The 114570-nt window shown below is 70.5% G+C and carries 104 protein-coding genes and 2 riboswitches (1 of these 106 only partly in view); of the genes, 45 read left to right on the top strand and 59 right to left on the bottom strand.

Going from position 1 to position 114570, the window contains the following annotated elements:
• The 6 genes from mraY to rsmH form a co-directional block, all read right to left on the bottom strand.
• Positions 1-842, bottom strand: the 5' portion of a protein-coding gene (mraY, locus tag G3I71_RS14095; protein WP_164314580.1) for a phospho-N-acetylmuramoyl-pentapeptide-transferase. It extends 232 nt beyond the left edge of the window; only the first 842 of its 1074 coding nucleotides appear in the window; its start codon is at positions 840-842; its stop codon lies off the left edge, out of view.
• Positions 839-2254: a UDP-N-acetylmuramoyl-tripeptide--D-alanyl-D-alanine ligase gene (murF, locus tag G3I71_RS14090; RefSeq protein WP_164314578.1), complete on the bottom strand. Its 1416-nt coding sequence runs from the start codon at positions 2252-2254 to the stop codon at positions 839-841. Before murF ends, mraY begins: the two co-directional genes overlap by 4 nt.
• A gap of 4 nt (positions 2255-2258) precedes the next feature.
• Positions 2259-3836 carry a UDP-N-acetylmuramoyl-L-alanyl-D-glutamate--2,6-diaminopimelate ligase gene (locus G3I71_RS14085; protein ID WP_343242963.1) on the bottom strand — a complete coding sequence of 526 codons (1578 nt, stop codon included), beginning with the start codon at positions 3834-3836 and terminating at the stop codon, positions 2259-2261.
• 153 nt (positions 3837-3989) lie between these two features.
• Positions 3990-5942 carry a penicillin-binding protein 2 gene (locus G3I71_RS14080; RefSeq protein ID WP_343242959.1) on the bottom strand — a complete coding sequence of 651 codons (1953 nt, stop codon included), beginning with the start codon at positions 5940-5942 and terminating at the stop codon, positions 3990-3992.
• Between the two features lie 5 nt (positions 5943-5947).
• Positions 5948-6529: a hypothetical protein gene (locus tag G3I71_RS14075; protein WP_164314572.1), complete on the bottom strand. Its 582-nt coding sequence runs from the start codon at positions 6527-6529 to the stop codon at positions 5948-5950.
• Positions 6530-6626: 97 nt separating this feature from the next.
• Positions 6627-7583: a 16S rRNA (cytosine(1402)-N(4))-methyltransferase RsmH gene (gene rsmH / locus G3I71_RS14070; protein WP_164314570.1), complete on the bottom strand. Its 957-nt coding sequence runs from the start codon at positions 7581-7583 to the stop codon at positions 6627-6629.
• Positions 7584-7973: 390 nt separating this feature from the next.
• On the opposite strand from rsmH, the gene G3I71_RS14065 reads away from it, so the two are divergent.
• From G3I71_RS14065 to G3I71_RS14050, 4 genes are all read left to right on the top strand, one after another.
• Complete coding sequence (locus tag G3I71_RS14065) at positions 7974-8522, top strand: carbonic anhydrase (RefSeq protein ID WP_164314568.1); 549 nt, start codon at positions 7974-7976, stop codon at positions 8520-8522.
• Positions 8523-8772: 250 nt separating this feature from the next.
• Positions 8773-9816 (top strand): MoxR family ATPase, encoded by a 1044-nt coding sequence (locus tag G3I71_RS14060; RefSeq protein WP_164314566.1) that lies wholly within the window; start codon positions 8773-8775, stop codon positions 9814-9816.
• Positions 9813-11177, top strand: coding sequence for a DUF58 domain-containing protein (locus tag G3I71_RS14055; RefSeq protein ID WP_164314564.1), 1365 nt, complete (start codon positions 9813-9815; stop codon positions 11175-11177). The genes G3I71_RS14060 and G3I71_RS14055 overlap by 4 nt, the downstream gene beginning before the upstream one ends.
• Positions 11174-13564: a DUF3488 and transglutaminase-like domain-containing protein gene (locus tag G3I71_RS14050; RefSeq protein WP_164314563.1), complete on the top strand. Its 2391-nt coding sequence runs from the start codon at positions 11174-11176 to the stop codon at positions 13562-13564. The genes G3I71_RS14055 and G3I71_RS14050 overlap by 4 nt, the downstream gene beginning before the upstream one ends.
• 105 nt (positions 13565-13669) lie before the next feature.
• On the opposite strand, the gene G3I71_RS14045 is transcribed toward G3I71_RS14050, so the two are convergent.
• The 3 genes from G3I71_RS14045 to G3I71_RS14035 form a co-directional block, all read right to left on the bottom strand.
• Positions 13670-14080 (bottom strand): DUF3040 domain-containing protein, encoded by a 411-nt coding sequence (locus tag G3I71_RS14045; RefSeq protein WP_164314561.1) that lies wholly within the window; start codon positions 14078-14080, stop codon positions 13670-13672.
• 276 nt (positions 14081-14356) lie between these two features.
• A complete protein-coding gene (locus G3I71_RS14040) occupies positions 14357-15127 on the bottom strand; it encodes a methyltransferase (protein ID WP_164314559.1) in 771 nt (256 codons plus the stop codon).
• A 133-nt stretch (positions 15128-15260) separates the two neighbouring features.
• Positions 15261-15797, bottom strand: a complete 537-nt coding sequence (locus tag G3I71_RS14035) for an SAV_6107 family HEPN domain-containing protein (RefSeq protein ID WP_164314557.1) — start codon at positions 15795-15797, stop codon at positions 15261-15263.
• A 174-nt stretch (positions 15798-15971) separates the two neighbouring features.
• Between G3I71_RS14035 and G3I71_RS14030 the strand changes: the two genes are divergently transcribed.
• The 5 genes from G3I71_RS14030 to G3I71_RS14010 all read left to right on the top strand — a co-directional run bounded on the left by G3I71_RS14030 (position 15972) and on the right by G3I71_RS14010 (position 22114).
• Complete coding sequence (locus G3I71_RS14030; RefSeq protein WP_343242958.1) at positions 15972-16781, top strand: ATP-binding cassette domain-containing protein; 810 nt, start codon at positions 15972-15974, stop codon at positions 16779-16781.
• Positions 16753-18837, top strand: a complete 2085-nt coding sequence (locus G3I71_RS14025) for a YhgE/Pip family protein (RefSeq protein WP_164314553.1) — start codon at positions 16753-16755, stop codon at positions 18835-18837. The genes G3I71_RS14030 and G3I71_RS14025 overlap by 29 nt, the downstream gene beginning before the upstream one ends.
• Positions 18838-18881: 44 nt before the next feature.
• The gene (locus G3I71_RS14020) at positions 18882-19511 is read left to right on the top strand and encodes a TetR/AcrR family transcriptional regulator (protein ID WP_164314551.1); all 630 of its coding nucleotides are present in this window, start codon (positions 18882-18884) and stop codon (positions 19509-19511) included.
• Between the two features lie 397 nt (positions 19512-19908).
• On the top strand, positions 19909-20523 hold the full coding sequence (locus G3I71_RS14015; RefSeq protein ID WP_164314549.1) for a DUF4126 domain-containing protein: 615 nt from the start codon (positions 19909-19911) through the stop codon (positions 20521-20523).
• Between the two features lie 82 nt (positions 20524-20605).
• Positions 20606-22114 (top strand): NAD(P)/FAD-dependent oxidoreductase, encoded by a 1509-nt coding sequence (locus tag G3I71_RS14010; protein ID WP_203730232.1) that lies wholly within the window; start codon positions 20606-20608, stop codon positions 22112-22114.
• A gap of 54 nt (positions 22115-22168) precedes the next feature.
• Here G3I71_RS14010 and G3I71_RS14005 read toward each other — a convergent pair whose 3' ends face one another.
• The 6 genes from G3I71_RS14005 to G3I71_RS13980 form a co-directional block, all read right to left on the bottom strand.
• Complete coding sequence (locus tag G3I71_RS14005; RefSeq protein ID WP_164314547.1) at positions 22169-23242, bottom strand: hypothetical protein; 1074 nt, start codon at positions 23240-23242, stop codon at positions 22169-22171.
• A 56-nt stretch (positions 23243-23298) separates the two neighbouring features.
• A complete protein-coding gene (gene metF, locus G3I71_RS14000; protein ID WP_164314545.1) occupies positions 23299-24222 on the bottom strand; it encodes a methylenetetrahydrofolate reductase [NAD(P)H] in 924 nt (307 codons plus the stop codon).
• A gap of 132 nt (positions 24223-24354) precedes the next feature.
• Positions 24355-25041 carry a thiamine phosphate synthase gene (thiE, locus tag G3I71_RS13995; RefSeq protein WP_164314544.1) on the bottom strand — a complete coding sequence of 229 codons (687 nt, stop codon included), beginning with the start codon at positions 25039-25041 and terminating at the stop codon, positions 24355-24357.
• A gap of 101 nt (positions 25042-25142) precedes the next feature.
• Entirely contained in the window at positions 25143-25514 is a 372-nt protein-coding gene (locus G3I71_RS13990; RefSeq protein WP_164314543.1) for an Rv2175c family DNA-binding protein, read from the bottom strand.
• Between the two features lie 85 nt (positions 25515-25599).
• A complete protein-coding gene (locus G3I71_RS13985; protein WP_343242957.1) occupies positions 25600-26838 on the bottom strand; it encodes an FAD-dependent oxidoreductase in 1239 nt (412 codons plus the stop codon).
• A gap of 53 nt (positions 26839-26891) precedes the next feature.
• On the bottom strand, positions 26892-27254 hold the full coding sequence (locus tag G3I71_RS13980) for a hypothetical protein (protein ID WP_164314542.1): 363 nt from the start codon (positions 27252-27254) through the stop codon (positions 26892-26894).
• 49 nt (positions 27255-27303) lie between these two features.
• Positions 27304-27416: riboswitch (TPP riboswitch) on the top strand.
• Here G3I71_RS13980 and thiO point away from each other — a divergent pair.
• From thiO to G3I71_RS13950, 6 genes are all read left to right on the top strand, one after another.
• Positions 27413-28576, top strand: a complete 1164-nt coding sequence (thiO, locus tag G3I71_RS13975; RefSeq protein WP_164314540.1) for a glycine oxidase ThiO — start codon at positions 27413-27415, stop codon at positions 28574-28576. Its footprint overlaps the riboswitch before it by 4 nt.
• Positions 28573-28773, top strand: coding sequence for a sulfur carrier protein ThiS (thiS, locus tag G3I71_RS13970; RefSeq protein ID WP_164314538.1), 201 nt, complete (start codon positions 28573-28575; stop codon positions 28771-28773). Before thiO ends, thiS begins: the two co-directional genes overlap by 4 nt.
• 3 nt (positions 28774-28776) lie before the next feature.
• On the top strand, positions 28777-29571 hold the full coding sequence (locus G3I71_RS13965; protein ID WP_164314536.1) for a thiazole synthase: 795 nt from the start codon (positions 28777-28779) through the stop codon (positions 29569-29571).
• Positions 29572-29755: 184 nt separating this feature from the next.
• A complete protein-coding gene (pknB, locus tag G3I71_RS13960; RefSeq protein WP_164314534.1) occupies positions 29756-31714 on the top strand; it encodes a Stk1 family PASTA domain-containing Ser/Thr kinase in 1959 nt (652 codons plus the stop codon).
• 35 nt (positions 31715-31749) lie between these two features.
• Positions 31750-32619: a deoxyribonuclease IV gene (locus tag G3I71_RS13955; protein WP_164314533.1), complete on the top strand. Its 870-nt coding sequence runs from the start codon at positions 31750-31752 to the stop codon at positions 32617-32619.
• Between the two features lie 92 nt (positions 32620-32711).
• A complete protein-coding gene (locus G3I71_RS13950) occupies positions 32712-33209 on the top strand; it encodes a DUF4396 domain-containing protein (protein WP_164314531.1) in 498 nt (165 codons plus the stop codon).
• A gap of 18 nt (positions 33210-33227) precedes the next feature.
• On the opposite strand, the gene G3I71_RS13945 is transcribed toward G3I71_RS13950, so the two are convergent.
• On the bottom strand, positions 33228-33875 hold the full coding sequence (locus G3I71_RS13945; RefSeq protein ID WP_164314529.1) for a sulfite oxidase-like oxidoreductase: 648 nt from the start codon (positions 33873-33875) through the stop codon (positions 33228-33230).
• A 184-nt stretch (positions 33876-34059) separates the two neighbouring features.
• Between G3I71_RS13945 and bfr the strand changes: the two genes are divergently transcribed.
• Positions 34060-34539, top strand: coding sequence for a bacterioferritin (bfr, locus tag G3I71_RS13940; protein WP_164314527.1), 480 nt, complete (start codon positions 34060-34062; stop codon positions 34537-34539).
• Between the two features lie 32 nt (positions 34540-34571).
• Here the strand turns inward: bfr and G3I71_RS13935 are convergent, their stop codons facing one another.
• Complete coding sequence (locus G3I71_RS13935; RefSeq protein ID WP_343242956.1) at positions 34572-34799, bottom strand: (2Fe-2S)-binding protein; 228 nt, start codon at positions 34797-34799, stop codon at positions 34572-34574.
• A gap of 186 nt (positions 34800-34985) precedes the next feature.
• Positions 34986-36338 carry a class II 3-deoxy-7-phosphoheptulonate synthase gene (locus G3I71_RS13930; RefSeq protein WP_164314523.1) on the bottom strand — a complete coding sequence of 451 codons (1353 nt, stop codon included), beginning with the start codon at positions 36336-36338 and terminating at the stop codon, positions 34986-34988.
• A 344-nt stretch (positions 36339-36682) separates the two neighbouring features.
• Between G3I71_RS13930 and G3I71_RS13925 the strand changes: the two genes are divergently transcribed.
• A complete protein-coding gene (locus G3I71_RS13925) occupies positions 36683-38575 on the top strand; it encodes an anthranilate synthase family protein (RefSeq protein ID WP_164314521.1) in 1893 nt (630 codons plus the stop codon).
• A 43-nt stretch (positions 38576-38618) separates the two neighbouring features.
• Here G3I71_RS13925 and G3I71_RS13920 read toward each other — a convergent pair whose 3' ends face one another.
• The 4 genes from G3I71_RS13920 to G3I71_RS13905 form a co-directional block, all read right to left on the bottom strand.
• The gene (locus G3I71_RS13920; RefSeq protein ID WP_164314520.1) at positions 38619-39647 is read right to left on the bottom strand and encodes a 6-phosphofructokinase; all 1029 of its coding nucleotides are present in this window, start codon (positions 39645-39647) and stop codon (positions 38619-38621) included.
• Between the two features lie 73 nt (positions 39648-39720).
• Positions 39721-40368 carry a response regulator transcription factor gene (locus tag G3I71_RS13915; RefSeq protein ID WP_164314830.1) on the bottom strand — a complete coding sequence of 216 codons (648 nt, stop codon included), beginning with the start codon at positions 40366-40368 and terminating at the stop codon, positions 39721-39723.
• Between the two features lie 80 nt (positions 40369-40448).
• Positions 40449-41717, bottom strand: a complete 1269-nt coding sequence (gene macS, locus G3I71_RS13910) for a MacS family sensor histidine kinase (protein ID WP_164314518.1) — start codon at positions 41715-41717, stop codon at positions 40449-40451.
• Between the two features lie 36 nt (positions 41718-41753).
• On the bottom strand, positions 41754-42509 hold the full coding sequence (locus tag G3I71_RS13905; protein ID WP_164314516.1) for a 1-acyl-sn-glycerol-3-phosphate acyltransferase: 756 nt from the start codon (positions 42507-42509) through the stop codon (positions 41754-41756).
• Positions 42510-42683: 174 nt separating this feature from the next.
• Here G3I71_RS13905 and G3I71_RS13900 point away from each other — a divergent pair, with 174 nt between their 5' ends.
• Entirely contained in the window at positions 42684-43517 is an 834-nt protein-coding gene (locus tag G3I71_RS13900) for an alpha/beta fold hydrolase (protein WP_164314828.1), read from the top strand.
• Positions 43510-44103 carry a hypothetical protein gene (locus G3I71_RS13895; protein WP_164314514.1) on the top strand — a complete coding sequence of 198 codons (594 nt, stop codon included), beginning with the start codon at positions 43510-43512 and terminating at the stop codon, positions 44101-44103. Before G3I71_RS13900 ends, G3I71_RS13895 begins: the two co-directional genes overlap by 8 nt.
• 118 nt (positions 44104-44221) lie before the next feature.
• On the opposite strand, the gene G3I71_RS13890 is transcribed toward G3I71_RS13895, so the two are convergent.
• The 6 genes from G3I71_RS13890 to G3I71_RS13865 form a co-directional block, all read right to left on the bottom strand.
• A complete protein-coding gene (locus G3I71_RS13890; protein WP_164314512.1) occupies positions 44222-44977 on the bottom strand; it encodes an endonuclease/exonuclease/phosphatase family protein in 756 nt (251 codons plus the stop codon).
• 222 nt (positions 44978-45199) lie between these two features.
• Complete coding sequence (locus G3I71_RS13885) at positions 45200-46153, bottom strand: ROK family glucokinase (RefSeq protein ID WP_164314510.1); 954 nt, start codon at positions 46151-46153, stop codon at positions 45200-45202.
• 114 nt (positions 46154-46267) lie between these two features.
• Positions 46268-46783 (bottom strand): DUF5304 domain-containing protein, encoded by a 516-nt coding sequence (locus G3I71_RS13880; RefSeq protein ID WP_164314508.1) that lies wholly within the window; start codon positions 46781-46783, stop codon positions 46268-46270.
• A 57-nt stretch (positions 46784-46840) separates the two neighbouring features.
• Positions 46841-48016, bottom strand: coding sequence for an ArsA family ATPase (locus G3I71_RS13875; RefSeq protein ID WP_164314506.1), 1176 nt, complete (start codon positions 48014-48016; stop codon positions 46841-46843).
• A 132-nt stretch (positions 48017-48148) separates the two neighbouring features.
• Entirely contained in the window at positions 48149-48589 is a 441-nt protein-coding gene (locus G3I71_RS13870; protein WP_164314504.1) for an SRPBCC family protein, read from the bottom strand.
• Between the two features lie 133 nt (positions 48590-48722).
• Positions 48723-49478 carry a metallophosphoesterase gene (locus G3I71_RS13865; protein WP_164314826.1) on the bottom strand — a complete coding sequence of 252 codons (756 nt, stop codon included), beginning with the start codon at positions 49476-49478 and terminating at the stop codon, positions 48723-48725.
• A gap of 348 nt (positions 49479-49826) precedes the next feature.
• Between G3I71_RS13865 and G3I71_RS13860 the strand changes: the two genes are divergently transcribed.
• Positions 49827-51623, top strand: a complete 1797-nt coding sequence (locus G3I71_RS13860) for a long-chain fatty acid--CoA ligase (protein ID WP_164314502.1) — start codon at positions 49827-49829, stop codon at positions 51621-51623.
• A gap of 52 nt (positions 51624-51675) precedes the next feature.
• Here the strand turns inward: G3I71_RS13860 and G3I71_RS13855 are convergent, their stop codons facing one another.
• Both G3I71_RS13855 and G3I71_RS13850 read right to left on the bottom strand, forming a co-directional pair.
• On the bottom strand, positions 51676-53262 hold the full coding sequence (locus G3I71_RS13855; RefSeq protein ID WP_164314824.1) for a GMC oxidoreductase: 1587 nt from the start codon (positions 53260-53262) through the stop codon (positions 51676-51678).
• A gap of 146 nt (positions 53263-53408) precedes the next feature.
• Positions 53409-54551, bottom strand: coding sequence for a glycosyltransferase family 4 protein (locus G3I71_RS13850; RefSeq protein WP_164314500.1), 1143 nt, complete (start codon positions 54549-54551; stop codon positions 53409-53411).
• A gap of 179 nt (positions 54552-54730) precedes the next feature.
• Between G3I71_RS13850 and G3I71_RS13845 the strand changes: the two genes are divergently transcribed.
• The gene (locus G3I71_RS13845; RefSeq protein ID WP_164314498.1) at positions 54731-55972 is read left to right on the top strand and encodes a glycosyltransferase family 87 protein; all 1242 of its coding nucleotides are present in this window, start codon (positions 54731-54733) and stop codon (positions 55970-55972) included.
• Here the strand turns inward: G3I71_RS13845 and G3I71_RS13840 are convergent.
• The 5 genes from G3I71_RS13840 to G3I71_RS13820 form a co-directional block, all read right to left on the bottom strand.
• Positions 55960-57159: a hypothetical protein gene (locus G3I71_RS13840; protein WP_343242955.1), complete on the bottom strand. Its 1200-nt coding sequence runs from the start codon at positions 57157-57159 to the stop codon at positions 55960-55962. The genes G3I71_RS13845 and G3I71_RS13840 overlap by 13 nt on opposite strands.
• A gap of 81 nt (positions 57160-57240) precedes the next feature.
• A complete protein-coding gene (locus G3I71_RS13835; protein WP_164314496.1) occupies positions 57241-58269 on the bottom strand; it encodes a C40 family peptidase in 1029 nt (342 codons plus the stop codon).
• A 256-nt stretch (positions 58270-58525) separates the two neighbouring features.
• Positions 58526-59575, bottom strand: coding sequence for an NlpC/P60 family protein (locus tag G3I71_RS13830; protein WP_164314494.1), 1050 nt, complete (start codon positions 59573-59575; stop codon positions 58526-58528).
• A 244-nt stretch (positions 59576-59819) separates the two neighbouring features.
• A complete protein-coding gene (locus G3I71_RS13825; RefSeq protein WP_164314492.1) occupies positions 59820-61169 on the bottom strand; it encodes an NYN domain-containing protein in 1350 nt (449 codons plus the stop codon).
• 39 nt (positions 61170-61208) lie between these two features.
• Complete coding sequence (locus G3I71_RS13820) at positions 61209-61448, bottom strand: hypothetical protein (protein WP_164314491.1); 240 nt, start codon at positions 61446-61448, stop codon at positions 61209-61211.
• A 159-nt stretch (positions 61449-61607) separates the two neighbouring features.
• On the opposite strand from G3I71_RS13820, the gene G3I71_RS13815 reads away from it, so the two are divergent.
• Both G3I71_RS13815 and G3I71_RS13810 read left to right on the top strand, forming a co-directional pair.
• On the top strand, positions 61608-62351 hold the full coding sequence (locus tag G3I71_RS13815) for a rhomboid family intramembrane serine protease (RefSeq protein WP_164314489.1): 744 nt from the start codon (positions 61608-61610) through the stop codon (positions 62349-62351).
• Complete coding sequence (locus G3I71_RS13810; protein ID WP_164314487.1) at positions 62348-62629, top strand: Lrp/AsnC family transcriptional regulator; 282 nt, start codon at positions 62348-62350, stop codon at positions 62627-62629. Before G3I71_RS13815 ends, G3I71_RS13810 begins: the two co-directional genes overlap by 4 nt.
• Positions 62630-62724: 95 nt before the next feature.
• Here the strand turns inward: G3I71_RS13810 and G3I71_RS13805 are convergent, their stop codons facing one another.
• The 6 genes from G3I71_RS13805 to G3I71_RS13780 all read right to left on the bottom strand — a co-directional run bounded on the left by G3I71_RS13805 (position 62725) and on the right by G3I71_RS13780 (position 69894).
• Positions 62725-64098 (bottom strand): aminotransferase class V-fold PLP-dependent enzyme, encoded by a 1374-nt coding sequence (locus G3I71_RS13805; protein ID WP_164314485.1) that lies wholly within the window; start codon positions 64096-64098, stop codon positions 62725-62727.
• A 164-nt stretch (positions 64099-64262) separates the two neighbouring features.
• Positions 64263-64380, bottom strand: a riboswitch (SAM riboswitch).
• Between the two features lie 88 nt (positions 64381-64468).
• Positions 64469-65533: an anthranilate phosphoribosyltransferase gene (trpD, locus tag G3I71_RS13800; protein ID WP_164314483.1), complete on the bottom strand. Its 1065-nt coding sequence runs from the start codon at positions 65531-65533 to the stop codon at positions 64469-64471.
• A gap of 152 nt (positions 65534-65685) precedes the next feature.
• Complete coding sequence (locus tag G3I71_RS13795; protein WP_164314480.1) at positions 65686-67326, bottom strand: cytochrome bc complex cytochrome b subunit; 1641 nt, start codon at positions 67324-67326, stop codon at positions 65686-65688.
• A complete protein-coding gene (locus tag G3I71_RS13790) occupies positions 67323-68381 on the bottom strand; it encodes a ubiquinol-cytochrome c reductase iron-sulfur subunit (RefSeq protein WP_164314478.1) in 1059 nt (352 codons plus the stop codon). The genes G3I71_RS13795 and G3I71_RS13790 overlap by 4 nt, the downstream gene beginning before the upstream one ends.
• The gene (locus G3I71_RS13785; protein ID WP_164314477.1) at positions 68378-69190 is read right to left on the bottom strand and encodes a c-type cytochrome; all 813 of its coding nucleotides are present in this window, start codon (positions 69188-69190) and stop codon (positions 68378-68380) included. The genes G3I71_RS13790 and G3I71_RS13785 overlap by 4 nt, the downstream gene beginning before the upstream one ends.
• An 83-nt stretch (positions 69191-69273) precedes the next feature.
• Positions 69274-69894 carry a heme-copper oxidase subunit III gene (locus G3I71_RS13780; protein WP_053743868.1) on the bottom strand — a complete coding sequence of 207 codons (621 nt, stop codon included), beginning with the start codon at positions 69892-69894 and terminating at the stop codon, positions 69274-69276.
• Positions 69895-70082: 188 nt separating this feature from the next.
• Here G3I71_RS13780 and G3I71_RS13775 point away from each other — a divergent pair, with 188 nt between their 5' ends.
• Complete coding sequence (locus G3I71_RS13775) at positions 70083-70484, top strand: hypothetical protein (RefSeq protein WP_164314475.1); 402 nt, start codon at positions 70083-70085, stop codon at positions 70482-70484.
• A 94-nt stretch (positions 70485-70578) separates the two neighbouring features.
• Here the strand turns inward: G3I71_RS13775 and G3I71_RS13770 are convergent, their stop codons facing one another.
• The 4 genes from G3I71_RS13770 to coxB all read right to left on the bottom strand — a co-directional run bounded on the left by G3I71_RS13770 (position 70579) and on the right by coxB (position 75092).
• Entirely contained in the window at positions 70579-71841 is a 1263-nt protein-coding gene (locus G3I71_RS13770) for an Ig-like domain-containing protein (RefSeq protein WP_164314473.1), read from the bottom strand.
• A 130-nt stretch (positions 71842-71971) separates the two neighbouring features.
• Positions 71972-72370 (bottom strand): cytochrome c oxidase subunit 4, encoded by a 399-nt coding sequence (locus G3I71_RS13765; RefSeq protein ID WP_164314472.1) that lies wholly within the window; start codon positions 72368-72370, stop codon positions 71972-71974.
• Positions 72367-74103 (bottom strand): cytochrome c oxidase subunit I, encoded by a 1737-nt coding sequence (gene ctaD / locus G3I71_RS13760; RefSeq protein WP_164314470.1) that lies wholly within the window; start codon positions 74101-74103, stop codon positions 72367-72369. The genes G3I71_RS13765 and ctaD overlap by 4 nt, the downstream gene beginning before the upstream one ends.
• On the bottom strand, positions 74100-75092 hold the full coding sequence (gene coxB, locus G3I71_RS13755; RefSeq protein ID WP_343242954.1) for a cytochrome c oxidase subunit II: 993 nt from the start codon (positions 75090-75092) through the stop codon (positions 74100-74102). Before coxB ends, ctaD begins: the two co-directional genes overlap by 4 nt.
• Before the next feature lie 317 nt (positions 75093-75409).
• Here coxB and G3I71_RS13750 point away from each other — a divergent pair, with 317 nt between their 5' ends.
• Complete coding sequence (locus G3I71_RS13750) at positions 75410-76807, top strand: cysteine desulfurase/sulfurtransferase TusA family protein (protein WP_164314469.1); 1398 nt, start codon at positions 75410-75412, stop codon at positions 76805-76807.
• Positions 76808-76896: 89 nt separating this feature from the next.
• Here G3I71_RS13750 and G3I71_RS13745 read toward each other — a convergent pair whose 3' ends face one another.
• Positions 76897-77871, bottom strand: a complete 975-nt coding sequence (locus tag G3I71_RS13745; protein ID WP_164314467.1) for a carbohydrate kinase family protein — start codon at positions 77869-77871, stop codon at positions 76897-76899.
• A 134-nt stretch (positions 77872-78005) separates the two neighbouring features.
• On the opposite strand from G3I71_RS13745, the gene G3I71_RS13740 reads away from it, so the two are divergent.
• On the top strand, positions 78006-78251 hold the full coding sequence (locus G3I71_RS13740) for a hypothetical protein (RefSeq protein ID WP_164314465.1): 246 nt from the start codon (positions 78006-78008) through the stop codon (positions 78249-78251).
• Positions 78252-78445: 194 nt separating this feature from the next.
• Positions 78446-80095, top strand: a complete 1650-nt coding sequence (locus G3I71_RS13735) for a hypothetical protein (RefSeq protein WP_164314463.1) — start codon at positions 78446-78448, stop codon at positions 80093-80095.
• Between the two features lie 107 nt (positions 80096-80202).
• Here G3I71_RS13735 and G3I71_RS13730 read toward each other — a convergent pair whose 3' ends face one another.
• Complete coding sequence (locus G3I71_RS13730) at positions 80203-80559, bottom strand: iron-sulfur cluster assembly accessory protein (RefSeq protein ID WP_006380335.1); 357 nt, start codon at positions 80557-80559, stop codon at positions 80203-80205.
• A 328-nt stretch (positions 80560-80887) separates the two neighbouring features.
• Here G3I71_RS13730 and nadA point away from each other — a divergent pair, with 328 nt between their 5' ends.
• The 6 genes from nadA to G3I71_RS51100 all read left to right on the top strand — a co-directional run bounded on the left by nadA (position 80888) and on the right by G3I71_RS51100 (position 89803).
• Entirely contained in the window at positions 80888-82072 is a 1185-nt protein-coding gene (nadA, locus tag G3I71_RS13725; protein WP_164314461.1) for a quinolinate synthase NadA, read from the top strand.
• A gap of 98 nt (positions 82073-82170) precedes the next feature.
• Positions 82171-83661 carry an ATP-binding protein gene (locus tag G3I71_RS13720; protein WP_343242953.1) on the top strand — a complete coding sequence of 497 codons (1491 nt, stop codon included), beginning with the start codon at positions 82171-82173 and terminating at the stop codon, positions 83659-83661.
• 111 nt (positions 83662-83772) lie between these two features.
• Positions 83773-85197, top strand: a complete 1425-nt coding sequence (locus G3I71_RS13715) for a hypothetical protein (RefSeq protein ID WP_164314459.1) — start codon at positions 83773-83775, stop codon at positions 85195-85197.
• Between the two features lies 1 nt (position 85198).
• A complete protein-coding gene (locus tag G3I71_RS13710) occupies positions 85199-89104 on the top strand; it encodes a tetratricopeptide repeat protein (protein WP_343242962.1) in 3906 nt (1301 codons plus the stop codon).
• Complete coding sequence (locus G3I71_RS51105) at positions 89101-89334, top strand: hypothetical protein (RefSeq protein ID WP_239149143.1); 234 nt, start codon at positions 89101-89103, stop codon at positions 89332-89334. Before G3I71_RS13710 ends, G3I71_RS51105 begins: the two co-directional genes overlap by 4 nt.
• 154 nt (positions 89335-89488) lie before the next feature.
• Complete coding sequence (locus tag G3I71_RS51100; protein WP_239149142.1) at positions 89489-89803, top strand: hypothetical protein; 315 nt, start codon at positions 89489-89491, stop codon at positions 89801-89803.
• Here the strand turns inward: G3I71_RS51100 and G3I71_RS13700 are convergent.
• The gene (locus G3I71_RS13700) at positions 89800-90096 is read right to left on the bottom strand and encodes a hypothetical protein (protein ID WP_164314456.1); all 297 of its coding nucleotides are present in this window, start codon (positions 90094-90096) and stop codon (positions 89800-89802) included. The genes G3I71_RS51100 and G3I71_RS13700 overlap by 4 nt on opposite strands.
• Before the next feature lie 165 nt (positions 90097-90261).
• Between G3I71_RS13700 and G3I71_RS13695 the strand changes: the two genes are divergently transcribed.
• Complete coding sequence (locus tag G3I71_RS13695) at positions 90262-91107, top strand: helix-turn-helix transcriptional regulator (RefSeq protein WP_164314454.1); 846 nt, start codon at positions 90262-90264, stop codon at positions 91105-91107.
• A complete protein-coding gene (locus G3I71_RS13690) occupies positions 91086-91283 on the top strand; it encodes a DUF397 domain-containing protein (protein WP_164314452.1) in 198 nt (65 codons plus the stop codon). The genes G3I71_RS13695 and G3I71_RS13690 overlap by 22 nt, the downstream gene beginning before the upstream one ends.
• Before the next feature lie 85 nt (positions 91284-91368).
• Here G3I71_RS13690 and G3I71_RS13685 read toward each other — a convergent pair whose 3' ends face one another.
• From G3I71_RS13685 to G3I71_RS13670, 4 genes are all read right to left on the bottom strand, one after another.
• On the bottom strand, positions 91369-92052 hold the full coding sequence (locus G3I71_RS13685; RefSeq protein ID WP_164314450.1) for a response regulator transcription factor: 684 nt from the start codon (positions 92050-92052) through the stop codon (positions 91369-91371).
• A gap of 42 nt (positions 92053-92094) precedes the next feature.
• Positions 92095-93345: a histidine kinase gene (locus tag G3I71_RS13680; RefSeq protein WP_164314815.1), complete on the bottom strand. Its 1251-nt coding sequence runs from the start codon at positions 93343-93345 to the stop codon at positions 92095-92097.
• A 130-nt stretch (positions 93346-93475) separates the two neighbouring features.
• Positions 93476-93754 carry a hypothetical protein gene (locus G3I71_RS13675; protein ID WP_164314448.1) on the bottom strand — a complete coding sequence of 93 codons (279 nt, stop codon included), beginning with the start codon at positions 93752-93754 and terminating at the stop codon, positions 93476-93478.
• Positions 93755-93789: 35 nt separating this feature from the next.
• Positions 93790-94572 (bottom strand): PspA/IM30 family protein, encoded by a 783-nt coding sequence (locus G3I71_RS13670; protein WP_164314814.1) that lies wholly within the window; start codon positions 94570-94572, stop codon positions 93790-93792.
• Positions 94573-94796: 224 nt separating this feature from the next.
• Here G3I71_RS13670 and G3I71_RS13665 point away from each other — a divergent pair, with 224 nt between their 5' ends.
• Complete coding sequence (locus G3I71_RS13665; RefSeq protein WP_164314446.1) at positions 94797-95423, top strand: DUF3043 domain-containing protein; 627 nt, start codon at positions 94797-94799, stop codon at positions 95421-95423.
• Positions 95424-95506: 83 nt separating this feature from the next.
• A complete protein-coding gene (locus G3I71_RS13660; protein ID WP_164314444.1) occupies positions 95507-96208 on the top strand; it encodes a methyltransferase domain-containing protein in 702 nt (233 codons plus the stop codon).
• 122 nt (positions 96209-96330) lie between these two features.
• Here the strand turns inward: G3I71_RS13660 and G3I71_RS13655 are convergent, their stop codons facing one another.
• Positions 96331-96546: a hypothetical protein gene (locus G3I71_RS13655; RefSeq protein ID WP_164314443.1), complete on the bottom strand. Its 216-nt coding sequence runs from the start codon at positions 96544-96546 to the stop codon at positions 96331-96333.
• A gap of 302 nt (positions 96547-96848) precedes the next feature.
• Here G3I71_RS13655 and G3I71_RS13650 point away from each other — a divergent pair, with 302 nt between their 5' ends.
• Complete coding sequence (locus G3I71_RS13650) at positions 96849-98048, top strand: bifunctional adenosylcobinamide kinase/adenosylcobinamide-phosphate guanylyltransferase (RefSeq protein ID WP_164314441.1); 1200 nt, start codon at positions 96849-96851, stop codon at positions 98046-98048.
• 9 nt (positions 98049-98057) lie between these two features.
• Here G3I71_RS13650 and G3I71_RS13645 read toward each other — a convergent pair whose 3' ends face one another.
• Positions 98058-99029 carry a class I SAM-dependent methyltransferase gene (locus G3I71_RS13645; RefSeq protein ID WP_164314439.1) on the bottom strand — a complete coding sequence of 324 codons (972 nt, stop codon included), beginning with the start codon at positions 99027-99029 and terminating at the stop codon, positions 98058-98060.
• 132 nt (positions 99030-99161) lie between these two features.
• On the opposite strand from G3I71_RS13645, the gene cobT reads away from it, so the two are divergent.
• The 3 genes from cobT to G3I71_RS13630 are packed head-to-tail and all read left to right on the top strand — an operon-like array spanning position 99162 to position 102912.
• Positions 99162-100286 carry a nicotinate-nucleotide--dimethylbenzimidazole phosphoribosyltransferase gene (gene cobT, locus G3I71_RS13640; RefSeq protein WP_164314437.1) on the top strand — a complete coding sequence of 375 codons (1125 nt, stop codon included), beginning with the start codon at positions 99162-99164 and terminating at the stop codon, positions 100284-100286.
• Between the two features lie 55 nt (positions 100287-100341).
• Positions 100342-102123 (top strand): phosphatidylglycerol lysyltransferase domain-containing protein, encoded by a 1782-nt coding sequence (locus G3I71_RS13635; protein WP_164314435.1) that lies wholly within the window; start codon positions 100342-100344, stop codon positions 102121-102123.
• 36 nt (positions 102124-102159) lie between these two features.
• Positions 102160-102912 carry a hypothetical protein gene (locus G3I71_RS13630; protein WP_164314433.1) on the top strand — a complete coding sequence of 251 codons (753 nt, stop codon included), beginning with the start codon at positions 102160-102162 and terminating at the stop codon, positions 102910-102912.
• Here G3I71_RS13630 and G3I71_RS13625 read toward each other — a convergent pair.
• Complete coding sequence (locus G3I71_RS13625; protein ID WP_164314431.1) at positions 102807-103574, bottom strand: hypothetical protein; 768 nt, start codon at positions 103572-103574, stop codon at positions 102807-102809. The genes G3I71_RS13630 and G3I71_RS13625 overlap by 106 nt on opposite strands.
• 90 nt (positions 103575-103664) lie before the next feature.
• On the opposite strand from G3I71_RS13625, the gene G3I71_RS13620 reads away from it, so the two are divergent.
• Entirely contained in the window at positions 103665-104489 is an 825-nt protein-coding gene (locus G3I71_RS13620; protein WP_164314429.1) for an adenosylcobinamide-GDP ribazoletransferase, read from the top strand.
• Between the two features lie 12 nt (positions 104490-104501).
• Here G3I71_RS13620 and G3I71_RS13615 read toward each other — a convergent pair whose 3' ends face one another.
• The 4 genes from G3I71_RS13615 to G3I71_RS13600 form a co-directional block, all read right to left on the bottom strand.
• On the bottom strand, positions 104502-105152 hold the full coding sequence (locus G3I71_RS13615) for a spherulation-specific family 4 protein (RefSeq protein ID WP_164314427.1): 651 nt from the start codon (positions 105150-105152) through the stop codon (positions 104502-104504).
• A gap of 37 nt (positions 105153-105189) precedes the next feature.
• The gene (locus G3I71_RS13610; protein ID WP_164314425.1) at positions 105190-106680 is read right to left on the bottom strand and encodes a hypothetical protein; all 1491 of its coding nucleotides are present in this window, start codon (positions 106678-106680) and stop codon (positions 105190-105192) included.
• Positions 106677-108200: a GT4 family glycosyltransferase PelF gene (gene pelF / locus G3I71_RS13605; RefSeq protein WP_164314423.1), complete on the bottom strand. Its 1524-nt coding sequence runs from the start codon at positions 108198-108200 to the stop codon at positions 106677-106679. The genes G3I71_RS13610 and pelF overlap by 4 nt, the downstream gene beginning before the upstream one ends.
• A 133-nt stretch (positions 108201-108333) precedes the next feature.
• Positions 108334-110370 (bottom strand): hypothetical protein, encoded by a 2037-nt coding sequence (locus G3I71_RS13600; protein ID WP_203730215.1) that lies wholly within the window; start codon positions 110368-110370, stop codon positions 108334-108336.
• A gap of 332 nt (positions 110371-110702) precedes the next feature.
• On the opposite strand from G3I71_RS13600, the gene G3I71_RS13595 reads away from it, so the two are divergent.
• The 3 genes from G3I71_RS13595 to G3I71_RS13585 all read left to right on the top strand — a co-directional run.
• Entirely contained in the window at positions 110703-112223 is a 1521-nt protein-coding gene (locus G3I71_RS13595; RefSeq protein WP_164314422.1) for a leucyl aminopeptidase, read from the top strand.
• A 223-nt stretch (positions 112224-112446) separates the two neighbouring features.
• Positions 112447-113835, top strand: coding sequence for a dihydrolipoyl dehydrogenase (gene lpdA / locus G3I71_RS13590; protein ID WP_164314420.1), 1389 nt, complete (start codon positions 112447-112449; stop codon positions 113833-113835).
• Between the two features lie 58 nt (positions 113836-113893).
• A partial coding sequence (locus G3I71_RS13585) for a biotin/lipoyl-containing protein (RefSeq protein ID WP_343242952.1) occupies positions 113894-114570 on the top strand: 677 nt, incomplete at its 3' end.

The raw sequence follows: 114570 nt of genomic DNA, 5'->3' as shown, positions 1-114570 counted from the left end.
AGGATTTCCGTACGGGAGCAGATCGCGAGGCCGGCGAGCGCGCCGCCGAGGGCCAGGGAACCGGTGTCGCCCATGAAGATCTTGGCGGGTGACGTGTTCCACCACAGGAAGCCGAGGCAGGCGCCCATCAGCGCCGAGGAGACGACGGCGAGGTCGAGTGGATCTCGTACCTCGTAACAGGCGGACGGGTTGGTCAGGGTGATCGCGTTGGCGCAGGACTCCTGGAACTGCCAGACGCCGATGAACGTGTACGCGCCGAAGACGAGGACGGAGGCGCCGGTGGCGAGGCCGTCCAGACCGTCCGTCAGGTTCACGCCGTTCGACATCGCCAGGATCATGAACAGCGCCCAGACGACGAACAGCACCGGGCCGATCGTCCAGCCGAAGTCCTGCACGAAGGAGAGCTTCGTGGAGGCCGGCGTGTTGTTGCGGTCGTCCGCGAACTGGAGCGAGAGCACCGCGAAGGCGATACCGACGGTCAGCTGGCCGGCCATCTTCGCCTTGGCCCGCAGACCGAGCGAGCGCCGCTTGACGATCTTGATGTAGTCGTCCAGGAAGCCGACCAGGCCCATGCCGCCCATCAGGCCGAGCACCAGCAGCCCGGAGAAGGTCGGCGGCTTGCCGGTGATCACCTTGGACAGGAAGTACGCGGCGAACGTCGCCAGGATGAAGGCGATACCGCCCATCGTCGGCGTACCGCGCTTGGCGTGGTGCTCGCGCGGGCCGTCGTCACGGATGTACTGGCCGTAACCCTTCCGTGCCAGCAGCTTGATCAGCAGCGGGGTGCCTACCAGCGTCAGGAACATTCCGATGACGCCCGAGAACAGGATCTGGTTCATCATCGGGCGGAAACCTCACCCTCGGCAGCACCGGGGAGCAGCGCCTGCGCCACCCGTTCGAGCCCGACCGACCGGGACGCCTTCACGAGCACGACATCCCCCGGGCGCAGCTCGCTGCGCAACAGGTCGACAGCCGCCTGTGCGTCGGACACGTGCACCGACTCCTCACCCCACGAACCCTCGTTATATGCGCCCAGTTGGAGCCAGGACGCTTCCCTGCCCCCGACCGCGACGAGCTTGCCGACATTGAGCCGGACGGCGAGCCGTCCGACCGCGTCGTGCTCGGCGAGCGCCTCGTCCCCGAGCTCGGCCATCTTGCCGAGCACCGCCCACGTACGACGCCCCCTGCCCATGGCCGCGAGCGCGCGCAAAGCCGCTCGCATGGACTCGGGGTTCGCGTTGTAGGCGTCGTTGACGATCGTCACGCCGTCCGGGCGCTCGGTGACCTCCATCCGCCAGCGGGAGAGGGAGCCCGCCTCGGAGAGCGCGGTGGCGATCTCGTCTGCGGACATGCCCAGCTCATGGGCGACGGCGGCGGCGGCGAGCGCGTTCGACACGTGATGCTCACCGTACAGGCGCATGGTCACGTCGCTTGCACCGGAGGGTGTGTGGAGCCTGAAGGCAGGCTGTCCCCTGTCCGTGAGTCGTACGTTCTCGGCGCGTACGTCCGCTTCGCCGGACTCGCCGAAGAAGATCACCTTCGCCTTTGTTCGAGTCGCCATGGCCCGTACGAGGGGATCGTCGGCGTTGAGGATCGCGGCGCCGCCGTCGGCCTCGGAGGGCAGCGCCTCGACGAGTTCGCCCTTCGCCTGTGCGATCTGCTCGCGCCCGCCGAACTCGCCGATGTGGGCGGTGCCGACGTTGATGACGAGGCCGATCTGCGGGGGCGTCAGTTCCGTCAGATAGCGGATGTGACCGATTCCGCGGGCGCCCATCTCCAGGACCAGGAACCTGGTCTCCTCGGTGGCGCTCAGCGCGGTCAGCGGCAGGCCGATCTCGTTGTTGAGCGAGCCGGGTGTGAAGACCGTCGGTGCCTTGTGCCGGAGCACCTGGGCGATCAGGTCCTTGGTGCTGGTCTTGCCCGCGGAGCCGGTGAGGGCCACGAGGGTCGCGCCGAGCTTCTGGACCACGTGCCGCGCGAGGGCGCCCAGCGCCCGCTGTACGTCGTCCACGACGACCGCGGGCACACCGACCGGCCGGGAGGCCAGTACGGCGACCGCGCCCGCCTCGACGACCGCGGCCGCGAAGTCGTGCCCGTCGACGTGCTCGCCGGCGAAGGCGACGAAGAGGCTGCCGGGCTCCACCTCACGGGAGTCCCTGACGACCCGTCCGGTGACCTGCACCGACGGATCCGGTATGTCGTACGTCTGCCCGCCGACGACTTCAGCGATCTCGGCGAGAGAGAGGGCGATCACAAGTTCATCCCTGGGTCTTCTGGATAGCTTCGCGAAGCACCTGGCGGTCGTCGAACGGACGGACCACCCCGGCGATGTCCTGGCCCTGCTCGTGGCCCTTGCCCGCGACCAGCACGGTGTCCCCGGGCCGCGCGCGGGCCACGGCGGCGGTGATGGCCGCGGCCCGGTCCTCGAACACCTGGACCTCGCCCCGCTCGTGGGCCGGCACGGAGGCCGCGCCCTCGACCATGGCCGCGAGGATCGCGAGGGGGTCCTCGGAGCGGGGGTTGTCGGAGGTCAGTACGGCGGTGTCGGCGAGCCGGGCCACGGCGGCGCCCATGGGGGCGCGCTTGGTCCTGTCCCGGTCCCCGCCGCAGCCGAGCACCACGTGCAGGCTGCCCTCGGTGACCTTGCGCAGCGCGTGCAGCACCGATTCGACGGCGTCCGTCTTGTGCGCGTAGTCGACGACCGCGAGATACGGCTGGCCGACGTCCACCCGCTCCAGGCGCCCCGGCACCCCCGGTACGGCGGCGATACCGTCGGCGGCGGCCTGCGGGTCGAACCCGGCCTCGGCGAGGGCGACGATCGCGGCGAGGGTGTTGGCGACGTTGAAGGTGCCCGCGAGCGGCGATCTCGCGCTGATCCGCTGGTCCTTGGGGCCGACCGCGGTGAACGTCGAGTCCATCGGGCCGACCTGGACGTCCTCGGCGCGCCAGTCGGCGTCCGGGTGGCCCTCGGCGGAGAAGGTGACGACCGGGACGGTGGCCTCCCGGGCGAGCCGTCGGCCGTAGGCGTCGTCGTGGTTGACGACCCCGAGCTTGCTGCGTTCGGGAGTGAACAGCCGCGCCTTGGCCTGGAAGTAGTCCTCCATGCCGGAGTGGAACTCCATGTGTTCCGGGCTGAGGTTGTTGAAGACGGCGATGTCGAAGACGCAGCCGTCGACCCGGCCGAGGACCAGCGCGTGGCTGGAGACCTCCATGGCGACCGCCTCGACCCCGCGCTCGCGCATCACCGCGAACAGGGCCTGGAGGTCGGTGGCCTCGGGTGTGGTGCGTTCGGACTTGATGCGCTCGTCGCCGATGCGCGTCTCGACCGTGCCGATCAGCCCGGTGGCCCGCTCCGTCCGGAGGCCGCCCTCGACGAGGTACGCGGTGGTGGTCTTGCCGGAGGTGCCGGTGATCCCGATCTGGAGCAGGTCGCGCCCCGGACGGCCGTAGATCGTGGCCGCCAGTTCGCCCATCCGCGCGCGCGGGTCGTCGGCCACCAGCACCGGAAGCCCGGTGGCGGCGGCGCGTTCGGCGCCGGTCGGGTCGGTCAGCACGGCGGCGGCGCCGAGGCCGGCGGCCTGGGTCACGAAGTCGGCGCCGTGCAGCCGGGCCCCCGGGAGGGCGGCGTACAGGTCGCCGGGGCGGACGGCGCGCGAGTCGTGGGTGATGCCCGTGACCGCGACGATCACGTCCTGTGCGGCCGGGGGCTGTGGGGCACCCAGTTGGCCGACCAGTTCCGCGAGGGGTGTGGCGGAGACGTGCACCGGCCTTGGCGGTCCCGGATATGTCACAGGAACGCCCTTCTGGGTGGTTTGGTACTGATCAGGGTGTGGCACGGCGGTGAGCGTACCGGGCGCACCCCCGGACGAGCGAAGTGAGGGCGCGGCCGGGGCGTGCGCCGGGGTGTTGTGCCCCGGGTCGGGCCCCGGGTCGGGAGAGTCGGGAGAGATCGTGTTCACGAGCTGTTTCCTGGCTGGTTTCCGTGCTGGTCAGGGCGTGAAGGACACGGGGAGATTCGCGGCCTTGGCCCCGGTGGGCGGCACCTGAAGGGTCTTCAGGGCGAACTCCATGACCTCCTTGTAGATGGGGCCACAGATCTGACCTCCGAAGTAACTGCCCTTGGTGGCGTTCTGGATGGCGCAGTAGACGGTGATGCGGGGGCTGTCGGCGGGCGCGAACCCGGCGAACGACGACGTGTAGCCGTGGTAGCGGCCGGTGGCCGGATCCACGCGGTTGGCCGTGCCCGTCTTGCCCGCCACCCGGTAGCCGGGAATGCGCGCCTTGGCGCCGGTGCCCTCCTCGTCGTCCACGACGGACTCCAGCATCTTGGCGAGGGTCTTCGCCGTCTTCTCGCTCACGACCCGGGTCTTCTTCGGCTCGGCGACGGGGGTGAACCGGCCGTCGGCGCCCTTGGTGCCCCGGATCACGGTGGGCTCCACGCGGACGCCGCCGTTGGCGATCGTCGAGTAGACGGAGGCCGCCTGCAGCGCGTTGAGGGACACGCCCTGCCCGAAGGGGATCGTGAACTGCTGGGAGGTGGACCACTGGTCGGGCGGCGCGAGGATGCCCTTGGTCTCGCCGGGGAAGTCGAGCCCGGTGTAGCTGCCGAGGCCGAACTTGCGCAGGTAGGAGTAGAGGACCCGGTTGGACTGCGCCTGTGTCCTGCCGAGTTGGCCGGTGGCGAGGATGGTGCCGATGTTGCTGGACTTGGCGAGCACGCCGTTGAGGGTGAGGTACCAGGTCGGGTGGTCGATGTCGTCCTTGAAGAGCCGGTCGCCCCGGTGCAGCCGGTTGGGCACGACGACATGCGTCGCGGGTGTGGCGACGTTCTCCTCCAGTACGGCGGCCATCGCCATGACCTTGGCGGTGGAGCCGGGCTCGTAGGCGTCCTGGAGGGACGCGTTGCCCAGCGCGTCCGGGTTCGCTTTGGTGAGGTCGTTGGGGTCGAAGCCGGGCGAGTTGGCCATGGCCAGGATCTGACCGGTCCGGGTGTCCTGCACTATCACGTACCCGCGGTCCGCCTTCGACTTCTTGACCTGCTCGGTGATGGCGTTCTGCGCGGCCCACTGGATGTCGCGGTCGATGGTCAGTTCGACGTCGGAACCGGGCACCGCGGGCGTCTCGGTGGAGTCGGCGGTGGGCACCTGCCGTCCTCCTGACTGTGCGTACCGGATCTCGCCGTCCTGTCCGGCCAGTTCGTCGTTCAGCTGCTGTTCGAGGCCGCCGCCGCCCTTGCCGTCGGCGCTGACCCAGCCCAGCAGTCCGGCGGCGAGTCCGCCGTTCGGATAGACGCGCTTGCTCGCAGGCACGGCCAGCACACCGGCGAGGACGTTGACGGTGTCCGGGTCGGTTCCGGACTTGGCGGCCAGAGTGGACTTCAGGTCCTTGATCTGCGTCCACACCTGGGGGGTCTGACGGTGCGCGAGCAGCGTGTAGCGCGTGTCCGGCGTCTTCAGCTTCTCGGCGATGCCGTCCGCGTCCTGCCCGAGGATCGGCGCGAGGAGAGCGGCGGCCTGCTCGGGGGCGTCGCCCAGTTTCGTGCTCTCCGGCGTGAACATCGACGGGTCGGCGGTGATGTCGTACGCGTCCACGCTGGTCGCCAGTTCGACGCCGTCGCGGTCGGTGATGTCGCCGCGTTCGGCGGCCAGGGTGCGGCCGACGTACCGGTTCTGCTCGGCCTTGGCGGCGTACTCGCTCGCGTCGACGGCCTGTACCTGGAGCAGCCGTACGACGAAGGCGATCATCACCAGGGCCAGCGCGAGGCTGATCATGCGCAGCCGGGGCCGGGGGCTGCCGAGCCGGATGACCTTGGGTCCGGCGGGGCGGCGGGGGGTGGGGCGGCGGGCGGGGCGGGCGCCGGGGCCCGGACGCCGGGCGGCGCCGGGGCGGCCGGACCTGGCCGGGGCGGGCACGCGACGGCGCGGCGGTTCCCTGTCGGACACTTCCGTCACCTGCCGGGGATCGTGGAGGGGAGGGTGGGGGTGGGGGTGGGACTGGGAGCGGCTGCGGGGGCCTGCTCCGGGAACGCCGACGCGGAGAGGGCCGGCGTGGGCGTCGGCTCAGGGGTGACGGTCGGCGTCGGAGTGGGCACGGCAGTGGGCGTGGGCGCCGGTTCGGGGACGTTCACCTCGGGCGGTACCACCGCCGGGATCCGCAGCGCCGCCGGCTCCGCGGCCCCCGGGACACCCTTGACGGTGCCGTCGGGGTCGAGGAAGGCCGGGTCGCCGCCGGGCACCATGCCGAGTTCCCTGGCCCGGCGCTGGAGGGCGTCGGGCGCGGCGTAGGCGTCCACGTCCCGCTGGAGCGCCTGTTCCTCGTCGGTGAGGCTCTTGGTGTCCTTCTGGAGGTCGTCGAGGCGGAACCCGCCTTCGCTGAGCGCGGAGTTCAGCACGAGGAGCCCGATGAGACCGCCGCCCAGCAGGAAGACGACGAGCAGGACAAAGGGGGCACGGGCGGGCTGCCCCGGCCCCGTGGGGAAGAGCCGGGCGAGCCGGGCGGCCCGGCCCTTGAGTTCGGGATTCCTACTCATTCACCCTCCCCGCGAGTCGGGTCTTCCCACGCGTCTGCCCGCTCGCCTGCGCGGCGAGTCCGGGTTTCCTACTCACCCGCGGTTCCCTCCGTACGCCTCACTCGGCGTCCTCCCTGATGCGCTGGGCCCCGCGCAGTCGCGCCGGGGTGGCTCGCCGGTTCTCGGCGATCTCTTCCTCGGTGGGAAGTTCGGCACCACGGGTGAGCAGCTTGAGCCGGGGCTGGTAACGCTCGGGCACGACCGGCAGGCCGGGGGGCGCGGTGTTGGCGGCTCCGGCCGCGAAAACCTGCTTGACCAGCCGGTCCTCGAGCGAGTGGTATGCCAGGACGGCGATCCGGCCGCCGACGGCGAGCGCCTTCACCGCGGCCGGGATCGCCCGTTCCAGGACGGTCAGTTCACCGTTGACCTCGATGCGCAGCGCCTGGAAGGTCCGCTTGGCGGGGTTGCCGCCGGTGCGCTTGGCGGCCTGCGGCAACGAGTCGCGGATCAGTTCGACGAGCCGGGCGCTGTTGGTGAACGGCTCCTTGCCGCGCTCGCGCACGACCGCGGAGACGATCCGTTTGGCCTGCTTCTCCTCGCCGTACGCTCTGAGGATCCGGACGAGTTCGCCCGGCGGGTAGGTGTTGAGGACCTCGGCCGCGCTGATGCCGGTCGTCTGGTCCATGCGCATGTCGAGCGGCGCGTCCTGGGCGTAGGCGAACCCCCGGTCGGCCTCGTCGAGTTGCATGGAGGAGACACCGAGGTCGAAGAGGACACCGTCGACCTTCGACAGACCCAGCCGGTCGAGTACGTCGGGCAGTTCGTCGTACACCGCGTGCACCAGGTCGGCCCGCTCACCGAAGGGGGCGAGCCGCTCCCCGGAGAGACGCAGTGCCTCCTTGTCGCGGTCGAGGGCGACGAGCCGGGCCTCGGGGAAACGGGCGAGCAGCGCCTCGCTGTGGCCGCCGAGACCGAGGGTGCAGTCGACGACGACCGCTCCGGGCCGCTCCAGTGCGGGGGCCAACAGGTCCAGGCACCGCTGGAGCATCACCGGGACATGTCGACTGTTGCTCAAGGGGCCCTCTCAGGTCCGGCACGGCCGACACGCACCGCCGGGTCCCCGCCCGCTCGGAGAAAGGGAGGCCTGCCGGCGCCGGAGGCGTCAGCCGACCGGGAGCGGGAGGAGGCCGAGCCGTACGTACGCGCCGCGCACGCGGGGGGATCAATCAATCCAGCAGGGAGTCTCGCCTCCCGCTTCGCGTCACTTTAGTCCACGGTGTCGCGCGGTCAATCAACCGGCCTGCGCGTCGTGCACGCCGGCCCGGCAAGCCGCAAATCGCTCAGAATCACTCATACGGGCACACTCGCACCACCCGTGTGGGTTACCTCACAACAACACTCATTGATGTTCTTTGTCCCCTCTCACAGCAGGCCCGCAACGGGCGTGACCAGTACCGTCATGCTTATGACGACTTCCGCATCAGTTCCCACCGGACCCGAAGGCGCCATAGCCACCGACGGCACCGTCATCAACCGTCTCGTCGAGGCCAACGGAGCGTACGCGGCCGCCTTCACCGACCCGGGGATGGACGCCCGCCCCGTACTCCAGGTGGCGGTCGTGGCCTGCATGGACGCCCGTCTCGATCTGCACGCCGCGCTCGGTCTGGAGCTCGGCGACTGCCACACCATCCGCAACGCGGGCGGTGCCGTCACCGACGACGTGATCCGCTCCCTGACCATCAGCCAGCGGGCGCTCGGCACGCGCAGCGTCATACTCATCCACCACACCGGCTGCGGCCTGGAGTCCCTCACGGAGGACTTCCGGCAGGAGCTGGAGGCCGAGGTCGGCCAGCGCCCCGCCTGGGCCGTGGAGGCCTTCCGGGACGTCGACCAGGACGTACGCCAGTCGATGCAGCGCGTGCGCACCAACCCGTTCCTGCTGCACACCGACGACGTCCGCGGCTTCGTCTTCGACGTGAAGTCGGGCCTGCTGCGCGAGATCGATCCCGCATAACCGAACCGGACCGCGCATCCGTACGTATGTCTCTACGAAATTTACCCTTCACTTCAGCGCCGAAAAGGCCTGAAAATCAGACATACCCCTGCCAGTTATCCACAGGCGAGTGACACGAACCGGTAACGGCAACAAGAATGCGGGTGTGACGTCGCGCGGGGCATTCCCCGTGCGGTGTCCGTGTTTCGGGGTGGGCCGGTCCTCATCGCAGAGCGTCGGCCCGGAGAAAGAACGGGCCTAGGAGGGCCGTGTGACGACCTATGACGATCGAGCGAGCCTCACTGATCTGACCGCCACTGCAGAACGAGTCCGCAGTTCGGTGGAGGGAGTGATCGAGGGCAAGCCTGAGGTCGTACGGCTTTCGCTGACCGTGCTGCTCGCCGAGGGGCATCTTCTGATCGAGGATGTTCCCGGCGTCGGCAAGACCATGCTGGCGAAGACGCTGGCCAAGTCCATCGACTGTTCCGTGCGGCGCATTCAGTTCACGCCGGACCTGCTGCCCTCGGACATCACGGGTGTGTCCATCTGGGACCAGCAGCGCCGCGACTTCGAGTTCAAACCGGGGGCGATCTTCGCGCAGATCGTGATCGGCGACGAGATCAACCGCGCGTCGCCGAAGACCCAGTCCGCGCTCCTGGAGTCCATGGAGGAGCGCCAGGTCACCATCGACGGGCAGACCTACGAACTGCCCAGCCCCTTCATGGTGGTGGCCACCCAGAACCCGGTCGAGATGGAGGGCACCTACCCGCTCCCCGAGGCACAGCGCGACCGCTTCATGGCCCGCGTCTCCATCGGCTACCCGAGCCCGGAGGCCGAGCTGCAGATGCTGGACACGCACGGTGGCGTCTCACCGCTGGACGACCTCCAGCCGGTGGCCCACGCGCACGACATCGTGAAGCTCGTCGAGGCCGTCCGCAACGTCCATGTCGCGGACTCGGTCCGGCGGTACGCGGTGGACCTGGTCGGCGCCACGCGCACGCACCCCGACCTCAGACTCGGTGCCTCACCGCGCGCCACGCTGCATCTGCTGCGCGCCGCGAAGGCGTCCGCCGCCCTGAGCGGCAGGGAGTACGCGCTGCCGGACGACATCCAGGCCCTCGCCGTGGCCGTCCTGTCCCACCGCCTGCTGACCACCGCCCAGGCCCAGCTGAACCGCCGCACCTCCGAGCAGGTCGTCCAGGAGATCCTCCAGCGCACCCCGGTGCCCGCTGCGCCCCAGCAGCAGCAGAGCGGCTTCGGCATGGGCCGCTCCGCGCCCGACTTCGGCCAGCAGCCACCCCGGAGGCTTGGATGAGCGCAGGGGCGCCCGGACACCCGGAGGACGACCAGGGCGACAAGGGCGGGGTGCGCACGGCGCTGGCCGGCCTCACCACCCGCGGGCGCTCCTTCCTGGCCGCCGGGGTCGCCGCCGCCATCTGCGCGTTCGTCCTGGGGCAGAGCGATCTGCTCCGGGTGGGTCTGCTGCTCTCGGTACTGCCGCTGGTCTGTGCGACCGTCCTGTACCGCACGCGCTACCGGGTGGCCGGCAGCCGCCGGCTCTCCCCCGCGCGCGTGCCCGCCGCCGCCGAGGCCCGTGTCCATCTCCGGATGGACAACGTCTCGCGGCTGCCCACGGGCCTGCTGATGCTCCAGGACCGAGTGCCGTACGTACTCGGTCCGCGCCCCCGTTTCGTCCTGGACCGGGTGGAGGCGGGCGGGCGCCGCGAGGTGTCCTATCGTGTCCGCTCCGACCTGCGGGGCCGCTATCCGCTGGGCCCGCTCCAGCTGCGGCTGACCGACCCGTTCGGCATGTGCGAGCTGACCCGCTCCTTCTCGACGTACGACACCCTCACGGTGATCCCGCGCGTGGACGCGCTGCCGCCGGTGCGGCTTACCGGCGAGGCCAGGGGGTACGGCGAGGGACGGAACCGCTCGATGGCGCTGGCCGGCGAGGACGACGTGATCCCGCGCGGGTACCGCTACGGCGACGACCTGCGCCGCGTGCACTGGCGCTCCACCGCCCGCTACGGCGAGCTGATGGTGCGCCGCGAGGAACAGCCGGAGCGGGCCCGCTGCACGGTGCTCCTCGACACCCGGGGCATCGCCTACCTGGGCGCGGGCCCGGACTCGGCCTTCGAGTGGGCGGTGTCGGGCGCCGCGTCCGTCCTGGTCCACATGCTCGAACGGGGCTTCTCCGTACGGCTGCTGACGGACACGGGCAACTCCGTGCCCGGTGAGGGCGGCGAGGGTTTCGCGGGCGCCAGCCAGGGGTCGGCGGACGCGGCCGGACTGATGATGGACACGCTCGCGGTGATCGACCACTCGGACGGCACGGACATCTCCCGTGCTTACGACGTGCTGCGCAGCGGCGGTGAGGGGCTGCTGATGGCGTTCTTCGGCGACCTCGACGAGGAGCAGGCCACCGTGGCCGCCAAGATGCGGCAGCGCAGCGGCGGGGCGGTCGCCTTCGTGCTGGACAGTGAGACCTGGGTGCGGGAACCCCACGATGTGCCGGGTCCCGAGGACCCGGGCGAGGAGTCGCTGCGAATGCTGCGTGAGGCGGGCTGGACGGCGGTGCGGGTACCTCGAGGAGTCGCGCTGAGCGAGCTGTGGCGCCAGGCGGACCGGGAGCGTTCCGGTCTCGGTGCCCTCAGCGGTGGGGAGGGGCGGTCATGAGCGGGCGCGCACGACTGGCGCTGTGCGCCTGGGTGGCCACCCTCCTGACGGCGTGCGCTCTGCTGCCGCTGGTCGAGGACAAGAACTGGCTTCTCCAGGTGGCCATCCTGCTGGGCATACAGACGATCGTCGGCGCGGGCGCCCGGCGGGTGCCGCTGGCCTGGCCGCTGACGGTGGCGGCACAGCTCCTCGTCACCCTCGTCCTGCTGACCCTGGTCTTCGCCCGGGAGCAGGCGTTCTTCGGCCTGATTCCCGGCCCCGACACCTTCCAGCAGTTCGGCACGCTGCTCCAGGCCGGCACGAACGACGTGGGGCGGTACGCGACCCCGGCGCCGCTCTCCGACGGCATACGGCTGATGCTGGTCGGCGGCGCCCTGCTGATCGGGCTCGCGGTGGACACCATCGCGGTGACGTTCCGCAGCGCGGCTCCGGCCGGCCTGCCGCTGCTCGCGCTGTACTCGGTCGCCGCAGGGCTGTCCGACGGCAGCGACGGCTGGGTGTGGTTCCTGCTGGCCGCGGCGGGCTATCTGATGCTTCTCCTGGCCGAGGGCCGGGACCGGCTCTCCCAGTGGGGCCGGGTCTTCGGCGGTGGGCCGCGCGCTCCTGGCGACCAGTCGGCCGGCGGCGCCATCGCCCCCGTACGCACGGGACGGCGGATCGGCGCGGTCGCGCTGGGCGTCGCCCTGGTGGTGCCGCTGGCGCTGCCCTCGCTCGACGGCGGACTGCTGAGCGCCGCGGGCGGCGGTGTGGGGTCGGGCAGCGGGGGCGGCGGCACGATCTCCGCCGTGAACCCGCTGGTGTCGCTGCGCGACAGTCTGAACGTGGATGAGGACCGCCAGGTCATGTCCGTGCGCAACAGCAGCGAGGACACCCAGGACCTGTATCTGCGGATCGTCTCGCTCGACTCCTTCGACGGCACCGCTTGGAAGCCTTCCCAACGGCGCATCGAGGACGTGCCGAAAGCGTTCCCGACGCCGCTCGGCCTGAGGGCGGACGTGCGGCGCACCGAGATCACGACCAGCATCGCGGCGGCGGACTGGTACGCCCAGGACTGGCTGCCGATGCCGTACCCCGCGACCGGTGTGAAGATCGACGGCAACTGGCGCTTCGAGCCGGTGGGCCGCACCCTCGTCGGTGACCACGGCCAGAACACACGCGGCGCGCGGTACACGGTGACGAGCCTCGACGTGCAGCCGACCGCGCAGCAGCTCGCCGAGGCCCCGGATCCGGACCCGGCACTGGTGCGCGAGTTCACGCAGGTCCCGGAGTCGCTGCCGGCGATCGTGTCGCGCACCGCGCGCGAGGTCACCGCCGGTTCGGCCAACGCCTACGAGCGGGCGGTCAAGCTCCAGGACTACTTCGCGGTGAGCGGCGGCTTCCGGTACGACACACAGGTGCAGGTCGGCAGCGGCTCCAACGCGATCGCGCGGTTCCTGAGGGACAAGGAGGGCTTCTGCGTCCACTTCTCCTTCGCGATGGCCTCGATGGCCCGCACGCTGGGAATTCCGGCCCGGGTCGCGGTGGGCTTCGCACCGGGCACCCCGCAGCCGGACGGCACGGTCTCGGTGGGGCTGCGTGACGCGCACGCCTGGCCGGAGCTGTATTTCGAGGGCGTCGGCTGGACCCGTTTCGAGCCGACCCCGACCCGTGGTTCGGTGCCCGAGTACACGCAGTCCCAGGAGCCGGGCAGCCAGATCCCGAACCCGGACGTGCCGTCCCAGAACGCCTCCGTGGCACCCTCCGACTCCGCCTCGGCGAACGAGACGTGCACGGCGGCGCAGCGGCGGCTGGACGGCGGGTGCGCGAGCGAGTCCCCCCAGTCCGCGCTCGGCCAGGACAACGACAGCGACTGGTGGTTGGTGCCACTGGCCTGGACGCTTGGCGCGCTCGCCCTGCTGGCGCTCCTGCTGCTCCCGATGATGTGGCGGCAGCGGATCCGGGCCGTACGGCTCGGGGCGCACGGCCGCGGTGACGCCGACGCGACGGTCCACGCGCTGTCGGCCTGGCAGGAACTGACCGACAGCGCCTGGGACTTCGGCATCAGCCCGGAGGAGTCACAGACGCCCCGCAAGGCGGCTGCCCGGATCGTGCGCCTCGGCCTCCTCGATCCGCCGGCGGCGGACGCCGTGCACCGGGTGGCGGATGCCGTGGAGCAGGTCCTGTACGCGCCGAACCCTCGTCCGACTGCGGGGCTCGCGGAGGACGTGCGCCGGGCGACCGAGGCCCTGCGCACCGCGGTGGGCCGGGGCACGAAGTTGCGCGCGATCTTCGTCCCGCGTTCGACCGTCCGTGTGGTGTGGGAGCTGTCGGCATCCTGGGCCGCGCTCAGCGCGCGTGCTCTGGCGGCCCGGCCGACCCTGCGCAAGCCGTGGGGCCAGCACAGCTGACGGCACGACAGCAGGACATGCCGGTGGCCCGGAACCCCTGGGGGTTCCGGGCCACCGGCGTTTCACGTCTTGGGCTCACCACGCGGGCAACTGCGACCCGACGGGCTACTGGCCACCCTGCTGTTCGTCACGGCGGCGTTGCCAGCGCTCCTCGATGCGATCCATCATGGAGCGTCGCTGCCCGCCCTGTCGGCGAGCGTGCGGAGCTCCGGGGGCGGCACCCGCGGCGGGCTGTTCGCCCGGCTTGGGGGCCTTGCGCCAGCCCGTCACGGCCAGTACCGCACAGCCCAGCATGACGAGGAATCCCACCACGCTCAGCCAGATCTGCACTGCGACCATTCCGGCCATGAGGAGCGCGATACCTACGAGGAAGCCCGCGACCGCCTGGTAGACCCGTCGCCGGGTGTACGTGCGCAGCCCGCTTCCTTCAAGCGCTGTCGCGAACTTGGGATCTTCGGCGTACAGCGCTCGCTCCATCTGCTCGAGCATTCGCTGCTCGTGCTCCGAGAGCGGCACGGAGTCCTCCTCATTCGTGCAGTCGCCGGGGCGACCGGGGGTCCCCTTCAGGATAGGCAGGGAATCGCCCCCGTGAAACCCGCCCCTCTACGCCAATTGGCAACCGGAATCCGCCATGGCGGTCCCGGGTCACTGAGGCGTTCATTCCCCAGCAACCGGCCCGTCATGCAGAGCGGTCTCCCTCGATCATACGGCTCCGGGCGGCCGATCGGGGGGCCTGTGGCGTACTCCATCTGCGGCCGAGCCCCTGATCAGCGGTCCGCCGCCGGAGGCGACTCAGACCTCGGCGGCAACCGGAGTCTCGCCGAGCACATGAAGCTGGGTGGCCACGGAGTGGAACGCGGGCTGCTCGGCCGCCGCGGCCTCCAGTTTCAGCAGGGCGTCCAGGGCGCCCGGCTCGGTGTCCACGAGGACGCCGGGGACCAGGTCGGCGAAGATCCGCACGCCGTGCACGGCGCCCACGCGCAGGCCCGCACCCTCGACGAGCGCGGTGAGCTGTTCGGCGGTGAACCGGTGGGGAACAGGGTCACTCTCGCCCCAGCGGCCGTTCGGGTCGTCGAGCGCCCGCTTGGCCTCCTTGAAGTGCCCGGCGAGGGCCCTCGCGAGCACGGCGCCGCCGAGTCCGGCGGCGAGCAGGCTGAGGACGCCTTCGGAGCGCAGGGCGGCCACCACGTTGCGGACGCCCTCGGCGGGGTCGTCCACGTACTCCAGGACGCCGTGGCAGAGCACCGCGTCGTAGCCGCCGCGCTCGACCACGTCGAAGAGGCCGTGCGCATCACCCTGGACGCCCCGGACGCGGTCGGCGACGCCGGCCTCGGCGGCCCGGCGCTCCAGCGCGAACAGCGCGTTGGGGCTCGGGTCGACGACGGTGACGCGGTGGCCGAGGCGGGCGACGGGCACCGCGAAGTTGCCGCTGCCGCCGCCGGTGTCGAGGACGTCCAGCGCTTCACGCCCCGTGGCTTTGACGCGGCGCTCCAGGGCGTCCGACACGACTTCCCAGACCACTGCGGTACGGAGGGAGGAGCGGGGACGCGTAGGGTCCGGCACGGCAGGTGACTCCTCGGCGCGGCACCGCCTCTTGCGCGGCGGAGCGAACGGGGTGCCTTCCCGGCCCGGTGGGCCGAGGAAAGACGCGGCCTCTCCACCTTATTGCCTCCCGTGACATGGCCGGTCATCCGTCTCAGCTCGCGTCCGGGGGCGTATCCGGGTCGTGGCGAGGTTGGGGAAGCACCGGCTGGAGGACGAGCATCCGCTCGACCAGACGCAGGAACATCGCCACGTCGCGTATCAGGTCGTCGGCGTCGCGGCTGCTGGCCGCGCCCTGGATGCCGGCCTCGGCGCGGGCCCGGCGGCGGGCACCGGAGGCGAACAGCACGCTCCACTCGGCGAGTTCGGGCGCTATCTCGGGGAGCACCTCCCAGGCGCTGCGGATGCGTGCCCGGCGCCTGGGGGTGGGTTCGGGGCGGCCCCGGGCGGCGAGCACCGCGGCGGCGGTGCGCAGGGCGGCGAGGTGGGCGATGGCGTACCGCTCGTTCGCGGTCTCCAGGACGGCCGCCTCGTCGAGTCCGGCGTGGGCCTGGGCGAGCAGGTCGAGGGCTGCGGGCGGGGCTGTGGCCCGGCGGAGCACGGGGTGCACGTCTCCCGCCGGACCGGTCGGTGAGGGGGCAGGGCCGGGGGCGCGGCGCCGAGGGACGGCGGCTGCGTTCGAGCTGGCCATGACGAACCTCCTGTCGTCTGTGTGACGGCACGTCCCGACGGGAGGTGCCGTATGTGCTCATCGTGCGGTATGGCACTGACAATCCGTTCTGACCTGGTCTTTTGCTTCGATCGAAGGTTCGGGTTAGTTTTTGCACTGACCAGTCAGTGCACAAGTGTCAAGGGGGCGGGAACTGTGGACGGTCCGCACGGGCTCAGGGTGACCACCCGGGCCTTCGGGCTCAAAGGGCCTCGCGGCTGGGCATTCCGTGAGGTGTCCTTCGACGCGGAGCCCGGCTCGCTGATCGCGGTGGAGGGGCCGTCCGGTTCCGGACGCACCTGCCTCCTTCTTGCGCTCACGGGCCGGATGAAGGCAACCGAGGGGTCGGCCACGGTCGGCGGGTGGAGCCTGCCCAAGCAGTCGGCGGCGGTGCGTCGCGTGAGCGCGCTCGCGCACGTCCCCGGCGTCACCGACCTCGACCCCGCCCTGACCGTCGGGGAGCACCTGCGGGAACGGGCGCTGCTGGAACGCCGGTTCGGCGGTTCCCTGCGCGGACTGCTGCGGCCACGGGCGCAGCGGGCCGCCGGGACGGAGCGGCGCGTCGACGCCGCGCTGACGGCCGCCGGTCTCGACCCCGAGTCGCTGCCCAAGGGCCTCCGGACCGCCGTACGCGACCTGGAGCGGCTGGAGGCGCTGCGGCTGTCCGTGGCGCTGGCCCTGATCGGCGGGCCGCTGCTGCTGGGCGTGGACGACACCGACCTGAAGCTGTCCGACGCCGAACGGGCCGAGGTGTGGGCGCTGTTGCGGTCCCTCGCCGAGGCCGGGACGACCGTCGTGGCGGTGTGCAGCGAGGCTCCGGAAGGGGCCGTCACCGTGTCGGCGTCTCCGCGCGCGGACGATACGGCCGAGACGGAGACGGCCGAGACGACGGCCGAGACGACGAACACGCAAGAGACTCACGAGAAGGAGACGGTGGATGCGCTCCCCGAGACTGGCCGCGCTTGAGCTCAGGCGATTCGGCCGGGGCAGGCTCCCGCGGGCCGCGCTGGCCTCGCTCCTGCTGCTGCCGTTGCTGTACGGCGCCCTGTACCTGTGGTCCTTCTGGGACCCGTACGGCAGGCTCGACCGCATCCCAGTGGCGCTGGTGAACGACGACAGGGGGGCGAGCGTCGCGGGGAAGAAGCTCGCCGCCGGTGCCGACATCGTCAAGGGGCTGCGCGACAGCGACACCTTCGAGTGGCACGAGGTGACCGCGGCCGAGGCCCGGGAGGGCGTCGAGGACGGCACGTACTACCTGTCGCTGACCATGCCGGCCGACTTCAGCCGGCGCATCGCGTCCAGCTCGGGCGACTCCCCGGAGACGGGCGCCCTCCAGGTGCGGACGAACGACGCCAACAACTACGTCGTCGGGCAGATCTCCCGGACGGTGTTCGGCGAGGTGCGTACGGCCGCCTCGACCAAGGCGTCGCGGTCGTTCCTGGACCGGATCTTCGTCTCGTTCTCCGACATCCACGGGCAGACCGTGAAGGCAGCCAAGGGCGCCGACACCCTCACGGGCGGCATCGGCAAGGCCGAGCAGGGCTCCAAGGACCTCGCCGACGGCCTGAAGGACGCCAAGGCGGGCAGCGGCAAGCTGGTCCGGGGGCTGAAGAAGCTCGACACGGGCGCGGGCGATCTGGCAGACGGTTCACGGCAGGTCGCGGCGGGCACACAGACGCTCGCCGACCGGGTCAACGGCGTCTCGGACCGCCTGGGGCCCTTCCTCAAGGACAACGAGAAGACCATCGGGGACGCCGCCCAGCTCGTCGCCGATTCGGCCGGTACGGTCCGGCGCAACCTCGGCACCCTCGTGAAGGCCGCCCCGGCCGCCGCCAAGGGCGCCCACACGGCCTCCGACACCCTGAACGGGGTCTACAGGGCGCGCTGCGAGACCGCGGTGCTGCCCGACGCCGCGTGCGCCGACCTGAAGAGGGCCAGGAAGGCGGCGGCGGACGTGGTGACGGTCGCCGACGACGTCAACACGCTGATCGCCGACCAGAACGGCGATCTGGACCGGCTCGACCAGCACCTCGCCACGCTCCAGAAGCAGGCCCAGGCGCTCGCCGATCGCGCCCCGCGCCTCTCCGAGGACCTCGACGACGCCGTCCGGAAGGTCAACAAGCTCAACAACGGGGCCGCCCAGGTCGCCGCGGGAGCGCGGAAGCTGCACACCGGGCTCTCCACCGCCAGGACCGGCGCGACCACCCTGGACACGGGCGTCGGCGACCTCAAGACGGGCGCGGACGACCTCTCCGGAGGCATGTTCAAGCTCGCCGACGGCTCCGGGAAACTCGCCGGCGGACTGCACGACGGCGCCGGGCGGATCCCCGACTACGACAGGCAGGACCGCGACGCGCGCACCGAGGTCATGTCGGACCCGGTCCAGCTCGCCTCCCAGGACCTGCACAAGGCGCCCAACTACGGCACCGGATTCGCCCCGTACTTCATCCCGCTGTCCCTGTGGGTGGGCGCGATGGTCGCCTACATGCTGATCCCGCCGCTCAACCGGCGGGCGCTCGCCGCGGGCGCCCCGGCGTGGCGCATCGCGCTGGCGGGCTGGCTCCCGGTGGCCGCCCTGGGCGTGCTCCAGACCGTGGCCCTGATGTCCGTACTGCACTGGGCGATCGGCCTGGAGATGGTGCGGGCGGCCGGGACGGTGGGCTTCCTGTTCCTGGTCACGGCGTGCTTCGCGGCGATCGTCCAGTGGCTGAACGCACGCTTCGGAGCGGCGGGCCGGATTCTCGTACTCGCCTTCCTGATGCTCCAGTTGACGTCCGCGGGCGGCACCTATCCCGTGCAGACCAGCCCCGGCTTCTTCAACGCGATCCACCCCTTCATGCCGATGAGTTACGTCGTCGGGGCCCTGCGCCGGCTCATCACGGGCGGTGGGCTCGGCCCGGTGTGGCAGGCGTGTGCCGTGCTGGCGGCGTTCACGGCCGGCGCCCTCGCGCTGACCGCCGTGTCGGCCCGCCGCAGTCAGGTGTGGACCCTGGACCGGCTGCATCCGGAGCTGAGCCTGTGACGTCTCGTCAGCATGGGACCGGTGCACCTGTGAGAATCAGGGCCATGGAACGCAGCAGCACCCCGTCCGGCGGCAGTCCGCGCCGCGAGGCCACCCGGCAGAAGCTCTACGAGGCCGCCGTCACGCTCATCGCGGAACAGGGCTTCTCCGCCACCACGGTGGACGAGATCGCCGAGCGGGCCGGAGTCGCAAAGGGCACGGTCTACTACAACTTCGCGAGCAAGTCGGTCCTCTTCGAGGAGTTGCTGCGGCACGGCGTGGAACTCCTCACCGCCTCCCTCAGAGAGGCGGCCGAGCGGACCGACCGGGACGGCGGCACCAAGGTCGACGCCCTGGACGCGATGATCCGGGCCGGGCTCGTCTTCATCAGCCGCTACCCGGCCTTCACCCAGCTCTACGTGGCCGAACTGTGGCGCACCAACCGGACCTGGCAGTCCACCCTGATGGTGGTCAGACAGCAGGCGGTGGCGGTCGTCGAGAACGTCCTGCGCGAGGCGGTGGCGGGCGGCGAGCTCAGCGACGAGATCGACATCCAACTGACCGCGGCGGCCTTGGTGGGCATGGTCCTGGTCGCCGCCCTGGACTGGCAGTCCTTCCAGCCGGAACGCTCCCTGGACGACGTCCACTCGGCGCTGTCCCGGCTCCTCCAAGGACGGGTGAGCGGCAACCGCTGAGCGGACGGTTCCGGACACGGCCACGGACACGAACACGGGCGCACAGGAAAGCGCCGGTTCGATGTGGCCGCGTCCCCCGCGGGCCACCTCGAACCGGCGCTTCCTTCCTGCTCCCCGTTCCCTCCCCCGTTCCCCCGTGTTCCCCCGTGCGGTCGTTCCCCCAGTGCCTCGCTCCCGCCGACGGATCGGCGGAAGGAGCGGTCCAGGGCACCGGCACCGTTCCGCCGCCCCGTGTCGGCGGTACCGGAGCCGTGCCCTTTTCCGTGTCCCCAGTCTTTCGTTCCCGCAGGTCGCAGCCCATCCGTGCGGCTACTCATCTCTCGCCCTAGGTACGTGTACTCAGCCCTGCGCACTCAACACCAGGACGCGCCGTTGCCGACTGGTTACCATCGCGTCCGTGTCGGTACTCCCTTTGGTCTTCACCAGCGGCTGGGCCAGCGGCATCAACGCCTACGCGGTGGTGCTGCTTCTCGGCGTCTTCGGCGCGACCGGGCTGAGCGACGAGGTCCCCGAGTCGTTGCAGCGCCCCGAGGTGCTCGTCGTGGCGGGCGTGCTGTTCCTGTGCGAGGCGGTCGCCGACAAGATCCCGTACGTGGACTCGGTGTGGGACACGGTGCACACCGTGATCCGGCCGGTCTCCGGGGCCGTCGTCGGGGCGCTGCTGGCCGGCCAGAGCGGTTCGCTGCCCGATCTCGCGGCGGGCGCGATCGGCGGTTCGACGGCGCTGGCCAGTCATGCGGTCAAGGCCGGGACGCGGATGGCGGTCAACACCTCGCCGGAGCCGTTCAGCAACGTGATCCTGAGCTTCGCCGAGGATCTCGGGGTCGGCGGCATCGTGACGTTCGCGATGTTCAACCCCCAGGCGGCGGCGATCATCGCGGGCGCGCTGCTGCTCACCGGCCTGATCGTGCTGTACTTCCTCGTCTCCCGGATCAGACGGTTCCTGCGGCGCCGGGCCCAACGGCGCGAGGAGAAGCGGCTCGCGGCCCGGACCGGCTGGCCGCCGGGCTGAGCCGACCCACCCGCGTTCCCGTGAACTCCCTGGTCACAGGCCCGTGGCCGGACTGTCGGTGGGGGCCGATAAAGTCCCAGGCATGGCACGGATTGCGGTGATCGGCGCAGGCATGGGCGCGATGGCGGCCGCTGCCCGGCTGGCCGTCGCGGGCCACCGGGTGGCGGTGTACGAGCGTGGGGAGACGTACGGCGGAGCGGTGCGCCGCTTCGAGCGCGACGGCTTCTCGTTCGACACGGGCCCCGGGGTGCTCACCCTGCCCGCGGTCTACCGCGACCTGTTCGTCAAGACCGGCAAGCAGCCCCTGGAGGAGTGCGTCGAGCTGGTCCAGGTCGATCCGTCCTCACGGCACGTCTTCCCGGACGGCACGGAGGTCGCCCTGCCGAACGCGTCCCGCGCGGGCGTCGTGCAGGCCCTGGAGGCGGCTCTGGGGGCCGGGGCGGGTGACCGCTGGGGTGACTTCCTGGTCAGGGCCCGCGAGGCCTGGGACCGCACCCGCAGACCGCTCCTGGAGGAGCCCCTGTGGACCGACTGGCAGGTGCTGGCCGAGCGGGAGCCCTACCCGGCGGTCGCCCACAAGCGGCTGCTGCGCACCCGCCGGGCCGGCACGCTCGCCGAGGTCGCCGCCTGGGAGCTGCGTGACCCGCGCCTGACGGCCCTCCTGGACAGCCACGCCCTGGCGTACGGCCTCGACCCCCGGGACGTGCCGGCGAGCGCGGCCGTGCTGCCGTACATGGAGCACGCCTTCGGCACCTGGTACGTCCGGGGCGGCATCCGGGAGCTGGCGCGTGCGGTGTACGAGCGGTGTCTGGCGCGGCGGGTCGAGTTCGCCTTCGGCGCCGAGGTCACGCGGATCGTCGAGAAGGACGGCCGGGCGGCGGGGCTGGAGCTGGCCGACGGGACGGTGACGGAGGCCGATCATGTCGTGGCGAGCGTGGATCCCGTACGTCTGAAAGGGCTGACGGACCACGCGCTCGACGAGGACGGTGACGTGTCGCCCGACGCGTCGGCGCCGTCGCCGGGCCGGTTCACCGTGCTGCTGGCCCTGCGCGGGGCCCGGGAGGCGGGGGCCGCGCATCGCACGATCGTGCACGCGCCGGACCGCGAGGCCGAGTTGGACTGGGTGAGCGGGGAGGGAGCCGGCCCGGTGCGGCCCACGGTGACCGTGCTGCGGCCGGACGATCCCGCGCTGCGGCCCGACGAGGAGCACGAGTCCGTGGTCCTGACGGCGACGACACCGCCCAGGGACGACTGGGCGGCGGACGGCTCGGCGGAACGGTTCGCGGAGCTGGTGGTCGGCGCGGCCGGGGACGCGGTTCCCGGGCTGCGTGAGCGGGTCCTGTGGCAGGAGATACGGTCCCCCGGTCGCAGCGGGGACGAGACGGGCGCCTTCTGCGGGGGCATGCCGGCCCCCTCGCTCGCGGGCGGCAGAGGGAACTTCCTCCATCCCGCCAACAGCACCCGGCTACCGGGGCTGTACCGCGTGGGCGGCTGGTCGCACCCCGGGGGCGGACTTCCGCACGCGGGCATGTCGGGCGCACTGGTGGCGGGGCTGATCGTGGAGGGGCCTGGCTTCCGGGGCTCGCAGTGAACCCCGGGCACCGCGGGTGCCCGGACAGGGCGAGGGTCCTCGGCAGCGGCGCCGCTAGAAGCGGTACTGCTGCTCGTCGTACCCGTGCCCGTTCGTCTGACCGTTGCCGTTGCCCTGTCCGTGCCCGTTGTCCTGACTTTGGCCGTTGCCCTGGCCGTTGCCGTTGTCCTGATAGGGATACTGCTGCTCCGGCGGGAGTTCGCCGCCGAAGAACGGGTCGTCGTTGTTGCGCTGCTGCGGGACCCAGACACCGTTCGACGGGGTCTCGTTGTAGCCGCCGTTGCCGTACTGGTCCTGGGCGTAGCCCTGCTGACCGTACTGCTGCTGGTCGTAGCCGGCGTCGTAGGAGTTACCGCCGTAGCCCTGGCCGATGTACGGGTCGGAGTAGGCCGCGTACTGCTGCTGACCCGAGGCGTCGTAGCCGTACTGCTGCTGGTCGTAGCCGGTGTAGCCGTCGTACCCGTAGGTCTGGTCGCCGCTCTGGGCCGCCGCCGCGTACGACTGGTCCTGCTGGCCCGCGCCGGCGTAGGACTGGTCCTGGCCGGTCGCCGCCGCGTACGCGGCATCGCTGTACACGCCGTACGAGCCGGTGTCGTCGGGGAGGGGCTGCGGTTCGTAGACGGCCGCGGGCCGGGCGGGGGTGAAGACGTCGTCCCGGTCGTAGTCGCGGTCGAAGTCGTCGCCCTGCTGGTACGTTCCGGCACCGGTGTCGTAGGCGTCGTTCCCGGCACCGTCCGCGGAATCGTTTCCGAAGGCGTTGCCCGGTGCGTACGCGCCCTCGGGTGCCTCCAGGCCGGAGACCTCCAGGGTCGGGTCCTTGTACTCGTTCTCGTCGCGGCCCTTGCCCTTGCCGAACCGCCCGAGGAAGCCCGGGCGGCCCGCCACGGCCCAACCGGCCGAGAAGCCGCTGCGGAACGACAGGGTGACGTACGTCTGCCCGACCGCGAAGGCCGCGGCGCCCAGGCCGATGACCAGCACATTCGGGATGAGCACGCCGAGGACCACGCCGAGGAAGCCGCCGAAGGCCAGCAGCCGCCAGCGCAGCCGCGCCTTGTACTGCAGCAGAACCTCTCCGAGTAGCCACAACGCGACGATGCCAAACGCGATGTAGAGGACCGTCCAGCCCATGTACGCCCCTCTCCCAGTGGCCGCTACGCAGTGTGTCGTACGCCGGTGCGGCCGGTCTAGGCCCGCTGTGGGTGGTGCAGACCCAGGTTTTCGTAGATTTCCAGCGATGCCGTGGAGTTGTTCAGCGTAATGAAGTGCAGTCCGGGGATTCCCTCGGCCAGCAGTCGCGCGCAGAACTCCGTGGCGAACTCGATGCCAATGGAGCGTACAGCCGCCGCGTCGTCTTTGGCTGTGAGGATCCGCTCTTTCAGGGTAGACGGGATGGCCGCGTTGCTGAGCTGCGGCAGCCGCTCCAGCATCCGCACGCTGGTCACGGGCATGACCTCGGGGATGACCGGGGTCGGGCAGCCCGCCGCCGCGACGGCGTCCCGCAGCCGCAGATACGACTCCGGGTGGAAGAACATCTGGGTGATCGCGTAGTCCGCGCCGGCCCGGCACTTGTCGACGAAGTGCGTGACGTCCGTGTCCCGGTCGGGAGAGCGCGGGTGCGTCTCGGGGAAGGCGGCGACTCCTACGCAGAAGTCGCCCGACTCCTTGATGAGACGCACGAGTTCGGCCGCGTACGTCAGACCGCTCGGGTGCGGTACCCACTCGGCCATCGGATCGCCGGGCGGGTCTCCGCGCACGGCCAGGATGTTGCGGATGCCCGCGTCGGCGTACTGGCCGATGATGTTGCGCAGTTCGGCGACGGAGTGGTTGACCGCGGTGAGGTGGGCGACCGGGGTGAGCGTCGTGTCGGAGACGATCTGCTGGGTCTCCTTGACCGTCCCCGCCCGCGTCGACCCGCCGGCGCCGTACGTCACGGACACGAAGTCCGGTGCGACCGCCTCGACCCTCCTGAGCGCGTTCCACAGGTTCCGCTCGCCCTTGGGAGTCTTCGGCGCCGAGAACTCGAAGGAATACGTGGTCTTGCCGGACGCGAGCATGTCACGCACCGTGCGTGCGTGGTCAGTCCTGGTGGACGCGGTTCCTAGGGCCATACCCGCAGGTTAGTCAGGGGGCGGCGGTCCCCCAACCGGATGGCGGAAATTTGCCCGGATTGTCGACTTGTTGTCCACGCCTCGGACACCCGGGCCGGGACACCTGAACCTCAGGGACCTCCGACGGCCCCGCTACAGGGCTCGCAGCCGCTTGGCGAACTCCGCCGCCGCCGCGCCCGGGTCGTCGGCCTCCGTCATCGCCCGTACGACGACGACCCGGCGGGCGCCCGCCGCCAGCACCTCGTCCAGGTTGCCCAGGTCGATGCCGCCGATGGCGAACCAGGGTCGCTCGGTGGCGAGCCCGGCCGTGTACCGGACCAGGTCGAGGCCGGGCGCGTGGCGGCCCGGCTTGGTGGGGGTCGGCCAGCAGGGGCCGGTGCAGAAGTAGTCGACGCCTTCATGGACGGCGGCTGCCGCGGCCTCGGAGTCGGCGTGCGTGGAACGGCCGACGAGCACGTCCGGGCCGAGGATCGCGCGGGCCGCCGGGACGGGCAGGTCGCCCTGGCCGAGGTGGAGTACGTCGGCCCCGGCCGCGTGGGCGACGTCCGCGCGGTCGTTGACCGCGAGCAGCCTGCCGTGCCGGGCGCAGGCGTCGGCGAACACCTGGAGGTGGTCCAGTTCCTCGGCCGCCTCCATGCCCTTGTCACGCAGCTGCACGATGTCGACCCCGCCGGCCAGGACGGCGTCCAGGAACTCGGCGAGGTCGCCCTGTCGCCTGCGGGCGTCGGTGCAGAGGTAGACCCGGGCGTCGGCGAGCCGGGCGCGGGTCGTGCGGGCGTCGGCGGTCGCCCCGGGCACGGTGTCGGTCGTCTCGGGCATGCGGGTGTCCCCCATGGGCGCGCCCCGGGGTGTTCTCCCCCGGGCGCGCCCCTGTGTGGCGGTGTGCGGACCGCGGCCCGCACGTCGGACGGCTGGTCGGATCAGACGGCGAGCGCCTGGGCGCGACGCTTCACCTCCGTGCCACGATTCTCGCTGAGGGCCTGCGCGGGGGTGCCGGGCAGGCTCGGGTCGGGAGTGAAGAGCCACTCCAGCATCTCTGCGTCGGAGTAGCCGTCGTCCCGCAGGAGCGTCAAGGTGCCGGTGAGGCCCTTGACGACCTTCTGCTCGACCCCGTCGATAAAGGCGGCGGGGACGTGCAGCGCGCGGTTCTCACCACGGCGTACGGCGATCACTTGGCCCTCCCTGACCAGCTGCCGAACGCGTGTCACCTCGATATCGAGGATTTCCGCGATGTCCGGCAGCGTGAGCCAGGCGGGGACGAGAGCATCGATCTTTGCGTCAATCTCGGTCACGGCACAAGCGTGCCATCCCGCACTGACAGTCGGAAGCCGGGCCCCTCCGACCTGGGCCGATCCGGTGGCATCGAGAGGCCTCGGGCTACGCCGTGGCCGCCTTCAGGGGCCGGGACGGGTCCGTCAGCGCCTCGGCATCCATCAGGGCGCCCGCCTCGACCAGACGGCGTCCCTGGGCCAGGTCCCGGGGGCGGCCCACGGCCAGCAGGGCGACCAGGCGGCCCTCCCGCAGCCAGCAGACCGTCCAGGCGGGGCCGGACGGGTCGCCGCGCCACAGGGTGGTGTCGGCGGTCTGGTGGTGGCCGACGTACTGGACGAAGCGGCCGAACTGCTCCGACCAGAAGTACGGGACCGGGTCGTAGACCGCCGGGGACTCCCCGATGATGTTCGCGGCGACCGCGCGGGGTCCCTGGAGGGCGTTGTCCCAGTGGTGGACCAGAAGTCGCCGGCCGTACCTTCCCGAGGGGAAGGAGGCGCAGTCGCCGACCGCGTAGACGTCCGCCGCCGAGGTGCGCAGGTGGTCGTCGGCGACGACCTCGCGGTGGTCGCCCAGGGCGATACCCGAGCCCGCGAGCCAGGCTGTGGCAGGGCGGGCCCCGATGCCGACCACGACGGCGCCCGCGGGCAGCCGCGAGCCGTCGTCGAGCACCACCACTCCGGGCTCGACGCGGGCCACGCGCGCGTGGGTACGCAACAAGGCCCCGCTGTCGGCGTACCAGGCGGCCATCGGCGCGGCCACCTCGGCGGGCAGGGCGCCCGCGAGCGGCCGGTCGGCGGCCTCGACGACGGTGACGGCGCAGCCGGCCTCTCGCGCGGCCGTGGCGAACTCGGCACCGATCCAGCCGGCCCCGACGACCACGATGTCGTGCTGGCGCGCGAGTACGGGCCGCAGCCGCTCGGCGTCGTCGAGGGTGCGCAGCAGATGCACACCGGGTACGCCCTCGGTGCCCGGCAGCCGGATCGGTTCGGCGCCGGTCGCGAGGACCAGGACGTCGTACGGCACGGGTCCCTCGGGGGTGTCCAGCTCGTGTTCGCCGGTGCGGACGCCCAGCACCTCGCGCCCGAGCAGCAGTTCGATGCCGAGGGCCTCGAAGTCGACGTCGAAGGCGGAGCCCTCCGCCTTGCCGAGCAGGACGGCCTTGGACAGCGGCGGCCGGTCGTACGGCTGATGGGGTTCGGCGCCGAACAGCGTGACGGTGCCGGTGAACCCCTGCTCCCGCAGGGCGACCGCGGTCTGCACCCCGGCCATGCCCGCGCCCACGACGACCACGTGTCGCGGCCGTGACCCGCCCGGTGTGCCCTGTGCCTGCGTCTGCTCACTCACCCGATCACCATAGACAACTGACAAATTGTCAGTCAGTGGGCGCGGGAAGTGACCTACTGCACACCCGTCTGTTCGGCCTCTGCGACTTGCTCGACCAGGCTCGTCCCGCTGCCCGGCTGCGACTCCCACTCCCAGGTCTCCGCCAACCGCACCCGCCCGTCCGGCAGTTCGGTCACCTCGGACACGCAGTGGCCCGAGGACGTCGTCCCGTCGCGCTTCAACTGCACGTACCGGAACTCGAGACGGTCGCCCTCCCGTGTACCCACGAGTCGGCCGCGGACGACGTCCCCGCCCGCGTACTCGGCCCAGATCTCGCCGTCCTGCTCGTGGTAGGTGAACCGGGTACGCGTCCCCACCTGGCCAGGCGCCTGGTCCACGACCGGGGCGAGGACGAGACCGTCGAGCGAGCGGGGCATGGGCCGAGGCTCCCTTACGTGTGCGTCGGACCGCGGGCTAGGGTGGCCAGCGTAAGCACGCGGGAGCCCGGACGCACCGGGCTGAGAGGGAGGCTGGCGGCCTCCGACCGTACGAACCTGATCCGGGTCATGCCGGCGAAGGGAGGGGCTGGACGCCCATGTCGCGTACACACACCTCGGACGTCGTTGTCGTCGGAGGCGGGATCATCGGGCTGGTGACGGCCTGGCGGGCCGCGCAGCGCGGGCTCACCGTGACCGTCGTCGACCCGGTGCCGGGCGGCGGGGCCGCGCAGGTGGCGGCCGGGATGCTGGCCGCCGTCACGGAGCTGCACCACGGCGAGCAGACCCTGCTGGGGCTGAACCTGGAGTCGGCCCGCCGCTACCCGGACTTCGTGGCCGAGCTCACCGAGCTGACCGGCCACGATCTCGGCTACCGCCGCTGCGGCACGCTCGCCGTCGCACTCGACGCCGACGACCGCGCCGAACTGCGCGAACTGCACGCCCTGCAACAGCGATCGGGCCTGGACTCGGAGTGGCTCTCGGGGCGCGAGTGCCGGCGTCTGGAGCCGATGCTCGCGCCGGGCGTGCGCGGGGGGCTGCGGGTGGACGGCGACCACCAGATCGATCCGCGACGGCTGGCCGGGGCTCTGGTGGACGTGTGCGAGCGGGCCGGGGTGGTGCTGCGCCGCACGTGGGCCGAGCGGCTCGACGTACGGCGGGGACGGGCCGTGTCGGTCACGGACTCGGACGGCGACGAACTGGCCGCCGGGTCGATCGTGCTGGCCGGGGGCAGCCTCAGCGGGCGGCTCGCGGGCGTCCCGGAGGCCGTGCTGCCGCCCGTACGGCCCGTGAAGGGGCAGGTGTTGCGGGTGACCGTGCCGAAGCGGTATGCGCCGTTCCTGAGCCGGACCGTGCGGGCCGTGGTGCGCGGCAGCCAGGTCTATCTGGTGCCGCGCGAGAACGGTGAGCTGGTCGTCGGGGCGACCAGCGAGGAGCTGGGCTGGGACACGACGGTCACGGCGGGCGGTGTGTACGAGTTGCTGCGCGACGCCCACGAACTCGTCCCCGGGATCACCGAGTTGCCGTTGACGGAGACGCGGGCCGGTCTGCGCCCCGCGTCCCCCGACAACGCGCCACTGCTCGGCCCGACCGCGCTGGACGGGCTGCTGCTGGCCACGGGCCACTATCGCAACGGTGTGCTGCTGACGCCGGTCACGGGAGACGCCATGGCCACTGTTCTGGCCACCGGTGAACTGCCCGCCGAGGCCCGGGCCTTCACGCCCCGCCGGTTCGACACCGCGCGTATGGAGCAGCTCGTATGAACATCCTGGTGAACGGCCGCCGGCGCGAGGTCTCCCCGGGTACCGCGCTCGACGCGCTGGTGAAGTCCCTCACCACGGCGCCCTCCGGTGTGGCCGCCGCGCTCAACGAAACCGTCGTCCCGCGCGCGCGATGGTCGGCGACCTCCCTCGCCGAGGGCGACCGTGTCGAGGTCCTCACCGCCGTCCAGGGGGGCTGAGCCATGGCCGACGATCCCTTCGTCCTCGGCGGTACGACCTTCACGTCGCGGCTGATCATGGGTACGGGGGGTGCGCCCAGCCTCGACGTGCTGGAGCGGGCGCTGGTGGCCTCCGGCACGGAGCTGACGACGGTCGCGATGCGGCGCGTCGATCCCTCGGTGCACGGGTCGGTGCTGTCGGTGCTGGAGCGGCTGGGCATCCGGGTGCTGCCCAACACCGCGGGGTGCTTCACCGCCGGGGAGGCCGTGCTGACGGCCCGGCTGGCCCGGGAGGCGCTCGGTACGGACCTGGTGAAGCTGGAGGTCATCGCCGACGAGCGGACACTGCTGCCGGACCCGATCGAGTTGCTGGACGCGGCGGAGGTGCTGGTGGAGGACGGCTTCACGGTGCTGCCGTACACGAACGACGACCCTGTGCTGGCGCGCAAACTTGAGGACGTGGGGTGCGCGGCGGTCATGCCGCTCGGGTCGCCGATCGGGTCGGGGCTGGGGATTCGCAACCCGCACAACTTCCAGCTGATCGTGGAGCACGCGCGTGTGCCGGTGATTCTGGACGCGGGGGCGGGGACGGCGTCGGATGTGGCGCTGGCGATGGAGCTGGGGTGCGCGGGGGTGATGCTGGCGTCGGCCGTCACCCGGGCGCAGGAGCCGGTGCTGATGGCGGAGGGGATGCGGTACGGGGTTTCGGCGGGAAGGCTGGCCTACCGGGCCGGGCGGATTCCCCGGCGGCACTTCGCTTCGGCTTCGTCGCCTGTGGCCGGGCTTGCCGAGCTGGATCCTGAGCGGCCCGCTTTCTGATCTCCCACCCACGCACCACCTGTTTCCAGCCCGTTCACCAGGGAAGCTCTCCTGTGGGGCTCCACCGCCCTTGCCAGCCGGCCGGTGCGATCCGCGTCACAGGTCGGCTTCAGTCCCGCTGCTTTCCTGTGCTTTCCTGGCCGAAACTGCGGGCTTGTCAGCGACGGCTCGTACACTCACCTGCGTGGATACGACCCTTCAGGACCCTCTCGTCGGGCAGGTGCTCGACGGCCGCTATCGCGTGGACGCGCGGATCGCGGTCGGCGGGATGGCCACGGTCTACCGGGCCGTGGACACCCGCCTCGACCGTGTGCTCGCCCTCAAGGTGATGCATCCGACGCTCGCGGCGGACGTGTCCTTCGTCGAGCGGTTCATCCGGGAAGCGAAGTCTGTGGCCCGGCTCGCGCACCCCAACGTCGTGCAGGTCTTCGACCAGGGCACCGACGGGCCCTATGTCTATCTCGCCATGGAGTACGTCGCCGGCTGCACCCTGCGTGACGTGCTGCGCGAGCGCGGCGCGCTCCAGCCGAGGGCCGCGCTCGACATCCTGGAGCCGGTGCTCGCCGCCCTCGGCGCCGCGCACCGGGCTGGGTTCGTGCACCGCGACATGAAGCCCGAGAACGTGCTGATAGGGGACGACGGGCGGGTCAAGGTCGCCGACTTCGGACTCGTGCGGGTCGTGGACACGGTCACCAGCACGACCGGGTCCGTCCTCGGCACCGTCTCCTACCTGGCGCCCGAGCAGATCGAGAGCGGCACGGCCGATCCCCGGGTCGACGTGTACGCCTGCGGAATCGTCCTCTACGAGATGCTGACCGGCGACCAGCCGCACTACGGCGACTCCCCCGCGCTGGTGCTCTACAAGCACCTGCACGAGGACGTGCCGCCGCCCTCGGCCCTCGTACCGGGGCTGGCCTTCGAACTGGACGCGCTGGTCGCCTCGGCCACCGCCCGCAACGCCGACATCCGCCCGTACGACGCCGTGGCACTGCTCTCGCAGGTCCTGGAGACGCGCGGCTCGCTCGACACCGACCAGCTGGACGCCGTACCGCCGCAGGCCATCACCTCGGGGCACGGCAACGCCGAGAACCTGACGAGTGTCATCCCGCGCGCGCTGTCCGTGCCGCGGCCCCTGCCCGTCAACGAGGACGAACCCCCGGTCGACGGGCGGCGGTTGAACCGGACCAGTCGGCTGGGAGCCGTCGGCGCTCCCCCGGCGCCCGCCCCACCCTCCCGGCGGGCCGCGCGGAGTCCGAAACGGCGTGCGCCGCTCGTCATCCTCGTCGCCGCCGTACTGCTCGTCCTCGGTGTGGGCGCGGGCGTCTGGTACATCAACTCCGGGCAGTTCACCCATGTCCCGGCGGTGCTGGCGCAGTCAGAGGCACAGGCGAGGGAGCGGCTGAAGGCCGCCGGCCTCGAGGCCACCACCACGGAGGCCTACAGCGACACGGTGGCTCGCGGCGCCGTCATCAGTACGGACCCTGACGTCAGTACGCGCATCCGGGTCAACGACACCGTGACGCTGACCATCTCCTTGGGGCCGGAGACCGTGCCCGTGCCCCAGGTCACGGGCTTGCGCCTCGACAAGGCCAGAGCGCTGCTGAAGCGGACCGGTCTGGAGCCTGGAAGGGTCACCCGGGAGTTCAGCGAGGAGGTGCCCCGCGGTTCCGTGATCAGCACCAGCCCGGATGTCGGCACCGAGCGGCGCGCGGGTTCCGCGGTAGCCCTCGTCGTCAGCAAGGGCAGCCCGGTGGAGGTCTCCGACGTCACCGGCGCGACTCTCGCCGACGCGCAGGCCGAGCTGGAGGAGGCGGGGCTGAAGGTCACGGTCGCCACCGGGACCGTCAACTCGGACGAGTTCGAGCAGGGAGAGGTCGCCGTCCAGTCACCGGAGGGCGGCAGCGAGGCCGAGCAGGGCGACACCGTCACGCTGACGATCTCCAAGGGCCCCGAGATGATCGAGGTCCCGGATGTCGTGGGCGACAGCGTCGACGACGCGAAGGCGGCTCTGGAGGGGGCCGGGTTCTCGGTCGACGAGGACCGGGGGCTGCTCGGGCTCTTCGGCGACACGGTGAAGAAGCAGTCCGTGGACGGCGGCGACACCGCCGCCAAGGGGTCGACGATCACCATCACGATCCGCTGACGGGAGCACGCGGCGCCGCGTGACACCCTGAAAGGGTGACCAGCAAGCAGCTCCGCAACCCCGTCGGCGGCCATGTCCCCGTGGCCGGCGGTCTCCATTCCGTCGGCCTGTCCTACGCCCGTGACCTGCTGGCCGAGACCGTGCAGGTCTTCGTCGCCAACCCGCGCGGCTGGGCGACACCCGTGGGCAGTCCCCGGCAGGACGAGGCGTTCCGGACGGCGTGTGCCGACGGCTCGATCCCGGCGTACGTCCATGCCCCGTACCTGATCAACTTCGGCTCGCACACCGAGGCGACCGCCGAGCGGTCGGTGGAGTCGCTGCGGCACTCGCTGCGGCGCGGGCGGGAGATCGGCGCGCTGGGCGTGGTGGTGCACACCGGGAGCGCGACCGGCGGGCGGGACCGGTCCGTGGCCCTCAAGCAGGTGCGGGAGCATCTGCTGCCGCTCCTCGACGAGCTCACCCACGACGACGACCCGTTTCTGCTCCTGGAGTCGACCGCCGGGCAGGGCTCCTCCCTCTGCTCGCGCACCTGGGACTTCGGGCCGTACTTCGAGGCGCTCGACGCCCATCCCAGGCTCGGCGTCTGTCTCGACACCTGCCACATCTTCGCCGCCGGGCACGACCTGACCGGGCCCAGCGGGATGCACCAGACCCTCGACCTGCTCGTGGACACGGTCGGCGAGGGGCGGCTGAAGCTGATCCACGCCAACGACTCCAAGGACGTGGTCGGCGCGCACAAGGACCGGCACGAGAACATCGGCGCGGGCCATATCGGCGAGGACCCGTTCCGCGCACTGATGACGCACCCCGCGACCGAGGGCGTACCGCTGATCGTCGAGACGCCCGGCGGCAAGGAGGGGCACGCGGCGGACGTGGAGCGGCTGAAGAAACTCCGGGACGGATAGGGGAGCGAGCAGAGCGGGGAATACCCCCGGGGGGTATATTGCTGGCGAGTGCAGGAACAGGAATCCGTGACCGCGTGACACCGGGGGTCCTCATGGAGCACGAGACACACGCACACCAGCACACACCGGCCCATACACAGGCCCACGCACCGGCCGCCACCTGGGCCGTGGCCGTCCAGGCCACCCTTCACTGCCTCACCGGCTGCGCCATCGGCGAGGTGCTCGGCATGGTCATCGGCACGGCGTTCGGCTGGGGGAACCTGCCCACCACCGTGCTGGCGATCGTCCTGGCGTTCCTCTTCGGCTACTCGCTCACCCTCCGCGGCGTCCTGCGGGCCGGTGTCGGTCTCCGGACGGCCGTGCGGGTGGCGCTGGCCGCGGACACCCTGTCGATCGCCGTGATGGAGCTGGTCGACAACGGCGTGATCGTGCTGTGGCCGGGCGCGATGGACGCCCAGCTGGACGACCTGCTGTTCTGGGGTGCGCTGACGATCTCACTGGCGATCGCGTTCGTCGTCACCACACCGGTCAACAAGTGGACGATCGGCCGCGGCAAGGGCCACGCGGCGGTGCACCGTTACCACCACTGACCCCGGCGCCTGGGGACCTCAGAGCTCGGGGCCGTCCCCGGGCTCCTCCTGGTACGAGTAGCGCTGCTCGCGCCACGGGTCACCGACGTTGTGATAGCCGCGCTCCTCCCAGAAGCCACGGCGGTCGGCGGTCATGTACTCCACCCCGCGCACCCACTTGGGGCCCTTCCAGGCGTACAGGTGGGGCACCACCAGCCGGAGCGGGAAACCGTGTTCAGCGGTGAGGAGTTCGCCGTCCTTGTGGGTGGCGAAGATAGTGCCGTCGGAAGCGAAATCGGCCAGCCGGAGATTCGAGCTGAAGCCGTATTCCGCCCAGACCATGACATGGGTGACCTCGGACGCCGGCGGAGCCGCCATGAGGATCGTCCGCGCCGGAATTCCACCCCACTCGGCGCCGAGCATGCTGAACTTCGTGACGCAGTGCAGGTCGGCCAGAACGGAGGAGTGCGGCAGGGCCGTGAACTCCTCATGGTTCCAGCAGCGCTTCTCGCCGTCGGCGGTGGCGCCGAAAACCCTGAACTCCCAGCGTTCGGGACGGAATTTGGGTACCGGCCCGTAATGGGTGACCGGCCAGCCGCGCTGTACTCGCTGTCCCGGCGGCAATTCGGGCTGCGCCGCACCTCCTGAATCACGCCCTCCCGATTCACTTTCCACCGGCTGACCCATGACTCCATCCTGACAGACGAGGGAGAGTGTGCATGACCAGGCCGGTCCAGATTCCACCAAGTCCGGATAACTTGGACTAAGCATGCCCTTACTTACTAAGTGCGCACTTACTGGACGATCCTCGGTGGCGGTGCGATCATTCGGCGGCAACCCAGCAAGTCCCCGTTTGGAAGGAGCCTCTGCGATGCAGGGCGACCCCGAGGTCCTCGAATTCCTCAACGAGCAGCTGACCGCCGAACTCACGGCGATCAACCAGTACTTCCTGCACGCGAAAATGCAGGAGAACTTCGGCTGGACGAAGCTCGCGAAGTACACGCGGCACGAGTCCATCGACGAGATGAAGCACGCGGAGATCCTCACCGACCGGATCCTGTTCCTGGAGGGCCTGCCGAACTACCAGCGGCTCTTCCATGTGCGGGTCGGCCAGACCCTTACCGAGATGTTCCAGGCGGACCGGCAGGTCGAGGTCGAGGCGATCGACCGACTCAAGCGCGGTATCGAGGTCATGCGCGGCAAGGGCGACATCACGTCCGCGAACATCTTCGAGTCGATCCTCGCGGACGAGGAGCACCACATCGACTACCTGGACACCCAGCTGGAACTGGTGGAGAAGCTCGGCGAGCCCCTCTACATCGCGCAGCTCATCGAGCAGCCCGAGAGCTGAGACCCGAGAGTCGGCCTCCAGGGCTCAGACGCTCAGGCGGCCTCGTCCAGCTGTTCGACCAAGACCGGCTTGCTCTCGTCCACGAGTCCACGGGTCGGGCAGGCACCCCTGCCCAGCAGCGCCTGGATGCGCCGTACGCACGAGCCGCAGTCCGTGCCCGCCTTGCAGGCCGAGGCTATCTGCCGGGGAGTGCTGGCGCCGTCCGCCGCATGCTTCTTCACCTGCGTCTCGGTCACTCCGAAGCAGTTGCAGACGTACACGCGGGTCACCTCCCGACGGGGTCCAAAGGTCATGCCCTACCGAGACCAAGGATGTCCGTTTGGCCGGTGAGGCAAACCTAACCTTACCCGGCTCGCAGGTGCCCGAAAAGTGGTGTGGGGCGCGGATCGTATGTGATCCGCGCCCCATGGCACGCGCCGGTAAGAGGCGCAATGACTGGTGATCTGCTACTGGTCCCGGTACATCTCCGCGACCAGGAACGCCAGGTCGAGCGACTGACTGCGGTTCAGCCGGGGGTCGCAGGCCGTCTCGTAGCGGTGGTGGAGGTCGTCGACGAAGATCTCGTCGCCGCCGCCCACGCACTCGGTGACGTCGTCACCCGTCAGCTCCACATGGATACCGCCGGGGTGCGTACCCAGCTCCTTGTGGACCTCGAAGAAGCCCTTGACCTCGTCGAGCACGTCGTCGAAGCGGCGGGTCTTGTGACCCGAGGCCGCCTCGAAGGTGTTGCCGTGCATCGGGTCGGTCACCCAGGCCACCGTCGAACCCGATGCCGTGACCTTCTCGACCAGCTCGGGCAGCTTGTCGCGGACCTTGTCGGCGCCCATCCGGACGACGAAGGTCAGCCGGCCCGGCTCACGGTCCGGGTCGAGACGCTCGATGTACTGCAGCGCCTCCTCGGCCGTCGTCGTCGGGCCGAGCTTGATGCCGATCGGGTTGCGGATCTGGGAGGCGAACTCGATGTGCGCGCCGTCCAGTTGCCGGGTGCGCTCACCGATCCACACCATGTGCGCCGAGACGTCGTACAGCCTCCCCGTGCGGGAGTCGACCCGGGTCAGCGCCGACTCGTAGTCCAGCAGCAGCGCCTCGTGGGAGGAGTAGAACTCGACCGTCTGGAACTCGGCCGGGTCCGTGCCGCAGGCGCGCATGAAGTTCAGCGCGTTGTCGATCTCGCGGGCCAGCTGCTCGTACCGCTGGCCGGACGGGGACGACTTCACGAAGTCCTGGTTCCAGGCGTGCACCTGGCGCAGGTCGGCGTAACCGCCCGTGGTGAAGGCGCGGACCAGGTTGAGCGTGGAGGCGGACGCGTTGTACATCCGCTTCAGCCGCTCGGGATCCGGGATCCGGGTCGCCTCGACGAAGTCGAAGCCGTTGACCGAGTCACCGCGGTACGTCGGCAGGGTCACACCGTCGCGGGTCTCGGTGCCCTTGGAGCGCGGCTTCGAATACTGGCCGGCGATCCGGCCGACCTTCACGACCGGCACGGAGGCCGCGTAGGTGAGGACGGCGCCCATCTGGAGGAGGGTCTTCAGCTTGGCGCGGATCTGCTCGGCGCCGACAGCGTCGAAGGACTCCGCGCAGTCGCCGCCCTGGAGGAGGAACGCCTCTCCCTTGGCGACGGCCGCCATCCGGGCGCGCAGCTGGTCGCACTCGCCCGCGAAGACGAGCGGCGGATACGACTCGAGTTCCGCAACGACTGCGCGCAGAGCCTCGGTGTCGGGGTACTCGGGCTGCTGCGCCGCGGGCAGGTCTCGCCAGGTGTTGCCAGAGCTGGCGCTGGTCTTAGCGTTCACGGTCACGGACTCAACATTACGGGGTCATGTCTGGCGTCCATCCGCCTGCTCATCAAGTGAGACGCGGTTCGCTCGTTCGGGTCCGGTGAGCGGAACGGCCGGTCCGTGCGCCGGTTCGTGATCTGTCCGCCACCCCTGGTGTATGGTCCGTCGCATGTTCGCGCACTCGACCCAGAACCAGAACTGGTGGTGGCCCGCTCACTCGGCGGCCCACTGACTGCGCGTACGCAAGACTTCGCGAAGGCCGCCCGAGGGGCGGCCTTCGGTGTTTTCGCGGACTTCCACGGACTTCCGCGCCGGGCCGTTCCTCCCGATCACTGATCCAGTCATCGATCGATGGAAGAGGAACGATGCGACTCGACCGGCTCCTGCACGACAACCGCCCGTTCGCCCTGCTCCGCCGCCGCACTCCGGGACACGACCACTCCGTGGTCGAACTGCTGGTCGGCCCGGTGAGCACGTACGACCGGCTCGCCGACATCCCCGACGAGGGTCTCGCCCTCATCCCCTTCCGCCAGATCCGCGAGCGCGGCTTCGACGTCCGCGACGACGGCACCCCGCTCACGGTGCTCACGCCCGAGGAGACGTACGAACTCCCGCTGGAGGAGGTGCTGGAGCAGCTCCCCGCGCATGACGTGCGGGTCGAGGGCGGTGGCTTCGACGTCGGCGACGAGGAGTACGCGGACATCGTCGGGCGGGTGCTGCGGGAGGAGATCGGGCGGGGCGAGGGGGCGAACTTCGTCATCCGGCGGACGTACGAGGGTGAGATCCCGGGGTTCGGACGCGCCGACGCGCTCGCCCTGTTCCGGCGGCTGCTGGTCGGGGAGCGGGGCGCGTACTGGACGTTCGTCGTGCACACCGGCGAGCGGACTCTTGTCGGGGCCAGCCCCGAGGTGCACGTCCGGATGTCCGGCGGGACCGTGGTCATGAACCCGATCAGCGGGACCTATCGCTATCCGGCTGACGGGCCCACCCCCGAGCACCTGCTCTCCTTCCTCGCCGACGGCAAGGAGATCGAGGAGCTGTCGATGGTCGTCGACGAGGAGCTCAAGATGATGTGCACCGTCGGCGACATGGGCGGGGTCGTGGTCGGACCCCGGCTGAAGGAGATGGCCCATCTCGCGCACACGGAGTACGAGTTGCGCGGCCGGTCCTCGCTGGATGTACGCGAGGTGCTGAAGGAGACCATGTTCGCGGCGACCGTCACCGGCTCGCCCGTCCAGAACGCCTGCCGGGTGATCGAGCGGCACGAGGTCGGTGGGCGGGGCTACTACGCGGGGGCGCTGGCGCTGGTCGGGCGAGACTCGGGTGGCGGGCGGGAAGGAGCTGTCGGGGCGCAGACCCTCGACTCGCCGATCCTCATCCGGACCGCCGACATCGCGCCGGACGGGCGGCTGCGGGTGCCGGTCGGTGCCACGCTCGTCCGTGGCTCGGACCCGGCGGGCGAGGTCGCCGAGACCCACGCCAAGGCGGCCGGGGTACTGGCGGCGCTCGGCGTCGTACCGGGGCGGCCCATGGAAACGGGCGTACGGCCGCGGCTCATGGACGATCCGCGGGTGCGGGCGGCGCTGGACGGGCGGCGGGCCTCGCTGGCGCCGTTCTGGCTGCGGATGCAGGAAGCGACCGAAAAGGGAGCGGAGCCGACCGGGCACGCGCTGGTCGTCGACGCCGAGGACACCTTCACAGCGATGCTCGCGCACGTCCTGCGCTCGGCGGGCCTGGAGGTGACCGTGCGGCGCTACGACGAACCGGGGCTGCGGGAGGCCGTCGTACGGCACGAGGGGCCGTTGGTTCTCGGGCCCGGCCCCGGTGATCCGGGCGACCTGACCGACCCGAGGATGCGGTTCCTGCGCGAACTGACTGCCGAGGCCGTGCGGGACCACCGGCACGGCGTCCTCGGGGTCTGTCTCGGGCACGAGCTGATCGCGGCGGAGCTGGGGCTGGGGATCGTGCGGAAGGAAGTGCCGTACCAGGGCGCGCAGACGGAGATCGATCTGTTCGGGCGGACGGAGACCGTCGGCTTCTACAACAGCTTCGTGGCGCACTGCGACGACGAGGCCTCCAGGGAACTGGCGGCGCACCAGATCGAGGTCAGCCGGAGCGCGAGCGGAGAGGTGCATGCGCTGCGGGGGCCCGGTTTCGCCGGTGTGCAGTTCCATCCGGAGTCGGTGCTGACGCTCAACGGGGCCGCTGTCGTAAGGGAGTTGATGGCGCGGCTGCGGGGCGCGGGCACCCTCGGGTGAGGCGGACGGGCGCCCGGGGTCGTACCCGGGCGCCCTTGCGCGCTCAGCCGAAGAAGACGCTGACCTCCTCGTACAGCTTCGGGTCCACCGTCTTGAGTTTCGCCGTGGCCTCCGCGATGGGGACGCGGACGATGTCGGTGCCGCGCAGGGCGACCATCTTGCCGAAGTCGCCGTCGCGGACCGCCTCGATGGCGTGCAGGCCGAAGCGGGTGGCGAGCCAGCGGTCGAAGGCGCTGGGTGTGCCGCCGCGCTGGACATGGCCCAGCACCGTGGTGCGCGCCTCCTTGCCGGTCCGCTTCTCGATCTCCTTGGCCAGCCATTCGCCGACGCCGGACAGCCGCACATGGCCGAAGGAGTCGAGGGTCTGGTCCTTCAGCACCATGTCGCCGTCCTTGGGCATGGCGCCCTCCGCGACGACCACTATCGGGGCGTACGAGGCACTGAAGCGCGAGGTCACCCAGGCACACACCTGTTCGGTGTCGAAGCGCTGTTCGGGGATGAGGATGACGTTGGCGCCGCCGGCGAGGCCGGAGTGGAGGGCGATCCAGCCGGCGTGGCGGCCCATCACCTCGCAGACGAGGACGCGCATGTGCGACTCGGCGGTGGTGTGCAGCCGGTCGATCGCCTCCGTCGCGATGCCGACCGCGGTGTCGAAACCGAAGGTGTAGTCGGTGGCGGACAGGTCGTTGTCGATCGTCTTCGGTACGGCGACGACCGGCACCCCGTACTCGTCGGTGAGGCGGGCCGCGACGCCGAGGGTGTCCTCGCCGCCGATCGCGATGAGCGCGTCGACCTCCAGCGCGGCGAGGTTCTCCCGGATCCGGGCGATGCCGTTCTCCTGCTTGAGGGGATTGGTCCGGGAGGAGCCGAGGATGGTGCCGCCGCGCGGGAGGATGCCGCGCACGGCGGGGATGTCGAGGCGCACACTCGCGCCCTCCAGCGGACCTCGCCAGCCGTCCCGGAAGCCGACGAAGTCGTACTCGTACTCCTGTACGCCCTTGCGGACGATGGCCCGGATGACGGCGTTGAGCCCGGGGCAGTCGCCGCCTCCGGTCAGTACTCCGACGCGCATGGAAATGTCCCTTCGCCGCGGGTTCCTGACGAAGGATCAGTGTGACGTGCGCCTCACTCGGCGTCGAGACTTCTCACTCGTCGTCCAGGCCTCGCTGTATCGCGTACCGCACCAGTTCCACCCGGTTGTGCAGTTGCAGCTTGCCCAAGGTGTTCTGGACGTGGTTCTGGACCGTGCGGTGAGAGATGACCAGGCGTTCGGCGATCTGCTTGTAGCTGAGGCCCTTGGCCACCAGCCGCAGCACCTCCGTCTCGCGGTCGGTGAGCTCCGGGGCCCTGGGCCCTTCGGCGCCCGCGGCCGGGACCGGCTCGGAGGCCAGCCGGCGGTACTCACCGAGGACCAGCCCGGCCAGGCCCGGGGTGAACACCGGGTCGCCGACCGCCGTACGGCGCACCGCGTCCACCAGTTCCTCCGTCGAGGCCGACTTCAGCAGGTAGCCGGTCGCGCCCGACTTCACCGCCTCCAGTACGTCGGCGTGCTCGCCGCTCGCCGAGAGGACCAGGACACGCAGGGCGGGGTGGGACCCGACCAGTTCCTTGCAGACCTGGACGCCGGGTTTGGCCGGCAGGTTCAGGTCGAGGACGAGGACGTCCGGTGCGACGGCACGGGCCCGGCGTACGGCCTGCTCGCCGTCGCCCGCAGTGGCGACCACGTCGAACCCTGACTCGGCCAGGTCACGGGCGACCGCGTCGCGCCACATGGGGTGGTCGTCCACCACCATCACCCGCAGCGGCCCCTGGCGTCCTTCGCCTTCCCCGTTCCCGTCCCCGCTCATGCCCTTGTTCTCGTTCCCGGTGGCCGTCATCGCCGCTCCGCCTTCCCCCGTGCCGCTCTGGTGTCCTTCGGTACCTTCAGTTCGACCTCGGTGCCCTGCCCCGGCACCGAGATCAGTTCGGCGTCGCCGCCGAGGTCACGCAGCCTGCCGCGGATCGACTGGGCCACGCCGAGCCGCCCCTCGCCCTCGGCCTGCGCGAGCCGCCCCTCCGGGATGCCCGGCCCGTCGTCGCGCACGGTCACGACGACGGAGTCCGGCTCGTCCTCGACCAGGATCCAGGCCCGGGCACCCTCCCCGGCATGCTTCCGTACGTTGTCCAGGGCGGCGCCGACCGCGGCCGCCAGCTCCTTCGCCGCGGCCCGGGCGAGCGGCACGGGGGCGCCGGGCTCGGAGAGGGTGATCGTCGAGGTGGCGTACGGGACGAGCAGGGTGCGCAGGTCCACCGGGTCCGGCGCGTCCAGGGCGTCCGGCCCGGACTCCCCCGCCGCGTGTACGGCGGTGCCTGGCGCCCCGGGCTCAGGTACGAGGCCGGCGGAGACGAGGGCCCGCAGCGCGACCTCCTGCTCGCCGGCCATCCGGCCCAGTTCCCCGGCCTCGGCGGCCAGCACGGCACCGCGCCGCTGCACCATCGCCAGTACCTGGAGGACGCTGTCGTGGATGTCCCGGGCGAGGCGCTCCCGTTCGCGGGTCGCGGCCTCGATCTCCAGGGCGCGGGCGAGGGTGCGCTCGGAGGCCCGGGCGACCTCGACGACGTACCCGATGGCGATGGAGGCGACCCACACCAGGATCACGTTGTGGACGGTGTCGCGGGCCGGGGTGCCGCGCTCGACCAGGTTCACGACGGCGACCAGCGTCGAGGCGAAGGCCGCCCAGCGCCAGCCGCCCTTGATCGCGAAGGCCAGCACGGCGCCCGCGGTCCATATCGACGGCAGGGTCGGGCCACCCGACTGGACGCGTTCGTGGGTGTCGGCGAAGGGCGTGAGGAGGATGCCGGTGAGGGCGATCGTGAGGTCGGCGGCGAGGAAGCGCTTGGTGCAGCTGGCCGCGTTCGCGACCCACGGCAGGGTGGCCAGGGTCCACACGAACAGGACGCAGTAGTAGGCGACGGCGACCCAGGGACGCTGGAACCCGTCGTAGGCGGTGGCGAAGAACCCCACCGCGTACAGCATGGTGAGCACCCGGTAGCCGGCCAGCGCGCGCCACAGCGGCTGCTCGACCGACATCCGCATGATCTTCGGATGCCCGGCTTTCTCACGCCCTGCTTTCTCACGTACGGCTTTCTCACGTACGGCCATGTCCCCGCCCATCCCCGAACCCGCCCCCAGGTACTGCTACTTGGTGCCCGACCGTTCCTTCTCCAGGGCCTTCTGCGCCTGCTTCTCAGCCAGTTTCTCCGCCTTCGCCGCTTCCGCGATCTGGCGCTTGGCGGCCGACGCGTAGATGTCGACGTACTCCTGGCCGGAGAGCTTCATGATTTCGTACATGACCTCGTCGGTCACGGCCCGGAGTACGAAACGGTCGTGTTCCATGCCCTGGTACCGGCTGAAGTCGAGCGGCTTGCCGATCCGGATGCCGGGGCGCATCAGCTTCGGCATCACCTTGCCCGGCGGCTGGATCTTCTCGGTGTCGATCATCGCCACGGGGATCACCGGCGCCCCGGTGGCCAGCGCCACGCGCGCGAGGCCGCCGGGCTTGCCCCGGTAGAGACGGCCGTCGGGCGAGCGTGTGCCCTCCGGATAGATGCCGAAAAGCTCACCGCGCTCGATGACCTCGACACCGCTCCTGATCGCGGCCTCGCCCGCGCCGCGCGCCCCGGAGCGGTCCACCGGGAGCTGGCCGACGCCCTTGAAGAAGGCGGCGGTCATCCGGCCCTTGAGACCGGGCGTCGTGAAGTACTCGGCCTTCGCGATGAAGGTGACCTTGCGGTCGAGGACCGCCGGGAGGAAGAACGAGTCGGAGAAGGACAGATGATTGCTCGCCAGGATCGCCGGACCGTCGGCCGGAACGTTCTCCAGGCCCTCCACCCAGGGCCTGAAGGCGACCTTCAGCGGGACCCCGACGGAAACCTTCATCGCGCCGTACAACAACCGACTGCCTCCTGTGTCTGTGGATCAGACCTTAACCCGCAGCGCTGTCAAAGAGCCCGACGGCCCTGGTCGGTGTCAGTGCGGTCGCGTACGGTGAAGTACGCCTCGAAGCCTCGCGGCTTCCATGCGTGATCACCCACCCCAGTCACCCACCCCATGAACAGGAGACCGATGGTGCCGGTCCTGCCTGGAGCCGAGCCGTACCGCCATGAGGGCGGGGAGGTCGGAGTCCTCCTCTGCCACGGTTTCACCGGTTCCCCGCAGTCGTTGCGCCCCTGGGCGGAGTACCTCGCCGAGCGCGGCCTGACCGTCTCGCTGCCGCTGCTGCCCGGGCACGGCACGCGCTGGGAGGACATGCAGCTCACCGGCTGGCAGGACTGGTACGCGGAGGTGGACCGCGAACTGCGCTCCCTGCTGGAGCGCTGCACCCAGGTGTTCGTCTTCGGCCTGTCGATGGGCGGCGCGCTCACCCTGCGGCTCGCCGCGAAGTACGGCGACCGGATCAGCGGCATCGTGGTCGTCAACCCGGCGAACAAGGTGCACGGCCTTGCCGCGTACGCCCTTCCGGTGGTGCGTCATCTGGTGCCCTCGGTGCCCGGCATCGTGAGCGACATAAAGAAGGAGGGCGTCGCGGAGGTCGGATACCCCAGGGTTCCGCTGCACGCGGCGCACTCGATGCGGAGGTTCTACCGCCTGGTCGACGCCGAGCTGCCGCAGGTCACCCAGCCGATGCTGCTGCTGCACAGCCGCGCCGACCATGTGGTGCCGCCGGCCGACTCGGCCCGGGTCCTCAGCCGGGTGTCGTCCACGGACGTGACGGAGATCGTGCTGGAACAGAGCTACCACGTCGCGACGTTGGACCATGATGCGGACCGGATCTTCGAGGAGAGCCACGCGTTCGTCCTCCGGCTCGCGCCCGCGGCCGGTAAGGGGTCCGAGGAGTCGAAGGACTCGGGAGGGCTGGGAGACCAAGTGGGGCAGCAGGAAGGGACGGCCACTGGTGGCTGAGCACGACTCCGACCGCGAGCCGGAGGAGAAGGGCGTGCCCTTCGACGAGGCGGCCGCGTGGGCCGCGATCGTGGACGCGTACGGCGACGAGCCGCCGGACCCGCCCGGCGCCAAGCCGTTCAAGTCCGTCGAGGATCTGGCGCTGCTCGAACCGGACACGAACGAGGACACCGACGACACCTCCGACCCCGACCCCAAGGGCAACGCCGACAAGGTGGCCAAGGGTGACGGGCAGCCCGCGAAGCCGCTGGGCAGCTCGGTCGCCTTCGCCCCGGGCGTCGGCGGCCCGCGCGACTACACGGCCCCCGACGCGTCGGAGGACGACTTCGGCGATGACGACGAGGGCCACTTCGTACCGCCAGAACCGCCTCCGCTGCCGTCCTCCGACACGACCGCCCGGTTCGCCTGGCTGGCGGTGCTCGGCGGTCCGGTCCTGCTGATGCTCGCCGTACTGCTGGGCTGGGACATGACCTGGTGGCTGACGACGCTGGGCATCGGCGGGTTCCTGGGCGGGTTCGCGACGCTGGTCATGCGGATGAAGGGCGACGAGGACGAGGAGGACCCGGGGCGGGGGGCTGTGGTCTGACGGCCACTACGACCACTGTCGCGCAGCGGGCACACTGAGGGCGGCCAGGACCGGAAGACGGTCCGTGGCCGCCCTCGGACGGTTCCTTCGACGCCGGACTCCGCCCGGCGGGCCGGGCTCAGGATGCCGGTACGCGCAGTGCCGCCAGCACGGGCAGGTGATCCGTCGCCGCCCTCAGGTCCGACGCCAGCACCCCCGGGTGCCCCGTCGGCACCCCGCAGCCGAGGACCTCGATGCCGGGCGTGGCCAGGATCGCGTCGATCCTCTGGTGCGGGTCGGTGGGCGTCGAGGTGTACTCCGTACCCCAGGGGGCCGTGGTCCAGCAGTCCTCGAGGCCGGTGGCCAGGCGCCGGAAGCTGCGGCCGGTCGGGCGTTCGTTGAGGTCGCCGCCCGCGACGGCGTGCGGTACGTCCAGCGCGGCGAGGCGGTCGAGGAGCAGGCCGGACTGCTCGTACCGCTCGTCCTTCTGCAGGCTGAGATGACAGCTCAGTACGCCGAGCCGGGCGCCCCCGAAGCGGACGACCGCCGTCGCGAAGCCGCGGCGGTGCTGGCCGGGGGTGAGGGGCAGGAGGACGTCCTCGGTGCGTTCGACGCTCGCGCGCAGGGAGCAGAGGAGGGCGGGGCCGGCCGCGGTCGCGCCGCCGGAGAGGAGCACCTGGCCGGAGGCTGCCGCGAGGCGGGAGAGCTTCTTGCGCCAGCGGAAGAAGCGGGGGGCTTCCTGGATGAGGACGAGGTCGGGGTCGCAGGCGGTGATGACGCGGGCGAGGGCGGTGGTGTCGTCGCGCATCGAGCGGATGTTGTAGCTGAGGACTCGGATGACGGCGGAACCGTCGGCGTCTGTGCGGGGGGTGGGGAGCGGGGGGTTCGTCACCATGTTGGTCAAGATACGGAGGTGGGGTGAGGGGATGCCGGGAACTCGCCGTTCGGGGTGCGGTAGTTGGCCGTCCGACGGCCCGCTGTGGCTTGTCGCGCCCGCGCGGCGGAGCCGCACAATGACACAGCCCCGCGCCCCTGAGCCCGCTGCCCCTACCGGAGTGACAAAGCCCGCCGTTCCTCTTTCCGAGGTACGGCGGGCAGGTTGCAGTCAGGGGATGTCCTACATGATCGGGTCGGGTTCTCTCGCCAGGTCCGCCGCGCCCACCATGCCTGCCTTGTTGCCCAGTTGGGCGGCGATGACGTCGGCCACCGGGCGCCAGTTGCCGCCCACCAGCCAGCGTTTGTAGGACTTGCGGATGGGGTCGAGGACCAGTTCACCCTCGTCCGAGAGGCCGCCGCCGACGATGAAGGCGGAGGGGTCGAAGAGGGAGGCCAGGTCGGCGAGGCCCGAGCCGGCCCAGCGGGCCAGTTCGCGGTACGAGTCGACGGCGACCGCGTCGCCCTGTCTCGCGGCCATCGAGATGTGCTTGCCCTCGATGCCCTCGGGCGTGCCGTCGCCGAGGGAGAGGAGCAACTCGGCGTTCTCGGGGGTCGCGTTGGCGCGCTGCTTCGCGTACCGGACGAGAGCGCGCCCCGACGCGTACTGCTCCCAGCAGCCCTGGCTGCCGCAGCCGCACAGCAGCCCGTCCGGGACCACGCGGATGTGGCCGAACTCGGCGGCCACGCCGAAGTGGCCGCGGCGCAGCTTGTTGCCGATGATGATGCCGCCGCCGAGTCCGGTGCCCAGGGTGATGCAGATGACGTTGCGGTGGCCCTTGCCCGCGCCGAACTTGTACTCGCCCCACGCCGCCGCGTTCGCGTCGTTCTCGACGACGACCGGCAGGCCCACGCGTGCCTCGACCTTGTCCTTCAGCGGTTCCTCGCGCCAGTCGATGTTGGGCGCGAAGTAGACCGTGGACCGCTGGCGGTTCACGTATCCGGCGGCGCCGATACCGACGCCCACGATCTCGTGCCCGGCGCGCGCGCCCTCGACGGCGGCGGCGATGGCGTCCACGATGCCCTCGGGCGTGCCCGGGGTCGGCACCTTGTGGGTCGAGAGGATGTTGCCCTCCTCGTCGACCACGCCGGCCGCGATCTTCGTGCCGCCGATATCGACGCCGATGGTGAGTCCCATGAATCCCTCAGTTTCGGTGGAGCCCCGCTACGGCCAACCGTACCCGAGGCCCTGTCGCCGGGCGCCCTTCGTCCGTACGGTGGGCGGGCCCGACGGGAGGTGATTCAGGGGGTGTCAGTCCAGGTCGATGCGCTCGCCGGAGCCGGTGCCGTCACCCCGGTCGTCTCCCCTGCCCTCGCCCCGGTTCCTTCCTCGGTCGGCCTCCCGGGTCGTCCAGCGGCGTTCCTGGGTCTCGACGGCCGAGCGGTAGGCGGCGAGCAGTTCGTTGCCCGCGGCTGCCAGGTGGTCGAAGACGTCCGGGTTGCGCTCGATCACCGGTTCGACGGCTGCCTTGGCCTGCTGGACGACCTGCTGCACCACCTGCTGGGCGGTGCCCTGGGCGACCGCGCCGAGCAGCGGTGACTGGAGGGAGGACAGCTTCTCCGAGACGGCGTCGACCAGCTTGCGCAGTTCCTCGGCGGCGGAGACGGGCGGCTGGCCGTACCGGGCCCGGCGGCGCGCCTTCTCCGCCTCCAGGTCCTCGGCGCAGGCCTTCGCCCACGCGTCGGCGTCGGAGGCGGGTGTCTCGTACGGTGCCTCGTCGGCCGCGTCCCCCCGAGCGGTTTCGGATGTGGGGCGCTCTTCGCTCATGGCGGGCTCCTGACTACGGTTCGTCTCTCCGACGGTACCCGAATGGACGTACGCCGTTCATCGGGTCTGCGGCCACAGATCCGGGTCCGGCGCGAAACGGACCCTCAGCTCGCCGTCGCGCAGGGCGGCGCCGGCCACCGTGCAGCGGCGCAGTGCCGAGGGCAGCGGCACGATACGGCGGAACGGGCCGACGGTGACGACGAGTTCGTCGCCGCGCCGGACCAGGTCGAGCTCCTCGCGTATCGCGCCGGGCAGCGGGATGTGCCAGACGAGCACACCGTCGTCGGCGAGGTGGTCGGTGACGGGCCACTCGACGGTGACGGGGGTCCGGTTGACGGCGGGCGCGCGGAGGGCGGCCAGGTCGTCGGTGCCGCGCGGGTCGTGCCCGAGGTGCGGGACCTGGTGAAGGTCGTACGCCTGCTGCCAGTCCTCCAGCGACTTGCGCTGCTGGGCGGTGACGGAGGCGAGCCAGGGGTCGGTCGAGGGCTCCGGCAGGACGCGGTTGGCGAGCAGCACGTCCGCGCGCAGGCCGCGCAGGGCGAATCCGGTGGTGGCGGCGCGTACGGCGTCGGTGCCGGCCGGGCCGGGTTCGGCGACCAGTCGTACGACGGTGTCCCGGTCCTCGACGACCGCGGTGACGGCGGCCAGTTCCACGTCCCAGCGGGCGGCGGCCTCGTACAGCCACTCCGTGGGCATCGGGACGCCGGCGAGGCGGCCCAGTACGGGGCGCAGGGCGCGGGCGGCCTGGCGTTCGGCCGGGAGGAGGCGGCGCAGATAGCGGCGGAGTTCCTCGGGGAGGGCGAGGAGGGCGAGCGCCTGCGGGGTGGGCGGGAGGTCGACGACCAGGAGCTCGTACGCCTCGGAGAGCGCGGCGTCGCGCAGGGCGCGCAGCAGGGCGAGTTCCTCGGCGCCGGGGAGGGGCGTGGGTTCCTCGGGGTCGAGCCGGGAGGCGCCGAGGAAGTCGAGGACGTTCGCGGCACGGTCCTGGAAGGCGGTGAGGTCGGCACGGAAGCGTTCGGCGGCGTCGGGGCGCCAGGCCGTGAGGTGGGGGGTGCCCGGTACGGGTACGGGCGTGGGGCCGGTGGGGGTGCCGAGGGCGGCGCCGAGGGTGTCGGTGCGGTCGGTGCTGAGGACGAGGGTGGGGGTGCCGTCGCGCGCCGCGGTCAGTGCGGTGGCCGCGGCGAGGGTGGTACGGCCCGAGCCGCCGGGGCCGGTAAGGAGGAGGGTGCGCATGTGGGTGAACGGTACCGGTGCGTGGCGGCCACCCCTGGGGGCTGCGCCCCCAGACCCCCGCTCCGGCCCTGAAGGGGCCTTGTCCTCAAACGCCGGACGGGCTGAAAAGCCTCGCCGGCGTTTGAGGAACGGCTACTTGGGTTCCTCGACCCGCTTCTTCAATCCCGCCAGCGCGCGGTCGATGATGACCTTCTCCGCCTTGCGCTTGATCATGCCCAGCATCGGGATCTTGACGTCCACCGTCAGCTGGTAGGTGACCTCGGTCGCCCCGGCGCCCGCCGCCTTCAGGATGTACGAGCCGTCCAGGGCGCGCAGCATCTGGGACTTGACCAGGGTCCACGAGACCTCGTGCTCGCCGGTCCAGGTGTAGCCGAGGGTCTGGTCGTCCTTGATCGCGCCGGCGTCCATGACGAGGCGGACCTGCTCGGCGCGGCCCTGGGCGTCGGTCTTCAGGACCTGAGCCTCCTTCACCTCGCCGGTCCAGTCCGGGTAGCGGGCGAAGTCGGCGATCACCGCCATCACCTCGTTCGGTGCCGCCTCGATCGTGATGCTCGAACTGGTGAATTCCGCCATCGAAGTGGCTCCTCCAGATGCGGTCCGGTGAGGGAGGGTCGGTGCGCACGTATGTGCAGCGTGAAGGCTACCCCGCGCGGGGCAGGCCGTTGCCACCAGGACCCGGGCCGCCGTCGGTCGTCGGGCCCTGGGGTCACCATTCGAGCACCCACGGCTGCCCGCTCCCCGCGAAGTGCCCCACGTTCACGCACTCCGTGGCGCCGATCCGCATCCGCCGGGCCAGCGGCTGGTGGACATGGCCGAAGAGCGCGTACCGGGGGCGCGTGCGCCGGATCGCGTCCAGGAGGGCACGGCTGCCGCGTTCGAAGCGGCGCGCGACCGTGTCGTACACCAGCTCCGGGATCTCCGGCGGGATGTGTGTGCACAGCACGTCGACCTCGCCGACCGCCTCGATCTTCGCCGCGTACTCCTCGTCGCTGATCTCGTACGGCGTGTGCATGGGTGTCTTCAGCCCTCCGCCGACGAAGCCGAAGGTCCGGCCCCCGATCTCCACCCGCTCCCCGTCCAGGACATGGGTGCCCGGGCCGGCGTACTCCGGCCACAGCATCGGCATGTCGACGTTGCCGTAGGTGGCGTACGTCGGTGTCGGGAACGCGGCGAACAGTTCGGCGTACTGCTTGCGTACCGCATTCTCGACGGCCGTCGCCCGGTCCATGCCGATGCCCGCCCACAGCCGGGCCCCGAGTTCGCGTGCCTCCTCGAAGCGGCGGGCCGTGCGCAGCGCCACGAGACGGTCGGCGTTCTCGGTGCCGAAGAGGTCGGGGAAGATGCCGCGCGAGTGGTCGGCGTAGTCGAGGAAGAGGACCAGGTCGCCCAGACAGATCAGGGCGTCCGCGCCCGCACCGGCCACGGCCAGGTCACGTACGTTGCCGTGCACGTCGCTGACCACATGAACGCGCGTCCTCGTCTCCTGTGGGTTGCCCCGCGGTGTGGGTGCCATGGCGATCAAGGGTAGGCGTGGGCGGCACGGGTGAACAGAACAGGGGGGTCGCTCACGGTTACTGGTCAGTCAAGAAAACCGTGCACTACTGTGCGTAAAAGACACCAACCCGTGTGACGCCGCGAACATCTCGGCGGACCCCCCTGTCGTAGAAGCCATACCGGCGGGTAACGTCCGGGCAGTCCAGTCGTGCTCAGGATTTCAACTACGAGATCCGTGAGTACTTGCCCGAGCCATGGACCGCACCGTCGCATCGCACAACGTCGTGGCGCCGGCGCCCTATGAGGAGCAGCAGTCTTGCGCGAGTTCAGCCTTCCGGCTTTGTACGAGGTCCCCGCGGACGGAAATCTGACCGACATCGTCCGCCGAAACGCCGTGCAGCATCCGGATGTCGCCGTCATCGCCCGCAAGGTGGGCGGCGTCTGGCAGGACGTGACGGCCACGACCTTCCTCGCCGAGGTGCACGCCGCCGCGAAGGGCCTCATCGCCTCCGGGGTGGCGCAGGGCGACCGGGTCGCCCTGATGTCCCGTACGCGGTACGAGTGGACCCTGTTCGACTTCGCGATCTGGTGCGCGGGCGCGGTGACCGTACCCGTGTACGAGACCAGCTCCGCCGAGCAGGTGCAGTGGATCCTCAGCGACTCGGGGGCCACCGCGATCATCGTGGAGCTGGACGGCCACGCGGCCTCCGTCGAGTCGGTGCGCGACCGGCTGCCCGAGCTGCGGCACGTCTGGCAGATCGACGCCGGCGCGGTGGAGGAGCTGGGACGGGCCGGCAAGGACGTCAGCGACGCGACCGTCGAGGAACGCGGTGCGCGGACGAAGGCCGACGACCCGGCGACCATCGTGTACACGAGCGGTACGACCGGCCGGCCCAAGGGCTGTGTGCTCACGCACCGCAGCTTCTTCGCCGAGTGCGGGAACGTCGTCGAGCGGCTGCGGCCCCTGTTCCGGACCGGCGAGTGCTCGGTCCTCCTCTTCCTGCCGCTCGCGCACGTCTTCGGGCGGCTCGTGCAGATCGCGCCGATGATGGCGCCGATCAAGCTGGGCACCGTCCCGGACATCAAGAACCTCACCGACGAACTGGCCGCGTTCCGGCCGACGTTGATCCTCGGTGTGCCGCGGGTCTTCGAGAAGGTCTACAACTCGGCGCGGGCCAAGGCGCAGGCGGACGGCAAGGGCAAGATCTTCGACAAGGCCGCCGACACGGCGATCGCGTACAGCCGGGCGCTGGACGAGCCGTCCGGCCCGTCGGTCGGCCTGAAGTTCAAGCACAAGGTCTTCGACCGACTGGTCTACAGCAAGCTGCGGAACGTCCTCGGCGGCAAGGGCGAGTACGCCATCTCCGGCGGCGCCCCGCTCGGTGAGCGGCTCGGGCACTTCTTCCGCGGGATCGGCTTCACGGTGCTGGAGGGCTACGGCCTCACCGAGTCCTGTGCCGCCACCACGTTCAACCCCTGGGACCGGCAGAAGATCGGCTCGGTCGGCCAGCCGCTGCCCGGCTCGGTGGTGCGCATCGCCGACGACGGCGAGGTGCTGCTGCACGGCGAGCACCTCTTCAAGGAGTACTGGAACAACCCCGGGGCGACCGAGGAGGCGCTGGCCGACGGCTGGTTCCACACCGGCGACATCGGCACCCTCGACGAGGACGGGTATCTGAGCATCACCGGCCGCAAGAAGGAGATCATCGTCACGGCGGGCGGCAAGAACGTCGCCCCGGCCGTGATCGAGGACCGGATCCGCGCGCACGCGCTGGTCGGGGAGTGCATGGTGGTGGGCGACGGGCGGCCGTTCGTGGGCGCGCTGGTCACCATCGACGAGGAGTTCCTGGGCCGTTGGGCCGACGAGCACGGAAAGCCGGCCGGGTCCACCGCGGCGTCGCTCGCCCACGACCCGGATCTCCTCGCGGCGATCCAGGGCGCGGTCGACGACGGCAACGCCGCGGTGTCGAAAGCGGAATCGGTGCGGAAGTTCCGCATTCTGGCCTCCCAGTTCACCGAGGAGTCGGGCCACCTGACGCCGTCCCTGAAGCTCAAGCGCAATGTGGTGGCGAAGGACTACTCGGACGAGATCGAGGCTATCTACCAGAGTTAGTGAGCCAGTTGGCCTCAGTGGCCCTTTGCCGGCCCTGGTGGCCGGTTGAACGTCATGGCGCGGTGTCCTCGGCGAGGACCCGCGCCATCGTCCGTTCCGCGAGCGCGGTGATCGTCACGAACGGGTTCACCCCGATCGAGCCGGGCACCAGCGAGCCGTCGGTGATGTACAGCTTCGAATACCCCTTCACTCGCCCGTAGTTGTCGGTCGCCTTGCCCAACACGCAGCCGCCCAGCGGGTGGTAGGTGAAGTCGTCGGCGAACACCTTGTTGCTGGTGCCGAACAGGTCGTACCGGTAGATGGTGGAGTTGGCCGCGTTGATCCGGTCGAACAGCTTCTTGGCCATGGCGACGGACACCGCGCTCTGGGCGGCGCTCCAGCCGAGCTTCGCCGAGTCGGTCGCCGCGTCGTAGGTGAACGACGCCCGCTGCGGGTTCTTGGTGATCGCCAGATAGAGACTCACCCAGTGCTCCAACCCCGTTGGCAGCGGGGCGATTTCGGCGAAGACGGGGTTGTCGGTGTTGGCCCAGTCGTCGATGCCCATGACCGGCATCGTCGACTGGTTCGCCCCGACCGTGTCCCACAGGTGGTTGGCGCGCCCGAGCATCACGTTGCCGTTGGTCCCCCAGCCGGTCCCGACGCTGGCGTCGAGCGCGGGCAGCGCGCCCGTCTCCCGGGCCCGGACGAGGAGTTCGGTGGTTCCGATGCTGCCGCCGCCGAGGAACAGATAGGTGCACCCGTACTGCTTGGTCTGGACGACCGCGCCGGTGTCGTCGATCCGGTCGGCGGTCAGGACGTACGTCCCGTCGGCGGCCCGGGTGATCGCCCTGACCCGCTCCATGGTGGTGATGGTGACGTTGCCGGTGCCCAGCGCCGAGGCGAGGTACGTCTTGTCGAGGCTGCGCTTGCCGTAGTTGTTGCCGTAGATGACCTCCTGCCCGAGCGCGGACTTGGTCGCCGTGCCGGCCGCCTCGCGCTGCATGTAGTCGAAGTCGTAGACGCTCGGTACGAAGGTGGTCTTCAGGCCGGTGTTCTCGGCGTGCTTGCGGGAGATCCGGCTGAAGCGGTACCACTCCGTGGACTCGAACCAGGCGGAGTCGACGCTGTTGACGCCGAGCATCGTCCGGGCCCGCGGGAAGTAGGTGCTGTACATCTCGGTGGCGTTGACGCCGGGGAACTGCTCGGCGAAGTACGACTGGAGCGGGGTGACGGCCATGCTGCCGTTGACCAGCGAACCGCCGCCGACCCCCCGGCCGAGGAACACGGACATGTCGTTGTAGTGCACGCGGTCCAGGGCGCCGGGGTAGAGGGAGATGTCCCTGTTGACGACGTCCAGCCACAGGAAGCTGGCGAGGGGCGCCTCGGTGCGGGTCTTGAACCACATGGAGCGCTTGTCGGGGGCGGCGGTGGAGCAGAAGATCTTGCCGTCGGAGCCCGCCGTGTTCCAGAGGCGGCCCATCTCGATGACGAGGGTGCGGATGCCGGCCTGGCCGAGGCGGAGGGCGGCGACCGCGCCGCCGTATCCGGAGCCGATGACGATCGCGGGGGCGGACTCGACGGCGGCGGGTTCGACGGCCTGGGCGGACTGGAGGCCGACGCGAGTGAATCCGAGGGCGGCGGCCGTCTGGAAGGCGGCCATGCCCAGTATTTGACGTCTCGTCAGCTGATGCTGCATCAACTGACGGTGTATCAGTTTTTCTGTCATGAGCGCAGCATCGGCGGAATATTGGGTTCCGCCTAGTAGGTGCGTACCTGCACATGTTCAAAAACAGCGGACGCCCACCGTCACAGCAACGCCTTCAGCTCCTCCGCCAGCAGGTCCCAGCGCCACTTCTCCTCGACCCAGGCCCGCCCCCGCTCCCCCATCCGGGCGCGCAGTTCGGCGTCGCCGAGCAGCACGGTGATCCGGTCGGCGGCCTCCTCCACGGAGGTGCCGCGCACCACCCAGCCGGTCTCACCGTCCAGGACGGCGTCCGGCGCGCCCCCCGAGTCACCGGCGACCACCGGCAGCCCCGTCGCGGACGCCTCCAGGTACACGATCCCGAGCCCCTCGACGTCGAGACCGCCCCGGCGCGTCCGGCACGGCATCGCGAAGACGTCACCGGCGCCGTAGTGGGCGGGCAGCTCGGCCCAGGGCACCGGCCCCGTGAACCGGACCGAGTCGGCGACGCCGGTCTCGTGCGCCAGCTTGCGCAACTCCCGTGCGTAGGGCCCGCCGCCGACGATCAGCAGGACCGTCTCCGGCTCGACCGCGAGGATGCGGGGCATCGCCAGGATCAGCGTGTCCTGCCCCTTGCGCGGGACCAGTCGCGAGACACACACGACGACGGGCCGGCCGGTGAGCCCGAGCCGGGCGCGGACCGCGGCGCCCCCCGACTCCGGGTGGAAGGTCTTCTCGTCGACCCCGGGCGGCAGCTGGACCATCCGCCGGGCCGCCCGGGGCGTCAGCGCGGCGGCGATCCGCGACCGCGTGTACTCGCCCAGGTAGGTGATCGTGTCCGTCGACTCGCCGATCCTGCGCAGCAGTTGACGCGCCGCAGGCAGCTGCGCCCACCCGGCCTCGTGACCGTGGGTCGTCGCCACCAGCCGCTCGGCGCCCGCCTTCCGCAGGGCCGGCGCCATCAGCCCGAGCGGCGCCGCCGCCCCGAACCACACCGACGTACAGCCGTGTTCACGCAGCAGTCCGACGGCCCGTCCGGTGACCGCGGGCGTCGGCAGCAGCATCGTCGTCCGGTCCCGTACGACGGTGAAGGGCTGCTCGGCGTCGAAGGCGGCCGTGGCCCGGGCGCCCTCGAGGCCGCGCTTCCAGGTGGAGGCGTAGACGACGACCCGGTCGGGGTCGAGCCGCAGCGCCATGTTGTGCAGGAAGGCCTGGATACCGCCCGGACGGGGCGGGAAGTCGTTCGTCACGATCAGGGTCTTGTGCACGCCGCCGACCCTACCGAACCGCCCCCCACACCCTCCCAGAACCCTCACAGGTGTCCGGCCCCGCTTGATGGCATTCGCACAGTCGAGCGGGAGATCATGGCCGCCCACCGGTTGAAGCGCCAAGAATCAGCCACAACGAAACCAGAAGAACCAGCCACGACGGACGGACAGGGATTCACGTGGACATCGCGGGCAGAGGACGGCTGCGGCTCCCCGTGGCACTGCTGGGTACCTGGGGCCTGACCCGGCTGCTCCTGCTGCTGTTCGTGCTCAAGGTGTTCGTCTTCCCGGGCCCGGACGTCACGAGCGACGTCTCGGTGACCTACCACGGCTGGTACGAGGTGCTGCGCCACGGCACCTTCCCGCTGGCCGACGTCACCTGGCAGTACCCGCCCGCCGCCGCCCTGGCGATCCTCTCCCCCGCCGCCCTGCCCTTCCTGGACTACGCGACGGCGTTCTTCTTCCTGGCCCTCCTCGCCGACCTCGTCGTCCTCAACCTGCTCCTCCACGCGGGCGTACGCCCCGGCCGGACCCTGCGCGGCGCCTGGGTGTGGGTGGTGGGCGTACCGCTGCTGGGCCCGACCGTGTACGCCCGGTACGACGTGATGGTGACCGCCGTGGCGGTGGCCGCGCTGCTCGCGGGGGCCCGGCATCCGCGCCTCATGGGCGCCCTGGCGGGCTTCGGGGCGCTGCTGAAGGTCTGGCCCGCCCTGCTGCTGGTGGGGGCCGTACGGCGGCGTGCGTGGGCCTCGGCGGCCGTCACGGTGACCGTGCTGGCGTCGCTGTTCGCGGCTGCCATGCCCGGCGCCTTCGCCTTCCTGACCTTCCAGGGCGACCGGGGTACCGAGGTGGAGTCGCTGGGCGCCCTCGTCTTCCATGTCGGCCGGCACTTCGGCTGGGAGGGCCGGATGGCGCTGAACTACGGCTCCATCGAGTTCCTGGGCCCGTTCGTGGGGACGGTGAGCACGGTGGCCCTGCTGCTGACCGTGGTCGCCCTCGGCTGGCTGCTGCTGTGGCGGCTGCGCGCCACCCGCTTCCTGCCGCACACCCTCGCCGACGCCGCCTTCGTGGCGGTGCTGCTGTTCACGGTGACCAGCAGGGTGATCAGCCCGCAGTACATGGTGTGGCTGGTGGGCCTCGCCGCCGTCTGCCTCTGCTTCCGGGCCAGTCCGATGACCCTGCCCGCCGCCCTGGTCGTCGTCGCCTGCCTGGTGACGGTCCTGGAATTCCCGATCGGCTTCGGGCACGTGGTCGCCAGTGACGCCTACGGCATGGCGCTCCTGTTCACCCGCAACGGCCTCCTGGTCGTCGCGGCCCTCACGGCGGCCCTGGAACTGTGGCGCACGACGGCTCCGCCCCGGGCGCAGCTCCCGCCGCTGCCCGACCGGGACGCCCGCGCCAGGGAGACTCAGCCGAGCTGAGCGCGGAGATACTCCCGCCACCGCCCGGTGAACTCCCCCGGCGTGGTCCCCAGCACCTCCGCCAGGGCCTCCTCGACGGCCCCCGCCCGCTTCCCGTGCGCCCCCACGGCCCGGTAGAACTCACCGAGCCGCACCTCGCCCCACCGGTCGGCGACCATCCGGCACGCCAGCCAGCCGCCCTCGTACGCCCGGGCCAGCTTCGCCGCGTCCCCGCCGAAGCCGAAGTCCGCGTCCTCGGGCAGCGCCTCCGGCACGTCGCCCGAGGCCACGGCGAGGGCCAGTTCGGGCGCCGCCTGGACCGCCGTACGGCCCGTGGAGCGGTAGCCGACCCAGTCCGCGTACCCCTCGGAGAGCCACAGGGGCGTGGCCGCCGAGGTGGCGGTACGGGTCGCCACATGCGTGGTCTCGTGGGTGAGCACGACCTGCTTGCCGAAATCGCCGAGCACGCTGTACGCCTCGGGGTTGACGATGATCCGGTCCGCGGGCGCCTTCACCGACCCGCCCGTCTCCCCGGTCGTGACCGCCGCGATCCCCCGGTACCCGGAGGCCGGCGACCCGAGCAGGCCCGCCATCCCCGCCAGCGACTTGGGTACGAGGACCACGACCCGCTTCGTCCACGCCCCGCCCCACGCCTCCGTCACGGCGGGCACGGCACGGTCGGCGAGGCCCGCGTAGCGACGCAGGGACTCCGGTGACTGCCCGACCCCCAGGACGAGGCTGTGCGCCCCGCGTACGGCCCGTACGGTCCCCTGGTCCCACAACTGCTGGCCCGTCTTCCGCGCGGGCCGGTCGTCGTCGACGTACCACTGCCCGCCGTCCCGCTCGGTGAGGCTCAGCGTGCGCCCGACCCTCACGGGTGCCTTGTCGATGCCCTCGACGCGGTAGCTCAGCTCCACGTCGGCGGTGGCCCCGTGACCGTCGATGCGGTGCAGGGCGGTCAGACGGTACGACCAGGCCGCCAGCGGGAGCGCGCGCAGCCGCGTGAACTCCGCCGGCGCACCGGTCCGCGCGTACGCCGGTACGTCGGCGGCGAGGACGGCCGCGGCCCGCCGGTCCAGCAGTCGTTGTACGTCGGCGGAGGCCGTGTCGGTCGCCGACCGGCCGCCGCCGCACGCGACGAGGGAGACGAGCGCGCCGACGAGCAGCCAGAGCGCCACTCCCCACCACGCACGCCTTCGACCAGCCACGCCGACGATCGTACGGGCCGATTGTCAGAAAGTTCAGGAAAGGGGACGCTCCGGACGTTCGGACCCCTGATCAGACTCCGCTCAGACCCTGGTGACCGACGAGACGGGCATCATGCCCACCGGGTCGTACCGCACCGGCGCACCCGGATAGGGCGCATGGATCACCTGGCCGTTGCCCACGTACATCCCGACATGGCTGGCGTCCGACCGGTAGGTGACCAGGTCGCCGGGCTGGGCCTGGGAGAGCGGGACCTGCTGCCCGGCGTAGCGCTGGGCCTGCGAGGTGCGCGGCAGGGCGACCCCGGCCTTCGCGTACGACCACTGCATCAGGCCCGAACAGTCGAAGCCTGAGGGCCCGTTGGAGCCCCAGACGTACGGACTGCCCAGCGCCGCCCGGGCCGCGGCGACGGCGGCTGCCGCACGGGCGCTGGGCGCGGCGGCGTTGCCGAGGTCGGGCAGGTCGGTGCGGTCGGACCGGGAGGCCCGGTCGTAGGCGGCCCGGTCGGCGGACGGCAGCGAGTTGAGCAGCGCCCGCGCCTTCGCCAGCTTCCGTTCGACGGTCCGCTTGTGCACCGCGACCGCCTTGCGGCTGCGGTCGAGCTCGGCGAGCCTGCCGGTGGCCTCCGTGCGCTCCTGGGCGAGTTCCCGCATGGCCGCCTCGAGTTCCCTGAGCTCACCGGCCTGGTGGACGTTGATCCGGTCGAGCGCGGCGGCCTTCTCCAGGTACTCGTCCGGGTTGTCGGAGAACAGCAGCGCGAGCGAGGGGTCCAGGCCACCGGCCCGGTACTGGGCGCCCGCGAGCGAACCGAGCGTCTCCCGCATGGTGTTGATGCGCAGCTGCTGCCGGGCGATCCGGTCCTGCGCCAGGGTCACCTGCTCGCGCAGCGCGTCGGCACGCTCGTCGGCCCGGTTGTAGGACTCGGTGGCCTTCTCGGCCGCCGCGTAGAGCCGGTCCACCTCGGCCCGGGTGTGGTCGGTCGGCGCGGCGCTGGCCGACGGCACGGCGGCGCCGAGAGCCGCGGCTGCGGCGGACAACACGGTGAGGGCGGCGCCTGCGGCGCTGGCTCCCCGGTCGAACCCGGACGGTGCAAGGCGGCGATGGAACCCCACGAGAAGCCGCACTCCTTCCGCTGGCGGACGCATGTGCTCCCCCGGTGTTGGGGGCGCGCCAGACAGTAGCCGTGCGACTGCGCGCGGACCAAGGACCTCGACGGCCACACACGGTGACGCCCCGCCTATGACGCAGGTCATCAGCGGGGCGCGGGGTCAGCGGACGGTGTCGGGATTCGCCCGTTCGGGCGTCAACGTGTCCCGATCCTGAACAGACCCGGAAGGAGTACGACGATCCGATCCCTCGACGAGAGGATCAGATCCGTACGCCGAACTGGAACGGCATGTTGTCGATCGACTCGTACCGCACGACCGTGCCGCTGCGCGGCGCGTGCAGGACCTGGCCGTTACCGGCGTAGAAGCCGACGTGGTGCATGTCGCTGTAGAAGATGACCAGGTCACCGACCTGGAGATCACTCTGCGAGTAGATGCGCGTACCGGCGTTGGCCTGCTCCTGCGAGGTCCGGGGTATGGAGATGCCGGCCTGGGCGAACGCCCACGAGGTGAGGCCCGAGCAGTCGAAGGAGCCGGGGCCGGAGGCGCCGTAGACGTACGGCGAGCCGATCTTGCTCTGCGCGGCGGCGTAGGCGGAACCGGCGCGGCCGGTGACGGCCGAGCCCGAGTCGTCCGAGGTCGAGCTGCTGAGGGCGGAGCGCTCACTGGCCCGGCTGGCGCGGGCGTCGGCGGCGGCGACGGCCGCCCTCTCCGCTGCCGTCATCGAGTTGAGGAGCTTCTGGGCCTCGGCGAGCCTGCCCTGGACTTCCTTCTTCTTCTTGGCCAGCTCGGTACGGGTGTCCGCGAGGTCCTCGAGCTTCTCACTGGCCTCGGAGCGCTGCTGGGCGAGCGCGCGCTGCTTCTCCTGGACCTTCTTGAGCGACTCGACCTGCTGAGCGCTCAACTGGTCCATCGTGGACGCCTTGTCGAGGTAGTCGTCCGGGTCGGCGGAGAGGAAGAGCTGCACGGAGGGGTCGATGCTGCCGGTGCGGTACTGGGCTGCGGCGGCGAGTCCGAGGCCGTCGCGCAGCTCGTTGAGCTCTTCCTGGCCACGGGCGACGTTGTCCTGGAGGGTGGAGATCTCCTTCTCCAGCCGGTCCTGCTTCTCCTCGGCACCGTTGAGCTTCTCGGTGGCCTGCTCCGCCTGCTCGTAGAGCTTGTCGACCTTGGCCTTGACCTCGTCCTTGCTCGGCTTCTCGCTCGGCGCTGCGTTGGCGGCATTGGCGCTGAGGGCCACGGCGGCAGCCGCGGCGGTGGTGAGCACGGTCACGCGGGTGCGGCTCGGCTGCTTCGGTCGACGATGGGACGCCACGGAGGCGAACTCCTTCTTCTCCCGCTGTCACTCCCTTTGAGCGATCACCCGAGCGGAGGTTCGAGGCCTGACCCTAGTGACCTTCTTGTGATCAGTTCAAATCCTGAAGCGAAAAATGTTTGTCACTCATCGCATTTTTTACATACAACACACATACAGCGATGCTCGATTGACGCTAGGTTGCGTGACACTTCCGCCAATTCGGTCATTGCGCCCGTATGTTGCCGGAGGTCGGCGGCGGCTGTCAGCCGCGCGAGAACCGCTTCAGCAGCACCACCGAAGCCACCGGCCGGGCACCCGCCTTGGCGATCCCGTCGGCCACCTCCCGGTCCGTCGACACGACGATGACCGGCCTGCCGGGCGGCTCCGCGCGCACCAGTTGGCGGATCAGCTCGTCGGCGCTGATACCGGCTTTGGAGAACAGCACCCGCACCCCGCGCGGCGGCGCCAGCAGCACCGGGGCGGCCAGCTCGGCCCCGTCGAAGACACAGGTGACCTCGGCCCCGGTCTGCGCGGCGAGCTGCGACAGCTGCCCCAGCAGGCGCAGCCGCTGCTTCTCCAACGGCATCTGCGGATAGCCGGTCTTCGTGACGTTGTAGCCGTCGACGACCAGATGCGCCTGCGGCAGCGCGAGCAGCTGGTCGAGAATCGCCGGATCGTTCTCGGACAGCGCACGGGCGGCGATGTCCTTCGGCGTCATCCGCCCCGGCTCGACCGCGTCCACGGTCTCGGCCGGCCGCACCGACACCGGTGGCAGCGCCAGCTCCCGCCGCAGCCCCTGGGCCGCCTCGAGCACGGTGTCCAGCAGCAGCCGTACCCGCATGTCCTCGACGCTGCGCCCCTCCCGGGCGGCGCGTCTGCTGGCCTCCAGCGCGGCCTCGACCTCGGTCAGCCGCCCCTTGAGCCGCCGCGCCTCGCTCTCGGCGCCGGAGACCTGCGTGTGCCCCTCGGTGCGCAGGGTCTCCATCTCGGCGTGCACCTTGCGCAGGGCCGCCTCGCCGCGCTTGACGTCACTGAGGGCGGCGCGCAGCTTGCGGTGAAGCGATTCGGCTTCCTTCTTCGCCGACTCCAGCTCCGTACGCAGCCGCTCGGTCTCGGTACGGGTGTGGTCGCGGGCGGCGGTCAACTCCTCGCGCAGCCGGTCCAGTTCGGCCCGGCTCTCCTCGTCGGCACGCTCGGCGTCGACGCGCTGCGCCTCCTCACCGGCCGCGGTGACGAGCTTCACCCAGCCCGTGGGACGCAGCACATAGGCCGCGGCGGCCACGTCCAGCGGATCGGCGGCCGGGGGCGGCGAACCGGCGTCGAGAGCCCCGGCCAGCTCCGGCTGGACCTCCCTGAGCTTCTCGCCGATGCGCTGCCGGAACAGGGTGTCGGTCTCCAGCGCGGAGGCCATCGCGTTGCCGGCGAACTTGGCCCGCCGGTTGGGCGCGAACCGCGCGTACTGCCGCAACTGGGCGGGCAGCTCGGCCACGGTGAGCCCGCCGAACCCGTCCGAGACGATCTGTACGACGCGCCTGCGCACGCCGTCGGGCAGCGGGCGGTCGAGCACCTCGGCGGCGCCGTCGCCCGGCTCCCCGCCTGTGGTCTCCACCATCCGTCACCCCAACCGATTCCGATGCGGGGCCTGCTCCCGTCAGGAGCCGGCGCCCGGCCTGTCCACGAGTTCCACCTGATCCACGGCGTTGCACCAACGGCAGCGCACCGACTCGATGGTCTCACTGACCACCTCGCGCTCCTCCACCTTCGGGTCCCCGGCGAGATCGAGGTGCACGTACTCCACGACCTTGGAGGAGCGGGTCACGTCGAAACGTGTGAGGTTGCCGCAGAGAGCACAGCGCCACCGGGTCGAGTCGGTGGGCAGAGGAACCGTCATCGTGGATATGTTCGCTTTCCTTCTAGTATCCGTGCCGCGCCGGTTTCCCTGGCGCGTGTGGCTCGTAACCCTAAGGCCTGGCGGGTACCCGCCGCCTGTTCGTCCACAGCGGCGAGGCGGTCTGCGCTGTTCGGTCCCGTTACGTCATGCTCTGTGTCCATGATCGGCGAGTTCGAGAAGTGGCGTACCGCTGTCCGCAGATCGGTCCGCGCCCAGTCGGCGCCGGTGACGTACGGGCTGATCGCCCTCTGCTGCCTGCTCTTCGTCATCGGCCCCGCCTCGGGCCTGAACCCCGGGTACGGCACCGGGGACGCCCTGCTGGCCGCCCAGCGGGCCTACTTCCGCCGCTGGGGCGTGGTCCCCGCCGACCTCTTCACCGGCGCCCCGCGGACCACACTCACCCCTGCCACCGCACTGTTCGTGCACGGCAGCTGGGTCCACCTGCTGGGCAACATGCTCTTCCTCTACGTCTTCGGCGCGATGACGGAGGAACGTCTCGGCCACGTGGAGTTCGCCCTCTTCTACGTCGGCTGCGGCTACCTCGCCCTGCTGGGGTACGCCGCGGCCAACGCCGGCTCGCAGCAGACGCTGGTGGGGGCGTCCGGCGCGATCTCGGCGATCCTCGGCGCGTTCCTGTACCTGTTTCCCGGCGCCCGCGTCACGAGCCTCTTCCCGTTCCTCTTCTTCCTCCCGCTGCGCTTCCCGGCCTGGCTGACCCTGCCCTTCTGGGCGGCCCTCCAGTGGGTGGCGGCGGGCCGGGCGGCCTCCGGCCCCGGGGTGGCGTATCTGGCGCACGTGGTGGGGTTCGGGCTGGGCTTCTCCTACGCGTGGGTGCGATATCGCCGTACGACTAGAGTGAGGCCCGCCCCAGCGACGGCCACCGAGGGAGAGAACCAGCCGTGATCACCGCGATCGTGCTCATCAAGACCAGCGTGGACCGGATTCCGGAGATCGCGGAGTCGATCGCCGCGCTGGACAGCGTGAGCGAGGTCTTCTCCGTCACCGGCACGTACGACCTGATCGCGATGGTCCGCGTCAAGGCCCACGAGGACCTGGCGGAGATCATCCCCGGCAGCATCAGCAAGATCCCGGGCGTGGAGGCGACGGACACCCACGTGGCGTTCCGCACGTACTCCCAGCACGACCTGGAAGCGGCGTTCGCGATCGGCCTGGACAGCTGAGACTCAGCCCTGAAATCCAGCCCCTCCGGCGCTTGAGGAGCGGGGGTCCGGGGGCAGAGCCCCCGGGATGGGACGGGTAGGGGCGGCGGGGGCGATCAAACCGCCGGCACGCAGCGCCCGTCCTCGGTCCGGTACTCCCACCGGGCCCCGTCCCGCACAAGCTCCTTCACCGCACCCACGAACCGCTCCACATGCTCATCGGGCGTCCCCGCACCGAAGCTCACCCGAATCGCGTTGAGCGACTTCTCACCGGGAGCGGCCTCGGGGGCCCCGCACTCCCCCTGGGTCTGCGGGTCACTGCCCAGCAGCGTCCGCACCAGCGGATGCGCGCAGAACAGTCCGTCCCGCACCCCGATCCCGTACTCGGCGGACAGCGCCGCGGCGAAGTGGGAGCTGTTCCAGCCCTCGACCACGAACGAGATGACGCCGACGCGCGGAGCGTCGTCGCCGAACAGCGAGAGCACCCTGACCTCGGGCACCTCGGCCAGCCCCGCCCGCACGGTGTCGATCAGATGCTGCTCCCGGGCCACCAGGGTGTCGAAGCCGGCCTCCGTGAGGGCCTTGCAGGCGGCGGCGATCGAGTAGGCACCGATGACGTTCGGCGAGCCGGCCTCGTGCCGGGCGGCGGTGTCGTGCCACTCCACGTCCACTCCCCCGTCCGTGCGCCGCGTGACCTTGCGGCTGGCGCCGCCACCGGCGAGGTACGGGTCGGCGGCGCGCAGCCAGTCGGCGCGGCCGGCCAGGACACCGGAGCCGAAGGGCGCGTACAGCTTGTGGCCGGAGAAGGCGACCCAGTCGACGTCCAGGTCCTGGACGGAGACGGGGTGGTGCGGGGCGAGCTGCGCGGCGTCGAGGACGATGCGGGCGCCGTGTGCGTGGGCGGCGGCGGCCAGCTCCCGTACGGGCCACAGCTCGCCGGTGACGTTGGAGGCGCCGGTGACGCAGACGAGGGCCGGGCCCTGGGGGTCTCGGGCGGCGAGGGCCTCCTGAAGGGTGGCCACGGCCTGCCGGGGGGTGCGCGGGGCGTTGAGGTAGGTGACCTGGGCGTCCCGCCAGGGCAGCAGGGAGGCGTGGTGCTCGGTCTCGAAGACGAAGACCTGGCAGTCGGCGGGGAGGGCGGCGGCGAGGAGGTTGAGGGAGTCGGTGGTGGACCGGGTGAAGATCAGCTGGTCGTCGGCGCGGCAGTCCAGGAACTCGGTGACCGTCCTGCGGGCGTTCTCGAAGAGGTCCGTCGACAGCTGGGAGAGGTAGCCGGCCCCCCGGTGGACGCTGCCGTAGTAGGGCGCGTACGCGGCGACGTCGTCCCAGACCCGCTGGAGCGCGGGGGCGCTGGCGGCGTAGTCGAGCGCGGCGTAGGTGACCTCACCACCGATGACGAGCGGGACGGTGACATCTCGTCCCAGAACGGGCAGGGGCTCCGAAGTGTCACAGCAAACAGTCCGGTCAGCGGCAACAGTGGAGACAGACATGGCGAACTCCCGTGAGAAGCGTGAGGAACCGCTGTGCGAGCGGACATGGCTCAGCACAGGGAAAAGATGAAAAGGGTGCGTGGAGGCGGGGCTCGACAGCCCTATCGCATTCGCTTGCTCACGGAAGACTCCCTCGAACGACCAGGACCCCTGGTGTCGAGAGGGGCCCGCGCTTGCCGTAAGCCTTGCTGCCTACGGCCTGGTCTTCATCCCGGGGCACCCCGCCACGGACGGAGGGTTGCCGGACAGTCGGCCGGGGCCTCATGACTGTCACTCATGACCTGGCACAGAACGTAACCGAAGTGATCGACGCCCCGCAACCCGTGTCCGGATCGCGGGACGCGCCCATCAGGGAACAGGCAGGAACCGGCTACGCGTTGGTGGCCGCCGCCCACCGCTCCAGCGTCCGCTTCGCCGCCCCGGAGTCGACGGATTCCGCCGCCTTCACCATCCCGGCGCCGAGCTGCTCGGCCAGCGAGCCCGGACCCGGGCCCAGCGCCACCAGCGCCGCCGCCGAGTTGAGCAGCACGGCATCCCGTACGGGCCCGGTCTCGCCGTCCAGCAGCCGTCTGGCGACCGCCGCGTTGTAGGCGGCGTCGCCACCGCGCAGGGCCTCGATCGGGACCAGTTCGATGCCGACGTCGCGCGGGTCGAAGGCCTCCTCCGTCACCTTGCCGTCCCGGACGACCCACACCCGGGACGTGGCGGTGATCGTCAGCTCGTCGAGGCCGTCGTCGCCCCGGAACACCAGGGACGAGTTGCCGCGCTCGGCGAACACACCGGCGACGATGGGGGCCATCCGGGGGTCGGCGACCCCGACCGCCTGCGCCCTGACCTTGGCCGGGTTGGTCAGCGGGCCCAGGATGTTGAAAACCGTCCGGATGCCCAACTGGCCGCGTGCCGCGCCCACATGACGCATCGCCGGATGGAACTTGGCCGCGAAGCAGAAGGTGATCCCGGCCTCCTCCGCCACCTCGGCCACCCGCTTCGGCGTCAGCTCCAGATTGACCCCGAGCTGCCCCAGTACGTCCGACGCCCCGGAGGCCGAGGAGGCCGCCCGGTTACCGTGCTTGACGACCTTGGCGCCCGTGCCGGCGATGACGATCGCCGACATGGTGGAGATGTTCACCGTGTTGGCGCCGTCGCCGCCGGTGCCGACGATGTCGACGGTCGGCCCCGGCACCTCGATCACGTTGGCGTGCTCGTACATCGCCTGTACGAACCCGGCGATCTCCTCGACGGTCTCGCCCTTGGCCCGCAGCGCCACCACGAACCCGGCGATCTGTGCGTCGGTCGCCTCGCCGCCCATGATCAGGTTCATCGCCCAGGCGGTGTCGGCGGCGCTCAGGTCATGGCCGTCGAGCAGGCCGTTCAGCACGCGGGGCCAGGAACGGACCGCCGCGGTATCGCCTCCGGCGGGGTTCACAGCGCTCATCTGCCGCTCCTGGATCGGTCCCGGCGGGACTCCGCGGGACTTCTGGTGGGAATGGGAACACCCTATCCAGCCCGGCGGCACGGCGAAGGGCCCCGTCCGATGTACGGACGGGGCCCTTCTGCCGTTCTACCGTGTGTGGCGAAGCGAGGTGATCAGTGGTGGCCGTGGCCGCTCGTGATCTCCTTGTACTCCTCGGTTGTCGGCTTGGCGATCTGACTGTCCTCGCCGTAGTACGACTTACTGAGCTTGGCGCGCAGCTTCTCCGCGCCCTTCACCTTGCGCTCGACACCGTTCTCGTCGACCGTCGCGCCGATCATGGCCGGCTCGTACTGCTCGTGCGCGGTGAGCGTGTGCAGGGCCTCCTGGCTGAGCGGCTCGTGCACCTCGATGAACTCACCGTGCGGCAGGCGCTTGATGATGCCCGACTCGCGGCCGTGCAGCACCTTGTCCCTGTCGCGGCGCTGGAGGCCGAGGCAGATCCGCTTCGTGGCGATGAACGCGAGAACCGGGGCGACGAAGAACGCCACCCGTACGAACCAGGTGATCGCGTTGATCGACAGGTGGAAGTGCGTGGCCCAGAGGTCGTTTCCACCACCGATCAGCAGCACCATGTACCAGGTGATCCACCCGACGCCGAAGGCCGTACGCGTCGGCGCGTTGCGCGGGCGGTCCAGGATGTGGTGCTCGCGCTTGTCGCCGGTGACCCAGGACTCGACGAACGGGTAGACCGCGATCGCGACCAGGACCAGCGGGAAGATGATCAGCGGGATGAACACGCCCAGGACGAGCGTGTGACCCCAGAAGTTGATCTCCCAGCCGGGCATGACACGGATCAGACCCTCGGAGAAGCCCATGTACCAGTCGGGCTGGGCGCCGGTCGACACCTGGTCCGGACGGTAGGGGCCCATGGCCCAGATCGGGTTGATCGAGGCGATGGCCGAGATGAACGCGATGACACCGAAGACCAGGAAGAAGAAGCCTCCGGCCTTGGCCATGTAGACCGGCAGCAGCGGCATGCCGACGACGTTGTTGTTCGTCTTTCCGGGGCCCGCGAACTGCGTGTGCTTGTGGTAGAAGACCAGGATCAGGTGCGCCACCATCAGGCCGAGCATGATGCCCGGCAGCAGCAGTACGTGGATCGAGTAGAACCGGGCCACGAAGTCGCCGCCGGGGAACTCGCCGCCGAACAGGAAGAACGACAGGTACGTGCCCACGACCGGCACGGACAGGACCGCGCCCTCCATGAAGCGCACACCGGTGCCGGAGAGCAGGTCGTCCGGGAGCGAGTAGCCGGTGAACCCGGTGAACATGCCCAGGACGAACAGCAGGAACCCGAACAGCCAGTTGACCTCACGGGGCTTGCGGAACGCACCCGTGAAGAACACGCGCATCATGTGCACGAACATGCCGGCGAGGAAGATCAGCGCCGCCCAGTGGTGGATCTGCCGGATCAGCAGACCACCGCGCACATCGAACGAGATGTGCATGGTCGAGTTGAACGCCTCGGACATCAGCTGGCCCTGCAGCGGGATGTAGCTGCCGTGGTACTCCACCTCGTTCATCGACGGGTGGAAGAACAGCGTCAGGTACACACCCGTGAGGATGATGATGATGAAGCTGTACATGCAGACTTCGCCGAGCATGAACGACCAGTGGTCGGGGAAGATCTTGCGCATGTTGGCCTTGGCCAGGCCGTAGATCCCCAGCCGGCCGTCGGCCCAGTCGGCGACCCGCTCACCGGCGGGCGCCTTCTCGCGCGACGAACGCGTGTCCGTTTTTGCCGTAGTACTCATCCGCGCTCCCAGAAGGCAGGACCGACGGGCTCGGAGAAGTCGCCGAGCGCCTCAAGGTAGCCCTCGTCGTTCACGCCGATGCGCAGCTGCGGCAGGGCGTGACCGGCGGGGCCGAAGATCACCCGGGCGCCGTCGGAGAGGTCGAAGGTTGACTGGTGGCAGGGGCAGAGCACGTGGTGCGTCTGCTGCTCGTACAGGGAGATCGGACAACCGACGTGGGTGCAGATCTTCGAGTACGCCACGATGCCCTCGTGGGACCACTCGAGCTCGCGCTTGTCCTTGATGTTGTCCGGCTGGATGCGGACGATCATCAGGGCGGCCTTGGCGATCTCGGTCTGGAACTCGTGGTCGTCCTCCTCCAGGCCCTCGGGCTTGGCGAAGGTGAGCGAACCGACCGCGATGTCCGAGGCACGGAGCGGCTCGTTCGTGTTCATGTTGACAAGCAGTTTGCCCTTGGACCACAGGGTGTGGCGCAGCTTCGTGCCGGGCAGCGTGCCGAGGTCGCGCAGCAGCATGACGCCGGAGAGCGGGAACAGGGCCAGCGCACCGAACATCGTGTTGCGGACCAGCTTGCGCCGGCCGATCGCGGACTCCTTGGCGCCCTGCCTGAAGTCGGCCAGGACCTGAGCCTTGACCTCGGGCGGCGCCGCGATCTCGTGGCGCTCGGCGATGAGCTCCTCGTCGGACATCAGGGTGCGGGCCCAGTGGACCGCGCCCGCGCCGATCAGGAAGAGCGCCAGGCCGAGGGACACACCCAGCGCGAAGTTCAGCGCGCTGAGGTGCCCGATCGGGAAGACGTAGATCGCCTTGTCGGCCGGGATCGCCACGTACGAGGCGATGAAGGCGACGGTGGCCACCATCGACAGCGTGAACAGGAAGGCGACAGCGCGCTCGGACCGCTTGGCGGCCCGCTCGTCGATGTCCTGGACGCGGTGTTCGTGGGGCGGCAGCCCCGGGTCCGCGAACGGGTTCCTCTCGTCCGCGACACCGGCGACGCCGTGCTCGTTCTCCTGCTCAGCGGGCAGGTTCTCTTCTGGAATGTCTTGGCTACTCATGACTTCTTGGCCTTTGCGGTCCGAGCGGCGACCCAAACGGCGACCGCGATGAGCGCTCCGAGGCCGAAGATCCAGGCGAACAGGCCTTCACTGACCGGTCCGAGACCGCCCAGGCCGAGGCCGCCGGGCTCCACGGTGTCCTCGCCGTTGACCGCGTCGAGGTACGCGATGATGTCCTTCTTGTTCTTCTCCGACAGCGTCGCGTCGGGGAAGGACGGCATGTTCTGCGGGCCGGTCTGCATGGCCTCGTAGATGTGCTTCGGGTCGACACCCTCAAGGTCCGGGGCGAACTTGCCGTGCGTGAGCGCACCGCCCTTGCCGGTGAAGTTGTGGCACTGGGCGCAGTTGGTGCGGAAGAGCTCGCCGCCCTTGGCGATGTCCGCGCCGTCGGGGCCGTACTGCTCCTCGGTCGGCACGGTCGGACCGGCGCCGAGCGACGCGATGTACGTCGCGAGCTGGTCGATCTGGGCCTGCGAGTAGATGTTCTTCTTCTTCGGGATCTGCGCGCCCGCCGAGGTCGCGGCCGGCATACGCCCGGTCGCCACCTGGAAGTCGACCGCAGCGGCGCCCACGCCCACCAGGCTCGGGCCGTCGGAGGACCCCTTGCCGCCGGTGCCGTGGCAGCTGGCGCAGCCCACGGAGTACAGCCTCTGCCCCTCCGTGATGGTGAGGGACTGGGCGGTTTCATCGGCCTTCGCCTGGCCCGTAGGCGCGACAGCGGAGTACAGCCCCCCGATGGCCGCCAGCGCGATGAGTAGGACGACGACCGCCGCCATCGGATGGCGTCGTCGTGCGGAGAGCTTTTTCACGGATTACCCCGGTGTCAGGATCTTCAGCGTCGAGTCTTCTGGAGGTGTCGGGCGGGCCCGATGTGAGGATCGGGCGGGCCCGGCTACTTGATCATGTAGATCGTGGCGAAGAGCCCGATCCAGACGACGTCGACGAAGTGCCAGTAGTAGGACACGACGATCGCGGCGGTCGCCTGCTCATGGGTGAACCTTCGCGCCGCGTACGTCCTGCCGAGGACGAACAGGAACGCGATCAGACCACCCGTCACGTGCATGCCGTGGAAGCCGGTGGTCAGGTAGAACACCGAGCCGTACGGGTCGGAGGAGAGCGAGAGCCCGTCCTTCTTGACCAGCTCGGTGTACTCGAAGACCTGACCGCCGATGAAGATCGCACCCATGACAAAGGTGACGATGAACCACATCCGGAGCTTCTTCACGTCACCGCGCTCGGCGGCGAACACGCCGAGCTGGCAGGTGAGGGAAGAGAGCACCAGGATCGTGGTGTTGGCCGCGGAGAACGGGAAGTTCAGGCTTGACGCCATCTCCTTCCAGTGATCCGGACCGGTCACCGATCGCAGGGTGAAGTACATCGCGAAGAGGGCCGCGAAGAACATCAGCTCGGAACTCAGCCAGATGATGGTTCCGACGCTGGTGAGGTTCGGCCGGTTGACCGACGGGTGCGCGTGCCCGGTTTCTACTGTCGTTGCTGTCGCCACGACCGACATTATGTCGGTCGCTTATCCCGCCCTCACGCCGGGGGGTGCCGTTCGGGGTGTCTGTGGGGTGTGTCCAGCCCGTATGGCCCATCGGACGGCTGTCCGAGCGGGGTTCAGACAGGGGGTCCGAAGGAGTAGCATCCGGCCCAACGGACCCGGTCCGTCTGTCCGTACGACGCTGATGTCTCGGAGGAACAATGCAGCCGACCGCCACGGTGCTGGTCTACAGCGACGACTCCAACACCCGCGAGCAGGTGCGGTTGGCGACGGGGCGACGACCCGCTCCGGACCTTCCCGTCGTCGAGTTCCTCGAGTGCGCGACGCCCGCCGCTGTCCTGAAGGAACTGGACAAGGGCGGGATCGACGTCTGTGTGCTGGACGGGGAGGCCGCACCCATGGGCGGCATGGGGATGTGCCGGCAGATCAAGGACGAGGTTTTCGCGTGTCCGCCGGTGCTGTTGCTGATCGGGCGGCCGCAGGACGCGTGGCTGGCGACGTGGAGTCGGGCCGACGCGGCGGTCACCTTGCCGGTGGATCCGGTGGAGTTCGCGTCGGCGTTGGCCTCTTTGCTGCGGGTTAAAAGGGCCTTGAGCGCCTAGTGGGTCTGGGGCGCGGGTTGTGTTCGGCGGGTGCGGGGCCGCTGTGGCTTGTCGCGCAGTTCCCCGCGCCCCTTAGGTGGGACCCGCCCCCTCGTCAGATGCTCTCCGGGGTCAGGCGCACCTGGTTGGCTGGATTTGAGCCCTCTGTGGAAGTGACTGCGAGGGCGCTGCCGCCCTGCCACTTCTTCCAGTTCAGGTTCCAGTCGCCGAAGCCGTTGCCGAAGGTTTCCATGGTGTCGCCGTAGGAGTTGACGACCTTGACGACGTCGCCTTCCCGGACGTTGTCGTAGAACCACTCGGCGTTGGCGGTGCTCATGCCGGTGCAGCCGTGGCTGACGTTGTCGGAGCCCTGGGAGCCCACGGACCAGGGGGCGGCGTGGACGTACTCGCCGCTCCAGGTCACCCGGGTGGCGTAGTAGACCGGCAGGTCGTACGAGTCGGCACTGCCCTCGGCTATGCCGATGCTGGTGCCGCGCATCTGTACGAAGTACTCCTTGCCGAGTACGACCTTGACGCCGTTGCGGGTCTCGAAGCCGGGCTTGCCCGTGGTGACCGGGATGGTGTTGATCACCTTGTCGTTCTTGTAGACGGTCATCTCGTGGGACGACGCGTCCGTGACGGCGATGACCCGGTCGCCGGTGGTGAACGTCAGGGGCTTGGCCCTGCCGCCCCAGAGACGGTCGGCGACCTTGATGCCGGGCAGGTTGCTGTGCACCTGGACGGTGGCCCGGGCGGGCCAGTACTCCTTGGGCCGGTAGTGGAGTTCCTTGTCGTCCACCCAGTGCCACGCGCCCTCGGTGGTGGGGGTCGAGTCCACCTTGAGGGCGCGCTCGACTATCGCGCGCTGCGCCTTTCCCCGTACGGGTTCGCTGAGTTCGGCCGTCACCGGCTGGCCCACGCCGTAGGTGCCCTTCTGCGGGCCGAAGGTGACGTTCAGGCGCTTCTTGGTGGTCGGCCTGCTGGTGTCGAAGGTGCGGGTCTCGCGGCCGGGCGCGCCGTCCTCGTCCTCCGTGCTCACCCGGACCGTGTAGCGGGCGCCTGCGGCCAGGGGGGAGGTGCTGTGCCAGCGGGTGCCGTCGGCGGAGAGTTCGCCGGCCACGTAGCGTCCGGACGCGTCGACGGCCGTGACGTCCGTGATGCGGTCGTCCGAGTCGTCGGAGGTGACCTCCAGGGGCTTGTCCGGGTCGGCCTGCTTGCCGTCGCCGACAGAGCCTCCGAAGGAGATCCGCTCAGCCGCGTCGTACGGCTTCGCCGAGAGGGGATGGCCGTCGGAGCCGCAGGCGCTGGTGGACGCGCCCAGGGCGGCCACCAGGAGGGCGCAGCTGACGACCGTACGGTTACGCGATGAGTGCCTCATGCCCTCACGCTAAGAAGGTGAGTCGGCCTCGGCGCGGCGGGTGATCCGTGCGAGGGAACGAGGGTGTGGCAAATGAGGGAGCCCGGACACTCCTGACGGAGTGTCCGGGCTCCCCTGAGCACTGAGCGTGTTACTGGGTGCGGTTCTCACCGCGGTAGTACTCGAAGACCCAGCCCCACAGGCCGATCAGGAGGATCGGCGCCGCGAAGAACGCCAGCCACCAGCCGATGGCGACGCTCAGGAACAGGAACGCGCCACCGATGCCCAGCGCGAGCGGCTGCCAGCTGTGCGGGCTGAAGAACCCGACCTCGCCGGCGTCGTCCGCGACGTCCGCGTCCTTGTTGTCCTGGGCGCCCACGTCGACCCGCCGGGCCGTGAAGGCCAGGTAGTAGCCGACCATGATGCACAGGCCGAAGGCCAGGAAGAGCGCCGTGGTGCCCGCCGGCTCCTTCGACCACACGCCGTAGACGATCGCCACGGCGAGGACGAAGACGGCGAGCCAGATGAACATCTTGCCCTGGACCTTCACTTGCCCGCCTCCTTGCCGCCGGCAAGAGCCTTCTCGCCGTGCCCGGCGTTCTCCAGCTGGTCCAGCGCTGCGATCTCGGGGTGGTGCAGGTCGAACGCCGGGGATTCACTGCGGATCCGCGGCAGGGTGAGGAAGTTGTGGCGCGGGGGCGGGCAGGACGTGGCCCACTCCAGCGAACGGCCGTAGCCCCACGGGTCGTCGACCTCGACCTTCTCGCCGTACTTCGCGGTCTTCCACACGTTGTAGAGGAACGGCAGCACGGACAGACCGAGCAGGAACGAACTGATCGTCGAGATCGTGTTCAGCGCGGTGAAACCGTCCGCCGCGAGGTAGTCCGCGTACCGGCGCGGCATACCCTCGGCGCCCAGCCAGTGCTGGACGAGGAAGGTGCCGTGGAAGCCGATGAACAGGGTCCAGAACGTGATCTTGCCGAGGCGTTCGTCGAGCATCTTGCCGGTCATCTTCGGCCACCAGAAGTGGAAGCCGGAGAACATCGCGAACACGACCGTCCCGAACACGACGTAGTGGAAGTGCGCCACCACGAAGTAGGAGTCCGAGACGTGGAAGTCCATCGGCGGCGACGCCAGGATGACACCGGTCAGACCACCGAAGGTGAAGGTGATCAGGAAGCCGGTGGCCCAGAGCATCGGGGTCTCGAAACTCAGCGACCCCTTCCACATGGTGCCGATCCAGTTGAAGAACTTCACGCCTGTCGGTACGGCGATGAGGAACGTCATGAAGGAGAAGAACGGCAGGAGCACTCCGCCGGTGACGTACATGTGGTGGGCCCACACGGTCACGGACAGGCCCGCGATGGAGATGGTCGCGGCGACCAGACCCATGTAGCCGAACATCGGCTTGCGGGAGAAGACGGGGATGACCTCGCTGATGATGCCGAAGAACGGCAGCGCGATGATGTACACCTCCGGATGCCCGAAGAACCAGAACAGGTGCTGCCACAGCAGGGCACCACCGTTGGCGGCATCGAAGATGTGTGCGCCGAATTTCCGATCCGCCTCCAGCGCGAAGAGCGCGGCGGCGAGGACGGGGAAGGCCAGCAGAACCAGGACCGCGGTCAGCAGCACGTTCCACACGAAGATCGGCATGCGGAACATGGTCATGCCGGGGGCGCGCATGCAGATGATGGTGGTGATGAAGTTGACCGCGCCGAGGATGGTGCCGAAGCCGGAGAAGGCCAGGCCCATGATCCACAGGTCGGCGCCGATGCCCGGCGAGCGGACCGCGTCCGACAGCGGGCTGTAGGCGAACCAGCCGAAGTCGGCCGCGCCCGAGGGCGTGAGGAAACCGCCGACCGCGATCGTCGAGCCGAACAGGTACAGCCAGTAGGCGAACATGTTCAGCCGCGGGAACGCGACGTCGGGCGCGCCGATCTGCAGCGGCATGATCCAGTTGGTGAAACCGGCGAACAGCGGCGTCGCGAACATCAGCAGCATGATCGTGCCGTGCATCGTGAACGCCTGGTTGAACTGCTCGTTCGACATGAGCTGCAGACCCGGCCGGGCCAGCTCGGCGCGCATGAACAGCGCCATCACGCCACCGATGCAGAAGAACGCGAACGACGTCACCAGATACAGCGTGCCGATCGTCTTGTGGTCGGTGGTGGTGAGCCACTTGATGACCACGTTGCCGGGCTGCTTGCGCCGTACCGGCAGCTCGTTCTCGTACGAGTCCTCAGCCGCGACGGCATCCTGGGGTTCGTTGGTGGTGCTCACAGGTTCGTCGTCTCCCGGTTCTTCTCGTGGATCGTCTGCGCGATGCCGGCGGGAATGTAACCGGTCTGCCCCTTCTTCGCGAGGTCCTTGAGGTGCTGCTCGTAGCGCTCGGGGGAGACGACCTTCACGTTGAACAGCATCCGGGAGTGGTCGACGCCGCAGAGCTCCGCACACTTGCCCAGGAAGGTGCCCTCCTTGTTGGGGGTCACCTGGAAGGCGTTGGTGTGGCCCGGGATGACGTCCTGCTTCATCAGGAACGGCACCACCCAGAAGGAGTGGATGACGTCACGCGAGGTGAGGACGAAGCGGACCGTCTTGCCCTTGGGGAGCCAGAGGGTCGGGCCGGGGTTGCCGGTCTGCGGGTTCTTCATACCGGGCGTGCCGACGTCGTAGACGCCGCCGGCGTTGGCCGGGAAGTCCTTCTTGAACCGGTCCGGGATGGCGGCCAGGTTCTCGTCGGTGTCCGCGTTTCCGGTGGAACCGTCGACGTTCTCGATGTAGTTGAAGCCCCAGCTCCACTGGAAGCCCACCACGTTGACCGTGAGGTCGGGCTTCTTGGAGGTGTCGAGGAGCTTCGACTCGTCACGTGCCGTGAAGTAGAAGAGCACTGAGACGATGATCAGCGGAACCACGGTGTACAGCGCCTCGATGGGCATGTTGTACCGGGTCTGCGGAGGTACTTCGACCTTGGTGCGGCTGCGCCGGTGGAACATGGCGCTCCACAGGATCAGACCCCAGACCAGCACGCCGGTGGCGAGCGCGGCTGCCCAGGATCCCTGCCACAGGGAGAGGATCCGCGGAGCCTCTTCCGTGGTCGGGGTGGGCATACCAAGGCGGGGGAAGTCCTTGTATGTGCAACCGGTCGCGGTCGCCAGGACCAGGCCCGCAGTCAATGCCTGCAGCAGCTTCCGCCGCAACGGGCGCCGCGGCGTGGGGGTACCGCCCGCGCCCCCCAGGGCGTGGGGGAGGTCGGAGCCGTTGGGACTCACGTAGCGCCTTCCCGAGAGTCTCGCCCGCGCGGATCGGCTGCGGCCTGCCTTCTCGGGGTCGGTCGCCGCCCTGCGTCGGGCAGGGGTTTGGATGTTTATGCGGACCAAACCCTACTGGACGCAATTTGGGGTCGCGCGGGGAGGGTCCCCAACGCGCCGGGGGTCACCCCGAAGGGGTCTGACGGGGGGTCGGGCGCCTGATGGGGTGGGGGGTTCCTGTTGTTCGGCGAGTGCGGGTCCGCTGTGGTTGATCGCGCAGTTCCCCGCGCCCCTCAGGTGGGACCGCGTGCCCCTTGTCGAGGACTTAGCGTTGGGGCGTGTCCTACTTCGATGCCGCATCCGCTGCTCCCCTCCACCCCGTTGCCCGGCAGGCTCTGCTGGCGTCTCTCGATGAGGGGTGGGCCGATCCCGCACGTCTGTACAGGGAGGGGCGGCGGGCTCGGATGCTGCTGGATGCCGCTCGGGAGGCCGCCGCCGAGGGGGTGGGATGTCGTCCTGATGAGCTGACCTTCACTTCGTCCGGTACACGGGCCGTGCACACCGGTATGGCAGGTGCTCTCGCGGGTCGTCGTCGCGTCGGACGTCACCTGATCGTGTCAGCGGTCGAACACTCTTCGGTGCTCCATTCGGCGGAGGAGTGGGAGGCGGCGGGCGGCGAGGTGACGACCGTGGCGGTGGACCGCGCCGGTGCCGTGGCCGTAGAGGCGTACGAGGCCGCCGTACGGCCCGACACGGCGCTGGCATGTCTCCAGTCGGCCAACCACGAGGTGGGGACCGAGCAGCCGGTGGCGGAGGTGGCCGAGGCGTGCCGGGCGGCCGGGGTGCCGTTGCTGGTGGACGCGGCGCAGTCGTTGGGGTGGGAGGCGGTCGCGGGGTCCTGGTCGCTGCTGGCGGCGAGTGCCCACAAGTGGGGTGGGCCTTCCGGGGTAGGGCTGCTCGCCGTGCGAAAGGGGGTGCGGTTCGCGGTCCAAGGGCCGGTGGACGAGCGGGAGTCGGGGCGGGCGGCCGGGTTCGAGAACCTTCCGGCGATCGTCGCGGCGGCTGCCTCGTTGCGCGCGGTACGGGCCGAGGCGGCCCAGGAGGCGGTACGGCTGCGGGAGCTGACGGAGCGGATCCGGGCGCGGGTGCCGCAGCTGGTGACGGACGTGGAGGTGGTCGGCGATCCGGTGCGGCGGCTGCCCGGTGTCGTCACCTTCTCCTGTCTCTATGTCGACGGGGAGACACTGCTGCATGAGCTGGACCGTGCCGGTTTCTCCGTCTCCTCCGGCTCGTCCTGTACGAGCAGCACGTTGACGCCGAGCCATGTGCTGAGGGCGATGGGCGTGCTGAGTGAGGGAAACGTGAGGGTGTCGTTGCCGGTCGGGACCCCGGCCGGGGAGGTGGACCGGTTCCTGTCCGTCCTGCCGGGCGCGGTGGCGGTCGTACGGGAGAAGCTGGGCGCGCCGCTTCCGGTGCCGGCGGCTGCCGTCAGCGGCAGCGACCGGTACGGGGACCCGCTCGTTGTCGACGCCCTCGGCAGGCGCTGCCCGATCCCGGTGATCGAGCTGGCGAAGGTGATCGGCGATGTCCCGGTGGGCGCCACGGTCCGGGTCCTCTCGGACGACGAGGCGGCGCGGCTGGACATTCCGGCGTGGTGCGAGATGCGGGGGCAGGAGTACGTGGGTGAGGAACCGGCAGAAAAGGGAACGGCATACCTGATCCGCCGGTTGAGCTGACCGGCCTTTCTTCAGGGGCGCGGGGCTGTATCGATTTGCGGCTACCGCCGCGTGTGCGCGACAAGCCCCCACGCACCCGCACCCGGCACTCAGCCCAGATGCGCCTGAACCTCCGCCGCAGCCTCATCCCCGTACGCCTTGGCGAACCGCCCCATGAAGTGAGCCCGCTGCAGCTGATACTCCTGCGTACCCACCGTCTCGATGACAAGGGTCGCCAGCATGCAGCCGACCTGCGCCGCCCGCTCCAGCGAGACCCCCCACGCCAGTCCCGACAGGAACCCCGCGCGGAACGCGTCGCCGACGCCCGTGGGCTCGACCTTGGCATCCTCGTCCGGGCAGCCGACCTCGATCGGCTCCTCGCCGACGCGCTCGATGCGTACGCCCTTGGCGCCGAGGGTGGTCACCCGGGTGCCGACCTTGGCGAGGATCTCGGCATCGGTCCAGCCGGTCTTCGACTCGATGAGGCCCTTCTCGTACTCGTTCGAGAAGAGGTACGCGGCGCCTTCCAGCAGGACCTTGATGTCGTCGCCGCCCATGCGGGCGATCTGCTGGGAGAAGTCGGCGGCGAACGGGATGGAGCGGGTGCGGCACTCCTCGGTGTGGCGGAGCATCGCCTCCGGGTCGTCCGCGCCGATCGAGACCAGGTCGAGGCCGCCGACGCGGTCGGCGACGGTCTTCAGCTCGATCAGCCGGGCCTCACTCATGGCGCCGGTGTAGAAGGAGCCGATCTGGTTGTGGTCGGCGTCGTTGGTGCACACGAAACGGGCGGTGTGCAGCGTCTCGGAGATCCGCACCGATTCGGTGTCCACGCCGTGGCGGTCCAGCCAGGCGCGGTACTCGTCGAAGTCGGAGCCCGCGGCCCCGACCAGGATCGGCCTGGTGCCGAGCTGGCCCATGCCGAAGGCGATGTTCGCACCCACGCCACCCCGGCGTACGTCGAGGTTGTCGACCAGGAAGGAGAGCGAGACCGTGTGCAACTGGTCCGCGACGAGTTGGTCGGCGAAACGGCCGGGGAAGGTCATGAGGTGGTCGGTGGCGATGGAGCCGGTGACTGCGATACGCACGACGGGGACACTCTCCTGCGAGGGGAGGGGGGATTGACAGTTCACGCTACCCGGTCGGCCCGTGCTCGTTGAAGCGGCAAAACTACCCGATAGTAGATCTTTCTCGCCGGGTATCCGGTGCATACGGTTCCGTTATGACGAACTTCAAGGTCCACCAGGCTCTTCAGGTCCAGCAAGTGCACTCGGGACCGGGTGCCGCCCCGCACGACCTCGAAGGGGATCTGGCCTCCCTGCGCGGCGACTGCGCCCGGATGGCGCCGCACTGGGCGGCCCCGGACCGGATCACCACCCTGCCCGTCTCCCCGTCCCGCATCCACGGCGTGACGGTCCCGCCCGCCTCGGCGCGACTGGTGGACGCGATGCCCGAGTACGGCGACTAGACCCGGCCCGGTCGACGGCCCGCGACCGGCGGCACCCCGCCGACCAGCGCTCGAAGGGAACCGTGCGCTCCCCCGCTGCGTCCCATCGCTGTCCCCCGTAAAGAGGACGCGGTGTACGACCCATCGGTACCTGTCGGTGACAGGGCCCGGCGGTCGGGACAGCCGGGACAGCTGGGAGCCCAAGGAGCGATGCGGTGAACACCGAGCGACCCGATCACGACGACGCCGACGACAAGACCGACGACAGGGCTGACGACAAGGCCACCGAGGCCGAAGCGGACGTCACCACCGAGGCCACGCCGGAGGAGAGCGACGCGGAGCGCCCGTCCCGGCGCCGGTCCCCGGTGCTCGTCGCCTCGGTGGCCGCCGCGGTCCTGCTCGTCGGGGGCGGCGGGGCGTACCTCACCGCCGGTCTGACCGGCGGCTCGGGCGACGACGGCCGTACGGACAAGTCGGCGCCCGGCGGCGACAGCACCACTCCCCCGCCGCTGGCCCTCGACGGCTACACAGAGGGCGGCACGGGTGACACGGGTGACACCGGCGGTACGAACGGCATCGCGCCGGGTGAGCCCGACCCGAACGGGGTGACCTACCGGGCGGACGGCGCGCTGCCCGCCGGGCCCGCCTCGGCGCCGGTGTACACGATGACGAAGAACGGCGAGGACACGATCACGGCCGCCGAGGTGACCCGGCTGGCCAAGGCGCTCGGCGTCGAGGGGAAGCCGGTGACGGAGGCCGACAGCTGGCTGGTCGGCACGGCAAAGGACGGGACGGGCCCGTTCCTGCGGGTGAACAAGCAGGCGCCGGGGACCTGGTCCTTCAGCCGGTACCTTGCCGGGGGCTCCGACAACTGCAAGAGCACGACCGTGTGCGCGCAGAACTCCGGCACCGCGGCCAAGGGGACGACCGTCGATCCGGTGAGCGAGGCGGTGGCGAAGAAGGCCGTGGCGCCGGTCCTGAAGGCGGTCGGCCAGGACGACGCGAAGCTGGACGCGAGCCAACTGACGGGCACCCAGCGGGTGGTGAACGCCGACCCGGTGGTCGGCGGACTGCCCACCTACGGCTGGACGACCGGCCTCCAGGTCAGCGCGCAGGGCGAAGTGGTGAGCGGCAGCGGCCAGTTGGCGACGCCGGTGAAGAGCGACACGTACCCGGTGATCAGCGCCAAGGCGACGCTGGCCCTCCTGAACGAGCCGGGGGCCGACGCGACTCCCGAACACCGCATGGGCATCGGGGGCTGCGCCAGCCCCGTACCGCTGAAGGACCGCCTGGAGGCGCCGTGCGGGACCACCACCACGACGACGACGGGGCAGAAGGAGTCGCTCACCGTCGACAAGGCGGTGTTCGGGCTGGCCTCGCACTCCGTGTCCGGTCAGCCGGCGCTGGTGCCGTCGTGGCTGTTCGAGGTACGGGCGCAGGGTGCCGCCAAGGGCTTCACGGTGACGTATCCGGCGGTCGACCCCCGGTATCTGGCCGGGGACGCGACCAGTGCGGAGCCGTCCCCGACGGCCACGCCGACCGCGCCGGGCGACGAGCCGACGTCCGGGGCGACGACGCACGACATGGAGATCGAGGGCTACACGGTCTCCGGCGACGGCAAGGAGCTCACCTTGGGCTTCTGGGGCGGGGTGTGCAGCAAGTACTCGGCGTCGGCGAGCGAGGACGGGGACAACGGTGAGCGGGTGACGGTGACCGCGACCTCGACGACCAAGAAGGGCACGGTCTGCATCGCGCTCGCCAAGGCGACGTACAAGACGGTGCGACTGGACGAGCCGCTGGGCGACCGGAAGGTCGTGGGGGCGGACGGGGAGAAAATCCCCAAGGGCGACTTCGTCAACAAGTAATCCGCCGGGCCCCTGTTGGGCTGCCCTGGTACGCGTGAAGGCGGCGCCCCCGTCGGAGGGGGGCGCCGCCTTCACGTAACGGCCTTGTGGCCTGGTGACCCTACGGCCTAGCTGAAGGAGTCACCGCAGGCGCAGGAGCCCGTCGCGTTCGGGTTGTCGATCGTGAAGCCCTGCTTCTCGATGGTGTCGACGAAGTCGATGGAGGCGCCGCCGAGGTAGGGAGCGCTCATACGGTCGGTGACGACCTTGACGCCGTCGAAGTCCTTGAGAACGTCACCGTCGAGGGAACGCTCGTCGAAGAACAGCTGGTAGCGCAGACCCGAGCAACCGCCGGGCTGGACCGCGACACGCAGGGCGAGGTCCTCGCGGCCTTCCTGGTCGAGCAGGGCCTTGACCTTCGCCGCGGCGGCGTCGGACAGGATGATGCCGTCGGTGACGGTGCTGGTCTCGTCCGATACGGACATCTACATCTCTCCCGGGTTGTACGGAGACTTCTGCCGACGAGTGCAACCGGCGGGGCCGCGGATTCATTCCGGGCCGAGAGCCTGTTGTTTCCGTCCGGCAATTTCGTCTGACTTTTCCGTCTGACTCTTCGTTCTCCTCTCCATGCTCGCACACGCGCAGAAGCGCGAACAGCGACCCGTGGACAGGCTCCGGTCGGGGTCCGGTCGGGCTCCGGGATTCATGTCACATCGACGCTATGAACCTCGTCAAAGTGACGTGAAGGGGTTACGATAGATAACGTCAATTCGACGAAAAGGCTTGAACGGTAGAACAGAAAGGGTGCGTGTCGTGACCACCGCCCAGACCCAGGACCTCGACGTACAGCCGACGCCCCTCGCCCTGCTGCTCCTCGGCCGTGAGGCCGACCCGCGGAGCGAGCGTGGCGTGGAGTGCCCCGGTGACCTGCCCTCCCCCTCCGACCCGAACCTGGTGGCGCGTGCCCGCGCGGCCAAGGAGAAGCTCGGCGACAGGGTCTTCGTCCTCGGCCATCACTACCAGCGCGACGAGGTCATCCAGTTCGCCGATGTCACGGGCGACTCCTTCAAGCTGGCCCGGGACGCGGCGGCGCGTCCGGAGGCGGAGTACATCGTGTTCTGCGGTGTGCACTTCATGGCGGAGTCGGCGGACATCCTGACCGGCGACGACCAGAAGGTGGTCCTGCCCGACCTGGCCGCCGGCTGCTCGATGGCGGACATGGCGACGGCCGAACAGGTGGCCGAGTGCTGGGACGTCCTGACGGAGGCCGGGGTGGCCGACCAGGTCGTGCCCGTCTCCTACATGAACTCCTCGGCGGACATCAAGGCGTTCACGGGGAAGCACGGCGGCACGATCTGTACGTCGTCCAATGCCGAACGCGCCCTCGAATGGGCCTTCGAGCAGGGCGAGAAGGTCCTGTTCCTGCCGGACCAGCACCTGGGCCGCAACACGGCGGTACGGGAGATGGGCATGTCGCTCGACGACTGCGTCCTCTACAACCCGCACAAGCCGAACGGCGGCCTGACCACGGAGCAGCTGCGCAACGCGAAGATGATCCTGTGGCGCGGCCACTGCTCGGTGCACGGCCGCTTCAGCCTGGACTCGGTGAACGACGTCCGGGAACGGATCCCCGGCGTGAACGTCCTGGTCCACCCGGAGTGCAAGCACGAGGTGGTGGAGGCGGCGGACTACGTCGGCTCGACCGAGTACATCATCAAGGCGCTGGAGGCGGCCCCGGCCGGCTCCAAGTGGGCCATCGGCACGGAACTGAACCTGGTACGCCGCCTGGCGAACCGTTTCGCACCCGAGGGCAAGGAGATCGTCTTCCTCGACAAGACGGTCTGCTTCTGCTCGACGATGAACCGCATCGACCTCCCCCACCTGGTCTGGACCCTGGAGTCCCTGGCCGAGGGCAAGCTGGTGAACCAGATCTCGGTGGAGAGGGAGACGGAGACGTTCGCGAAGCTGGCGCTTGAGCGGATGCTGGCGCTGCCGTAGGCAGTGCCCCTCCCTCCCACCCGTGTCCATTCAGGTGCGCTGCCGTTCTTAGGGATGTACATCTTAGATGTGCATCCCTAAGAACGAGGTGACGGACCGTGCCGCGACCGCCCCACCGCAACATCCCCAAGCCATCACAGATCTTCGAACGTGACTGGGAGTGGAGCGAGCTGACCGCGTTCGCCTCCAACGAGGAACCCGGACCACGCCTCGCGGTCGTGTCCGGGCGTCGCCGCCAGGGGAAGAGCTTCCTGCTCGAAGCCCTCACCAAGGAAACCGACGGCTTCTACTTCGCCGCGGTCGAGGGCACACGGGCCGAAGCACTGATGCTGCTCAGCAAGGAGATCGCACGCTTCACCGATGCTCCCGTGCCACCCCGCCCCCAGGACTGGACCGAAGCCCTGGAACTGCTCTTCGACCTGGCCGCACAGCGCCCCGTCCCGATCGTCATCGACGAGTTCCCCTATTTGGTCCGGGGCGACGCCTCCCTCCCATCCCGCCTCCAGCGGGCCATCGGGGTGCGCGCGGGCCGTCATCTGCGCCGTCACCCCCGCATCCTCCTGTGCGGCAGCGCGATGTCGTTCATGGGCGGGCTGCTGTCCGGTACGTCACCGCTGTACGGCCGTGCGGGACTCGACCTCGTCGTGCACTCCCTCGGCTACCGGGAAGCAGCCAGGTTCTGGGACATCACCGACCCGAGACTCGCGGTCCTCACCCACTCCGTGGTCGGCGGAACCCCTGCCTACCGACGGGAGTTCGTGGACGACGACGCACCGACAGGGCTGGACGACTTCGACAACTGGGTCTGCCGTACGGCCCTGAACCCGGCCCGTCCGCTGTACGGCGAGGCGGAGTTCCTGCTGGCCGCCGAACCGGACGTACGTGATCGCGCGCTCTACCACTCCGTCCTCGCGGCGGTCGCGGCCGGCAACCACACCAGCGGTGGCATCGCGAGCGCCGTGGGCCGCAAGGCGACGGACATCTCCCAGCCGCTGACGGTGCTCAAGCGCTGCGGACTGCTGACCGTGGAACCGGACGCCTTCCGCGGCAACCGCAGTGCGTACCGCATCGCCGAACCGCTGATCACGTTCCACCACGCGGTGGTACGTCCCAACCAGGCCCGCCTGACCCGCCGCCACAACGCCGCGCCGGCCTGGGCGCTGTCCAGGGACACGTTCCTGAGCAAGGTCGTCGGCCCCCATTTCGAGCACCTGTGCCGTGAGTGGGTCTCCTGGCACGCCGAACCCGACACCTTCGGCGGTCTGCCCATCGACGTCACCTCGGGAACCGTCCCCGACCCGGCCGCGCGCACCTCCCACGAGGTCGACGTCGTCGTACGCGGCGCCGTCGGCCAGGACCACGGCATCCTGCTCTCGGTCGGCGAAGCGAAGTGGAACAAGGTGATGAACGTCGGCCACCTCGAACGGCTCCGCCACATCATCGGACTACTGGCGGCACGAGGCATCGACACGAGCTATGCCCGGCCCGCCTGTTACAGCGGCGTCGGATTCTCGGCGGACCTGCGGGCGGCGGCGGAACGGGGTGACGTTGTCCTCGTCGACCTGAAGCGGCTGTACAGCGGGTCATAAGGAGCTTGAGGGCGTACGTACTTTCCTTACGAACTCGACCATCCACATATCGGCGACCGCACTGCGTCACTACCCTGGTCGCCTCACAGTGCGTGCACAAACGGGGGCAACATGGCGACGCAGCGCGAACACGTCGGCGATCTGGTGGTCGTGGTTCCGGGCATTCTGGGCAGCCGGTTGGCCGATGCGGAAGGGAAGGAGGTCTGGGGCCTCTCGGGCGGTGCGCTACTACGAGGCATCCGGACCTTCGGAAAGTCGGTCACCGGACTGACGCTCCCCACCGACATCGGCGACGGGCACCCGGGCGACGGCGTACGTCCCGTCGGGCTGATGCCCGACCTGCACGCCCTGCCCGGCACCGGACCGCTGGTCGACGGTTACAGCGACTTGGTGGAGTGGCTGGAACGACACTTCACCCTGAGCCGACGCTTGCCGGAGGACGATCCATCCACTCCCGCGAACCTGATCGAGTTCGCGTACGACTGGCGGCTCTCCTGCCGCTACAACGCCGCCCGCCTCGCCGAACGAGTCAGTGAGGAACTTGGCCGCTGGCGCGCGTCGGCTCCGGAACGCGCCGACGCCAAAGCCGTCTTCATCTGCCACTCCATGGGCGGACTGATCACCCGGCAGTACGTCGAGCAGTGCGGCGGGGCCGAGGTCACCCGGCGTGTCATCACCCTGGGGACGCCGTACCGGGGCTCCCTGGACGCGCTGCTGACTCTGGTCAACGGCATGCGCCCCGGGTTCGGGCCCGTCCGGCTGGACCTCACCCGCTTCGCGCGCAGCCTCCCCTCTCTGCATCAACTGACGCCGGACTACGCGTGCTTGCGGGGCGTACCCGGCCACACCGAACTCCGGTACGCGCGTGAGGTGACGGGCCTGCCCGGGGTCGACGAGGCGTTGTTGAAGGACGCGGGGCTGTTCCATGAGGCGCTGCGGGAGGCTCGCACGGGCACCGCGTACGGGGTGGAGTTCACGCCGGTGAGCGGTGTGCTGCAACCGACTCCGACGACGGCCGACCTCGACGGTGCGGGCACGTTGACGGAGCTGCTCACGATCGACGGCGCCGACGAGGGCGGCGACGGACGGGTGCCTCGGCTGTCCAGCGCACAGATCGGCAGGGGCGAGGCCGCGTTCACGCCCTGGGAACAGCACGGGTCCCTGCAGAACAACACCGGTGTGCGGTGGGCACTTTGGGGCTGGCTGGCGGGTGCGGCACCCGTGCACCGAGGGCCGGCGGAGGAGGCGGGGGCCGCGCCGCTCGGCGTCGCCGTCCCGGACTCGGTGGTTGAGGGCGAGGCGTGCGAGGTTGCCGTCACGGTGCCTGAACGGGTCCCGGGGTACGAGGAGTTGGCCGTCACGATGCGTGTGGAGGGCGATGGTCCGGATCGGACTCTGCGGAATCTGGGCGGTGGGCGGTACGTGGCGGTGCTGGGCGGGTTGGCGGCGGGGGCGCATCGGGTGCGGGTGAGTGCGCGGAGCGCGCCTGAGGTGGCGGTGACGGGGTTGGTGTTGGTGGCGGAGAGGGATGTCTGAGGTGGGTGGGGTGAGTGGGGTCCCTGCTGGGGAGCCTGAGGAGCCGCCCGCTTTCAAGGGGACGGCGCTGTGTGTGGTGTGCGAGGAATACGACGACTCGCGGACGTTTCCTCAGCTGGTGGGCGCGAAGGCCCAGATGGCGGAGATCGCCGGGAGGCTGGAGGAGCTGGGGTACGAGGTTCGGGTTGTTGGTGGGGGTGATCCGGATCGGGGTGCGTTCGACCGGGAGGTGCGGGAGTGGAGCAAGGGCTGGCGGGAGACGGGTGCCAGGAAGCCCGCACTGATCCTCTGGTCCGGGCACGGTGTCCTTGTCGACGAGCAACTCCGGCTTGTTCTTCGGGACTTGGTGCCAGGCGATCACTCAGCAGCCCGTAAGAGCGAGATCCGCAGCCGGGGTGTCTCGGTCGAGGAACTGGTTGACCACGCGGTGTCCTCCGACGCAGATCAGATCCTCGTCCTCGTCGATGCCTGCTACTCGGGAGACGGTGCCGGACAGAGCGTGCAGACCGCTCTGGACCACTGGTCGGAGGTGTCCTTGCCGCCCGGTCGTACGAAGTGGCTCGGCTTCATGGCTGGTTGTCAACGGAACGAGAGGTCTGCGGGCGACGGTCCCCTGTTCCGGACACTGGCTGAGGTGCTGCGGAAGGGGCCAAGGACGGACGAGTACCTGTCCGCGTGGAGCACGCGGAACGAACTCGTCACCGGGGTCGACATACTGGCCGCCCTACCGACGAGGTGGGAGGAAGATGGCCAGCGGCCGGTGCGTGCTGCGGCGGGTGACGAAAGCCGTGCCTTCCCCAACCCGCTTGCCGTACCCGGGGCACCGCCCACCCTCGTGGAACACCTGGTGCTCGCGGCACGCGGTGTCGGGCACCGGGAGGAGGGGTGGTTCTTCACCGGGCGGCGGCGGGTGCTCGGGCAGATCGTCGACTGGATGGAGACGGGCGAGCCCGGACTGTTCCTCGTCACGGGACCGGCGGGGTGCGGCAAGTCGGCGGTACTTGGGCGCATCGCGACGCTCGCGGACGCCGTGCAGCGGGCGGAGGCGGTAGGGCAGGGGGCGTTGCGGGAGGGGGACCCAGATCCGGGACTGCGGGAGTCCCGGTCCTTCGCGGCCGTTCATCTCCGGGGGTTGAACGCGACGCAGGCGGCGGCCGAGTTGGCTGAGCGGTTGGGGCTGCGGGAGCCGAGGAACGCGGATGCCTTCAAGGACGAGCTGCGTGAGTTGCCGACACCTCCGGTGATCGTGCTGGACGGTCTTGACGAGGTGCCCGCGGAGCACACGAAAGGGATGATCGAGGAACTCGTCTTTCCGTTGAGCCTGATGGTCCCGGTACTCGTCGGCTCGCGGGAACGGTCCTTCCAAAGTCAGCTCGCGAACGGAGAGACGCTGCTTGCTGCTCTGGTGCGGCATGTCGGTACAGGGGCCAACGCGGTGGATCTCGGCAGCGAGCCGGACACGCGGGAGGACATCACCGGGTACGTACGCAGGCGATTCGAGGCTGCCGGAGTTGCCGGTGCCACCGGCGAAGAGGTCGCGGAGGTATTGGCGGGCCGGGCAACCGCGGAGGGCGGCGGGTTCCTCTTCGCACGGCTGGTGGCCGGCTTCCTCATCACGGAGATCCAGCACAGGGACACCGGGGAGACCATCGACAGCGACGACCTGGTGGCACGCCTGCCGGACTCCGTCGAGGCTGCCTTCGAGGAGGATCTGAGGTCCGGACCGACTCGGGTACGCGACTGCGGCACCGAACTTCCCTCTGCGGCGCGTGACTTGCTCACAGCCCTGGCATGGGCGGCGGGACGGGGCATGCCTGCCGGCGGAGTGTGGGAAGCGGTGGCCTCTGCGTTGGGGGGCTGCGCCGACGGCGCGGGCTACGACGAGAGCGACGTGGACTGGGTGCTGTCCGCCTACGGGCGCTACGTCGTCGAGGACAGTGCGGGGTCCCAGGCCGTGTACCGGCTGTATCACCGGGAGTTCGTTTCGTTTTTGCGAGAGCCCGAAGGGCATGAGGGGGCGGCTGCCGGGGAGGTGGTGCTGGGGACAATCGTCGGTCTCCTCAAGCAGCAGGCGGTGGTTGGGGATTGGGGGGCGGTCGATCCCTATGTGCGGGAATGGCTGGCCTTGCATGCCCTATGGGCAGGGGCTCCTGGACCGGGCATCGACGTTCTGCGTGAGCTTGTCGAGTGGGACAGGGGCAGTGCCTTGCCTCATCTTGCGGAGGCACTACACGACTCCGCGGTTGCGCTGTCGAGGAGCGGGAACCGAGGGGCTGCCTTGGAGCTGTCGCGGGAGGCTGCTGAGACCTACGTGGCACTGGCCAGTGGTGAGTCCGCCGCCTACCTCCCCAGCCTCGCCAGCGCCCTCAACACCCTCGCGGTAACCCTGGCCGAGACCGGGGACCGACAGGGCGCCCTCGAACCCGCCCACGAAGCCGTCCGCATCCGACGCACACTCGTCCAGACCAACCCCGCCGCCTACCTCCCCGACCTCGCCACCGCCCTCAACAACCTCGCCATATCCCTGGCCGAGACCGGGGACCGGCAAGGCGCCCTCGAACCCGCCCACGAAGCCGTCCGCATCCGACGCACACTCGTCCAGACCAACCCCGCCGCCTACCTCCCCGACCTCGCCGGCGCCCTCAACACCCTCGCCAACCGGCTGGCCGAGACCGGAGATCGGCAAGGCGCCCTCGAACCCGCCCACGAAGCCGTCCGCATCCGACGCACACTCGTCCAGACCAACCCCGCCGCCTACCTCCCCGACCTCGCCACCGCCCTCAACAACCTCGCCAACCACCTAACAGCCACAGGCGATGATTCCGCAGCCCTCCAGGCCTACACAGAGGCAGCAGCCAACCTCGCCCACGACCACCCAGCCGCCCAACGCGCAATCGAATACGAGCGCGAGGCTTTCCTGCTCAGGTGCTCCGGCCGGACACCCGAGGCCGGCCTGCGAGGACTGATCCGGCTGCTCGTTGACGAATCGGCAGAGAAACCCGACTACACGAGCCTGCGCATCCGTAGAGCACTTCGGTCATTCGCACGCGAGACCCAGCACAGCCGCAACCTCCTGGAAGAGTCCTGGCGCCAGGAGACGGGAACCCCAACACCGGCATGGCTGTCGCTCTCCGACGAGACGCTGGACCTGGTCGAAGCGTGGATGTCCACCCGTACCTGGGCAGACAGCCAGGAATTCTGGTCCGCGAACATCGATGCCCTGGCCTCGGAAGACGCCTCAACAGCCCTGGCGGAGTTCGCGCTCGTCGCCCCCGTCGCCGACCAGCACCGTGCCATCCTGGACGCAATACGCTCCGAAGGAGCAGCAGGCGTCTACCACACCCTGATCCTCCGCGACCAGCTCACAGCCTGGATGGACACCGAGACCTGGGAAGACTCCAAACGCGTCTTCCACGAAAACAGCGAACTCTTCCTCGACGAGTCCGCCGAACAGACCCTCATGGACGCCGATCCCCTCACCTCCGACGCCGCCCTGCACGCAGCCATCCTCTACATCGCGCGCAACAACGACATCGACACGGCCTTCCAGTGCGTCGAGGACCGCAGCGCCCTCCAGCAACACGTGCTGAACGCGATCCGCGAAGGCAACGCCGAAGCTCTCTGGTACGCCGCAGCCATCGAACTCGCAACCTTCAACGACGAACCGTCATACGCCACCCACACCCAGGCTGCCCTCCTCCTCTCCGACGACCCCGACGACCTCGACGCCATCGAGGCCCTCGCCCCCGACTCACTGGCCACCGCCGCAGCCGCAGCAGACCCCGAAACCCGCAACCGCCTAGTCTCCGAACTGGCCACCCTCAGCGCTCTCCACGGCCAGCAGCACCCGGCACACTGGCTAAGCCTCATCCAGGCCCTCACCCAGCCGGACGCCCCCCACGCATGACCCACCCCAGCGTGATCTGCCTGATCCTGGCCGCAGCCCCCGCCCTCCACCACGCCGCCCCGCGCGTCCTGGAAGAGCACCGCGAGGTCCAGCAGAGCATCACGTTCTCCCGATACGGCCACGCCGTCCGCCTGGACGTCCTGCCAGCCGCCCGCTGGGAAGACTTGGTCCAGTACCTGGCCGTAACCACCCCACTCGCTCTCCACTTCGCAGGCCGAGGCACCCCCTGACGGCGGCCCCCGCTTCGTCACCGACGACGGCGGCGAGGCGCCGGCCGCGTACGCCGGACTCACCGCCTGTATCGCCGCAGCGGCAGCCGACGGCCTCGCCCTCCTCGTCCTCAACGCCTGCTGGACAGCCCACCTCGCGAAGGAACTGGCCGAGATGGTCCCCGTCACCGTCGGCTGGCAGGGCAAAGTCGCCGACCTGCACGCCCGCGACTACGCCCGCACCCTCTATCGCAACCTCGCCGGCGGAGAATCCGTGGCCAAGGCCCACTCAACCGCCCGCATGATGCTCGGCCTCTCCGGCTGCACGGACCCGCCCCTCCTCCACAGCGCCCCCGGTCACCTCCCCGAGGGGCAGTTCCTCATCGGCCCGGACGTACGCACCGTGCCGCCAGGGCAGCCGGTCAAGCCCAGGGCGTACGACACCGTCGCGCGCCTGCGCAAACCCCGCTTCCCACCGCCCTTCCCCTAGTTCTCCGGCAGTCGCGCACCCCTGCTCAGCGCGATCCGCAACGCGTCCCCCAGCGCCTCGGCAAGCCGTACCCCCGTGAACCTCAACTCCCGCTCCCCCACGCCCTCGTCGGCGAGTAGCGGCCTCGCCTGCCCGAGCACAAACTCCGCCGAGTCGAGCAGTTCCGTCTCCAACTCGTCCGCCAGGCACGACAGTCGGCTGTTCGGGTCGGACGTGCTGAGGTAACAGGGGCCGCCCTCCGGTGTGGTCCACGGCAGCAGCCGTAGCTGCACACCCATTCCGTCGCACATCATCACGTGACTCCCTTCGCTCCGGTCGCTCTGGCGGCCATGAGCACCGGCGATTACCTTTTGTGTCTACATCGTCACCGTGGGGCACATCCCCCAACAGGGGATATGTGTCCCAGCGTTGAGATCGGGACGACCGGAACCACGGACACGAAACGAGAGGCGAGACCGATGACGTTCAAGCCGCAGCAGCTGACCCCCTACCACTCCGCCCGCCACTACTTCGGCGCGGAGCAGCGCCGCCACCGCGAGGCCGCGCGGCTGTCGCTCGTACAACTGGCGGAGATCCTCAGCTCCAGCAAGAGCACGCTGGCCCGTGTCGAGACGGCCGAGCTGATGCCGCCACCCGACCTGCCCGCGCAACTCGACGCGGCCTTCGGCACTGACAAGCACTTCCACGGGCTGTACGAACTGGCCAAACGCGAGGCGCATCCGGACCAGTACCGCCGGTTCATGGACTTCGAGGCGCAGGCGGAGGTCATCGAGACGTACGACCCGCAGGTCGTCCCAGGGCTCCTGCAGACCAGGGAGTACGCCGACGCTCAGTTCAGCCTCCAGGAGGAGCTGCCCCGGGAGAAGGCCGAGGAACTCGTCAACGCCCGTATGTCCCGCCAGGATCGCCTCCGCTCGGCCGAGCCCCCTCTGCGCTGGTCGATCATCGACGAGGCAGCCCTCCGGCGGCCGTTCGGTGACGGGGAGTGCATGTACAAACAGTTGGCCCAATTGCTCGAACAGGTGGATACTCCGGACAGTAAGGTCCAGGTGATGCCCTTCAGTGCCGGTCCGTACTACCTGATGGGCGGCTCGCTGCACCTGCTGACTCTTCCCAACGGCTCCACCCTGGCCTACGAAGAGGGCATCGAGGTCGGCCACCTGTACGAGGACCGAGACTCGGCGAAGAAATGGCGGCGGCGGTACGACGTACTCCGCGCCAAGGCCCTCTCTCCGGCCGCCTCGGCGGAGCTGATCCAACAGGCCATGGAGGACTACAAGTCATGCGACACACCCCCGAGCTGAGTTCCGCCCGCTGGCGCCGGAGCAGCTACAGCAACGCCAATGGGGGGGCCTGCGTCGAGATCACCGAGGACCTCCCCGGCGTCGTCCCCGTCCGCGACAGCAAGAACCCCCAAGGGCCCGTACTCGTCGTCCCAGCCGCGATCTGGGACACCTTTGTCAACTCCCTGAAGGCATAGGGCAGAAAGGGGGACGGCCGGGGCGCCTGTGCGTTCCGGCCGTCCCCCTCGGTTCCTGCTCCGGCCGTTGTACGCCCCGCGAAGCTCACTCCACCCTTGGACGTACCAGTCCCGACTCGTAGGCGATGACGACCAGTTGGGCCCGGTCCCGGGCTCCGAGCTTGGCCATGGCCCGGTTGACGTGCGTCTTCACCGTCAGCGGGCTGACTTCCAGCCGCTCCGCTATCTCGTCGTTCGAGTGGCCGCCGGCGACCTGCACCAGCACCTCGCGTTCCCGCCCGGTCAGCGCGTCCAGCCGCTCGGCACGGGCGGGGTCGCGGCCGACATCCAGTACGTCGCCCTGCGCGAGGAACTGGGCGATCAGCCCCTTGGTGGCGGCCGGCGACAGCAGCGCGTCGCCCCCGGCGGCGACCCGGATGGCGTTCAGCAGCTCATCGGGCTCGGCCCCCTTGCCGAGGAACCCGGACGCGCCGGCGCGCAGCGACTGCACCACGTACTCGTCGACCTCGAACGTCGTCAGCATCACGACCCGTACATGCGCGAGCCCCGGATCCGCGCTGATCAGCCGGGTCGCGGCCAGTCCGTCGGTGCCCGGCATCCGGATGTCCATCAGCACGACGTCGGCACGCTGCTCCCGCGCCAGCCGCACCGCCTCCGCCCCGTCGGCCGCCTCCCCGACCACTTCCATGTCGGCCTCCGAGTCCACGAGCACACGGAAGGCGCTGCGCAGCAACGCCTGGTCGTCGGCGAGCAGGACACGGATCGTCATGGGCGGTCCTCGGTGAAAGTCGATGGATCGGCGTGCGGCCGTCTACACGGTTCTCTGTACGGGGGTGCCCGCGCCGTCCGCGGGACGCGGTCTGCTCTTCACCGGCAGGATCGCATGCACCCGGAAGCCGCCTCCGTACCGGGGACCGGCGGTGCAGCCGCCGCCGACCGCGGTGACGCGCTCCCGCATCCCCAGCAGCCCGTGCCCGCCGCCCTCCTCCGGGCCGTCCTGGCCCTCGCCCCGGCCCGGCCCGTTGTCCAGCACGGTGATCTCGATGTTCGGCCCCACCCGTACGACGCTGACCTCGGCCTTCGCCTCCGTTCCCGCGTGCTTCTGTACGTTCGTCAGGGCCTCCTGGATCACCCGGTAGGCGGCCAGGTCGATGGCCGCGGGGAGGGTGGTGTCCTGGTCGGCGCGGGCGACCTCCACCTGGAGTCCGGCGCTGTGGAAGGTGCCGACCAGCTCGTCGAGCCGGTGCAGACCGGGCGCGGGCTCGGTGGGCGCCGCCGGGTCCCCGGACTGGCGCAGCAGCCCGACGGTCGCGCGCAGCTCGTTCAGCGCCGAGCGGCTGGCCTCCCGTACATGGGCGAGGGCTTCCTTGGCCTGGTCGGGGCGCTTGTCCATGACGTGCGCGGCGACTCCGGCCTGGACGTTGACCAGGGCGATGTGGTGGGCGACCACGTCGTGCAGGTCACGGGCGATGCGCAGGCGCTCCTCGGCCACACGTCGGCGGGCCTCCTCCTCGCGGGTGCGTTCCGCTCGCTCGGCGCGCTCTCTCATCGCATGGATGAAGGCACGGCGGCTGCGTACGGCGTCGCCGGCGGTCGCGGCCATACCGGTCCAGGCGAAGATGCCGAGGTTTTCCTGCGCGTACCAGGGCAGCGGTCCGGCCAGCATCGCGGAACCGGTGAGGACCGTCATCGTGAGGAGGCCGACACGCCAGGTGGTGGGGCGGTCTGTGGTCGACGCGACGGTGTAGAGCGCGATCACCGCGGACATCGCGACGGGGGCACGTGGATCGGCGGTGACCGACTCGACGAGGGAGGCGACGCCGGTGAACGCGAGCACCCTCATGGGCGCGCGTCGGCGCAGGATCAGCGCTGCGGCGCCGAGCACCATGAGGACCAGGCTGAGGACATCGGGAGTGCGGGCGGTCCAGGCGCCGCCGTCCTGCCCGTGCGGGTCGACGAACGAGGCGCCCAGCATGCAGAGGAGGACGCCTGCGGCGAGGCCCAGGTCAAGCGCGAGGGGATGCGCTCTCAGGTGGCGGCGGGCTCGCTGGAGGGCGGTCACATTCGTCAAGGTAGCTCACCTGGGCGTTACTGGGGGTTGCACCCCCAGGCCCCCGCTACGGCCCTGAACGGGCCTTGTCCTCAATCGCCGGACGGGCTGAAGTTGTCGTCCGGCGCTGGAAAACGGGACCTCACCCCGGGATCAAGCCATCGTCGCCCAGCATCTCCCGGACCTCCTCCAGCGTCGCTTCCGGCGACGGGAGGATGAGGTCCGACGGGTCCAGGGCCTCGTCCGGCAGGGGCTCGCCGAGATCGCGGACCCTGTCCAGAAGGAGGTGGAGGGTGCGGCGGAAGCCGGGGCCGTCGCCGAGCTCCATTTCCGCCAGGAGCACGTCGTCCAGCTTGTTCAGCTCGGTGAGGTGGCTGTCCGCCAGCCTCACCTGGCCCTCCCCCATGATCCGTACGATCATGTCGCCCTCCTCAGGCGTGGCCCTACCGCGGTGGCTTACTGCTTGTCGAAGCGCGGGGTGTCCTTCGGCTGCTGCTGGCCGCTGCCGCCCTCGATGGCCTGCTTCTCCGACGCCCCGCCGGCCAGCTCCGCCTTCATGCGCTGCAGCTCCAGCTCCACATCCGTACCGCCGGAGAGCCGGTCCAGTTCGGCCTGGAGGTCGTCCTTGGCCATGCCCGTGGGGTCGTTCAGGGCGCCGGAGGCGAGCAACTCGTCGATCGCACCCGCCCGCGCCTGGAGCTGTGCCGTCTTGTCCTCGGCCCGCTGGATCGCCAGGCCCACGTCGCCCATCTCCTCGGAGATGCCGGTGAAGGCCTCGCCGATCCGGGTCTGGGCCTGGGCGGCGGTGTACGTCGCCTTGATCGTCTCCTTCTTGGTACGGAAGGCGTCGACCTTGGCCTGGAGACGCTGCGCCCCGAGGGTGAGCTTCTCCTCCTCGCCCTGGAGGGTCTGGTGCTGCGTCTCCAGGTCGGTCACCTGCTGCTGGAGGGCGGCGCGGCGCGAGAGCGCCTCGCGGGCGAGGTCCTCGCGGCCCAGCGCGAGCGCCTTGCGGCCCTGGTCCTCCAGCGTGGAGGACTGCTTGTTCAGCTGGGCGAGCTGCAGCTCCAGGCGCTTGCGGCTGGTCGCCACGTCGGCGACTCCGCGGCGCACCTTCTGGAGCAGCTCCAGCTGCTTCTGGTACGAGTAATCGAGGGTTTCGCGCGGGTCCTCGGCCCGGTCAAGGGCCTTGTTCGCCTTCGCGCGGAAGATCATCCCCATACGCTTCATGACACCGCTCATGGGCTTCGCGCGCCCCCTTCTGACGGACTCCAGCTCCAGCACCTGCAACAGGACCAACAGTACGGGCCCTGCCTCCATTACCGCACTGTTCCGGGCCCGATGCGCTCATCCCCAAGGACGACTGCGATCTGTCCCACTCCGGCGTAGGGAGTAGGTGACCCCCTACTGTCTGTCTCGTAAAGACGACCGGTGTTGCCGGATCGTTCCCCACTCGGCTGGGGTCCATGCCCCGATACCCATTACCCTTGGGTTTTGTGTTCCGTAGCCGCGCCAAGGAAGAGAAGGCCCCCGCCGACAAGGCGCTGGTGACCGACTCCAAGCAGACCCGTGACCCGCAGGCCCCGAAGGGCAGGCCCACTCCCAAGCGGAGTGCGGCCCAGTCCCAGCGCCGCAGCGTCGCCAGTACTCCCACGACGCGCAAGGAGGGGGCCAAACGACAGCGTGACGAGCGCCGTGCCGCGATGGACCGCCAGCGCAAGGCACTCGCCAGCGGGGACGAGCGCTATCTCCCCGCTCGCGACAAGGGCCCGGTGCGCCGTTTCGCGCGCGATTTTGTGGACTCGCGCTACTGCGTCGCCGAGTTCTTCCTGCCGATGGCTGTGATCATCCTCGTCCTGAGCATGGTCCAGGTCGGCGCGCTGCAGAGCGTCGCGCTGCTGCTGTGGCTCTTCGTGATCGTGCTGATCATCGTCGACTCGGTCTTCATCACGCTCCGGCTGAAGAAGCAGCTGGCCGCGCGCCATCCGGACGAGCGGACGAAGGGCGCGGTCGCCTACGCACTGATGCGTTCCCTCCAGATGCGTCGCCTCCGGCTGCCGAAGCCCCAGGTCAAGCGCGGAGAGCGGCCCTGAGCACTACGTCCTTCTCCGGGGGCGCGGCGGATGCCTGGCTGGTCAGGCTGGGCGGGCTGCGGAATGTCGTACGGCAGGAACTGGTGGCCCGGCAGCTCGACGAGCAGATAGCCGGGCGGTTCCCGGTCGGGCAGCGGCTCCGGGTGCTCGACGTCGGTATGGGCCAGGGCACGCAGGCACTGCGACTGGCCCGGGCCGGCCATCAGGTCACAGGTGTCGAGAAGGACCCGAGGATGCTCGACGCGGCCCGTGAGGCACTGGCCGCCGAGCCGGAGGGTATCCGTGATCGCGTCCGGCTTCTGGAGAGCGACGGCCGGGACACCGGGGTGCACTTTCTGCCGGGCAGCTTCGACGTCGTGCTCTGTCATGGCGTACTGATGTACGTCGAGCTGCCGGACGCCCTGCTGGCGGGGCTGGCGCGGATGCTGGCGCCGGGCGGGCTGCTGTCCCTGCTGGTGCGCAACGGCGACGCGCTGGCCATGCGGCCGGGGTTGGCGGGGGACTGGATTGGCGCCCTGGGCGCCTTCGATACGGACTCCTACACGAACCGGCTCGGGCTCGATGTGCGCGCCGACCGGCTCTCCACCCTCACCGGGACGCTCGCCGGCATCGGGGCGCCGTTGCACGCGTGGTACGGGGTGCGGGTGTTCACCGACACGGCGGATGACGACGCGGAGATTCCTTCTGACGTCGAGGCGCTGGTGGCTGTGGAGGAGCGCGCGGGGCGGACCGATCCCTATCGGCAGGTGGCCGCGTTGTTGCACCTGTGCGGGGTTCGGGGCTGAGCGGTTGTTTGTCGGCTGCCGGCCGGTGGGGGCTGGTCGCGCCCACGCGGCGGTAGCCGCATATCGAATACAGCCCCGCGCCCCTGGAGGGGCACCCTTCGGGGGCGCCCCTCCAGGTATTGCTACGCCTCCTGGGCGGCGTTCAGGCTCATCGGGCCGTAGATCTCTGTGGTGTCCTCGAACAGCCGTACCTGGTCCGCGCCGCCCGCGAGAAGTTCTTTCCAGTACTCACCGATCCAGGACTCGGCGTCCCCCTGCGTCGTGAACTCCTCGGGCTCCAGCGCGGGCTGGACCTCCGCCCCGTCGGTCTTCTCGAACCGCCACGTCCATGCCGCCATGTACGCCTCCAAGATATGAACCGCTGCAGACCAGGAGCCGGATCTTGATCCGGCTCCTGGCCCCCGAGCCTAGGGCCTGTCCGGCGGATCATGTCGGAGACGCCGGCCTTGGCACGCCCGTCTGCGGCGTTGTCGTCAATCGCCGACGCTCCGCGTCGACTCCCTCCTCCGCCTTGCAGCCGGACGCACCAAGCCCCGCTCACCTGCGTTGATGAGGCGCCGCAGCTATTCTCCGACCTGATCCGCCGGACAGGCCCCAGCCGGACGCGCAAGACCTGCGGGGACACGTGAAAATCAGGTTCGTGGAACTCACTCTGCTCGGTACCGGTGCCCCCGCGGGTCTGCCCCGCCCCGACTGTGCGTGCGCGGCCTGTGCCGGCGCGCTCGGTGTGCACGCGCGGGCGGCCACCGCGCTGCTCGTGGACGGCACGCTGCTGCTCGACCTCACCCCCGGCGCCGTGCTCTCGGCGGCCCGTGCCGGGCACTCGCTGGGCGGCGTACGGCAGGTGCTGCTGTCGCATCCGCACGACGGGCCCGCCGTCGAGGTGCCGGCGGGGATCCCGCAGCCCGGACGGGTGCCGGACGGGCGGGAGCTGGCGCTGCTGACCGGGCACCGGGTGCGCGCGGTCCCGATGGACGCGCCGGGTACGGGGTACGCGGTGACCGGCCCCGACGGGCAGCGCCTGCTGTATCTGCCGCCTGGCGCGGCGCCGGCCGGGCTCGACGGGAACGGTCCCTCGTACGACATGGTCCTCGCGGACGTCGTCGGGCGGCCGGACGCCCTGGCCCGGCTGCGGGCGGTGGGCGCGATCGGGCCGGCCACGGATGTCGTCGCCGTTCATCTGGACCATGACGTGCCGCCGGGTGCCGAGCTGCGGCGCCGGCTCGCGGCGGCGGGTGCGCGGGCGGTGGCGGACGGTACGACGTTGACGGTCGGGGTCTACGAGGACGTACCGGACGTGCCCCGGCGGACGCTGGTCCTGGGCGGGGCACGGTCGGGGAAGTCGGTGGAGGCGGAGCGGCGGCTGGAGGCGTTCCCGGACGTGCTGTACGTGGCCACGGGCGGCACGCGGAACGGGGACGGGGAGTGGGCGGCGCGGGTGCACGCGCACCGCGAGCGGCGGCCCGGGTCGTGGCGTACCGCCGAGACCTGTGACCTCGTACCGCTGCTGAAGGACGAGGGGGCGCCGCTGCTCATCGACTGTCTGTCGCTGTGGCTGACGGACGCGATGGACCAGGTGGGGGCGTGGGACGACGCGGAGTGGGCGGGGGGCGGGGAGAAGGAGTTGCGGCGGCGGGTACGGGAGTTGACGGCGGCGGTCCGGTCCACGCGGCGGACTGTCGTCGCCGTGTCGAACGAGGTGGGGTCGGGGATCGTGCCCGCCACGGCGTCCGGGCGGCGGTACCGGGACGAGCTGGGGCGGCTGAACTCGGTGTTCGGGGCGGAGTGCGAGCACGTGCTGTTGGTGGTGGCCGGACAGGCGCTGGCCCTGCGGGGGTGAGCGCCGGGGTCAGTCGGAGGCGTCCTTCCTCGCGATGATCCGGTACGTGTTCGCGAAGCGGGTGCGGCGCAGGAGGGGGGCCAGGGCGTGGTCCAGGGCTGTGGCCACCGCCAGGAAGGGGGTCGCCGCCCGGAGCAGGAGTGTGCGGCGGGCCGGGAGGACCCGGGTGACGGCCAGGGAGAGGGCGCCTGTCAGGTCGTACGGGATGTGGGGTTCCCGGCGGTCCGTCGCGATGATCGTGCAGTGCTGGGACTCCAGTTCCGCCACCAGGTTGGCCAGCGGCATGAGGTGGAGGTGGCGCGGCTGGGCGTACCAGGGCCACCACCTGCCCAGGAGGGTGCCGAACGCGCAGTGCGGGTCCGGGACCTCGATGAGGAGGTGTCCGCCGGGGCGCAGGGCCCGCAGGGCGGCGCGGAGTTCCTCGCGGGGGTCCGGGGTGTGTTCCAGGTGGTGGAACATGCTGACGACGTCGTAGCGGGCATGCAGTCGGTTGACGATCTTCTCGTCGGTGAGGCGGCCCCGGTGGGCCTCCTCGATGTGGCCGGAGGCGCGGGCCTTCTGGACGCGGCGGGTGGTGTCGACGCCGTCGAAGGCCGTGTACGGGAAATAGCGCTTCGCCGCCGCCGGGAAGGCTCCTTCGCCCGTCCCCACGTCGAGCCAGCTCTCCGGTTCGGGGAAGGGGAGCATCGCCCGGGCCGCCGCGCGGTGGCGGCGGGGCGCGACCGGGTGGGGGGCCTCGGGCAGGTCCTGGTGGTGGAGGGCGAGACCCTCCGCGGTGAGGCGCGGGTTCTGGAAGGCGTGGGCGCAGTCGCGGCACTCATCGACGACGAACGTGCCCGGCCCGCGCCGCCGGAGGTCCGACGTGCGCAGGCGGGTGCGCAACCGCCTGGACCCGCACCAGGGACAGTCCTCGCGGCGCGGTTCGTGGAACCCGTCGGCCCCGGTCTCCTGCGGGGCGGTCGCCTTGGGGACGGCGGGCATGGGCGGCTCCTACCAGGAAGTGATACGACATTACGTCACAAAACGTTACGTAGGGGATCGCGATCCCGGGTGCAATGACATGGCTCCAACGTGACGGCGCCCTGTTCGATCGCTGCCGGTACTGTTCGGCGAATGAGCTCGCTTAATCTCGACGACTTCACCGATCTGATCGAGCGCCCCGACGGCGGTGTGCGCCGCGACGCGGAGGCACGGCGGGAGAGCCGGATCGTGCCGCCCGGGTCGCTCGGGCGCCTCGACGACCTGGGTGAGTGGCTGGCGGCGGCACAGTCCTCCGTGCCGGTACGGGCGGTGCAGCGGCCGCGTGTCGTGCTGTTCGCGGGGGATCACGGGATCGCCGGGCAGGGTGTGTCGGCGCGCCCCGCCGGCACCGCCGAAAAGTCCGTGCGGGCCGTGCTGGACGGCTCCAGCCCCGTCGCCGTGCTCGCGCGGCGGCTCGGTGTGCCCGTGCGTGTCGTCGACATGGCGCTGGACTGCGAGCCGGACGCGCTGCCCGACGAGGTCGCGGGGCACCGGGCGCGGCGCGGCAGCGGGCGGATCGACGTCGAGGACGCGATGACCCTCGAGGAGGCGGAGGCCGCCTTCCTGGCGGGGGTCGCCGTGGCCGACGAGGAGGCCGACTCCGGTACGGATCTGGTGGTGCTCGGCGATGTGAGCGTGGGCGGGACCACGGCCGCGTCGGTACTGGTGGCCGCGTTGTGCGGGACGGACGCGTCCGTCGTCACCGGGCGGGGCGGGCTGCCGATCGACGACCTGGCATGGATGCGCAAGTGCGCCGCGATCCGTGACGCGCTGCGGCGGGCCCGGCCGGTGCTCGGCGACCAGTTGCAGCTGCTGGCGACGGTGGGCGGTGCCGACCTCGCCGCGATGACCGGGTTCCTGCTGCAGAGCGCGGTGCGCAAGATGCCGGTGATCCTGGACGGCGTGGTGTCGGCCGCCTGCGCGCTGGTCGGTCAGCGGATCGCCTTCCGGGCGCCGGACTGGTGGCTCGCCGGGCACAACAGCGGGGAGCCGGCCCAGGCGAAGGCCCTCGACCGGATGGCACTGGAGCCGCTGCTCGACCACGGGGTGACCGTGGGCGAGGGAGCCGGGGCGCTACTGGCCCTCCCGCTGGTCCAGGCCGCGGCGGCACTGGCCGCAGAGCTACCGGAGGCACCGGACGCACCCAAGACGGAGGACGCGAAAGAGCCGGAGGATCTGGGGCAGCCGGAGGAGCCGGAGGAGCCCGAGGCTCTCTGACCACTGGAGGACATATGGGGCATGTAACACAACATGCCCCATATGATCGCTTTCCATGGGAGATGACCGGCTCACGCCGAACGTTCAGCGAAGTGCCAGCACCACCGCCTCACGGCGCGCCGCCGCGTTCGCCGTCTGGTATCTGCGGGTCGTCACCTTCGTCAATCTCCTCAGCGCGGTGTGGGTCTCCTTCGGGAACGACGTGCGGCGGCACAACGAGGAGAACTTCTTCACGCCGTACCTGCTGACCGCCGGCTTCGCCTCCGGTGTGTTCACGATGTTCCTGGCGATCACCATGCGGCGCCGCAAGCGGGCTGCCTGGATCCTGAACATCGTGATCAGCACGCTGTTCCTGCTGCTGTTCGGGCTCGCCATGTTCTTCGCGGAGATCCGGGAACACGCACAGAACTGGATCTCGCTCGTCCTCACGGCCGCCTTCGTCGCCGCGCTCGTCGTCGGGCGGCGCGAGTTCTACGCCAAGGGCGACCGGTCCAACCCGCGGCTCGCCGCCGCCGTCGCGGTCGGCGGCCTGCTCGTCTCCTCGCTCCTCGCCGCGCTCCTGGTCACCGTCGCCAACCAGGCGCACGACAGCCACCGCTCGACGTTCCTGGAGCGCTGGGGCTACGGCACGATGCGGCTGATCTCCGTCGCCGCCGACGACACGGGCTTCGCCGGGATCTCCACGCCCAACTGGGTCGACGTCACCATCAACGTCATCAGTACGGTGCTGATCCTCGCCGTCCTCTACGCCGCCTTCCGCTCCCGCCGTGCCGTCGACCCGCTCACCGAGGACGACGAGGCCAGGCTGCGCGCCCTCCTCGACCGGCACGGCGACCGCGACTCCCTCGGCTACTTCGCCCTGCGCAGCGAGAAGAGCGCCGTCTGGTCCCCCACCGGCAAGGCCGCCGTCGCCTACCGCGTGCTGGGCGGGGTCTCCCTGGCCGCCGGTGATCCGATCGGCGACCCGGAGGCCTGGCCCGGTGCCATCGAACCGTGGCTCGCCGAGGCCCGCGCACACGGCTGGATCCCGGCCGTGATGGGGGCGAGCGAGGAGGCCGGCACGGTGTACGCGCGGCACGGCCTCGACGCCCTCGAACTCGGCGACGAGGCCATCGTCGAGACCGCCGAGTTCACCCTCGACGGGCGGGCCATGCGGACCGTCCGGCAGGCCTACAACAGGGTCAAGCGGGCCGGGTACACCGTGCGCATCCGGCGCCACGCGGACATCCCGGCCGCCGAGATGGCGTCCCTCCTCCAGCGCGCCGACGACTGGCGGGACGGCGCCACCGAGCGCGGGTTCAGCATGGCGCTCGGGCGGCTCGGCGATCCGGCCGACGGGCAGTGCGTGATGCTCGAATGCGCAGACAGCCGCGCGGGAGGTGCGGGCGAGTTGAGGGCTCTGCTGTCCTTCGTGCCCTGGGGGCCGCACGGCCTCTCGCTCGACCTCATGCGGCGCGACCGTGACTCCGAGAACGGGCTGATGGAGTTCATGGTGATCGAACTTCTCCAGCGCGCCCAGGAGATCGGGATCACTCAGGTCTCACTCAACTTCGCGATGTTCCGTTCCGTCTTCGAACGTGGCGGGCGCATCGGCGCGGGGCCGGTACTGAGGCTGTGGCGCTCGCTGCTCAGCTTCTTCTCCCGCTGGTGGCAGATCGAGTCGCTGTACCGCGCCAACGCGAAGTACCGGCCCATCTGGGAGCCCCGGTTCCTGCTCTTCGAAAAGAGCGCGGACCTGCCGCGCATCGCCATCGCCGCCGCGCGCGCGGAGGGCTTCCTGGAGGCGCCGGGACTGCCGAAGTGGCTGCACCGCAGGCACCTGGAGTCGAAGAGATGAGCACGTGGACGAGCACGCACGGATGAGGGCCGGGAGATGAGCACGGGCGCCCACTGGACCCGCTGGGCCCGCGCCGAATGGGGGCGGCTGTACGTCGCCGTACACGAACCCCTGCTCCGGCGGCGGTGGCGGGCGGCGCCCATGACGCTCGGGGTCGTGTGCCTGACCGCGCTCGTCCAGTTCACGCAGAACCAGTCCTGGGGCTACCGGATCGTCCAGGACGTCGGTGCCGTCCGCGCCGGGGACCCCCTCTGGCTCGCCCTTCTGCGCACCCCGCTCTCCCTCTTCGTGCCCGCCCCCGACCTGCCGGTCTGGGGCGCCCTGGCGCAGATCCTGGTCGCCTTCGGCCTCGCCGAGATCTGCCTCGGCCGGTGGCGCACCCTCGTCATCGCGTACGCCGCCACCCTCGCCGGCACGCTTTCCGCGCGCGTGGGCATCGCCGTGGGCCCGGCGGGCTTCCTGGGGTTGCCCGGCACGGACGCGCACGTCGTGGACACCGGTCCGTCGGCGGCCGTGGTGGGCCTCGCCGTGTTCCTGGGGTGGCGCTACCGCGCGTACGTGACCGCCGGTGCGGTGATCGTCGCGATGGTGGTGGAGGTGGTTCTGAAGGACAACCTCGCGGGCAAGGAGCATCTGGCCGCCATCGTGGCCGTACTCGCCTTGTGCGGGGTCTCGGCGACGCGTCACGGGCGTACGGCGGGGGTGTGGGCCGGCCTGGGATCGGGCTTGCCGCCGATCAGGTCCTGGACGCGGCGTCGGGGGCCGGCCCAGCGGCGGTCGTGGCGGTAGGCGCGCAGGACGGAGCGGGAGCGGGCGCGCGGGCGGCGGCGGTAGAAGCGTTTCGCCCAGGGAGAGCCGGGGCGGGCCAGGCGGAGCGCGCCGAGGAGCGCGACGAAGGGGACGATCACGCCGAAGATCGCCGTGCGGGCCTTGCCCTTACTCAGGGCGAGGAGGGCGAAGCAGAAGTTGACGCCGATGCTGAGCATGGCCTCGCCCCGGTTCTGGATGTCCTCGTCGGTGAGGTCGTTCACGCCGAACGGCAGGAAGCCCAGGAGGACCAGGCCGACCAGGGCCGCCGTCAGCACCACCACCTCGACGCTCTGCCGGCCGGCCTCGCTCCAGTAGACGTCGTCGAGGTGCAGGATCAGCGCGAACTCGTCCAGCACCAGTCCGGCGCCCATCCCGAACAGCACCGCGCACAGACCCGCGCCGAACCCGCTCTGCCCACTGGCCACGGCCCCGAAGCCGCCCACGACGGTCAGTACGACACCGGGGACGACGTGATGGATGTGCATCCCGCCCGCCTTGACGTTGCCGAACGGCCCCTTGCCCGCGCGGATCATCCGGGTGACGACCCGGGTGATGAGGAACGTCAGTACGAAGGCGGCGAGCGCCAGGAGCAGCGGCAGCTTGCCCGGCTCGATGATGTTCCGCTCCAGCCAATGACCCATACAGGAACTTTATCCAGGTAGCGCACATTAAGGGCTTCTTGTTCGCTGCCCGCCCTGGGCAGCCCGTACCCCGCCGGGTACTCTGCGCCGGTGTCCACGCCGCCGCCCGCGCCCTCCGATTCTCTCGCCCCCGGCGCCCCCCGCGCCCTCCTTGATGGTCTTCGGTTCGCCTTCGGCACGCTGACCGTGCTGCCGGTGCGGGTGACCCGCTGGGACCGGGACGCGGCGCGTGGCGGCATGCTGTGCGCGCCGGTGGCCGGTCTGGTCGTCGGTGTGTGTGCCGCCGGGGTCGGGCTGCTGCTCCTGTTCCTGGGCGCCGGTGCGCTGCTCGCCGCCGTCGCCACGGCCGCCGTGCCCGCCGTCCTCACCCGGGGGCTGCATCTCGACGGTCTCGCCGACACCGCCGACGGGCTGGGCAGCGGCAAGCCCGCCGAGGACGCGCTGCGCGTCATGAAGCAGTCGGACATCGGCCCGTTCGGTGTGCTCGCCCTCCTGTTCGTGGTGCTGGCCCAGGTGGCCGCCCTCGCTCAGGCGTACGGCGACTCGTGGGCCCGGGGTGCGCTCGCCGCCGTCGTCTCGGCGACCGCCGCCCGGCTGGTGCTCACCCTGGCGGCCCGCACCGGCGTACCGCCCGCGCGACCCGACGGGCTGGGGGCGGCGGTCGCGGGAACGGTGCCTGTGCGCTCGGCGCTGCTGGTGGCGGTGCTGGTGACGCTCGCGGCGGCCGGTTTCGGCGCGTTCTTCGGGGCGTTCGACATCGTCCGCACCGCCTTCGCGGTCATCGCGGCCTGCGCCGCCGCCGAACGTCTCCTGCAGCACTGCACGCGCCGCTTCGGCGGGGTCACCGGCGATGTCTTCGGCGGTATCGCGGAGACGGCGGCGACGGCGGCGCTCGTCGTGCTGTCGCTGCGCTGAGGGATCGGCCGCTCAGCCCACGGGCACGGCGTGGGGCAGGGTGCCCCAGGGGTGGTCTCCGGTGCCGGGTACCGCGCAGTGCAGGTCGGCGCCCCGGGTCCTGGCCTCCGTTTCGAGATCGGCGTCCGGCGGCACGCCGTACACGAGGTGGCACAGGCGTGTTCCCGGAGTGCGCCAGGGCTGGGGGCGCTGGGTGCGGTACGTGTCCCAGGTGCCCTCGAAGGTCACCAGGACGTCGGCGATCCTGGCGTACGAGGGGTGCGGCGGGACGCCGTGATTGAGGGCGAGGGTGCGCAGGCCGGCGCCCCAGGCCGCCGACGCCAGGCGCCGGTAGTGGTCGAGGCGGTCCGGTTCCGAGGTGACCTGGTCGAGGAAGGCGCCGTCCGCGCCGTACCACTCGTGATGGTGGACCAGGTCGCGGATCACGGCGGTGACCGGCCTGCGGGCGTAGTCGGTGTCGGCGTACCCGAGCACCCGAACGCCCTCCGCGCGCAGTCGGGCGGCGATCTCGGCGAACGCCGGGTCGGGGTGGTCGCCGGGGCCGCTGGCCGGGTTCAGGACCACCCCGTACAGGCCGGGCGCGGCGGCGAGGATCGCCTCCCACTCGGCGGGGCGGACGGACGGGTGCTCGTAGTACGGGACCAGGAGACTGCTCGGGCTCATGTGGGGTTTCTTGTCCGTTCGTTCGGCCGGGGCCGGCTCAGCGGTGGGCGGTCGCTCGGCCCAGGAGGACGCCGACCAGGGCCGCCTGGACGCCGGCCGCCGTTCCGTACACGGTCAGGCCCACCCATTGCGGGCTGCCGACGTGGGTCGCCAGGGCCAGGGTCTGGGCGAAGGCGGCGACGCAGCAGGTCACGGCCGCGCCGAGGACCGCGCCGAAGGACTGGAGCAGCAGGCCCGTCCACATGACCACGCCCAGGAGGAGCAGGCCGGCCAGTCGGACGCCTGCCACACCCGGTGCGTGCGGCCACAGCGCGGCGGTGGCGAGGCTGAGGGCGAGGAGGGTGACGAGGTAGGCGGTGAGGCACTTGACGAGGGTGAGGGCGGTGGTGCGCCGGAAGTCCCTCGCCGTACTGCTGGAGCGCAGCCCGGCGAGGCCGCCGCTGCGGAAGCGGTGCAGGAACCATTCGGCGGGGCCCATGCTCAGGGTGAGGGCGACAGCGGAGGAGGCTCCGCCCAGGGCCGCGTAGAGGACCAGGACGCCGTTACCGAGGCCGAACAGGGCGTACGGGAGGGATCCGGTGAGTCGGGGGCCCGTTGTCGTCGGTCGTCTGCGGCCGCGTCGTGGCTGGTCGCGCCCGCGCGGCGGTGGCCGCGAATCCAGCACAGCCCCGCGCCCCTTGGGTCCGTTGCCGCCGGGCGCGACTTCCAGCAGGCCCAGAATCGCCACTGCCGCGAGGGAGCCCAGCAGCAGGACGACTCTCGCCTCGTCGGGCACAGGGTGGACCAGGGCCAGGATCGTTCCTCCTGCCATCGGCAACAGGGCGAACAGGAGGGCGCGTTCGCGGCCCAGGACGAGTAGGGCGGTGGCCGCCGCGAGGTAGCAGGACTGGGCGGCGGCGAAGGCGATCGCGCCGGTACTCGCCGTGCCGATCGCCGCGAGGGCTGCCAGGGAGCCGAGGAGTGCCCCGGCGGGGGCGCCGAGCAGGAGGGAGCGGCGGGCTGCCGGGCGGTCGCCCAGACTGAGCCAGGAGTAGGCCCGGTGGGCCAGGCCCTGGTTCCAGGTCCAGCCGACCAGGGCGCCGGCGAGGAGCGGGATCGTGCCGGCCGGGAGGCCCAGGTCGCCCTTGGGGCCGGCCAGGAGCGGGGCCCCGAGGACGTAGCCGAGACCGGGGAGGGCGAAGACGACGCCTCTCAGGAGGCAGCCCAACAGGCCTGTCTGCCAGGGGTCGTGGGCCGGGCCCTCGGGTTCGGGATAGCGGCGCTCGACCCGGTCGTACAACTCCTCGGCGAGTGCGAAGGAGTTCCTGACACCGTACCGCTCGCGTATCTGGTCGTCCGACAGGCCGTCGGACTCCAGGAGGGCGGCTATCTCGTCCGGGTGTACGGCGGCGGCTATGAAGTCGTCCAGGCGGGCCGCGAGTTGGTCTATCGGGTCGCGCTCCGCCCAGCTGGGGGCGGTGCGTTGCCGGGGAATGGCGGGGAGCGTGGCGGGGCCCGCTCCGGGCGGCATCCAGATGCTTCCGCTCACCGGCCGGCCCCTTCCGTCGCGAGCGCCTCGTACCAGGGGTCACGCAGTTCGAGAGTCCAGTCGGCGACGGTCTCCAGGGTGGGCTCGTACACCTCGGGCCGGCCCGCGAGCTCCTGGTAGATCGTCCGGAAGGCGTCCACGGAACGGCGGAGCGTGAAGCGGTCGATCACTCGCTGGCGGGCCGACTCGCCCAGTTTCAGGCGTCGTTCATCGTCCCGGAGCAGGGTCAGCGCGGCGGCTGCCATTTTCTCCGGTTCGCGCGGCGGGACCACCAGGCCGGTGTCGCCGACTGCCTCGCTGACTCCGCCGACGTCCGTCGAGACCGTCGTACGGCCGCAGGACATCGCCTCGATGATGGAGAACGGGAAGCCCTCGGAGATGGACGACAGCATGACGATGTGACCGGCCGCGTAGGCGCGCCACACCTCGGTGATGCGGCCCTCGAAGGTCAGTCCGTCGGTGACGCCGAGTTCGGCGGCGAGCTTCTCCAGGCGGGTCTGGTAGGCCTCGCCGCCGGCCGGTACCGGGCCGAACAACCGCAGCCTGGTCTCCGGGAGTTCGGCACGGACCATGGCGTAGGCGTGGAGCAGTGTCTCCAGGTCCTTGATGGGGTCGACGCGTCCGCACCAGGTGAGGGTGGGGACCTCGGGCTCCGGGCCGGCGTGCGGGAAGGCGTGCGGGTCGACGCCGTTGTAGACCGTGCGGATCTTGTCGCTGTCGGCGCCACCACGCTCCTCCCAGCGGCGGTTGTACTGGTTGCAGGGGGTGATGAGGTCGGCCTCGCGGTAGCCGAGCGAGTTCAGCTCGCGGTAGAAGCCGAGCATGAACGCCTTGACGGGCCAGCGCTGTTCACCGCTGCGGTAGCCGAGGTAGCGCTCGCGCAGATAGATGCCGTGCTCGGTGAGGAGGAACGGCACACCGTCCAGCTCGTGCGCGGCGAGCGCGGGCAGGGTGGCCAGGCCGCTGCTGACCGCGTGGGCGACGGAGTCCTCGGGGATGCGGGTGCCCAGCGGCCGAAGTGCGTGCTCCAGCAGGTCCGTTGCGGTCAGGGCGTCGTGAACTGTCGGACGGGCCTCGGCAGTCGACAGATGCGGCATCGTCCATATCCACATCAGCGAACGCAGCGCCGACTCGGTGCGCAGGGCCGCCGACAGGCGTCCGTCGCGGGCGAGTCCGGCGAGTTCGTAGAGAGCCTCACCGAAGTCGCAGGGCGCCGCCGGGTCCAGGAAGGACAGCAGGAAGCGCTCGTACGCGTCGATGAAACGGCGACGGGACCGGCCCAGCGGTGCTCTCGCGCGACCGGGTCGCGGTCCCCACGTCGGCACGGAGGTGTGCCGGTAGACGTTGGGCGGCAGCTCCCAGGTGACGGGTTCGCGGCCGCTGCCGGTGAGCGAGACTATGTGGAAGTCGACTTCCGGCATGCCCTTGACCAGCTGGTCGCACCAGGTGCTTACCCCTCCGTGGACGTGCGGGTAGGTGCCTTCGGTGAGCATGGTGACGTGACGGCCTGTGCGGAGCACTGCGTTGGCTCTTCCCCTGGGATGCGGATTCTGTGGGGGGACTGCACGACCATCCCCGGCTGCGGGTGCGTTGTGGCTGGTCGCGCAGTTCCCCGCGCCCCTTAGGGCGCTGCCCCCTTCGGGGCAGCTGCCTCTACGGCAGGTTCAGCTTGAGAGCTGACTGCAACAGCTCCGGTGTGGTCCATGCCGACAGGCGGCCCGCGTAGGGCGTGCCGAACGCTGTTGTGCCCAGCAGGAGTTGCTTGGTGGTTCCCGTCGGGGCGGTGACCGGGATGCGGACGCCGGACGGGGCGGTGACCGTGATCTTCTTGCCGACGCGGTACGCCGTGACGGTGCCGTTCGCGACGGCGGTCTTCCAGGCGGCGCGGCGCTGGAGTTCGGTGCCGATCGCGCTCTGGCGGGGGTTCTCCAGCGGGGTGTTGTCGGCGAACAGCGCGCGGTAGTCGGCGAGGACCTTGTCCAGGACCGGGTACAGCGTGCGGTCCTCGGCCAGGTTGGACTGGTGCGCGTAGTGCGGACGCGGGTCGCCCGAGATGGCGTGCCCGAGTGCGGTGCGCGCCTCCTGCGGGACGATGTACGACAGATAGCCGGTGGCGGTGTCCAGCGGCCCGGCCAGGCAGGTGGACGTCGGGTTGTTCTCGCAGATGCCGCTGCCGCCGTCGGCCGCCGAGGCGTAGATCCAGTTGTACTCGTCGGCCATCTCGGCCTTCGTACCCGTGTTGTAGTACACGTTCATCGGGTAGCGCGGCACGGTCAGTGTGCTGCTGCCCGCCGAACGCTGCTGCGGCTCACGGGAGTTGTCGGAGGCGGTCCACTGGATGCCGTTGTCGGCGAGGGCGCCCGCGAGGTTCGGGTTGTCGGCGGGCTGCTGCGGCAGTGTCTTCAGGCCCGAGTGCTCACCGGTCACGAGCTCACCGCGCTCGGTCGAAAGACCCTTGGTGAGACCCCAGTTGTAGTTGTTCGCGATCTCCGCCGAGATGTCGGCGCGGCTCATGTACCGGGTCGAACCGTCCGCGTTCGTGGCACAGCTCCAGGGCACGGTGGTGGTGTCCTGCACACAGCCGAGGTACTGGTGGGTGTACGTGTGGTTCACCCAGCGGTACTTGGCCTTGTCGGCGAGGAGCTGGGCGGCGAGGGCGTCCGTGCCGCCGTTCTCGCTCTTCCACTCCTCTCCCGAACCGGCGTTGTAGACCATGTCGAGCGTGAGGCCGCTGCTCTGCTGCCACTGGGCCGCGTACACCGCGTCGGCGGCCGTCATCCGGATCGGCGTGGTGCCCTCTCCGTCGCCGCCCACGCAAGTGAAGTCGCCGGGCGTGCAGTTGCGTTGGGTGTCCCAGCGACTGTCGGGCGCGAAGACGTCGTCGACGTGCACGGAGAAGGAGTTCCGGCTCTGCCCCAGGTGGACTCCCTGGGTCAGCCATTCCACGATGCCCCGGGCCAGTACCCGGAACTGCTGCTGGTACTCGTTGTACGCGAAGGTCACGACGAGTTCGCGGCGTCCGTCGTGCGCGTACTCGCCGATCAGGCTGCCGCGGCCGGTCCCGCCGGGCACGGCGGTGTCGACGTAGCTGGTGAAGCCCGCGCGAGGCGTGGCGACGAAGCCGTAACTCTCCTGCACGGACGCCGAGTTGTCCTCGAACGTGAGCGGGCCGTCGAGATAGCCGAAGTACCCGGTCCGGCCCGCGGCGGTGATCGCGGCGGCCTGCCCGTCGAGGGTGCCGGAGTAGGAGCTGTAGTCGAGGCCGACCTCCGGGTGCGCCCAGGTGTAGGCGTCGACCTGCGGGATGCCGTACGTCTTCTCGTAGGCCTCCAGAGCGGTCTGCTCGGCCGAACCCGTACCGAACGGGGCCTCGTTGGGCAGCACCACGCCCTGGAACCTGGCCTGGGGTGTGCCGTTCACCGTGCCGCTCAGGAACGCGGCGTTGATCGTCGGGCGGTTCGCGTCGTTCAGGTCGACGGTCGTGTACGGGATGCCCGTGTCCGCCAGTTCGGCCGTGATGGCGTCGACCGGGCTGTCGCCGTTGTCCACGACGAGCACCCTCAGCTCGATGCGCGGCTCCGTGGCGGCTGTCGCGCCGGGCACTCCCAGCCCCAGTGCCAGCAGTCCGGCAGCCGTCACGACGGCGGCCGTCTCCCGGGAAAATTTCCGTGCGGGCGCTATCTGCGCCATTTTCGCCCCTCCCCCAACCAGTCCGCCCCGGTGGTCAATTCCGAGGGGATCCGTGGAAATGATGCATAAGCGGTGCCAGGACCGCTTACCAGAACTTGACGAGTGTGACTCAGGTCACCGGAAGTGAGGGGTGGGAAGTGACGATGACGCCACTGCCAGGTGAACGCTCGCAGGAATGAGCGAACCCAGCGACCGAGCGTAGGCTCGTGCCGGGTGTACCGACCCTGGTCCGGACTGCTCCCCAGGGCCGGACTTAGGGTCGCTTGTCGGGCCTGGTCGACCCATTCCACTCGGCCACAGAAGTTTTCAGACGGAAGCGAGAATTCACCACCGTGACTGCTCTCACTCTCAGCACCGCCGCGGCGCCCGGCCTTCGGGCCGACGCGATCGTCGTCGGTGTCGCCAAGGGCGGCAAGGGCCCCGTCATCGCACCGGGCGCCGAGGCCGTGGACAAGGCGTACGACGGCAAGCTCGCCGACGTCCTGGGGACCCTCGGCGCCTCGGGTGCCGAGGGCGAGGTGACCAAGCTGCCCGCCCCGGCCGGCTTCAAGGCACCCATCGTCGTGGCCGTGGGCCTGGGCGCGCTGCCCGAGAAGGACGAGACCTTCGGCGCCGAGTCGCTGCGCCGCGCAGCCGGTGTGGCCGCCCGTACCCTCGCCGGTGCCAAGAAGGCCGCCTTCGCCCTGCCGATCGAGGACGCCGCCGACGCCGGCGCCATCGGCGAGGGCGCGCTGCTCGGGGCGTACAGCTTCGACGCGTACAAGGACATCGGCAAGGACGCCAAGAACGGCAAGGCGCCGCTCGGCGAGATCGCCCTGCTCGGCGGCAAGCCCCGCGACGCCGCGTACAAGGCGGCCGTCGCCCGCGCCACCGCCGTGTCCGAGGAGCTCAACCGCGCCCGCGACCTGATCAACACCCCGCCGAACGACCTCAACCCGGAGGCCTTCGCCGCCGTCGCGCAGGCCGCGGCCGAGGAGCACGGCATCAAGGTGCAGGTGCTCGACGAGAAGGCTCTGGAGGAGGGCGGCTACGGCGGCATCCTCGGCGTCGGCATCGGCTCCGCCGCCGGTCCCCGGCTGGTGAAACTGACGTACACGCACGAGGCGGCGAGCAAGCACCTCGCCTTCGTCGGCAAGGGCATCACCTACGACTCGGGCGGCATCTCGCTCAAGCCCGCCGGGCACAACGAGACGATGAAGTGCGACATGAGCGGCGCGGCGGCGGTCCTCGCCGCGGTCGTCGCCGCCGCGCGGCTCGGCCTCGAGGTCAACGTCACCGGCTGGCTGGCGCTCGCCGAGAACATGCCCTCGGGCACCGCCACCCGCCCCGGTGACGTGCTGCGCATGTACAGCGGCAAGACCGTCGAGGTCCTCAACACCGACGCCGAGGGCCGTCTCGTCCTCGCCGACGCCCTGTGGGCCGCGTCTGCCGAGAAGCCGGACGCGATCGTCGACGTGGCGACGCTGACCGGCGCGATGATGCTGGCGCTGGGCAACCGGACGTACGGGATCATGGCGAACGACGACGCGTTCCGCTCCGCGGTGCACGAGGCGGCGGAGGAGGTCGGGGAGCCGGCGTGGCCGATGCCGCTGCCGGACCACCTGAAGAAGGGGATGGAGTCCCCCACGGCCGACATCGCGAACATGGGTGAGCGGTACGGCGGCGGGCTGGTCGCGGGCCTGTTCCTGCGCGAGTTCGTGGGTGAGGGGATCACCTGGGCGCACCTCGACATCGCGGGGCCCGCGTACAACGAGGGCGGGCCTTTCGGGTACACGCCCAAGGGCGGGACCGGGACCGCGGTGCGGACGCTTGTTCGGCTGGCTGAGTTGACCGCCGTCGGGGATCTTGGCTGAGGGTGCGTTGAGCGGCGGGACCCCGTGGGCGGGTAGTCCGGGGTCCCGTTGCCGGTGGGGCGTCTCTCACACCGGCCCGGCGTCTCGTCCGGCTCCGACAAGTGCGAAGATGGGCTCGGCAGGACAGGGCCCCCACCACAGGGCCGAAGGAAGAGCGGCCGGACACCAGCCGCCGCCCGGTCACTGACGACCGGCGTACGGCGCAATGCATGGAGGACGTGACGTGGCGAACGACGCCAGCACCGTTTTCGACCTAGTGATCCTCGGCGGTGGCAGTGGCGGTTACGCCGCGGCTCTGCGCGGGGCCCAGCTGGGGCTTGACGTCGCCCTGATCGAGAAGGACAAGGTCGGCGGTACCTGCCTGCACCGGGGATGCATCCCCACCAAGGCCCTGCTCCACGCGGGCGAGATCGCCGACCAGGCCCGCGAGAGCGCGCAGTTCGGCGTCAAGGCCACCTTCGAGGGCATCGACGTCCCGGCGGTCCACAAGTACAAGGACGAGGTCATCTCGGGCCTGTACAAGGGACTCCAGGGCCTCGTCGCCTCCCGCAAGGTCACCTACATCGAGGGTGAGGGGCGGCTCTCCTCCCCCACCTCCGTCGACGTGAACGGGCAGCGGATCCAGGGCCGCCACGTCCTGCTGGCGACCGGCTCCGTGCCGAAGTCGCTGCCGGGCCTGGAGATCGACGGCAACCGGATCATCTCCTCGGACCACGCCCTCGTCCTGGACCGGGTGCCGGAGTCGGCCATCGTCCTCGGCGGCGGTGTCATCGGCGTCGAGTTCGCGTCCGCGTGGAAGTCCTTCGGTACGGACGTCACGATCATCGAGGGCCTCAAGCACCTGGCCCCCCTCGAGGACGAGAACTCCTCCAAGCTTCTTGAGCGCGCGTTCCGCAAGCGCGGCATCAAGTTCAACCTGGGCACCTTCTTCTCGAAGGCCGAGTACACCGCGAACGGTGTCAAGGTCACCCTTGCCGACGGCAAGGAGTTCGAGGCCGAGCTGCTGCTCGTCGCCGTCGGCCGCGGCCCGGTCTCGGCCGGTCTCGGCTACGAGGAGCAGGGCGTCGCGCTGGACCGCGGCTACGTCCTGGTCGACGAGTACATGCGGACGAACGTGCCGACCATCTCCGCCGTCGGTGACCTGGTCCCGACGCTCCAGCTCGCGCACGTCGGCTTCGCCGAGGGCATCCTGGTGGCGGAGCGTCTGGCCGGTCTGAAGGCCGTCCCGATCGACTACGACGGCGTGCCCCGGGTGACGTACTGCCACCCCGAGGTCGCCTCCGTGGGTATCACCGAGGCCAAGGCCAAGGAGATCTACGGTGCGGACAAGGTCGTCGCTCTGAAGTACAACCTCGCGGGCAACGGCAAGAGCAAGATCCTCAAGACCGCGGGCGAGATCAAGCTCGTCCAGGTCAAGGACGGTGCCGTGGTCGGCGTCCACATGGTCGGCGACCGTATGGGCGAGCAGGTCGGCGAAGCCCAGCTGATCTACAACTGGGAAGCGCTGCCGGCCGAGGTCGCGCAGCTCATCCACGCCCACCCGACGCAGAGCGAGGCGCTCGGCGAGGCCCACCTGGCCCTGGCCGGCAAGCCGCTGCACTCCCACGACTGACCCTCGGTCGACGGACGACGACACAGACTTCCGCAATTCGTAAGGAGCAACCGAAACCATGGCGGTTTCCGTAACCCTTCCGGCGCTCGGTGAGAGCGTCACCGAGGGCACTGTCACCCGCTGGCTGAAGGCCGAGGGTGAGCGCGTAGAGGCCGACGAGCCCCTGCTCGAGGTCTCGACCGACAAGGTCGACACCGAGATCCCCTCGCCCGTCTCCGGCATCCTCGCCTCCATCAAGGTCGCCGAGGACGAGACCGTTGAGGTCGGCGCCGAGCTGGCCCTCATCGACGACGGCAGCGGCGCCCCCGCTGCTGCCCCGGCCCCGGCCGCCGAGCCCGTTGCCGAGCCCACCCCGGCTCCGGCCCCGGTGGCCGAAGCCCCGGCCGCTCCGGCCCCTGCCCCCGCTGCGGCTCCGGCCGCCGCTCCCGCAGGGGGCGGTGCCACCGGCACCGACGTCACCCTTCCGGCCCTCGGCGAGAGCGTCACCGAGGGCACCGTCACCCGCTGGCTGAAGTCGGTCGGCGACAGCGTCGAGGCCGACGAGCCGCTGCTGGAGGTGTCGACCGACAAGGTCGACACCGAGATCCCGTCGCCCGTCTCCGGTGTGCTCCTGGAGATCGTGGTCGCCGAGGACGAGACCGCCGAGGTCGGCGCCAGGCTGGCCGTGGTCGGCGCCCCGGGTGCCGCTCCGGCGGCTGCTCCGGCTCCGGCCGCCCCGGCTCCGGCGCCCGCCGC

It is taken from the genome of Streptomyces sp. SID12501, assembly GCF_010550245.1.
Lineage (GTDB): Bacteria > Actinomycetota > Actinomycetes > Streptomycetales > Streptomycetaceae > Streptomyces.
The sequence above is the reverse complement of the archived record's forward strand: the minus strand, read 5'-3'. Positions and strand labels throughout refer to the sequence as shown.

Coding starts and splice junctions, on each gene's coding strand:
- G3I71_RS14075 (WP_164314572.1), bottom strand. CDS start 6,529: ATGAGTAGGAATCCCGAACTCAAGGGCCGGGCCGCCCGGCTCGCCCGG.
- G3I71_RS14065 (WP_164314568.1), top strand. CDS start 7,974: ATGACGACTTCCGCATCAGTTCCCACCGGACCCGAAGGCGCCATAGCC.
- G3I71_RS14055 (WP_164314564.1), top strand. CDS start 9,813: ATGAGCGCAGGGGCGCCCGGACACCCGGAGGACGACCAGGGCGACAAG.
- G3I71_RS14050 (WP_164314563.1), top strand. CDS start 11,174: ATGAGCGGGCGCGCACGACTGGCGCTGTGCGCCTGGGTGGCCACCCTC.
- G3I71_RS14035 (WP_164314557.1), bottom strand. CDS start 15,797: ATGGCCAGCTCGAACGCAGCCGCCGTCCCTCGGCGCCGCGCCCCCGGC.
- G3I71_RS14025 (WP_164314553.1), top strand. CDS start 16,753: ATGCGCTCCCCGAGACTGGCCGCGCTTGAGCTCAGGCGATTCGGCCGG.
- G3I71_RS14020 (WP_164314551.1), top strand. CDS start 18,882: ATGGAACGCAGCAGCACCCCGTCCGGCGGCAGTCCGCGCCGCGAGGCC.
- G3I71_RS14010 (WP_203730232.1), top strand. CDS start 20,606: ATGGCACGGATTGCGGTGATCGGCGCAGGCATGGGCGCGATGGCGGCC.
- G3I71_RS14005 (WP_164314547.1), bottom strand. CDS start 23,242: ATGGGCTGGACGGTCCTCTACATCGCGTTTGGCATCGTCGCGTTGTGG.
- metF (WP_164314545.1), bottom strand. CDS start 24,222: ATGGCCCTAGGAACCGCGTCCACCAGGACTGACCACGCACGCACGGTG.
- thiE (WP_164314544.1), bottom strand. CDS start 25,041: ATGCCCGAGACGACCGACACCGTGCCCGGGGCGACCGCCGACGCCCGC.
- G3I71_RS13980 (WP_164314542.1), bottom strand. CDS start 27,254: ATGCCCCGCTCGCTCGACGGTCTCGTCCTCGCCCCGGTCGTGGACCAG.
- thiO (WP_164314540.1), top strand. CDS start 27,413: ATGTCGCGTACACACACCTCGGACGTCGTTGTCGTCGGAGGCGGGATC.
- thiS (WP_164314538.1), top strand. CDS start 28,573: ATGAACATCCTGGTGAACGGCCGCCGGCGCGAGGTCTCCCCGGGTACC.
- G3I71_RS13965 (WP_164314536.1), top strand. CDS start 28,777: ATGGCCGACGATCCCTTCGTCCTCGGCGGTACGACCTTCACGTCGCGG.
- G3I71_RS13950 (WP_164314531.1), top strand. CDS start 32,712: ATGGAGCACGAGACACACGCACACCAGCACACACCGGCCCATACACAG.
- G3I71_RS13945 (WP_164314529.1), bottom strand. CDS start 33,875: ATGGGTCAGCCGGTGGAAAGTGAATCGGGAGGGCGTGATTCAGGAGGT.
- bfr (WP_164314527.1), top strand. CDS start 34,060: ATGCAGGGCGACCCCGAGGTCCTCGAATTCCTCAACGAGCAGCTGACC.
- G3I71_RS13925 (WP_164314521.1), top strand. CDS start 36,683: ATGCGACTCGACCGGCTCCTGCACGACAACCGCCCGTTCGCCCTGCTC.
- G3I71_RS13920 (WP_164314520.1), bottom strand. CDS start 39,647: ATGCGCGTCGGAGTACTGACCGGAGGCGGCGACTGCCCCGGGCTCAAC.
- G3I71_RS13915 (WP_164314830.1), bottom strand. CDS start 40,368: ATGGTGGTGGACGACCACCCCATGTGGCGCGACGCGGTCGCCCGTGAC.
- macS (WP_164314518.1), bottom strand. CDS start 41,717: ATGGCCGTACGTGAGAAAGCCGTACGTGAGAAAGCAGGGCGTGAGAAA.
- G3I71_RS13890 (WP_164314512.1), bottom strand. CDS start 44,977: ATGGTGACGAACCCCCCGCTCCCCACCCCCCGCACAGACGCCGACGGT.
- G3I71_RS13885 (WP_164314510.1), bottom strand. CDS start 46,153: ATGGGACTCACCATCGGCGTCGATATCGGCGGCACGAAGATCGCGGCC.
- G3I71_RS13880 (WP_164314508.1), bottom strand. CDS start 46,783: ATGAGCGAAGAGCGCCCCACATCCGAAACCGCTCGGGGGGACGCGGCC.
- G3I71_RS13875 (WP_164314506.1), bottom strand. CDS start 48,016: ATGCGCACCCTCCTCCTTACCGGCCCCGGCGGCTCGGGCCGTACCACC.
- G3I71_RS13870 (WP_164314504.1), bottom strand. CDS start 48,589: ATGGCGGAATTCACCAGTTCGAGCATCACGATCGAGGCGGCACCGAAC.
- G3I71_RS13855 (WP_164314824.1), bottom strand. CDS start 53,262: ATGGCCGCCTTCCAGACGGCCGCCGCCCTCGGATTCACTCGCGTCGGC.
- G3I71_RS13825 (WP_164314492.1), bottom strand. CDS start 61,169: ATGGTGGAGACCACAGGCGGGGAGCCGGGCGACGGCGCCGCCGAGGTG.
- G3I71_RS13820 (WP_164314491.1), bottom strand. CDS start 61,448: ATGACGGTTCCTCTGCCCACCGACTCGACCCGGTGGCGCTGTGCTCTC.
- G3I71_RS13815 (WP_164314489.1), top strand. CDS start 61,608: ATGATCGGCGAGTTCGAGAAGTGGCGTACCGCTGTCCGCAGATCGGTC.
- G3I71_RS13805 (WP_164314485.1), bottom strand. CDS start 64,098: ATGTCTGTCTCCACTGTTGCCGCTGACCGGACTGTTTGCTGTGACACT.
- trpD (WP_164314483.1), bottom strand. CDS start 65,533: ATGAGCGCTGTGAACCCCGCCGGAGGCGATACCGCGGCGGTCCGTTCC.
- G3I71_RS13795 (WP_164314480.1), bottom strand. CDS start 67,326: ATGAGTACTACGGCAAAAACGGACACGCGTTCGTCGCGCGAGAAGGCG.
- G3I71_RS13790 (WP_164314478.1), bottom strand. CDS start 68,381: ATGAGTAGCCAAGACATTCCAGAAGAGAACCTGCCCGCTGAGCAGGAG.
- G3I71_RS13780 (WP_053743868.1), bottom strand. CDS start 69,894: ATGTCGGTCGTGGCGACAGCAACGACAGTAGAAACCGGGCACGCGCAC.
- G3I71_RS13775 (WP_164314475.1), top strand. CDS start 70,083: ATGCAGCCGACCGCCACGGTGCTGGTCTACAGCGACGACTCCAACACC.
- G3I71_RS13770 (WP_164314473.1), bottom strand. CDS start 71,841: ATGAGGCACTCATCGCGTAACCGTACGGTCGTCAGCTGCGCCCTCCTG.
- G3I71_RS13740 (WP_164314465.1), top strand. CDS start 78,006: ATGACGAACTTCAAGGTCCACCAGGCTCTTCAGGTCCAGCAAGTGCAC.
- G3I71_RS13730 (WP_006380335.1), bottom strand. CDS start 80,559: ATGTCCGTATCGGACGAGACCAGCACCGTCACCGACGGCATCATCCTG.
- G3I71_RS13715 (WP_164314459.1), top strand. CDS start 83,773: ATGGCGACGCAGCGCGAACACGTCGGCGATCTGGTGGTCGTGGTTCCG.
- G3I71_RS51105 (WP_239149143.1), top strand. CDS start 89,101: ATGACCCACCCCAGCGTGATCTGCCTGATCCTGGCCGCAGCCCCCGCC.
- G3I71_RS51100 (WP_239149142.1), top strand. CDS start 89,489: ATGGTCCCCGTCACCGTCGGCTGGCAGGGCAAAGTCGCCGACCTGCAC.
- G3I71_RS13700 (WP_164314456.1), bottom strand. CDS start 90,096: ATGATGTGCGACGGAATGGGTGTGCAGCTACGGCTGCTGCCGTGGACC.
- G3I71_RS13695 (WP_164314454.1), top strand. CDS start 90,262: ATGACGTTCAAGCCGCAGCAGCTGACCCCCTACCACTCCGCCCGCCAC.
- G3I71_RS13690 (WP_164314452.1), top strand. CDS start 91,086: ATGCGACACACCCCCGAGCTGAGTTCCGCCCGCTGGCGCCGGAGCAGC.
- G3I71_RS13685 (WP_164314450.1), bottom strand. CDS start 92,052: ATGACGATCCGTGTCCTGCTCGCCGACGACCAGGCGTTGCTGCGCAGC.
- G3I71_RS13675 (WP_164314448.1), bottom strand. CDS start 93,754: ATGATCGTACGGATCATGGGGGAGGGCCAGGTGAGGCTGGCGGACAGC.
- G3I71_RS13670 (WP_164314814.1), bottom strand. CDS start 94,572: ATGAGCGGTGTCATGAAGCGTATGGGGATGATCTTCCGCGCGAAGGCG.
- G3I71_RS13665 (WP_164314446.1), top strand. CDS start 94,797: ATGCCCCGATACCCATTACCCTTGGGTTTTGTGTTCCGTAGCCGCGCC.
- G3I71_RS13655 (WP_164314443.1), bottom strand. CDS start 96,546: ATGGCGGCATGGACGTGGCGGTTCGAGAAGACCGACGGGGCGGAGGTC.
- G3I71_RS13645 (WP_164314439.1), bottom strand. CDS start 99,029: ATGCCCGCCGTCCCCAAGGCGACCGCCCCGCAGGAGACCGGGGCCGAC.
- cobT (WP_164314437.1), top strand. CDS start 99,162: ATGAGCTCGCTTAATCTCGACGACTTCACCGATCTGATCGAGCGCCCC.
- G3I71_RS13635 (WP_164314435.1), top strand. CDS start 100,342: ATGGGAGATGACCGGCTCACGCCGAACGTTCAGCGAAGTGCCAGCACC.
- G3I71_RS13630 (WP_164314433.1), top strand. CDS start 102,160: ATGAGCACGGGCGCCCACTGGACCCGCTGGGCCCGCGCCGAATGGGGG.
- G3I71_RS13625 (WP_164314431.1), bottom strand. CDS start 103,574: ATGGGTCATTGGCTGGAGCGGAACATCATCGAGCCGGGCAAGCTGCCG.
- G3I71_RS13615 (WP_164314427.1), bottom strand. CDS start 105,152: ATGAGCCCGAGCAGTCTCCTGGTCCCGTACTACGAGCACCCGTCCGTC.
- G3I71_RS13600 (WP_203730215.1), bottom strand. CDS start 110,370: ATGGCGCAGATAGCGCCCGCACGGAAATTTTCCCGGGAGACGGCCGCC.